This window comes from Microbacterium aurantiacum, from assembly GCF_031625015.1.
Taxonomy (GTDB): domain Bacteria; phylum Actinomycetota; class Actinomycetes; order Actinomycetales; family Microbacteriaceae; genus Microbacterium; species Microbacterium aurantiacum.
In genome coordinates this window covers 400,779-511,691 of record NZ_JAHWXH010000001.1, presented here as the reverse complement: position 1 = coordinate 511,691, position 110,913 = coordinate 400,779, and the positions used below count along the sequence as shown (strand labels likewise).

Sequence of the window (110,913 nt, the reverse complement as noted above, 5' to 3'; positions counted from 1 at the left end):
CCGCTCGCGAACGACGTCGATCCGACCCTCGGCTCCCTGACCCTCACCGACGTGCGGCCGGATCTCCCCGAGACGGATGCCGACGGCGCGGTCACCGCCGAGTACACGCGGCTGGCCGAGCGCATCCTCTCCCGCGACGACACGTCGCTGGAGATCGAGGCGGGGACCGAGCCGGCGACGATGTCGTTCCTCTACGACCTCGAGTCGAGCTCGGGCAACACCGCGCGCGGACGGATCGTGGTGCGGGTGGTGCGCGAGAGCGTGCCGGACTACCCGATCGTGTCCGACACCGTCCTCACGGCCGAGACGCGGGAGGACTTCGTCGAGGGCGTGGACGTCCTCGACGGGAAGGCGACCTGGGCGTCGGGCGACGTCGGCGACCTCGACGTGGCCCTGTGGGGCGACATCGACGACGTCGACGTGGCCGGCACGCGCCTGCGCGGCGAGCTGCCCGAGCGCACCCGCCTGATCCCGTTCCGCGTCTCGGGGGAGGGGGCGTCCGGCGAGATCGAGACCTACGCGTTCCTCCGCGTCCCGGGCGACGCCGATCTGACCCTGGCCCTGCGGGCCGGCGCCGTCCCGCCCGAGGTGAACGAGCTCGAGTCGGTCGTCTTCGACATGGCCGACCTCGTCGCCCGCCCCCGCGGCAGCACGGTCGAGATCGGGCCCGACATCCGAGCGTCCGGCGCCCGCGGAGAGGCGGTCTGCTCGCTCGAGGGCGGCACCCGCATCCGCTACGACGCCGGGGCGGGCGCCCCGTGGTCGGATTCGTGTCGTGTGCCGGTGCGGCTCGCCGGGACCGAGGACTTCTCCTACCTCTCCGTGCCGATCATCGTGGTCGCCCTCGATCCGCAGCCGGAGCTGCGCGCCGGGTCGCTCACGGTCGGCCCGGGCGAGACGGCGACCTTCGACCTGCGGACCCTCACCACGTGGCAGCTCCGCGAGGACTGGGACGGCATCCAGTACGCCGTCGACTACGGCGGGGTGTCGTTCGACGTCTCGCTCGCGGGGAGCACCGTCACCGTCACCGGCAAGGACGACGCCGTGCCCGGTCGCGACGAAGCGGCCGTCGTCACCGTGCCGAGCCACGCCGAGACCGCGCCCGGTCGCCTCATCCTCCGCGTCGGGGCGGCGCCCTCGACCCTGCCGCGCGGCGGATCGGTCGCCCAGCAGTGCTCGCAGGCCGCCGGCTCGTCGTGCAGCATCTCGGTCGTGGGGGCCTCGGGCGAGGTCAACCCGCTGCCGCGCACCCCGCTCGAGCTCACCGGCGTCCGGCCGACCGGCGAGTGCATCGGCGTGAGCTTCTCGGTCGCCTCCGCCACGACGGTGACGGCCTCGTGGAGTGCGGATGCCCCGGGCGCCACGTGCTCGGCGGCCTTCACCGTGCGCGACGCCCAGGGCCGCGCCACGGCCGGCGACCGCGAGGGTCGTCTGCTGCTGGACCTGCAGGGCTACCCCAAGGCACCCGCGAGCATCGGACAGGTCGGCTTCGAGAACGGCTCGGTCACCCTCCGCATCGACCCCGGCGCCGCACGGTCGGCCTACCCGGGGCTCAGCGGGTTCGTCGTCCGCAGCGGGGGCGCGGTCGTCGCCCAGTGCTCCAGCGACGGTGTCTGCCCCTCGATCCCGGCACCGAACGGCGAGCAGCGCCAGTACGACGCCGTCGCGGTCAACGCGGTCGGCGAATCGCGCTCGGGCGTGCGCACCACCGCGTGGGCGTACGCCGCCCCCAACGCCCCCGGTCAGGTCCAGGTCGCCCCGGTGCAGACCCGCGACGGCTCGGGGAACATCGTCTCGCTCGTCATAGACGGCGTCGACCCCAACGAGACCGGCTATCTCGAGATCACGAGCCCCGCCGGCGAGACCCAGCGCCTGAGCGTCCGCCGCGGCCAGACGCGCGTCGAGGTCGGCAGCTACCGCATCGGCACGAACACGACCTCTCCGATCACCATCACGCCGTTCTCGCGCTTCGACCTCCCTCCCGGGCTCGGCGGCAGCCCGTCGGGCGGGTCGATCACGGTCTCCGGAAACGGCGTCGGGGCCCCGCGGGATGCCCAGCTGGTGCTGGACTCGGTCTCCAACGGCGACGGGACCTCGACCGTCACTGCGCGGGCGACCGCGCGCCTGAACGGCGACGGGTCATCGCTCCGCTACGGCATCGTGCGCGAGGGCGACCGCTGCCAGACCGGACCCGAGGGCGCCACCGCCTCGTTCCCCGGCCTCACCGACGGCGAGGAGTACCGCTTCGTCGCATGCGTGGAGTCGGTGTTCGACGACCGGGTGTTCGGCCGCACCGAGGCGACGGCATCCGTTCGCGCGCAGCAGTCCGGCCGCGCGCCCCGCGGCTACACCTTCGCCGTCGATCCGGCCCCGAACGTCACCGGCCAGCGGGCGGAGTGGCTGATCCGCGCCGAGCCGACCTCGGACGAGCGCGTGCCCAACCGCAACCGCGTCGAGTTCGGCGGCTTCCCGAGCACACGCTTCGGCGCCGACCCCGAGATTGCCGTGCGCTACGTCCACGAGTTCTGGGGCACGGCGAGCGACTGGGCGCGGGTCACCCCGCGCTCCGGCAGCGCGCCCTACCAGGTGCAGGCGACGTGGGGCATCTCCTCGTGCGTCGGCGGCGGCGAGCTCGGACGCACGTGGGACTCCTCGAACGCGCCCGGTGGCGGTCGCGCGGCGGTCACCTTCAGCAACGCCGACCTCCGCTTCTACGATGCTTCCGGTGCGAGGCTCGAGCGCACGGCCGACAGCTGGACCGTCCCGTATGCCGCCACGCGCATGGAGACGACGGTGACGGTCGACTGGAGCGCCCAGGGCTGGGGGCTTCAGAACGCCACCGGCACGGTGACGGCGGACTGCACCCCGACCGAGGCACCGCCGCCCCCACCTCCGGCCGAGCCCGAGCCCGCGCCGAATCCCTGAGCGGCATCCGCCCTCCCGACCGCCCCGACGACCGACACGACGCAGGACGAGGAAACATGACGATCACGCAGGAGCAGGCGACCTGGTTCGCGCAGACCTTCTCTCAGCTCGCCGACAACGTCGAGCGGGCGGTGCTGGGGAAGCGCCACGTCGTGGAGCTCGTGCTCACCGCGATGCTGAGCGACGGCCACGTGCTGCTCGAGGACGTCCCCGGGACCGGCAAGACCTCGCTCGCGCGGGCCATGGGGCAGTCGGTGCAGGGCACCAACACCCGCATCCAGTTCACCCCCGACCTCCTCCCCGGCGACATCACCGGCATCAGCGTCTACGACCAGAAGCAGGGCGTGTTCGAGTTCCACGCCGGGCCCGTCTTCGCCAACATCGTGCTCGCGGACGAGATCAACCGCGCGAGCCCGAAAACCCAGTCGGCGCTGCTCGAGGTCATGGAGGAGGGCCGCGTCACGATCGACGGCGTCACGCGCCCGGTCGGCGAGCCGTTCCTCGTCCTCGCCACGCAGAACCCCGTCGAGCAGGCGGGAACCTATCGGCTCCCCGAGGCGCAGCTGGACCGCTTCATGATGCGCACCTCCCTCGGCTATCCCGATCACGCCGCCACCGTGCGCATCCTCGACGGGGCGGCGATCGACACCGCCGAGCTCACCCCGATCGTCACCCCGCAGGTGCTCGCGGGGATGGCCGACCTCGCCGCCGAGGTCTACGTCGACGCTCTCGTGCTCGACTACATCGCGCGCCTCGTGGACGCCACGCGCGCCGCCGACGAGGTGCGCCTGGGAGTCAGCATCCGCGGTGCCCTCGCCCTCACGCGCGCCGTCCGCACGCGTGCCGCGTCGCAGGGGCGCACCTACGCCACCCCCGACGACGTCAAGGCGCTCGCCGTCGCGGTGCTCTCGCACCGCCTCATCCTCCAGGCCGAGGCCGAGTTCGACGGCGTCACGCAGGAGGCCGTCATCGGCCAGGTGCTGCTGGATGTCGCACCGCCCCGCCGCCGAGAGGCCGTATGAGTCTCACCGAGTCCCGCCTCACCCGCACCTCGGCCGCCACCGGCACCACCGGTCGCGGCGAGCTGACCGCCACCTCCGCGGTCAGCGGGCGCGATCGCGCGCTCCTGCGCGCGGCGGTGTGGGCAGCGGCGGCGTGGCGGACGACCGTCCGCGCGCTCCGCCGCGCCGCGGCGTGGCTCGGACGCACCGTCCGCCCGGCCGGTGCGCTCATGCTCGTCGCCGCGACCGCGGGCCTGGTGCTCGGCATCCGCTTCGGGTACGTCGAGTGGATGATCGCCGGCGTCGCCGCCCTCGTGCTGCTGATCGTGGCGATCCCCTTCCTCTTCGGTGCCCGTTCCTACGCGGTCGACCTCGACCTCGCGCACGAGCGGGTCGTCGCCGGGACCGGGGTGGCCGGCCGGGTCGTGGTGCGCAACGTCGCTCCGCGCGCCGCCCTCCCCGGGCGCATCGACGTCCCCGTCGGGCAGGGCCTGGTCGAAGTCGGGGTGCCCTTCCTCCGCCCCGGGAACGAGGTCGCCCAGGAGCTGTCGCTCCCCGGCCTCCGCCGCGGCGTCGTCACCGTCGGACCCGCCACCACGGTGCGGGCCGACCCCCTCGCCCTCCTCCGCCGCGAGCACGCGTTCGAGGACGTCCACGAGATCTACGTCCACCCCCGCACCGTCGCCCTCCCCTCCACCAGCGCGGGCCTCATCCGCGATCTCGAGGGGAGCCCCACGCGGCGCCTCGTCGACGCGGACATGTCCTTCCACGCGATCCGCGAGTACGCCCCCGGCGACTCGCGCCGTCACATCCACTGGGCCTCCACGGCCAAGACCGGCCGCCTCATGGTGCGTCAGTACGAGGAGTCGCGCCGCTCCCGCATGGCGGTCATCCTCTCCGCCGCGCGCGGCGAGTACGCCGACGCCGACGAGTACGAACTCGCCGTTTCGTGCGCCGCATCGCTCGGACTCCGTGCGATCCGGGATGCGCGCGACGTCGCGGTGGTGACCGGATCCGAGATCCCCCGGGTCGTCCGCGGGCGCCTCCGCGCGATCCGCCGCGTGCCGGCATCCGCTCCCCGACCGATGCTCGACGGCTTCAGCGGCGTGGAGATGCTCGAGAGCACGATGGCCCTCGGCGACGTCTGCCGCCTCACCGCCGAGAGCGAGGAGCGCCTGTCCGTCGCCGTGCTCGTGACCGGTTCGACAGTGCCGCTCGCCGCGCTGCAGAAGGCGGCGCTGGCGTTCCCGGTCGACACCGCGGTGGTCGCGGTCGTCTGCGACGAGCGCGCACACCCGCGCATGCGGGCGCTGACGGGGATGACGGTCCTCACCGTCGGAACGCTCGACGACCTCTCGGGCCGGCTGCTGCGCGGAGCGACCTCGTGAGCCGTCGCGCGACGGCGCGCGCCGCCGTCGTGGCCGGCTCCGTCTTCTCGGCGGCGATCGTCGTGCTCGCCGCGGTCGCCGCGTGGCCCATCTACGCCGGTTCCGCCTTCGTGATCCTGGTGGCCGTCTGCGCGCTGGTGGCCGCCGGCATCGCGATCGGAACCGCGCTGCTGCGGTGGCGCTTCGCCGCGACGGCCGCCGTCACGGCCGGTGCCCTCCTCGTCCTCGGTGTACCGCTCGCCGTCCCGGGACGCCTCGGCGGTCCCGCCGACCTCCTCCGGGGTCTCGGCGAGCTCGGGACCGGTCTCGTCCTGGCGTGGAAGGACCTCCTCACCGTCGACCTCCCCGTCGGCGACTACCGGAACCTGCTGGTTCCGGCGCTGGTCGTCTTCCTCGTCGGCACCGTCGCGCTCCTCCGCCTGTCGTGGCGGGAGGGGCGCCTGGCCCTCCTCGCCGTGCCCGTCGGTCTCGTCATGCTCGGGTTCGGGCTGTTCTTCGGGCGGACCGTCGTGAGCGCGCCCCTGGCTCTCGGCCCCCTCACCCTCGGTGCTCCCCGGGAGAGTGCGCTGGGACTCGCCGGTCTTCTCGTGTGCTTCGCCTGGCTCGCGTGGCGCACGCACCACGAGCGGGTGCGGGCCCTCGCCCGCGCCGCCGAATCCGGCGAGGTGCAGGTCGGGCGTCGCGCCCGCGGGTCGGACCGTCGCCGCACGGCCCTCGGCGCGGCGATGCTCGCGGGAGCGGTCGTCATCGCGGGTGCCGTCGTGCCGATGACCGCGGCGGGTTCCGAACGGCAGACCCTCCGCTGGGCGGTCGGCCCCGAGATCTCCCTCACCGCGGCGACCAGCCCCCTCGCGGAGTACCGGGCCCTCTTCGCCGACGAGCGCATCGACGACGTCCTCTTCACCGTCGAGGCGGGCGGCGCCGCGCCCGAACGCGTGCGCCTCGCCGTCCTCGACAGCTACGACGGCGAAGTCTTCCGCACCGGTTCCGGTGCCCCGTCGCGCTTCGTCCGCGTGCCCGCGGTGCGCCCCGCGGGGGAGGGGGCCGAGGTCGAGGCGACGATCGTCGTCGGCGACCTCCCCGGGATCTGGATGCCGTCGGCCGGCCGGCTGGTCGAGGCCGAGTTCCAGGGCCCGCGCGCGGTGGCGCTCGCCGATCGCTTCTACTACAGCTCGGGCGCGGATGCGGCCGTGCAGACCGTCGAGGGCGGCTGGCAGGACGGCGACCGCTATCGCCTGCGTGCCGTCGAACCCACCCCGCTGGAGGTCAGCGCGGCGGTCGCGCCCGGCACGGCATCCGCTGCCGTCGAGGCGCCGGAGAGCCTCCGCACCTGGGTCGAGCGGCATCGCGTCGGCGAAGACGGGGCGGCCCTGGAGCAGCTCGTGACGCTCCTCCGCGAGCGCGGCTACCTCAGCCACGCCCTCACGGTGGGCGAGGAGCAGCCCGCCTGGGCTGCGGAGCTCGGGGACTACCGCTTCCAGCCCAGCACGTCGGGACACTCGCTCGCCCGCGTGGATCAGATGTTCACCCGCCTGCTCGAGCGCGAGGACGATCCTCGGGCTCAGGCGTCGGGCAACTACGTCGCCGCCGTCGGCGACGACGAGCAGTTCGCCGTCGCCGCCGCCCTCATCGCCCAGGAGCTCGGCTTCCCGTCGCGGGTCGTCGTGGGGACGCGCCTCAGCGCCCCCGCAGGACTCAGCGCGTGCGAGGACGGGGTCTGCCGCGCGGGCGACCTCGCGGCGTGGGTGGAGGTGCAGGATGCCGGCGGCGCATGGGTGGCGCTGGACGCCAGCCCCCAGTACGCGCAGTCGCCGAGCCTCGACGTCACCGAGCAGCGCGACCCGGAGGTCGTCACCGACGTGCTCCCCGACGCCGTCGAAGACGTCGTCCCGCCCGACCCGGTGCAGGAGGACTCCGCCTCCGAGGATCGCGACGAGGAGGAGACCGGCACCGATCTGTCGTGGCTGTGGCCGGTGCTCCGCGTCGCGGGACTGATCCTCCTCGCCCTCCTCCTGCTCCTGGGACCCTTCGCCCTCGTCCTCGGCGCCAAGGCCGCGCGTCGTCGCGCGCGGCGCCGCGTCGCCGACGGGGCGGCGCGCATCGCCGGCGGCTGGGAGGAGTACGTCGACGCCGCCGTCGATGCGGGCCGCTCGGCGCCCGGCATCCTGACCCGCTCCGAGCTCGCGTCCCGCTGGGGAACGCCGCACGGGGACGAGCTCGCGGTCGCGGCCGATCGCGCCGCGTTCTCCGGCGGCGAGCCGACGCCGGCCGAGACCACCCGGTACTGGGAGACCGTCGACGAGGAACGCCGACACCTGATGCGCGAGGGCGGCGTGTGGCGCCGGATCGTGCGGACCGTATCGTTGAGGTCATTCGTGCGTCAGGTGTCACCCGATGCGGGTGCACGAGATTCCGAGAGGGGGAGACGCCGGGACCCGATACCCGCGCGTCAGGCATCATGAACGCCACCGCAGACTCCACCGCCGTCGTCTTCGGCATGATCACCCTCGTCGTGGGCGTCGCCGTCTACGTGTGGACCGCCCTCGCCCTCGCGGCCGTGTTCCGCAAGACCGGACGCCCCGGCTGGCAGGCCTGGGTGCCGATCCTCAACCAGGTCGTGCTGCTGCGCCTGGCGGGGATGTCGGGCTGGCTGCTGCTGCTGTGGCTGCTGCTCCCGGTCGGCCCGATCTTCGTCTGGGTGGCGATCATCGTCGCCTGCTACCGCATCGGGATCGACTTCGGTCTTCCCGCGGGGATCACCGTCCTCGCGGCGTTCCTCTTCCCCGTGTGGGCCTCGGTCGTCGGCTTCGGCTCGGCACGCTGGCTCGGCGCCGCCGAGCACGCCGCGCCGGCGGGTCCGCGACGTACCCCGCGCCCCGAGGAGCGCCCGCTCTTCCCCGCACCGGATGCCGCCTCCCGCGGGTTCGACGCGGATGCGTCCGCTCCGCTCCCCGAGGTCGAGCCGTGGCCGTTCCCGGCTCCGCACCGCGCGGATCGGGAGGACGCGGTGGACGGGGCGACCGAGGTCGGACGCCCCGCGGCCGCGGCGTGGTGGCAGCCCGTGACCACCCCGGAACCGGAGGCGCAGGTCGCGCCGGAGCCGGAACCCGAGCCGTCCGTCGAGCCCGAGCCCGAGCCCGAGCCGTTCGTGGAGCCGGAGCCGGAACCGGTCGTCGAAGCGGAGCCCGATCCCGTCGAGGCGGCGGCGCCGACCGCGGCGATCCCGGTCTCGCGGACCCGCGTGGAGGAGCCGGTCGATCCGGCTGCGGCGGACCCCCTCATCGCCTGGCTGACCGGTCCCGTCGAACCGCTGCCGCCGACGTTCGCGCCGCCGGCACGTTCCGAGCGGGCGCCGGAGCCGGCGCCCGCTCACGCCCAGGAGCCCGAGCACGCCCCGGCGCCCGCTCACGCCCCCGAGCACGAGCCGGAGCCCGAGCCGGAGCCCGAGTTCGAGCCGGAGCCCGCTCCCGAACCGGAGCCGGTCTCCCGCAAGCCCTGGGAGGGGTTCGCGATCTCCGCGAACGACGAGTTCCCCGGCGAAGTCACGGGTGCCGTCACCGACGCGCCCGACCCCGTTCCCGCCGGCGCTGCGCCGGGCGCCCCCGTCCCCCCGCTCACCTCCCCGCCGGTGACACGCCTGCCCGCTGCATCGGACGGCGGGTCGGATGACGGCACCGACGAGCCCTGGGCGCCGCGGCGGTCGCGTCTCCCGGCATCCGACTCCTTCCCCGAGCTGTCGGGCGAGGTCTCCGCGATCGTCGGCGCCCCCGACGCCGGCGCGCCGCGGTCGGCGCGCACCTCGGTCTCGGCGCTGCACGTGCGCCCCGAGATCCCCGACGAGCCCGCCGACGAGACGATCATCGCCCGGCGCCGACGCACGCAGTGGTCTCTCGTGCCCCCGCGCGGGACGCCCGTGACGATCGCGTCCGACACCGTGCTGCTCGGTCGGCGCCCGGCTCCGGATGCCGCCTACCCGCGCGCCCAGCTGATCGCGATCGACGACGGCACCGTCTCCAAGACCCACGCCCGGCTGGTCCTCCGCCAGGATCGCTGGTACATCACCGATCTCGGCTCGACGAACGGCGTCGTCTTCGCCACCGTCATGGGCACCGAGGTCGAGGCCACCCCCGGCGAGGAGATCGAGGCGGGCGATCGCTTCCTCCTCGGGGACGCCGAGATCCGGCTCGTTCGGAGCGACGCGTGAGCGATCTGCCCGAAGAGCGGACGGCGCCCGGCCGCCGGACGTCGGCCGCGGCGGACATCGAGGCCACGGAGATCGCCGCCCGCCGCGCGCGCGAGGTCCCGCTCCCGGACGTCGACGAGCAGACCGAGTTGGCGTCCCGCCGGGCCTCCGCGGCCCCTCCCACGGCACCGCCCGTGGAGGACACGCAGATCGCGGCCCGCCGGGGCGGCGCACCCGCACCCGCCCCGGTGTCCGAGGAGACCGCGCGGTCGGCGCGTCGGGTCCTCGACCCCGCCCCCGCCGCGCCGGCACCGCCCCGCGGCTCGGCGCCGGCGTCGAACGCCCCCGCGGAGATCTATCGCGCGCGTCCCGTCCGCACGGCGTTCGTCGAGCGCACGGCGCCGGAGCGGCATCCGCTCCAACCCGTCGTCGACACCGCAGCGTCGGAGCAGCGCCGACGCCGTCGCGCCCGCCGCCGCCTGGCCGTCGGGGTCGCGCTCGTGGTGGTGGTCGTCGTCGCTGCCGGGGCGGCCGCGGTCCTCTTGCTGACCCTCCGCTGAGTACTTGCCGCCCGCGTTTGCCCGCCCCGCCCCCGATGCGTATCATTGAGCGGGTGTGTGCGCTGCGCGCCGTCCGCCGTGCCACCGGCGCGGATGCCGGTCGCAGAGCCTCACGACCGGGACCGGTCTGCGAACAGGCCACCCCCACGGCATATCCACCGATACGACGCGCGCCGATTCCGTCGCGCACCGGGTGGATCTGTGGTGAAACCACAACGCTGTCACCGTGCAGCACCCTGCGCGGGAGGATTCCCGTGCAGCCGAGAAGGAGAGAACGTGCCAACCATTCAGCAGTTGGTTCGCAAGGGCCGTTCGCCGAAGGTCACCAAGACCAAGGCGCCGGCGCTGAAGGCGAACCCGCAGCAGGCGGGTGTCTGCACCCGTGTGTACACCACCACCCCGAAGAAGCCGAACTCGGCGATGCGCAAGGTCGCCCGTGTGAAGCTCCGCAACGGCACCGAGGTCACCGCGTACATCCCCGGTGAGGGCCACAACCTGCAGGAGCACTCGCTCGTGCTCGTTCGCGGCGGCCGTGTGAAGGACCTCCCGGGTGTCCGCTACAAGATCGTCCGTGGAGCCCTGGACACCCAGGCTGTCAAGAACCGCAAGCAGGCGCGCAGCCGCTACGGCGCGAAGAAGGGCTGAGTCAGATGCCTCGTAAAGGACCCGCGCCCAAGCGCCCCGTCGTCAACGACCCGGTATACGGTGCCCCCATCGTCACCCAGCTCGTGAACAAGATCCTCGTCGACGGCAAGAAGTCGCTCGCCGAGTCGATCGTCTACAACGCCCTCCAGGGCGTCGAGTCGAAGAACGGCCAGGACGCCGTCGCCACGCTCAAGAAGGCGCTCGACAACGTCCGCCCGACCCTCGAGGTCAAGTCCCGCCGCGTCGGTGGCTCGACCTACCAGGTGCCGGTCGAGGTCAAGCCGCACCGCGCGAACACTCTCGCGCTGCGCTGGCTCGTGAGCTACGCCAAGGGTCGTCGTGAGAAGACGATGACCGAGCGTCTGCAGAACGAGATCCTCGACGCCTCGAACGGCCTGGGAGCCGCGGTCAAGCGCCGCGAAGACACCCACAAGATGGCCGAGTCGAACCGCGCCTTCGCGCACTACCGCTGGTAACAGCACCCCTGTCGCCGGCCGGAGGCGAACCCTCCGGCCGGCACAGTCCGACACCAAGGTAAGGAAGACACCCCGTGGCACAAGAAGTGCTCACCGACCTCAACAAGGTCCGCAACATCGGCATCATGGCGCACATCGATGCCGGAAAGACGACGACGACCGAGCGCATCCTGTTCTACACGGGCGTCAACCACAAGATCGGCGAGACCCACGACGGCGCCGCCACCACCGACTGGATGGAGCAGGAGCAGGAGCGTGGCATCACGATCACCTCCGCCGCCGTCACCTGCTTCTGGGAAAAGAACCAGATCAACATCATCGACACCCCCGGTCACGTCGACTTCACCGTCGAGGTGGAGCGCTCGCTCCGCGTGCTCGACGGCGCGGTCGCCGTCTTCGACGGCAAGGAGGGCGTCGAGCCCCAGTCCGAGACCGTGTGGCGTCAGGCCGACAAGTACGACGTCCCCCGCATCTGCTTCGTCAACAAGATGGACAAGCTGGGCGCCGACTTCTACTTCACCGTCGACACGATCGTGAACCGCCTCAAGGCGAAGCCCCTCGTGATCCAGCTCCCGATCGGTGCCGAGAACGACTTCATCGGCGTCATCGACCTGGTCTACATGCGTGCGCTGGTCTGGCCCGGTGACGCCAAGGGTGATGTCACCATGGGCGCGAAGTACGAGATCCAGGAGATCCCGGCCGACCTCGTCGACAAGGCGAACGAGTACCGCGAGAAGCTCCTCGAGACCGTCGCCGAGTCCGACGACGCGCTCCTCGAGAAGTACTTCGGTGGCGAAGAGCTCACCCACGAGGAGATCAAGGGCGCCATCCGCAAGATGACGATCGCCAGCGAGGTCTACCCCGTGCTGTGCGGTTCGGCGTTCAAGAACCGCGGCGTGCAGCCGATGCTCGACGCGGTCGTGGACTACCTCCCCTCCCCGCTGGATGTCCCGGCGATCGAGGCGAAGGACCCGAAGAACGAAGAGATCGTCATCGAGCGCCACGCCGACCGCGAGGAGCCCTTCGCGGCCCTCGCGTTCAAGATCGTGACGCACCCGTTCTTCGGTCGTCTCACCTACATCCGCGTCTACTCGGGCCACCTCGACTCCGGCGCCCAGGTCGTCAACGCGACCAAGGGCAAGAAGGAGCGCATCGGGAAGATCTTCCAGATGCACGCCAACAAGGAGATGCCGGTCGACTCCGTCACGGCGGGTCACATCTACGCCGTCATCGGCCTGAAGGACACCACCACCGGTGACACGCTGTCCGACAGCAACAACCAGGTCGTCCTGGAGTCGATGACCTTCCCCGAGCCGGTCATCGAGGTCGCCATCGAGCCCAAGACCAAGGCCGACCAGGAGAAGCTGGGTCTCGCGATCCAGAAGCTCGCGGAAGAGGACCCGACGTTCCGCGTCGAGCAGAACTCCGAGACCGGTCAGACCGTCATCAAGGGCATGGGCGAGCTCCACCTCGACATCCTGGTCGACCGCATGAAGCGCGAGTTCAAGGTCGAGGCGAACGTCGGAAAGCCCCAGGTGGCCTACCGCGAGACGATCCGCAAGAGCGTCGAGAAGCACGACTACACGCACAAGAAGCAGACCGGTGGTTCCGGCCAGTTCGCGAAGATCCAGTTCACCATCGAGCCCCTCGAGGTCACGGCGGACAAGATCTACGAGTTCGAGAACAAGGTCACCGGTGGTCGCATCCCCCGCGAGTACATCGGGCCCACCGACCAGGGCTTCCAGGACGCCATGAACGTCGGCGTGCTCGCCGGCTATCCCATGGTGGGCGTGAAGGCGATCCTGCTCGACGGCGCCTCGCACGACGTCGACTCGTCCGAAATGGCGTTCAAGATCGCAGGCTCCATGGGCTTCAAGGAGGCCATCCGCCGCGCGAACCCCGTCATCCTCGAGCCGATCATGGCCGTCGAGGTGCGTACTCCGGAGGAGTACATGGGTGACGTCATCGGCGACCTGAACAGCCGCCGCGGACAGATCCAGTCGATGGAGGATGCCGCCGGCGTCAAGGTCGTCCGGGCCAACGTCCCCCTGTCGGAGATGTTCGGCTACATCGGCGACCTGCGCTCGAAGACCTCGGGTCGTGCGGTCTACTCGATGGAGTTCGACTCCTACGCCGAGGTGCCGCGCAACGTCGCGGACGAGATCGTCCAGAAGAACAAGGGCGAGTAACACTTCCGGATGCCGGGACGCAAGCCCCGGCATCCGGGCCTCATAACTTCACAGAATCAGCAGTACCCCCACCCACTAAGGTGGAACCAATCCCCGTAGAGAACCGGTCGCAATCCAGTGCCCGGAGCATCTACACGACTGTCCTAGGAGGACCCAGTGGCTAAGGCCAAGTTCGAGCGGACCAAGCCGCACGTCAACATCGGAACGATCGGTCACGTCGACCACGGCAAGACCACGCTCACCGCAGCTATCTCGAAGGTGCTCGCCGACAAGTTCCCGTCGGCCACCAACGTGCAGCGTGACTTCGCGTCGATCGACTCGGCTCCTGAGGAGCGCCAGCGCGGCATCACGATCAACATCTCGCACGTCGAGTACGAGACCCCGAAGCGTCACTACGCGCACGTCGACGCCCCGGGCCACGCCGACTACATCAAGAACATGATCACCGGTGCCGCTCAGATGGACGGCGCGATCCTCGTGGTCGCCGCCACCGACGGTCCGATGGCTCAGACGCGTGAGCACGTTCTGCTCGCCAAGCAGGTCGGCGTGCCGTACCTGATGGTCGCGCTGAACAAGGCCGACATGGTCGACGACGAGGAGATCCTGGAGCTCGTCGAGCTCGAGGTCCGCGAGCTGCTGTCCAGCCAGGGCTTCCCCGGCGACGACGCTCCGGTCATCCGCGTCTCGGGCCTGAAGGCCCTCGAGGGCGACGAGAAGTGGGTTCAGTCGATCCTGGACCTCATGGACGCCGCGGACGAGTCCATCCCGGACCCGGTGCGTGACAAGGACAAGCCGTTCCTCATGCCCATCGAGGACGTCTTCACGATCACCGGTCGTGGCACCGTCGTCACCGGCCGCGCCGAGCGTGGAACCCTCGCCATCAACTCCGAGGTCGAGATCGTCGGCATCCGCCCGACGCAGAAGACCACGGTCACCGGTATCGAGATGTTCCACAAGCAGCTCGACGAGGCGTGGGCCGGCGAGAACTGTGGTCTGCTCCTTCGTGGTCTCAAGCGCGACGACGTCGAGCGCGGCCAGGTCGTCGTGAAGCCCGGTTCGGTCACCCCGCACACCAACTTCGAGGGCACGGCGTACATCCTGTCCAAGGAGGAGGGTGGTCGCCACAACCCGTTCTTCACGAACTACCGCCCGCAGTTCTACTTCCGCACCACCGACGTTACCGGCGTCATCTCGCTGCCCGAGGGCACCGAGATGGTCATGCCCGGCGACACCACCGACATGACGGTCGAGCTGATCCAGCCCATCGCCATGGAAGACGGCCTCGGCTTCGCCATCCGTGAGGGTGGCCGCACCGTCGGCGCCGGCACGGTCACGAAGATCCTCAAGTAAGGATCCGTTCCGCACGAAGGCCCCCGGGGAACACCCGGGGGCCTTCGTCGTGCACGGAGCACGTCGAAGATGGGATCGGTCTCACGGTCCGTGAAGAACTGAGAGATCCTTGGGTGAAGAGCACCGGCGACCTTCGGATACGAGGTCCGAAACTCCGGTAGCGTTCCCGATGGATCACCGCGATGCGGACCCGCGAAGCCACCCGAAGGCCTTGCGGGATGGGGCCGCATGGTGATCCCTGAACGGACCTGCGTCGCACACCCGAGAGGCGCAGGATACTGGTGCTTCGCGCGCCGAAAAACGACGCTCGATGGCGCGCCGCCGCACGGCGGCGCACATCGCGCTCACGACGATCGCCGGGGCGGTGGTCGCGGCGCTCGTCGTCGTCGGCGCCGCGCCGGCGATCGCCGCGGGCGACGCCACGCCTACGCCGACCGAGACTTCGACGCCGACGTCGACCGCCACCGAGGCGCCCGCGCCGACCGTGCCCGAGTCGCCGCTCGCGACACCGGAGTCGACGGCCGACGCGGACGGCGCCGACGCGCGCCGTCCGGTCCTCCGGCGTCACCACGCAGACCGTCGCGCCGATGACCGTGTCGACCTCCTCGATGAGCGTCACCGTCCGCAAGCGCGCGCTCGCCAACTCGACGACGCTCGCCGGCACCATCGGTCAGACCATCGGCACGGACTACACGGGCACGGTGGGCGCGAGCTTCCGCCTGTGGACGTTCACCTCCTACGGCGCGGGACCGCAGGCCTCCACGAACTACACCTGCACCATCACCGCGGGCGGTGCTTGCACGATCACGATTCCCGACGCCGGCGGCGCCAACAAGGGCAAGCGCTTCTGGGTGGTCGAGGAGGCCCCCGTTGCCGGATCCGACGCGGCCAGGACCTACGCCAACCCCCAGCTCCTCCTGGGCAGCTACCAGGGGCCGACGGCGCGCCAGTACCTCGTCGGTGTCACGACGGCGGTCGCCGCTGACGCCGCCATCACGGTGCCGATGACGAGCAACACCTCCAACGGTGGGACGCAGATCACCTCGAGCGCCGATCCTGCCCCTCACCGGTGGTGACGGAGCCGTGATGTTCGGCATCGGCGGAGCCGCCCTCGTGCTGATGGCCGCCGGCGCGGCGGTCGTGATCGCCCGCCGCCGCGTGCGCGTCTGACGCACGACCCGCTCTCCGTGGCGGGGGCTCTGAGCCCCCGCCACGGAGTACCACGTCCCCGATGAAGGACTCCCCGATGTCGCTCACCACCGCCCGCCCCGAGGCTCCGGCCGATCCGCCGCCGACCCGACGTGCCCGTCGCGCGCGGTGGCGTCTGCCGGTCGTCCCGCTCGTCATCGCGGTCGTGTGCTTCCTCGGGGTCGGGGTGCTGCTGTATCCGGCAGCGGCTGCCTGGATGTCGCAATACCAGCAGTCCCTCCGCATCGACGACTACGCGCACGAGGTCGAGATCGCCGGACCCGACGCCCTCGCCACCGAACTCGCCCGCGCCTCCGACTACAACGCCGCTCTCACCGGGGGGGGCGTTCCTCGACCCCGACGAGCGCATCCCGCAGTCCGACGAGGCCGGTGCGGGGTACGACGATCTGCTCGCCGCCGATGACGACGGACTCATGGCACGCGTGCGCATCCCGGCGATCGACGTGGACCTGCCGGTTTATCACGGCACCACCGAAGACGTCCTCGAGCGCGGTGTCGGCCACCTCGAGGGGACGGCGCTCCCGATCGGGGGGACGGGGACGCATGCGGTCCTCACCGCGCACCGGGGGCTCGCCTCGGCGGAGCTGTTCACGAATCTCGATCGCGTGGTGGTCGCGGACACCTTCACCGTCGAGGTCTTCGGCGAGGTCCTCACCTATCGGGCGCGCGACACGCAGGTCGGCGACCGGGCGAGTTCGACGCCGGCTCTTCCCCCGGCCCATCCGCACCGCCACAATGATCCCAGCGAGCGCGGGCGTCGCGCACGGATCCGAAGGAGAATCCATGGCCATCGACGACCTGGTCAACCAGGGCAAGCAATTCCTGGAGCAGAACAAGGACAAGATCCAGGAGGCGGTGAAATCCGACAAGGCCGAGGAGGTCTCGGACTCGGTTCTGGGCGCCGCGGCCGAGTTCGTCAAGAAGGTCGCTCCCGAGAGCGTGCACGAGCACGTCGACAACGCGCGAGACGCCGCCGACAAGGCGATCGGGAACGAGTAGACGCCCGTTCCGAGCACGAAGGGTCCGGTGCGAACCGGGCCCTTCGTCGTCGGATCGGACGACACGCCGAGGCGACACGCCCGAGTTTGCGACACGCCCGGGCCGCACGTAGACTAGTGAGGTTCCACATTCCGGGGTGCCCACTGGCGCGTCTCGGATCACTGCCAGGGCAGTGCATAGGCGGCGCACGACTCCTCCGGGGTCTCGCGCAAGGTCCTAGGCCGCGGGCAGCAGAACCACCACATCCACACCCCCCTCACGAACGCCCTGCGATCGTGCGCGGGCGGGAACGGATGCCGGGACATGCGGCGCTTCGGCGCGGCATCCGGATTGACATCAGAACAGCGGTGCAGCAACGCACTGCGCAAGCGGTGCAGAAGTGCCCTGGCGCGAAAGCGCCATCGTGCGTCCAATGCCCTCGAGGTATGACGCGGAAAGAGAGTGAGCAGACAATGGCGGGACAGAAGATCCGCATTCGCCTGAAGTCGTACGATCACGCCGGCCTCGACTCGTCGGCCCGCAAGATCGTCGACACCGTGACCCGTGCGGGCGCAACCGTGGTGGGCCCCGTGCCCCTGCCGACCGAGAAGAACGTCGTGTGCGTCATCCGGTCGCCCCACAAGTACAAGGACAGCCGCGAGCACTTCGAGATGCGCACCCACAAGCGCCTCATCGACATCATCGACCCGACGCCCAAGGCCGTCGACTCGCTGATGCGTCTCGACCTGCCCGCCGATGTCAACATCGAGATCAAGCTCTGAGGCGATCGACATGGCACACATCAACGAAAAGGTTTCCAAGGGCCTGCTCGGCACCAAGCTCGGCATGACCCAGGTCTGGGACGAGAACGGCAAGCTCGTTCCCGTCACCGTCATCGAGGTGGCCCCCAACGTGGTCACCCAGGTGCGCACCCCGGAGAACGACGGCTACAACGCCGTGCAGATCGCCTACGGGCAGATCGACCCCCGCAAGGTGAACAAGCCCCTCACGGCCCACTTCGAGGCCGCCGGCGTCACCCCGCGTCGCCACCTCACCGAGATCCGTACCGCGGATGCCGCTGACTACTCACTCGGTCAGGAGCTCACCGCGGAGGGCGTCTTCGAGGCCGGCCAGCTGGTCGACGTCGTCGGCACCAGCAAGGGCAAGGGCACCGCGGGTGTCATGAAGCGCCACAACTTCAAGGGCGTCTCCGCCTCGCACGGTGCGCACCGCAACCACCGCAAGCCCGGCTCGATCGGCGCCTCGTCGACGCCGAGCCGCGTCTTCAAGGGCATGCGCATGGCCGGCCGTATGGGTGGCGAGCGCGTGACCGTCCTCAACCTCACGGTGCACGCCGTCGACGCCGAGAAGGGTCTGCTGCTCGTCAAGGGCGCCGTCCCCGGTGCGCGCGGCCGCATCGTCTACGTCCGCAACGCAGTGAAGGGTGCCTGACCATGGCTGACTCCACGCTCGCGCTCGACGTCGTCACCACCGACGGCAAGAAGGCCGGTTCCGTGAACCTGCCCGCCGCGCTGTTCGACGTCAAGACGAACATCCCCCTCATCCACCAGGTCGTCGTCGCCCAGCGCGCCGCCGCCCGCCAGGGAACGCACTCGACCAAGCGTCGCGGTGAGGTCTCCGGTGCCGGCCGCAAGCCCTTCAAGCAGAAGGGCACGGGTAACGCCCGTCAGGGCTCGATCCGCGCGCCGCACATGACCGGTGGTGGCATCGTCCACGGCCCGAAGCCCCGTGACTACGGCCAGCGCACCCCCAAGAAGATGATCGCCGCCGCCCTCGCGGGTGCGCTCAGCGATCGCGCGCGCGGCCAGCGTCTGCACATCGTCGACTCCTTCGGCATCGAGGGCGCGCCCTCGACGAAGGCTGCCGCCGCCGTGCTGTCCGGCCTCGGCGCCGTCAAGAAGGTCCTTGTGGTCATCGACCGCACGGACGAGATCAGCGTGCTGAGCCTGCGCAACCTCGCGTACGTGCACGTGCTCACCTTCGACCAGCTCAACGCCTACGACGTGCTCGTCTCCGACGACATCGTCTTCACCAAGTCCGCCTACGACGCCTTCGTCGCGTCCAAGACGGCGACCGAGGAGGTCTCCGCATGAGCGCCGACAACGTTCTGCAGACCGCGGGCAACAAGGACCCGCGCGACATCATCCTGAAGCCGGTGGTGTCCGAGAAGAGCTACTCGCTCATCGACGAAGGCAAGTACACCTTCCTCGTGGACCCCCGTGCCTCCAAGACCGAGATCAAGCTCGCCATCGAGAAGATCTTCGGTGTGAAGGTCGCCGCGGTGAACACCATCAACCGCGTCGGCAAGGCACGCCGCACCCGCTTCGGCACCGGCAAGCGCAAGGACACCAAGCGCGCCATCGTGACGCTGAAGTCGGGCACCATCGACATCTTCACGGCCGTCGGCTGACCCCGCGGAACAGAGGACCAAGAACATGGCTATTCGCAAGTACAAGCCCACGACCCCGGGTCGCCGCGGCTCGTCGGTGGCCGACTTCGCCGAGATCACCCGATCGACGCCCGAGAAGTCGCTCCTCCGCCCGCTGAGCAAGACCGGTGGTCGCAACAACCAGGGCCGCATCACGACCCGCCACATCGGTGGTGGGCACAAGCGCCAGTACCGCGTCATCGACTTCCGTCGCAATGACAAGGACGGCATCAACGCCAAGGTCGCGCACATCGAGTACGACCCCAACCGCACTGCGCGCATCGCGCTGCTGCACTACTTCGACGGCGAGAAGCGCTACATCCTGGCGCCGAACAAGCTGTCGCAGGGGGACGTCGTCGAGTCCGGCGCGTCGGCTGACATCAAGCCCGGCAACAACCTGCCGCTGAAGAACATCCCCACCGGTACCGTCGTGCACGCCATCGAGCTGCGCCCGGGCGGCGGCGCGAAGCTCGCCCGCTCGGCCGGTACGTCGGTGCGTCTCGTCGCCAAGGACGGCCCCTACGCGCAGCTCCGTCTGCCCTCGGGTGAGATCCGCAACGTCGACGCGCGCTGCCGCGCGACCGTCGGCGAGGTCGGCAACGCCGAGCAGTCGAACATCAACTGGGGCAAGGCCGGCCGCAAGCGCTGGAAGGGCGTCCGCCCGACCGTCCGCGGTGTCGCGATGAACCCGGTCGACCACCCGCACGGTGGTGGTGAGGGTAAGACCTCCGGTGGTCGTCACCCTGTTTCGCCGTGGGGCCAGGCCGAGGGCCGCACCCGTCACGCGAACAAGGAAAGCGACAAGTACATCGTCCGTCGTCGCAACGCCGGCAAGAAGCGGAAGTAGGAGTAGAGGAAGATGCCTCGCAGTCTTAAGAAGGGCCCCTTCGTCGATGAGCACCTGCTTCGCAAGGTGGTCTCGCAGAACGAAGCCGGCAGCAAGAACGTCATCAAGACCTGGTCTCGTCGCTCGATGATCGTCCCGGCCATGCTCGGCCACACGATCGCCGTGCACGACGGACGCAAGCACATCCCCGTGTTCGTGTCCGAGACCATGGTCGGCCACAAACTGGGCGAATTCGCGCCCACCCGCACCTTCCGCGGCCACGTGAAGGACGACAAGAAGGGCCGCCGCCGCTGACGCGGCGGTGCGAAGAGGAGAGAGAAATGGTGGAGTCCATCGCACGTGTGCGACACATCCGCGTGACCCCTCAGAAGGCTCGTCGTGTCGTCGCCCTCATCAAGGGCAAGCAGGCCGAGGAGGCCCTGGCCATCCTCAAGTTCGCGCCTCAGGGTGCGAGCGAGCCCATCTACAAGCTCGTCGCCGCCGGCATCGCGAACGCTCGCGTCAAGGCCGACAAGGACGGCGAGTACCTGAACGAGTCCGACCTGTACGTGAAGAACGCGTACGTCGACGAGGGCACGACGCTCAAGCGTTTCCAGCCCCGCGCCCAGGGTCGGGCCTTCCAGATCAAGAAGCGCACCAGCCACATCACCGTCGTGCTGTCCACCCCCGAGGTGGACGAGACGGTTCCGGCATCCACGAAGAAGGCGAGCAAGTAATGGGCCAGAAGGTAAACCCGTACGGCTTCCGCCTCGGCATCACCACGGACCACGTGTCGCGCTGGTTCTCCGACTCGACGAAGCCGGGCCAGCGTTACGCCGACTACGTGGCCGAGGACATCAAGATCCGCAAGCTCCTGCAGTCGAACCTCGACCGCGCGGGCGTCAGCAACATCGAGATCGAGCGCACGCGTGACCGCGTCCGCGTCGACATCCACACCGCGCGTCCCGGCATCGTGATCGGCCGCCGCGGTGCGGAGGCCGAGCGCATCCGCACCGATCTCGAGAAGCTCACCGGCAAGCAGATCCAGCTGAACATCCTCGAGGTCAAGAACCCCGAGGCCGACGCTCAGCTGGTCGCGCAGGGTGTGGCCGAGCAGCTCTCCGCTCGTGTGGCGTTCCGCCGCGCGATGCGCAAGGGCCTCCAGGGCGCCCAGCGTGCCGGAGCCAAGGGTGTCCGCATCCAGGTCTCGGGCCGTCTCGGCGGCGCCGAGATGAGCCGGTCGGAGTTCTACCGCGAAGGCCGTGTGCCCCTGCACACGCTGCGCGCGAACATCGACTACGGCTTCTACGAGGCCAAGACGACCTTCGGCCGCATCGGCGTGAAGGTGTGGATCTACAAGGGCGACCTCACCAACAAGGAGCTCGCCCGCGAGCAGGCCAACGCGCCGAAGTCCCGCGGTCGTGACGACCGTGGCGGCGACCGTCGCCGTGGTCCTCGCAACGAGGCCCCCGTGGCAGAAGGAGCGTCGGCGTAATGCTCATCCCCCGCAAGGTCAAGTACCGCAAGCAGCATCACCCCAAGCGTGACGGCCAGGCGACCGGTGGCACGAAGGTCTCCTTCGGCGAGTTCGGCATCCAGGCCCTCACCCCCGCGTACGTGACGAACCGACAGATCGAGTCGGCACGTATCGCGATGACCCGTCACATCAAGCGCGGTGGAAAGGTGTGGATCAACATCTACCCCGACCGCCCGCTGACCAAGAAGCCCGCCGAAACCCGCATGGGTTCGGGTAAGGGTTCGCCGGAGTGGTGGGTCGCAAACGTCAAGCCGGGTCGCGTCCTGTTCGAGGTCGCCGGTGTCAACGAGGAACTCGCTCGCGAGGCCCTGACCCGTGCCATCCACAAGCTGCCGCTGAAGGCACGCATCATCAAGCGCGAGGAGGGCGACGCGTAATGGCGATCGGCACCAAGACGCTCGCACCGAGCGAGCTCGACACGTTCGAAGACCAGCGCCTCGTCGAGGAGCTGCGCAAGGCCAAGGAAGAGCTGTTCAACCTGCGCTTCCAGTCGGCCACCGGCCAGCTGGAGAGCCACGGTCGCATCCGCGCCGTCAAGCGCGACATCGCGCGGCTCTACACCGTGATCCGTGAGCGCGAGCTCGGCATCCGTGCCACTCCCGCGCCCGTGGAGACCAAGACGAAGGCCAAGAAGACCAAGGCCAGCAAGGCGGACTCCGCCGAGGCCACCAAGGAAGAGGGGGCTGAGTGATGGCCACCGCCAAGAAGGCAGACCAGGCCGTCGAGCCCGGTCACGAGCACGCTGAGCACGATGTCCGCGATGCGGACGCCCGCGGGTACCGCAAGTCCCGTCGTGGGTACGTCGTCAGCGACAAGATGGACAAGACGATCGTCGTCGAGGTCGAAGACCGCGTGAAGCACCCGCTGTACGGCAAGGTCATCCGCCGCACGTCGAAGGTCAAGGCGCACGACGAGGGCAACACCGCCGGCATCGGCGACCTCGTCCTCATCAACGAGACCCGCCCGCTCAGCGCCACCAAGCGCTGGCGCCTGGTGGAGATCATCGAGAAGGCGAAGTAACCCATGATTCAGAATGAATCCCGCCTCAAGGTCGCCGACAACACCGGCGCCAAGGAGCTGCTCACCATCCGTGTGCTCGGCGGCTCCGCCCGGCGCTACGCGGGCCTGGGCGACATCATCGTCGCCACGGTCAAGGACGCGATCCCCGGCGGAAACGTCAAGAAGGGCGACGTGGTCAAGGCCGTCATCGTCCGCACCGTCAAGCAGACCCGTCGTCCCGACGGTTCCTACATCAAGTTCGACGAGAACGCCGCCGTCATCCTGAAGAGCGACGGGGAGCCCCGCGGCACCCGCATCTTCGGACCGGTCGGTCGTGAGCTTCGCGACAAGAAGTTCATGAAGATCGTCTCGCTCGCCCCGGAGGTGATCTGACCGCATGGCCAAGATCAAGAAGGGTGACCTCGTTCAGGTCATCACTGGCAAGAAGCAGGACAAGGGCGGCGACCGCGGCAAGCAGGGCAAGGTCCTCGAGGTCCTCGTCGAGCAGAACCGCGTGATCGTCGAGGGCGTCAACTACGTCACGAAGCACAACCGCGTCGGCCAGAGCCAGCGTGGAACGAAGACGGGCGGCATCGAGACGATGGAAGCCCCGATCCACATCTCCAACGTCGCCGTCGTCGACCCCTCGACCAAGAAGCCGACCCGTGTCGGCCACCGGGTCGAGGAGCAGACGAAGGACGGCGTGAAGCGCACCGTGCGCGTCCGCTACGCGAAGAAGTCAGGCAAGGACCTCTGATGAGCAACACCGCGACTGCCGCGGCGGCTGGCAAGACCCAGCCCCGCCTCAAGCAGAAGTACAACTCCGAGATCAAGAAGGCTCTGCAGGACGAGTTCGGCTACGCCAACGTCATGCAGATCCCGGGCCTGGTCAAGGTCGTCGTAAACACCGGTGTCGGCGAGGCCGCTCGTGACAGCAAGGTGATCGATGGTGCGGTCGACGACCTCACCAAGATCACCGGTCAGAAGCCGATCGTCACCAAGGCCCGCAAGTCCATCGCGCAGTTCAAGCTGCGCGAGGGTCAGGCCATCGGCGCGCACGTCACCCTTCGCGGTGACCGCGCGTGGGAGTTCGTCGACCGCCTCGTCAACCTGGCGCTGCCCCGCATCCGCGACTTCCGCGGTCTGTCGGGCGACCAGTTCGACGGCAACGGCAACTACACCTTCGGTCTCCAGGAGCAGTCGGTCTTCCACGAGATCGACCAGGACAAGATCGACCGCGTGCGCGGCTTCGACATCACGATCGTCACCACGGCGAAGACGGATGCCGAGGGTCGGGCGCTGCTGCGTCACCTGGGCTTCCCCTTCCGCTCGGAAGACGCCCAGGCCTGAGAACCCCCGCCCCCGGGGCTCGGGGGCACCCATGGAAGGTCGCCCGTCGTGGAACGGCGCGGCGAAACCTCATGAACGAAAGAAGCTATCCATGACGATGACAGACCCGGTCGCAGACATGCTGACCCGTCTGCGCAACGCGAACTCGGCGCACCACGACACCGTGTCGCTGCCGAGCTCGAAGCTCAAGACCCACATCGCCGACATCCTCAAGCAGGAGGGCTACATCGCCGGCTGGCGCGTCGAGGACGCGCGCGTCGGCCAGACCCTCACGCTCGACCTGAAGTACGGCCCGAACCGCGAGCGGTCGATCGCCGGCATCAAGCGCGTGTCCAAGCCCGGACTCCGCGTCTACGCGAAGTCGACCGAGATCCCCACCGTCCTCGGTGGCCTCGGCGTCGCGATCCTGTCCACCTCCTCCGGTCTCCTCACGGACCGTCAGGCCGAGCAGAAGGGCGTGGGTGGGGAAGTCCTCGCCTACGTGTGGTGATCTGACATGTCGCGAATCGGACGTCTTCCCATCGACATCCCCGCGGGCGTGACCGTCGAGGTCGCCGGCCGCGAGGTCTCCGTCAAGGGCCCGAAGGGCGAGCTCAAGCTCTCCGTCGCCAGCCCCATCGAGGTCTCCGTCGACGAGGGACAGGTGCTCGTCACCCGCCCCGACGACGAGCGCGAGTCGCGGTCGCTCCACGGCCTGACCCGCACCCTCATCAACAACAACATCGTCGGCGTGACCCAGGGCTACACCAAGGGCCTCGAGGTCGTCGGCACCGGGTACCGCGTCGCTCAGAAGGGCAGCTCGGTCGAGTTCGCCCTCGGCTTCTCGCACCCCGTCCTGATCGAGCCGCCGGCCGGGATCACCCTCACGGTGGAGGGCAACAACAAGCTCACCGTGAGCGGGATCGACAAGCAGGCCGTCGGTGAGGCGGCTGCGAACATCCGCAAGATCCGCAAGCCCGAGCCGTACAAGGGCAAGGGTGTGCGGTACGCCGGCGAGGTCGTGCGTCGCAAGGCCGGAAAGAGTGGTAAGTAACGATGGCTGTCAAGACAAAGTCTCAGGCGCGTTCGCGTCGTCACGCCCGCCTGCGCAAGAAGATCGTCGGCTCTGCCGAGCGGCCCCGTCTGGTCGTCACGCGTTCCGCACGTCACGTCTTCGTGCAGATCGTCGACGACTCCAAGGGTCACACCGTGGCCAGCGCCTCCACCCTCGAGACCGACCTGCGCGGCTTCGACGGTGACAAGACCGCCAAGGCCCGCAAGGTCGGCGAGCTCCTCGCCGAGCGCGCGAAGGCCGCCGGCGTCTCCGACGTCGTGTTCGACCGTGGTGGCAACCGCTACGCCGGTCGTGTCGCGGCGATCGCGGACGGTGCCCGTGAGGGAGGTCTGAACCTGTGAGCGATGCAGTGAACAACCAGAAGGTGGAGAACGAAGTGACCGCTACCGAGCAGGCAGCGGCGCCCGCCGCCGATGCGCCCGCCGAGCGCGAGCCGCGCCGCGGTGGTCGCGAGCGCAACCCCAACCGCGACCGCGGTGGCCGTGACCGCAACGAGAGCCAGTTCCTCGAGCGCGTCGTGACCATCAACCGCGTCTCGAAGGTCGTCAAGGGTGGCCGTCGGTTCAGCTTCACCGCGCTCGTGGTCGTCGGCGACGGCAACGGCGTGGTGGGTGTCGGCTACGGCAAGGCCCGTGAGGTCCCCCTGGCGATCTCGAAGGGTGTCGAAGAGGCCAAGCGCAACTTCTTCCGCGTCCCGCGCACCGGTTCCTCGATCCCGCACCCCGTGCAGGGTGAGGCCGCTGCCGGTGTCGTGCTGCTGCGTCCGGCTGCCGCCGGAACCGGTGTCATCGCGGGTGGTCCCGTGCGCGCCGTGCTCGAGTGCGCCGGTATCCACGACGTGCTGTCGAAGTCGCTCGGTTCGTCGAACACGATCAACATCGTCCACGCGACGGTGGAGGCCCTGAAGCAGCTCGAGGAGCCCCGTGCGGTCGCCGCGCGTCGCGGTCTCGAGTTCGACCAGGTCGCCCCCGCCCGTCTCGTCCGTGCCGAGGCCGAGGCCACGGCGTCCGCGAAGGCAGGTGTCTGATGGCCGCGCGCCTGAAGGTGACCCAGGTCAAGTCCAAGGTGAGCGAGAAGCAGAACCAGCGTGACACGCTGCGTTCGCTCGGTCTGAAGCGGATCAACGACTCCGTCGTCCGCCCCGATGACGCGCAGACGCGCGGGTACATCAAGACCGTCGCGCACCTCGTGAAGGTTGAGGAGATCGACTGATGGCCGACAAGGCTGAGAAGAAGGACGACGTCGTCGAGGCGACCGAGCCCAAGAAGGCCGCCGCCAAGAAGCCGGCAGCCAAGAAGGCCCCCGCCAAGGCGGAGGCGAAGAAGGATGTCGCGGCATCGCGTCCCGGCGTCCTGAAGGTCCACCACCTGCGTCCCGTCCCGGGTGCCCACACCGCCAAGACCCGCGTGGGTCGCGGTGAGGGGTCGAAGGGTAAGACCGCCGGTCGTGGCACCAAGGGCCAGAAGGCCCGCTACCAGGTCAAGGTCGGGTTCGAGGGTGGGCAGATGCCGCTGCACATGCGCACCCCGAAGCTGCGCGGGTTCAAGAACCCGTTCCGCGTGGAATACCAGGTGGTCAACCTCGAGAAGCTCGCCGAGCTCTACCCGAAGGGCGGAGACGTCACCGTCACCGACCTCGTGGCCAAGGGTGCGGTGCGCAAGAACGAGAAGGTCAAGGTGCTCGGCACCGGCGACATCGACGTGGCGCTGAACGTGTCCGTCGACAAGGTCTCGGGCTCCGCGGAGCAGAAGATCGTCGCCGCCGGCGGCACCGTCAAGTAATGACGATCGGGGGTCGGAGAGTTTCTCCGGCCCCCGTTGTCGTCCCCGGCGAGAACCAACGCTGACGCGTGCGGGACCGGCTGGGCTAGTCTTGTGACGGTGCGCCTGCGAGCGCGCCGTCATCCCCACTGGAGGAACGCTCTTGTTCAGCGCCATCGCGCGGATCTTCCGCACCCCCGACCTGAGGCGGAAGATCGGCTTCACCCTGGGCATCATCGTGCTGTATCGGCTCGGTGCCCACGTCCCGACGCCGTTCGTCGACTTCCCGAACGTCCAGTCGTGCCTGGCGCAGTCCGGTGGCACCGACGGCCTGCTGTCGCTGGTCAACCTGTTCTCCGGCGGCGCCCTGCTGCAGCTGTCGATCTTCGCGCTGGGCGTCATGCCCTACATCACCGCGACGATCATCACGCAGCTCCTGCGCGTGGTCATCCCGCACTTCGAGACCCTCTACAAGGAGGGGCAGGCGGGCCAGTCGAAGCTGACCCAGTACACCCGCTACCTCACCATCGCGCTCGCGCTGCTGCAGTCCACGACCCTGGTCACCGTCGCCCGGTCCGGTCAGCTCTTCGGCGTCACCGGCATCCCCGAGTGCGAGCAGCTCCTCACCAATGACGTGTGGTGGGCGCAGCTCCTCATGATCATCACCATGACCGCCGGCACCGGCCTCATCATGTGGTTCGCCGAGCTCGTCACCGAGCGCGGCATCGGCAACGGCATGTCGCTGCTGATCTTCACCTCGATCGCCGCCACGTTCCCCTCGGCCCTCGGCTCGATCTGGCTGGCCCGCGGCTTCGAGGTCTTCCTCCTCGTGATCGCGGTCGGCATCGTGGTGATCGCCCTGGTGGTCTTCGTCGAGCAGTCCCAGCGCCGCATCCCCGTCCAGTACGCCAAGCGCATGGTCGGACGCCGCACCTACGGCGGGACGAACACCTACATCCCCATCAAGGTAAACATGGCCGGTGTGGTGCCCGTGATCTTCGCCTCGTCGCTGCTGTACATCCCCGCGCTCATCGCGCAGTTCAACCAGCCGCAGCCGGGCGAGGAGATCCCGGGCTGGGTCGCGTGGATCCAGCAGTACTTCACCAACGGCGACAGCTGGATCTACATGCTCGTGTACTTCCTGCTGATCATCGGCTTCACGTACTTCTACGTCGCGATCACCTTCAACCCGGTCGACGTCGCCGACAACATGAAGAAGTACGGCGGGTTCATCCCCGGCATCCGTGCGGGGCGTCCGACGGCCGAGTACCTGGACTACGTCCTCACGCGCATCACGGCGCCCGGGTCGATCTACCTCGGTCTGATCGCGCTCCTGCCGCTGATCGCACTGGCGACCGTCGGCGCGAACCAGAACTTCCCCTTCGGCGGCGCCTCGATCCTCATCATCGTCGGTGTGGGGCTTGAGACCGTCAAGCAGATCGACGCGCAGCTGCAGCAGCGTCACTACGAAGGGCTTCTGCGATGACCGCGCGTCTGCTGATCGTCGGGCCGCAGGGCTCGGGCAAGGGCACCCAGGGGGTGCGCATCGCGGAGGCCTTCGGTATCCCGGCGATCTCGACCGGCGACATGTTCCGCGCCGCGGTCTCCGGCGGGTCGGAGCTCGGCGAGCGGGTCAAGGCGATCATCGAAGCCGGCGATCTCGTCCCGGACGAGCTCACCAGCGCCGTGGTCCGCGAACGTCTGTCGGAGGGAGACGCCGCGGGTGGATTCCTCCTCGACGGGTATCCGCGCAACCTCGGACAGGTCGGCGACCTCGACGCGTTCCTCACCGATCGCGGCGAGCAGCTGGACGCCGTCATCGAGCTCGACGTTCCCCGCGAGGAGAGCATCGCGCGGCTCTCGCAGCGCGCCGCCGAGCAGGGGCGCAGCGACGACACCGAGGAGATCATCGCGAACCGCCTCGCCATCTACGAGCGCGAGACCGCCCCGATCCTCGACGTGTACCGCGAGCGCGGAGCGGTCGTGGCGATCGACGGCGTCGGCTCCCTCGACGAGATCACCGAGCGCATCGTCGCCGCCCTCGAGGCGCGCGGACTCGCGCGCGTCGGCTGACCGTGGTGCTGCGCCGTTCCATCTACAAGTCGCCCGCTCAGCTGCGGGCGATGATCGAGCCGGGACTCATCACCGCGGCGGCGTTGGACGCCGTCCGCGAGATCGTCGCGCCGGGCGTCACCACGGGTGAACTGGATGCCGTCGCCGCCCGCGTGATCGCCGAGCGCGGCGCGACGAGCAACTTCCAGCTGGTCCGCGGCTACCGGCACACCATCTGCGCGTCGGTGAACGAGCAGGTCGTGCACGGCATCCCGGGGGAGCGGGTGCTGCAGCCCGGCGACATCCTCTCCGTCGACTGCGGAGCGCTCTTCAAGGGGTGGAACGGCGACTCCGCCTTCACGGTGGTGCTGGACGACCCGACGCGGCCGGATGTCGTCGCCGAGCGCGAGCGTCTGTCCGAGGTCACGCGCGGATCGTTGTGGGCGGGCATCGCAGCCCTTGCGTCGGCCCGTCATCTCGGGGAGATCGGTGCGGCGATCGAGGGATACATCGAGACGCACGCGCCCGACGGCGGGTACGGGATCCTCCGCGACTATGTGGGTCACGGCATCGGACGCAAGATGCACGAGTCTCCGTCGGTGTTCAACTACCGCGTCGACGACGAGGGCCCCGAGGTGCGCCCGGGACTGGTCGTCGCGATCGAGCCCATGGTCGTCATCGGCGACCAGGAGACCGACGTCGAGGACGACGGCTGGACGGTGTCGACCGTCGACGGCACCGACGGCTCACACTGGGAACATAGCGTCGCCGTGCATGATGGCGGAGTGTGGGTGCTGACGGCGCCCGACGGCGGTGCCGAGGCGCTCGCGCCGTTCGGCGTCACCCCCCAGCCGATCGCCTGAGTCCCGGCGTTCGGTTCGACGAGGTTCGGAAGAGGAAGATGATGGCTGCTGCCGCGCGCAAGGTCAATTGGTTCGCCGTGTGGGTCAGTGCGGCCGTGGTTGTGGCGATCGTCGCCGTCGGCGGCCTCGTCGTGGTGCTGAACAACGCCGCGACCGGTCCGGGGGAGGCGCCGCAGGCGGCGAACGTCAACGCCGAGACGGGTGCGATCTCCGTCGGGGACGGCGAGAACACCCTCGCCACCTACATCGACTTCATGTGCCCGGTCTGCGGTGACTTCGAGGCCGCCTACGGTCCCGAGATCGACGGGCTCGTCGAGGACGGCTCGACCACTCTCGAGATCCACCCGATCTCGATCCTCGACCGGGCCTCGCAGGGGACGGAGTTCTCCACCCGCGCCGCCAACGCGATGTACTGCGTCGCGGTGGCGGACGAGGACGCCGCCCTCCCGTTCCTGCAGGCGATGTTCGCATCGCAGCCCGCGGAGGCCACCGCGGGGCTCACGGACGAGGAGATCCTCGCCATCGCGGCATCCGTCGGCGTCGACGGGGTCGACGCGTGCGTGACCGATCAGACCTACTCCCGCTACGTCGGTTCGATCACGCAGGAGACCCCGGTGCAGCCGGGCGCCGCCGGGATCGCGACGCCGACGCTGGCGGTGAACGGCGAGGTGATCTCCAACTCCGAGATCCCTGCGCCGGGTCAGCTCGCGACGCTCTTCGGCTGATCGGGTGTGAGAGGATGCGGCCCCCATTTGCCGCGGCATCCACTATCACGTATGCTTGATCTTTGGTGCGTTGCGCCTTCATCGGCGTGTCCACAGCACCGACTCCCATCCACCGCAGACCGACCGGTCTGCACGAAGTGTTAGCGAGCGTATGGCGAAGAAAGACGGTGTCATCGAGATCGAGGGCGTGATCTCCGAGGCCCTGCCCAACGCGATGTTCCGCGTCGAGCTGACCAACGGACACAAGGTCCTCGCAACGATCTCCGGCAAGATGCGGCAGAACTACATCCGCATCATCCCCGAGGACCGTGTCGTCGTGGAGCTTTCGCCCTACGACCTCACCCGCGGACGCATCGTCTACCGCTACCGCTAGACCGGTCGAGAAGTAACGCCTCCGCAGGCTCTGCCGGCGGAGGCGAAGACAGCGAAGAGAAGAAATCATGAAGGTCAACCCCTCGGTCAAGCCCATCTGCGACCACTGCAAGGTCATCCGTCGCCACGGGCGCGTCATGGTGATCTGCAAGTCCAACCCGCGTCACAAGCAGCGCCAGGGCTGACGCGAGTCGGATCACCGCGGCACAGCCGCGCTGATGCGACTCGGGTCAGGATCGAGTGCCGCGCCTCCGGCGCGGTGTATCGAGATCTAACCCCCGCAGCCCCCGCCGCAACGGCGACCACACACAACTGAACACATCCGGCAGTATCAGAACCCGCGCAGCGGGGGACACCTCGGGACGAAGGCCCGGGCACCGATACTGCTCCACACCTTCGCACGACTCCTCAGGAGAACGACATGGCACGTCTTGCCGGCGTCGACATCCCGCGCGACAAGCGCGTGGTGATTGCGCTCACCTACATCTACGGCATCGGCCGTACCCGCTCGCACGAGGTCCTCGCCGCCACCGGCATCGACCACGACATCCGCGTGAAGGACCTCACCGACGACCAGCTCGTCGCCCTCCGCGACCAGATCGAAGGCACCTACAAGGTGGAGGGTGACCTCCGTCGCGAGGTCGCCGCCGACATCCGCCGCAAGGTCGAGATCGGTTCCTACGAAGGCCTGCGTCACCGCCGTGGGCTCCCCGTGCGCGGTCAGCGCACGAAGACCAACGCGCGCACCCGCAAGGGCCCCAAGCGCACCGTCGCCGGCAAGAAGAAGGCGCGCTAAGCGCGGCCCCAGGGTTTAGGAGAACACGCACATGGCACAGGCCAAGTCCGCAGCGCGCAAGCCGCGCCGCAAGGAGAAGAAGAACATCGCCGTGGGTCAGGCCCACATCAAGTCGACGTTCAACAACACCATCGTCTCGATCACCGACCCCTCGGGCGCCGTGATCAGCTGGGCGTCCTCGGGTGGCGTCGGCTTCAAGGGCTCGCGCAAGTCGACCCCGTACGCCGCCGGTATGGCCGCGGAGTCCGCCGCCCGCCAGGCGCAGGAGCACGGCGTCAAGAAGGTCGACGTCTTCGTCAAGGGACCGGGTTCGGGTCGCGAGACCGCGATCCGTTCGCTGACCGCTGCCGGCCTCGAGGTCGGTTCGATCCAGGACGTCACCCCCCAGGCCCACAACGGCTGCCGTCCCCCGAAGCGCCGCCGCGTCTGACATTCCTTTCCGTTCCGCTCCGCCGTCGCGCGGCGATGTTCTTCGCCCGCGCGACGGCGGAACGGGACTCGAGAACAACTCAACACCTCATTCACCGCACGTGTCATATAGCGGGCACGTGATCGAAAGGAACACATCGTGCTCATCGCACAGCGTCCCACTCTGACCGAGGAGAAGATCGGGGAGTTCCGCAGCCGGTTCATCATCGAGCCGCTCGAGCCCGGTTTCGGCTACACGATCGGCAACGCGCTGCGCCGCAGCCTGCTGTCGTCGATCCCCGGTGCTGCCGTGACGTCGATCCGCATCGACGGCGTCCTCCACGAGTTCAGCACCATCCCCGGTGTCAAGGAGGATGTCACCGAGATCATCCTGAACATCAAGCAGCTGGTCGTCTCCAGCGAGCGCGACGAGCCGATCACGGCGTACCTGCGCAAGACCGGTTCCGGCGAGGTCACCGCGGCGGACATCTCCGCTCCCGCCGGTGTCGAGGTGCACAACCCCGACCTGGTCATCGCGACCCTCAACGACACGGCCCGCTTCGAGCTGGAGCTGACGATCGAGCGTGGCCGCGGCTACGTCTCGGCCACGCAGAACCGCAACGAGTACGCCGAGGCCGGTCAGATCCCGATCGACTCGATCTACTCGCCGGTGCTCAAGGTCAGCTACCGCGTCGACGCCACCCGTGCGGGTGAGCGCACCGACTTCGACAAGCTGATCCTGGATGTCGAGAGCAAGGCGTCGATGGCCCCGCGCGACGCCGTGGCGTCCGCCGGTCGCACCCTCACCGAGCTGTTCGGTCTCGCCCGCGAGCTGAACGTCGAGGCCGAGGGCATCGAGATCGGTCCCGCCCCCGTCGAGCAGGTGCTCTCCAACGAGCTCTCGATGCCCATCGAGGACCTCGACCTCTCGGTGCGCTCCTACAACTGCCTCAAGCGCGAGGGCATCAACACCGTCTCCGAGCTGGTCGCCCTCTCCGAGACGCAGCTGATGAACATCCGCAACTTCGGCCAGAAGTCGGTCGACGAGGTGCGCGACAAGCTCGTTTCGCTCGGGCTGTCGCTGAAGGACTCGGTTCCCGGGTTCGACGGCGCGCACTTCTACGGCGGCTACGACGACGAGAACGCCTGAGTCTTCCGACTCACTTGACCGACTTTTCCCACTGGAGTAATTGACAATGCCCAAGCCCACGAAGGGACCCCGCCTCGGAGGCGGACCCGCACACGAGCGTCTGCTGCTGGCGAACCTGGCCGCGGCCCTGTTCACGCACAAGTCCATCAAGACCACCGAGACCAAGGCCAAGCGCCTGCGTCCGCTGGCCGAGCGCCTCATCACGTTCGCCAAGCGCGGCGACCTGCACGCCCGCCGTCGCGTGCTGAGCGTCATCGGTGACAAGGAAGTCGTGCACGTCCTCTTCACCGAGATCGCGCCGCTCGTCGCCGACCGTGAGGGTGGCTACACGCGCATCACCAAGGTCGGCAACCGCAAGGGCGACAACGCCCCCATGGCCGTCATCGAGCTCGTCCTCGAGCCGGTGAAGCCGAAGGCCAAGGCCACCAAGCGCTCGGCTGCTCCGGCTGCCGTCGCCGAGGAGACCCCGGCCGAGGAGCCCGCCGCCGAGGAGGCCCCGGCCGCTGAGGAGTCCGCCGCTGACGACACCGCCGCCGACGCCGGCGCGGAGTCGCCGGAGGAGGGCGCCGCCGCGGAGGCCGCTGCCGAGGACGCCGTCCAGGACGACAAGGCCTGACGCCACTCCACGCGTACGCACGAGACCCGCATCCCTGTTCAGGGGTGCGGGTCTCGTGCGTACGCTGGAGGGATGACGATTCGCCTCCGCCCCGCCACCGTCGACGACCTCGACGGTATCCACGCCGTGGTCGTCGCCGCCGACCGGATCGATCACCCCACGTGGGTGACGCCGCGCGAGGATCTCGAGGAGGTCTTCGAGCTCTCCCACGTCGACCCCGCCCTCGACACCCGCGTGGCCGTCGACCCGAACGATGAGATCATCGGCTTCACGTGGGCCATGGTGCACCCGGACACGTCGGCCGGCATCCACGGGTACCTCCACGGGACCGTGCACCCGGACCGGCGACGGCAGGGCATCGGCCGCGAACTGCTGGCATGGAGCCACGACCGCACCCGCGAGCTCATCGCGGCCACCGGAGCCGAGGGGCCCGCGGCGATCTTCCAGTACGTCGACGAGACGAACACGGATGCCGTGCGCCTGGGAGAGCGGCGGGGTCTGCGCACGGAGCGCTGGTTCAGCTCGATGCAGCGCGACCTGTCCGAGCCCGCGGCGGAGGTGGCGGCACCCGACGGCGTCGACCTGGTTCCGTACACCCCCGAACGGTCCGAGGATGTGCGCCTGGCCCGCAACGACGCCTTCCGCGACCACTGGGGCAGTCTGCCGAGCACGGTGGAGCGCTGGTCGAAGTTTGTCGACGGCCCCTTCCTCCGGCCGGATCTGTCGACGCTGGCGCTGCGGGACGGCCGCGTCGTGGCGTTCTGCCTGGCGTCGGTCAACGAGGAGGACTGGGCGGCGCTCGGCGCCCCGAACACCTACATCGACCTCATCGGCGTCATCCGCGACGAGCGGGGGAGAGGGCTCGCCCCCGCCGTGATCGCCCGCACCCTGGCCGCTGCCCGCGACGCGGGGCTCGAGCAGGCCGTCCTCGACGTCGACACGGCCAGCAAGACCGGGGCGAACACGCTGTACGAGCGCCTGGGTTTCCGCGCGACGCACCGCCAGCAGGCGCTCGTCGAGCGCTTCTGATCCGTCGTCGCTCCGCCGGCGCGCCCGCTCACTGCGGGATGCGGACCTCGGCGTGGTGCAGACGGCGGTACTCGCGCATCTGCGCGTCGTGCTCCGCTGCCGCGCGGGCGTGCTCGACGGCGGTGACGCCCGCCTCCACCGTGCGGGCGAACAGCCGGCCGCCCTCCTCACCGGGGTGGATGCGATCGCCGGCGAGGAGTTCCTCCCGCGGGGCGATCGCGCTCGACCAGTCGGCGACGCTCACGCGAGGATGCGCGGCGGCGAAGGCGTCGAGATCGGCGTTCACCTGCGGGATCCAGTCCCGTGGCGCATGGGCGTTGACGAGGATGACGTCCCGCTCGGGGCCGGCGATGTCGACCATCCGCTCCAGGACGCCGGTGTCGACCGGGCCGTTGGTGCCGAGTGCGAGGACCACGTAGCGCCGCAGCTGACCCTGCGCGGCGAGGGATTCAAGGATGCCGGGGCCGGCCCAGACCGACCGCGACACCGCGGCATCCACCTGGATGCCGGGGAGCTCCTCGAGGAGCCCGGGGACGGCGGCGAGCATGACCGAGTCGCCCACGGCGGTGATCTCCTCGCCGGCGACGGGGGTCGGTGACGGCGCGCTCACCGCGGGGGTCGGCGGCGGCGTCGGTGTGCGGACCGGTTCGGAGCGGGGCGAGGCCTCCTCGACCGCCTCGAGCGCGGCGGCGCCCGCGGCCACCGCCGCCTCGGAGGAGGTCTCGCCCGGGGCGGCGGCCAACGCCGCGCTGGATCCGCCGAGGAAGAGCGCGGTCACGGCGACGGCGCCCACCGCGCGGGCACGCACGCGCGCCGATCCGCGGAAGGCCGCACCGAGGCGTGCCGCCGTACCGCGGAAGCCGTGGCGGCGGAGCGGGGTCTCCACGAAACGGTAGGAGAGCTCGGCGGCGGCGAGGGTCGTCAGGAGGACCCCGACGCCCACGCCGACGGGGACGCCGGCGTCGGGGCCGGTGCCGCGCAGCCACGCGAGCGCGAGGACGAGCAGCGGCCAGTGCCACAGGTAGATGCCGTAGGACCGGTCGCCGATCCACCGCAGCGGCGCGATGTCGAGCATGACGCCGGCGCGCGAGCCCGGAACGGCGGCTGACAGGATCGCCACCGCCGTCAGGGCGCTGGCGGCGAGGAGGACGCCCGGGAAGGTCGCGATGCCGTCTCCCGGGGAGAGGAGGGCGAGAGCGATCACGCCGCCGACGGCGATCGCGCCCGCACCCGTGGCGAGCCCCCCGCGGCGCTCGCCGATCCGGTCGAGGAGGGCGGGGAGCGCGAAGGCCAGGGCAACGCCGAGGAGGATGCCGAACGCGTGGGTGTCGGTGCCGAAGTACGCGCGGGTGACGGCATCCGAGAAGGCGGTCGTCGCCGGTCCCGCACCGCCGGAGACCACGACCGCCATGACCGTCGCGCTCGCCAGGGCCAGGATCGCTGCGGCCGCGGCACGCCACATCCGTCGCGGCAGCAGCAGGAACAGGGGCAGGATCAGCGGCCAGAGCAGGTAGAACTGCTCCTCGACCGCGAGGGACCACACGTTCCGGAAGAGCTCGGTGGTCGTCGCGGCGAAGTAGCCGGTGTCGCCGGCCAGGGCGAGCCAGTTGTAGCTGAAGGTGAGGGCGCCCAGCACCTGCCAGCCGAGTCCGCTCAGGACGTCGCCGCCGATCAGTCCGGCGATGCTCGTGCAGACGGCGAGGACCACCAGCAGTGCCGGCAGCAGGCGTCGCGCGCGACGGCGCCAGAACTCGACGAGACGGATGCCGCCGGTCGCGGCGATCTCGCGCAGGAGGAGCGAGGTGATGAGGAAGCCGCTGATCACGAAGAAGACGTCCACGCCGAGGAAGCCGCCCGGCAGGAGCGCCGGGCCGAAGAGGTGGTAGACCACGACCAGGATCACGGCGACGGCGCGCAGACCGTCCAGTCCCGCATAGCGGGCGGCGGTCGGGCGGGGCGCGGTGAACGTCATCGAAGGGGGAGTGGCCGGGGACGAACGGCGCCTGTCAGTGTACGACCGGACTCTGGGAGTTCGGGGGCGACGCCGGGACCAAGGTCCCCGCGCGGCGGAGGGGTGCGGACGTAGCGTGGAAGAGACCGGAGGAGGTCATCATGAAGGACACCATCGTCGTCGGCGTCGCGCTCCACAGCGAGGCGGGCAGGCGCTCCGGACAGCGCGCGATCGCGTGGGCCGCGGAGCGCGCCATGGACCGTCGTCAGCGTCTGGAGCTCCTCTCCATCGTGGGCGGAGCAGTGGGGATGGTCGGTGAGGCGCACCTGATCGATCAGGCCCGCGACGACCTCCGCTCCCAGCTCGAAGCGGAGGCGCGGACGCTCACGGACGCCCACCCGGATCGCCTCGACGTCCGGGTCCGCGTGGACCACGGCAATCCCGTCGCGAAGCTCATCGACGCCTCGAAGGATGCCGCCCTGCTCGTGATCGGCAGTGATTTCCGCGGCGACGCGGGACCGGCGCGCGGGCCGCACGGCATCCGCATCGCCGCCGGATCCCACGCCCCCGTCGTCGTCATCCCCGACGCGGACCCCGGTGCACGATCGGGAGTGGTGGTCGGTGTGGACGGCTCGGACCTGTCCGAGCGGGCCATCGCCTTCGCCGCCGCGGAGGCCGACCGACTCGGCGAGGCGCTGATCACCGTGATCGCGTGGAGCCCGATGGAGGTCTCGCGGAACCCCGGTCTGTACCCGCCGGAGTATCTGGACGCGCTCGCGCGGCTGTCGGAGGAGAGTCTCGGGCTGTCTCTCGCCGGACTCTCGTCGACGTATCCGGACCTGCGCATCGAGCGCCACGTCGAGCGGGGCTATCCGTCGGAGGCGATCGAGGTCTACGCGCGCCGTGCGCGGCTGACGGTCCTCGGCTCGCACGGCCGAGGCGCCATCGCCCGCTTCCTGCTCGGTTCGGTCAGCGAGGAGGTGCTGCGCCGGCTCCCCAGCGCCGTCGCGATCGTGCGCTGAGCGGGCCGTACACTGGCCGGAAGCCTCTCACGGACGGAAGACCATGCCCACTCCCCGCCTTCGCGTTCCCCTCGCGCTCGCCGTCGCCCTCGTCGCCGGCGCGGTGCTGACTGGATGCGGCACGCCGCCCTGGGAAGGCGGGGGAGGATCCGCATCGGATCCCACCGCGACGCCGACGGCCACCGCCCCCGCACCGGTGCCGAACGACCTCTCCAGCGGCTCCACGCAGCGCGAGCTCCAGGCGGGCGCCGTCGCAGCGACCATCGACTACTGGTCGACGCTGTCGATGGACCAGTGGACGCCGGGAGCACTGAAGCCGCTCAACTTGTCGCTGTCGACCACCGTGACCCCGGATGACGGCAAGAAGGTGTATCTGCAGCAGGCGAGTGTCGTGGCGATCCCCGCGACGGCCAGCGGCCAGCTCGCGCCCCTCGCGGCGCAGACGGACACGGCGACCGTCAACCCGGGCTACCTCGTGCTGAGCCCGCAGAGCTACTCCCAGACCTTCCTCGTCGGTGAAATGCCGGCGGAGGCGGACCGGGTGATTCTGCAGATCACGTACGACTTCCTGATGCAGACCGCGCCCGACTCGGCCGATTACGCCAAACAGACCGCCACGGACGTGCTCACGGTGGCGCTCACTGCGCCTCCAGCCCCGTGACCAGCCGCTCGATGAAGGATCCGTCGGCGCGCTCCCACCGATCGCCTCCGCGCTCCTGCGCCACTTCCGCGGCGCCCCGCGCGATGAACAGGAGCGCGCCGAGGTCGTACCCGCCGACCGTCGTCGAGCACCAGCCGGCGCTCGCGGACGGTTGGAAGGGCAGCCGTGCGTCGAGGGTGAGGTCTCCGATCTGGCGGAGGATGCGGCGCACGAGGTCACGGGTGGCCCCCTCCGGACGCGCGACCAGCACCGCGACGTCCCCCTCGGGGGTGACGCCGACGAGCCCCGAGGCGCCGACGGCACTGCGCACGGTGTCGTGGAACGACGTCGTGAGCTGGGCGACCTGGGCCGCTCCGGTCGTGGCGAACGCCTCGCGCAGATCGTCGAGTCGCAGACACAGCACCCCGCAGATCTCGCTCGCCGGCAGGGCCCGCGCGAGGCGTTCCCGGGCGGCCTCGCGGAACGCCCGGTAGTCGGCCTCCTGTGCGGGCGTGTTCCGCCGACGGGTGCGGCCGACGCTGAGGCCGAGGATCGCCACGAGCGCGGCGACGATGTACACCAGCATCCCGAGTGAAGTCAGCGGCCGGGACACCTCGAAGTCCTGGTCGACGGGGCGGAACACCAGGGACACCGCAGCCCCCGAGACCCCGAGGGCGACGAACAGCACCGTCGCGATCCCGAACGGCCAGATGACCGGGTCTCGGCGCTCGGGCATCCGCACCCATTCCCACAGGAACAGCCCTCCGGAAATCGCGGTCAGGAGATAGAGCGCGCGATAGGTCGACCCGAAGGCGGGGCTCGCCGCGACGAGGGCGAGGATCGTGGCGGAGGCGAGCGCGAACGCCGGGCCCACCCACACCAAGGTGCGCACCCCCCGATGGGCCCGGAATCCCGACCACAGGAGGGCGGGAGACCCGAGGAGGAGGCCCAGCGCGAAGGTCCGGGCCACCTCGTTGTCGGCGGTCTGCGCGGCGACGACGCCGAACGTGGAGAGCATCGACAGGGTGAAGGCGTAGGTCCAGTACAGCGTCGCGCGGCTCGGCGACGCGAGGAAGGCGATGCCGCCCGTGACGCACGTGGCCATGGCGGTGAAGAACGCCTGCCAGATGCCGAGATCCGACGCGGAGAGCAGGGAGAGGAGGTCGTTCACGAGATCACCTCCGCCGCCGGCTCGCGGGGGAGCCGGACCGTGAAGACGGTGCCGTCGCCGAGGCTGCTGTCGATGGTGAGGGTGCCGCCGTGCGCCTGGATGATCTCCTGCGTGATCCCGAGCCCGAGGCCGGTGCCACCCGCCGTCTTCTTGGCCACCGCGGTGCGGAAGTACGGGGTGAGGATGCGGGGGAGGTCCACGGCATCGATGCCGATGCCGGTGTCGGCCACGGAGATCACTATCTGGTCGCCCTCGACACCCGCGCTGACATCGACCGTGCCGCCGTCGGGGGTGTACTTCACCGCGTTGCTGACGAGGTTGTCGAACACCTGACGCAGGCGGAAGGCGTCCACTCGGGCGCGGAGGGCGCCGTCAATCGCGACGGACACCGCGACGTCCTTGGAGGCGCCGAGCGGCGCGTACGAGGCGACCGAATCCTGCAGGATCGCGCGGAGGTCGGTGTCTTCGAGCTCCGGCGAGGGCGCGCCGGCACCGGAGCCCCCGCGGACGGAGGAGCGGGGGCCCAGCATCTGCTGGGTCATCTCCAGCATGCGCTCGCTGGCGTCGAGCAGTTTCTGGAACCGCTCGACCGCCTTCGGCGACATGCTCTCGTCCTCGAGGGCAAGCTCGGCGGTGCCGATCATGACGGTGAGCGGATGCCGCAGCTCGTGCGAGGCGATGGCCGCGAGGCGCTCGCGCTCCCGCTGCGCCTGGGTGACCGCGGTGACGTCGTGGACGAGGAGGAGGATCGTGTCGTCCTCGTGGGTGGAGGTGCTCAACCTCTTGGCGGTCACCGACAGGGTTCGCCATTCTCCGTCGATCGTGAAGATCCAGACCCGGCGGTCGTGGAAGGTCTCGCCGCGGGACGCCCGGGCGAGGGTGCGCTCCGTGGGAGGGACCGGCATCCCGCGGTGCGCCGAGTACTCCACCGACCGGGCGGGCTGCTCGGGGTCGCGCGGATCGATGCCGTAGAGGCGCGCGTACGTGCTGTTGATCGACAGGGGGGCGCCGCTGGTGGCTACGCGGGCGACGCCGATGTCGACGGCGTTGAGGATCTCGGCGGTGCGTCGCTCCTGCTCGGAGCGACGTTCCACCGTCGCGTGCAGCCGCGCCGCCTGGCGTGCCATCAGGCGTCGGGAGGCGCGCACCTGACGCATGGCCAGGTGCGCGGTGATGCCGATGAAGGCGAGCGTGGACAGGACGACGAACACGCGGAGGATGGTGCCGCCCGGTGTCCCGTACACCAGCTCGTAACTGATGAGCAGACCGATCACCCCGAGCATCGCGGCGAGGATCGTGACGCGGAAGTGCATGCCCGCCCACATGACGGGGAAGGCCCAGAGGAAGCTGAGCCGCAGGTCGGTGCCGGCAGCCAGCAGGCCGACGGCGATGGCGTCGAGGAACGGGATGGCGATCACGGCGCTCTTCGGCATCCGCGCCCACGGTGCCCCGATGGTGAAACTGGTCACCGCGAAGATCAACGCGGTGCCGACGAGGAAGTGGAGCTGACCGAAGAGGCCGGGCGCGAGGACCATCACCATGAGGGCGATGACGACGACGGCGCCGGCGAGGGAGAGCTGGGTCAGCCAGATCGAGCGCGTGCGTCCGCTGATCTGGATCGGTGCGCTCACGGGTGCCTCCCCGACACGACAGGCCTCAGGGCCCGCTTGTGGTCGCGTTGAGGTTTCCTTGCGGAAGCGTTCGCGGCCGCTCGGCGGCGCCTTGCGGTCGGGCGGGCAGAGTGATGTTCATGACAACGACTCCCTCCACCTCGCTGGTGCGCCGCGGCGCCCTCGCTCGCACCGCCGTCGAGCAGTTCGCGCCGACCGAGCCGATCGATCGCGAGATCGACCGCGAGTTCGAGTCGGTCCTCGACGATGCGATCGTCGGCCGCTCCACGATCGGCTGCGTGATCCCCGCGTACAACGAGGAGGAGTCGATCGCCGACGTCATCGAGTCGCTGCTCGGGCAGACCCGCGTGCCGGATGTCATCCACGTCGTGGTCAACAACACCTCCGACAAGACCGTCAAGATCGCGTCGCAGTACAGCGGCCCGCACGAGGTCGTCACCGAGCTCGGCGAGCAGTTCACCGAGGTCTTCGTCCACGACATCGGCAAGAACCCCGACAAGAAGGTCGGCGCCCTGAACTACGGCTTCGCGCTCGTCGAGGGCTACGACTACCTGCTCGGCGTCGACGGAGACACGATCGCCGATCCGAAAGCGGTGGAGTACCTCGAGAGCGAGGCGATGTCCGACACCCGCATCGGCGGCATCTCGGCGATCTACTCGATCGACGACCGCCCGATCAAGGGGGCGATCGCGAAGTTCCTGATCTCCGGTCAGCGCACCCAGTTCGCGGCGTTCAACATGCAGAACCTCCTGCGCGGCCGGAACATGGCCGTGCTCGGCGGTCAGTTCTCGATCTTCTCCACCGCGGCACTGCGCGACGTCATGGTGCAGAACCACCAGTCCACCCCCTGGGTGAAGGATAGCGAGGTCGAGGACTCGCTCCTGTCTCTGCAGATCAAGAGCGCCGGATACCTGACGAAGATCAGCCCCTTCGCCCGCGCGGATGTCGGGGGCATGACCACCCTCCGCTCGTACGACGCGCAGCAGGTGAAGTGGACCTACGGCGCCATCGAGCTGATGTGGCCGGGGCAGCGCGGTGACACCAAGGGTCAGCCGCTGCACCCGAACCTGCGTCTGCGCTGGTTCGAGAACATCGGCATGCTCACGAACTTCTTCGTCCGCGTGTCCTTCCTCGTGCTGCTCGCGGGCTCGCTGTCGATCGGGGCGTTCGTGTTCTCCCCGTGGTGGCTCATCCCGCCGGCGATGGCGGTCGCGCTGAACATGCGCATCGCCTTCACCATGAAGGACCGCACGGCGCGCGACGTCCTCTTCGCCGGGCTCGTCGCCCCCGCCGAGGTCTTCATGTGGGTGCGCATCAGCCACTTCCTGCGCTCGTGGACCCGATTCCTCTCGCGCAAGAAGGTCGACAACTGGGCCATGCAGGCCAAGGCCGAGAAGGGCGGCGGCAGCACCTACTGGGTTCCGCTGGTGCTCCTGATCGCGTCCCTCGTGGCGATGGCCGTCATCTGGGTGGTGCTCCCGCCGGTGGCGCAGTCCACGATCCTGTGGGTCGGCTGGCCGATTGTCGGCGTCATCACGGTCCTGCAGACCCTCATGATGTTCTTCAAACTGATCCGTCGTCACCAGGGCTTCCAGGTATGAGCGCCCGGGCCGCGATCGGCCCGGCGTCACGCCGGCGAGCCGGCCTCCGCCGTCAGGCGGTAGCCGACTCCGCGCACCGTCTCGATGTAGCGCGGGTTGGTGGGGGAGTCGCCGAGCTTGCGCCGGAGGTTGGTCATGTGGGCCTCGATGGCGCGCTTGTCGGCCTCGCCCACGAAGTAGCTGGTGACGTACGACTCGCCCCGCAGGACCAGGGTGAGATCGGCTTTGGTCCGCACGCGACGCTTGGACTCCATGAGGGTGGCCAGGAGGTCGAATTCGGTGCGGGTCAGATCGACTTCGCGATCGTCGATCAGGACGATGCGCGAATCAGGATCGAGCACGAGGTCGCGGTGCCGCACCGCGGTCGACCCGACGTGCTCGAGGGCGCCGTCGGAGGCAGGCGAGGCGGGGACCTCGCCACCCGACTCCGCGATCACCATGGTCGCGGAGGCCCCTGACGGCGGGGGAGGAACGGATGCCGGCCCCGCCGACGGGGAGGTCGCGGAGCCGGCATCCATCACACCGTGTCGCGACGCGGTGTTGCGGCCACCCGGGAACGACGGCCCGACCTGCTCCTGACGAGGAGCGGGCGCGGCCGTCGTTCCCGCACCGGCCGACTGCGCGGTTTCGCGCCGGCGGAGGATCGCATCCAGGCGGGCGCGCAGCTCGCGCGGACGGAACGGCTTGGTGAGGTACTCGTCGGCTCCGGCGCCGAGTCCGAGCACGAGGTCGGCCTCCTCCTTGAGCCCCGTGAGCATGATGATGTACGTGTCGCTCTGCAGGCGGATCCGCCGGGCGGCCTCGAAGCCGTCGATGCCCGGCATGTTGATGTCGAGCGTCGTCACCGTCGGCTGATAGCTGATGACGGCCTGCACGCCGTCGATGCCGTTGCCGACCGAGACGGTCGAGAACCCGGCCCCTTCGAAGACCTCGACGAGGAGGTGGCGGATCTCTGCGTCGTCTTCGACGATGACCGCGGTCTTGGGGACGCCGCTGGAGTCGTTCATGGGGATCTCTCGATGGTGAGGGGAGTGGAGCGCGGTAGCGCCGCGGGGTGCGAACACCTCAGGAGCCATGGGTCAGCGCCATGGTACACAGCAGACGGGCGCCCCCACCCGATTGTTATGGACTTGCGGTCCACGTCCTCGTCAGCCTAGCGGCGCACGCGCTGTGGGGTCAGCGCACGTCGCGCGTGAGTTCCACCGCCGCCTCGGGCCACCATGCCCCCGCGGGCGGACCCCCGTTGCAGGTGCCGTCGCTCTCGCCGGGCGGCTTGATCCACAGGTTGGCGTCGATCACATCGTCGCCCCAGGTCCCCGAGGGCACGCCCACCCGGAGCCCGGGGACGTTGCACCACTCCGACCCCGTGTGCGGGGCGCCGTTGCGGGAGGTGTCGATCACGGCGTGCAGGTCGTCGAAACCCCACGCCTCCAGCTGCCCGACGAGCTGCCGCGCGTAGGCGGTCTCATCGGCGTCGGAGTTCGCGTTCGAGACGTTCGTGGCGAAGCCGCGGAGCGCACCGGGGGCCGCCTCGGCGACCTCGGCGATGAGGGTCGCCATCTCCCGAGGGGAGCGCCAGTTCGAATGGCCGCCGTCGACGTAGAGGAACGTGTCCTCCGCCGCGAGCCGCGAGGCGGCGTCGGCGATCTGCGCCGCCCGCACTTCCGGGCGGTCGCAGTCGAGCGCGAGGGCATCGGGTTCGAGGATGACGACGGTCGATCGCGCGGGCTCGGCGGCGAGCCCCGCGGCGATGGCGTCGATCCAGCCGGGGTAGTCTGCCGCATCCAGCCCGCCGGCGGAGAAGTTGCCGCAGTCGCGATCCGGCAGGCCGTAGACGGCGAGGACGGGAACGGCGTCCTGGGCGCGGGCCTCGGCGAGGATCTGCTCGACGGCGGCGGTGACACTGTCGGTCGGGTACGTCTCCGGCGTGAGCCACACCGCGGTCGGCTGCGCCGCGAGGTACGCGGCGGCCTCGGTCGCGGCATCCTCCCCGCCCTCCGCGGCGGCGCGGGCGGCGAACGAGTCGGGGGAGACGAAGAAGGCGTCCCCGGGCGCCGGGGGGCGCGGACCCTCGGCCGGCGCGAACAGCATCTGCCACAGGACGAATCCCGCCACGACGACTCCCGCCGCCCCGAGCACGGCGACGATGACGGCGCCGATCACCGTGCTGAGGCGTCGCCTGCGCTTTTCCACCCTCGGACTCTACCCGCGCCCCGCCGTAGGCTGAACGGGTGCGCCTCCGCCTGGACATCTCCTACGACGGCACCCACTTCCGCGGCTGGGCGCGGCAGCCGGGCCTGCGCACCGTGCAGCAGACGCTGGAGGACGCCCTCGCCCGCGTCCTCGGGGGCGAGGTCCGTCTGGTCGTCGCGGGGCGGACGGATGCCGGGGTGCACGCGACCGGGCAGGTGGCCCACCTCGACCTCGACGACGCACAGGCGTCGCGCCTCGCACGCGGGCGCGCGCGGGAGGGAGAGGACGACGGCGGCATCGCTGCTCTCGCGCGCCGCGTCAACGGTGCGCTCGGGGCCTACGCGGACGTCACCGTGCGGCGCGTCCGCCGTGCTCCCGACGGATTCGATGCGCGGTTCTCCCCGGTGTGGCGGCGCTACGAGTACCGCATCGCGGACGACTCCTACGACCCGCTGGAGCGTCACCGCACCACGTTCGTCCGCGGCCGACTCGACGCCGACGCGATGGATGCCGCGGCCGGGTCGCTCATCGGCCTCCACGACTTCGCCGCCTACTGCAAGCCGCGTGAGGAGGCGACAACGATCCGCACCCTGCTCGCGTTCTCGTGGCGGAGGGACGACGAGGGTGTTCTCGTCGCCCATGTGAAGGCCGACGCGTTCTGCCACAGCATGGTCCGCGCGCTCGTCGGGGCGTGCGTCGCGGTCGGGGAGGGGCGTCTGTCCGTCGACGACGTCGTGCGCATCCGCGACGCCGGCGAGCGGGTGCCGGAGGTGAAGGTCCTCGCCGCGCGCGGGCTGACCCTCACCGAGGTGGGATACCCCGCCGACGAGCTGCTGTCCCTCCGGGCCGCGCAGACCCGGGCGCGCCGCGAGCTCTGACGCCTGCGGATGCGGCGACCTGGGAGTACACGACGGATCCACGCGCGCGATACCCGATCGTCACGCGGGAGTCCTAGGCTGTCCCCGTCATGAAAGTCATCTCGTACAACCTGCGCAAGCACCGCGCCGTCGGGGAGCTCGCCCACCTCGTCGAGCGCCACGCGGCCGACGTGCTGTGCCTGCAGGAAGCGGACACGAACGACATCCCCGAGCGGATCGACGGCCTGCGACTGGCGGATTCGACCCAGCGCAACCGCCTGGGCCTGGCGGTCTACTACCGGGAGAACACCTTCCGCGCGGTGGACGTGCGGATGATGGCGCTGAAGAAGTCCCTGCACGACCGGGTGCTCAAGCCCGCCGAGGAGCGCCTGCTCGGGGTCAAGCTCTACGACATCGACGACGGACACGAGGTGGTCGTCGCGTCGTTCCACGCGGCCCCCCTGACGGCACTCAACTCCCTTCGCCGCCACCAGATCCGCACCGCCCTGTCGGAGCTGCAGCTCATGGGCGACGGACTCCCCACCCTCATGGTCGGCGACTACAACTACCCGGTCTTCAAGGAGAACCTGGGGCAGCGCGTCCGCGATCAGGGGTACGAGCTGAATCTCAGCGATTCGCGCACCTACACCCGCTACCGTTTCTTCCGCGGCCACTACGACTTCGCCACCTCCATCGGGTTCGAGATCGATCGGGTCCGCACGCTTCCGCAGGGGGACAGCGACCACCTGCCGATCCTGGTGACGGCGAGGCCGCTGACGGGGAAGGCGACGAACCTCAACGCGGGATCAAGAGAAGGACAAGATCGGCGGTAACGCCCTGCGCGGCGGTGCAGTTCGGCCCTAGAGTCTGATCGGCCGTGACCGTGAAGCGGCACCCTCCCCGCGAAAGTGAGCACCGCCGATGGTCGATCTCGCCGACGATCCGACGCGCCTCCCCGATGCCGACAGCCCCTCCCCGGCCGTCGCCGCGACCGAGGACGACGCCCCACCCGCTGCACCCTCCGACCCGCCGCGACGTCGTCGACGTCAGTGGGGGACAGAGCGGCCGCGGCCGCCGTTGCCTGCGGTCCACGCCCGTCCCTCGACCGCCAAGCTCATCTGGGGGCAGGTCGCGATCTGGGTGACGGTGGCCGTCTGGGCGCTGTACATGCTCACCGTCGCCGTGACGCTCCTGTTCGCGGGCGCCTTCGACTCCACCTGGCGGGTCATCGAAGCGGTCTCCTACCTGCTCGTCATCAGTGTGCTGACCTTCTCGGCCCTGATGTACCTCGTCGCCCGGCAGGGTGCCTACGAGCGCTTCGCCCGTCATCGGCGCGCTGACCGCGCCGAGCTCGATCGGCACTTCTCGTTCAGCCACGGTCCGCTCACCGTGCTCGTGCCCTCGTACGCGGAAGAGCCCGGCGTGATCCGCACGACCCTCTGGTCGGCGGCGTTGCAGGAGTACCCCTCGATGCGGGTGGTCCTCCTCATCGACGACAACCCCGACCCCGCCGACCCGGCCGTGGCGGCCAAGCTCGACGAGACCCGTCGGATCGGGCCCGAGATCACGCGGGCGCTCGCCGGTCCCGCGGCGGACTTCCGCGCGGCCCTCGCGCACTGCGAGGCCGAGATCGCGGCATCCGGACAGGCGGGAGAGGACCTCCTGGTCCGGCTCGTGGACGTCTACACCGCCGCCGTCGACTGGCTCCGCGCCCTCGCGGCGACGCACGTGCGCGAAGACCACGTCGACGACTTCTTCGTCGACGAGGTGGTCCTCGGCCTGGCCGACGACCTCGACGCCACGGCCGGGGCGGTCATGACCGCGCTCGACGAAGGGGCGGTCGTCCCCGCCGAGCGCGTGCGCGAACTGTTCCGGCGCCTCGTGTGGATCTTCTCCGCCGAGGTGACCTCGTTCGAGCGGAAGCGCTACGCGTCGCTGTCGCATGAGGCGAACAAGGCGATGAACCTCAACTCCTACATCGGTCTGCTCGGGGGGCGTTTCGCCGAGCAGCAGACCGAACTGGGACTGCTCCTGCGCCCGGTGACGACCGCCGCAGAGGCGGACCTCGACGTGCCCTACTCGGAGTTCGTCCTCACCCTCGACGCCGACTCGGTCCTGCTGCGCGACTACTGCCTGCGCCTGGTGCACTTCCTCGAGCAGCCCGAGAACGCCAAGGTCGCCGTGACCCAGACCCCGTACTCGTCGTTCCGCGGGGCTCCGACCCGGGTCGAGCGACTCTCGGGGGCGACCACCGACGTGCAGCACATCCTCCACCAGGGGATGACGGCCCACAACGCCACCTTCTGGGTCGGGGCCAACGCGGTCATCCGCATGGAGGCCCTCGACGACATCCTCGAGATCGACACCGTCGACGGCTTCGAAGTGCGTCGTTTCGTTCAGGACCGCACGGTGATCGAGGACACCGAGTCCAGCGTCGATCTCGGTGAGCGCGGGTGGACGCTGGTGAACTACCCCGAGCGGCTCAGCTACTCGGCCACGCCGCCCGACTTCGGCACCCTCGTGGTCCAGCGACGGCGATGGGCCAACGGCGGACTGCTGATCCTGCCGAAGTTCTGGCGGCAGATGCGCGCGCACCGCCTCGCGCACAAGCCCATGGCGATCGGCGAAATCGCCCTGCGCGCGAACTACATGGCTTCCATCGCGTGGGCGAGTCTCGGCCTGGTGTTCCTCCTCGCCTACCCGTACGACAGCCGCCTCGTCAGCCCGCTGGTCCTCATCGGGGCGCTCCCGTACTTCCTGGCGATGGCGAGCGACCTGCACTACTGCGGCTACAAGCGCACCGACATCTTCCGCATCTACGGGTTCAACCTGATCCTGCTGCCGGTGAACATCGCCGGCGTGCTGAAGTCCATCCAGCAGGGGCTGACGGGAAAGAAGATCCCCTTCGCGCGGACGCCGAAGGTCAAGGACCGTACGGCCACGCAGGTGCTCTACGTCGTGGCGCCCTATGTCATCGTGGGCTTCTCGCTCTTCGTCGCGTGGCGCAGCTGGCTCGACGGCGCGTGGGGGACCCTCGCGTTCTCGGCGTTCAACGCGTTCTGCTGCTCGTGGGCGATCCTCGCGAACATCGGCATCCGGAACTCCCTCGTGGACACCTGGATCGGGCTCACGGACTGGATGTGGGTGGATGCCGCTCCCGCGTCGTCCCGCGCCGGCGACGGCGAGGACGACAGCCCCGACTGGCGCAAGGTGCTCCGGCAGGGCCACCCGGCGCCGGGGGGTCGGTCGTGAGGGTCGCGACGCGCGGCCGGCACGCCGGCAAGCGCCTGTCGCCGTGGCGGGTCGGCACGGCCGTCGCCGTGGTCGCCGCGATCGTCGCGGCCCCGTTCGTCGTGGGCGCGGTCCTCGGCCGGCAGGCCGCGGCCGAGGCCACCGTGGCCGGACCCCGCTGGTTCGGCGGCTACTTCGACGTCCCCGCCGCGGCGGTGTCGGACACCCCGACGGTGGGGGAGGACGCGGCGATCGTCCTCGCCTTCGTCGTGGCGGAGGCCGAGGACGTGTGCGAACCGTCGTGGGGGACCTTCTACGGTCTCGACGAGGCCGAGCGTGAGCTCGACCTCGATCGGCGGGTGGCGCGGCTGCGTCAGGGCGGCGCCGACGTGGTGGTGTCCTTCGGCGGCGCCATCAACACCGAACTCGCGAGCGCCTGCGAGACCTCCGGCGAGGTCGCGGCCGCGTACCGCGACGTCATCGACCGCTACGGGGTCGGCACCATCGACCTCGATCTGGAGTACGCCAACCTCAGCGACGAAGCGGCGGGCTTCCGTCGCGCGGCCGCCGTCGCACAGCTGCAGCGGGAACGCGAGCGGGCAGGCGAGACCCTGGAGGTGTGGCTGACGCTTCCGGTGGCGATGGATGGACTCACCGACGAAGGGCTCACGGTCGTACGGCAGATGCTCGCATCCGGTGTCGACCTCACCGGCGTGAACGTCATGACGATGAACTACAACACCGACCTCGGCGACCGCACGATGGGCGAGATCGCCATCGATGCGGCCACCGCGACACAGGCCCAACTGACGTCCCTCTACGACCGCATGGACGTCGACCTCCCGCCCGAGGGGGCGTGGGCGATCCTCGGGGTCACCCCGATGATCGGGCAGAACGACATCGCCGGAGAGGTCTTCACGCTCCGCGACGCCGAGATGCTGCACGACTTCGCCGCCGACCACGCGCTGGGCCGCATGTCGATGTGGTCGCTCAATCGCGATCGCACCTGCGGGACGAACTATCCGGACGTCCAGATCGTGTCCGACTCGTGCAGCGGGATCGACCAGAAGGGGGAGAGCTTCGCCGCGATCCTCTCGGAGGGATTCGACGGGATGCCGGCTGCCACGGCGGTGCCGACGACGGCTCCGACGCCCGTGGCGGACGACCCCGAGACCAGCCCGTATCCGATCTGGTCGCCGGACACGGCGTACTCCACCGGCGTGCGGGTGGTGTGGCACGGCAACGTCTACAGCGCGAAGTGGTGGACGCTCGGCGACGCCGAACCGGACGACCCGACGCTGGAGGGCGACGAGACCCCCTGGACGCTCGTCGGCCCGGTGATGGCGAACGATGCGCCGTACGCGCCGCCGACCGTGCCGGACGGAACGTACCCCGGCTGGAAGCCGGACGCGGTGTACACCGCCGGCGATCGGGTGCAGCTCGAGGGCACCCCATACGTCGCGAAGTGGTGGACGCAGGGAGACGACCCCGCGCTCGGCCTCACCGACCACGATCGCTCGCCGTGGCGGGTGCTCCCGCCGACACCCACGGCGACGCCCACGCCCACGCCGACCGCGACGCCGGCGTCGTGAGAACGACCGAGGCCCCGGCATCCTGATGCGGATGCCGGGGCCTCGGGTCTCGGAGACAGCGGGGGTGCGGTCAGTCGAGCGCCGGGTACAGCGTCGGCGACGTGCGGTGGCCGGTGGCCTGCTCGTAGTCGAACGCGAACCCGAGCAGGGCACCCTCGGAGAAGTCGCGACCGAGGAACTCGAGGTTCGCTCCACCACCCGGGATGGGCTCACCCTCGACGGCCTGTCCCATCGGCACCGTCACCGCGGGAAGGCCGGTGTTCGGGCTCAGGCGCATGTTCGTCCCGATCGTTCCGTACGGGTTTCCCGTCGGGTAGACGAGGGCGTCCAGGCCTTCGGCCTCCATCATCGCGGTGACGATCTGCTTGCCGCGCGCCAGCTGCAGGGTGTGCGTGCCCTCGGGGCCCGCCCACGCCTCATACGCCTCGGGGGTCACGCGGGAGCGCGAGACGTAGGTGGCGTTGTTCGGGTTGCTCGCGGTGATGCCGCGGTTCGGGATGATGTTCGGCGACTCGCTGATCTGCGCGAGGCTCCGCGTCGTCACCGCGGGGTTCAGGTACGCGTCGATGTAGATCTGCAGGTCGTGGTTGAACTCCGGGCCCGAACCGCTGCCCTCGGCGAGGATCGCCGCCCAGCCCTCGGGCGTGGCGACCTCGACGACCTCGGCGCCCTGCGCGCGCAGGTCGGCGATCGCTGCGTTGAACAGACGCACCGTGCTGGCGTTGGAGCCGATCATCGCCGGGACGTAGCCGATCTTCGTGCCCTCCAGGGCGGTCGACGACAGCCCTGAGGTGTACGACGCGGGAACCAGACCGCTCTGACGGGCGGTGACCGGGTCGCCGTCGTCGATGCCGACGACCGCGTCGAGGGCGACGGCGGCATCCACGACCGAGCGGGCCATGGGGCCCCCGGTGTCCTGCGACAGGGCGAGCGGCACGATGCCGTCCCGGCTGGCCAGGCCCACGGTGGGGCGGACGCCGACGAGCTGGTTGTAGTTCGACGGGATGCGGATCGACCCGCCGGTGTCGGTGCCGAAGCCGAGAGCGGCGAAGTTCGCCGCGATCGAGGCGCCCGTGCCGCCGGAGGAGCCGCCGGCGTTGCGCGCGGTGTTGTACGGGCTCGACACGTCCAGCGTCGATCCCGCGGCCTGCCCGGCGCTGAAGGTGGAGGACAGGTTGACAGCGAACTCGTCCATGCTCGCCTTCGCGAGGATCACGGCGCCGTCGGCCCGGAGGCCTTCGACCATGAACGCGTCGGTGGTCGTCTGGTTGCCGTCCCAGCATCCGCAGCCGGCGGTGGTGGGCATGTCGAGCGTGTTGTAGTTGTCCTTGAGCGCGACCGGGATGCCGAGCAGCATGCTCGTGAGGCCCGACTCGGCGCGCTCGGCGTCTGCGGCGGCCGCGGCGGCAAGTGCCGGTGCGGACCCGACCGTCACGATCGAGTTCAGCGCCCGCTGTCCCTCGCCCTGCGCGACGCGGTCGTAGGCGGCGATGCGATCGATGTAGGCCTGCGTGATCTCGACCGAGGTGGTGACCCCGGCGTTCATGGCCGCCTGCATCTCGATCACCGATGCCTCGACGAGCTCGAACGGACCGTCGCCGTAGATGATGCGCTGCGACGCCGCCGCGAGGTCGGCGACCGTGATGACGCCGTCGGTGTCGAGGTCGACCTTCGACACCGCCGCCCATCCGGCATCCGCCGACGTCGTGCCGAAGGCGGAGGCGATGACGTCGAGATCGTCCGCGGTGACCTGGTGGTCGCCGGTCAGGTCGAGCTCGGTGTAATACGGCATCAGGAACGGAGCGGATGCCGCCTCGTCGGCGACGGCGGCGGCGGGGAGCGTCACCGCGCCGGCCGTCAGGGTGCCGGCGATCGCGAGGGTCGCGAGCGCGCGGGTGGTGGGGGTCTTCACCGCGGGGATCCTCCGGGTCGTGGGGGCGGATGCGAGAGGGGTCGAGGAGGCGGAGCGGGCGCTCATCGGGTCACCGCCCGACGGCGGAGGACGATCACGACGCCCACGGCGATGACGCCCGCGGCGAGGACGCCGAGGACGATCCAGACGGCTGCGTCCTGACCGGTCACCGCGAGCGGCGGGCCGGCGGTGTCGGGGGCGGGGGTGGCGTCATCGGTCGGCGGCACGGGGGAAGTCGTCGCCGAGGACGTCGGCGTCGGCGTCGGGCTCGGCGGCTCGGGTGCGGCGGTCAGCGCGGTCGTCGTCGAGACGACGGCGCCCTCGGGGAGACCGATGGCGGCGCCGGATGCGCTGAGGAAGGTCGCGTCGCTGACGGCGATCTCGGCCGCGCCGCCACCGAGGGCGGTGAACGAGAAGGTCACGAGCTCCTGCGCACCCTCCAGGCCCGGCGAGGTGCCCAGGCGCGTGTGCGTGAAGGTGGCGCTGCCGGCGTCGTCGGCGACGGAATCGAAGCCACCGCTTGGGAAGGTGCTCTGCCCGTCGACGACGGCGAGGAGGGTCGGGTCGTAGGTGACGGTGAGTTCGTAGGCGAACAGGTCGGCGGAGGCGTCGACGGCGATGACGACCTCGAGCGTGTCGCCCTCGTCCGCGGCGGCGGGAGCGGTGATGCTCACCGCGCCGATCGTCGGCGGGGCCTCGGCGGCCACGGCGGCCGGCGCGAGGGCGAGGGAACCGCCGAGGAGGGCGGAGACGGCGGCGAGGGCCGCGACGGCGCGTGAGCGTCGTCGGAGCGGACGCCGCGCAGGGGTGTTTTCGGGCATGCGGGAGCGAGTCCTTCCGGATGGGGGGGATGCACCGGGGTTCGGGATGCCGCCACCCTGGCACCGCCGGATTTCCCGGTCGTTGCCCGATGTTGCGGGCCGGTGTCGCGAGGCGAGACACGCTCGGTGGATGCTGGCCGACGATCCGGCTGGATCTCGCTTACCCTGGTGGTGAGGACGCCCCCAGCGTCCTCACCCTCCCCGTCGCCGAACGCTTGCTTCGGGTGCGAGCCTCGGCATCTCCATAGACGGGAGTGCGGCCCGTGGTTCCCCACCGCGGGCCGCACCACTTTTGTGGGATGGCGACCCTTCCCGGCTCGCTCCTGTTGGGGGAAAGAGCGAACGCGGGAAGGGCCTGAACCCGACCGCGAGGCGGGCAGAGATGCACGCGGCCTGGCTGCGGGCTGGGGCGCAGCGCGTGCGGACGGATCTGGTCCACACGCTACTGATGACTCGGAAGACGGTTCCACCGGCGCGGCAAGATTTCACCTGCTCGAAACACCAGGCGATCCCCTGGACGTGTCCCGACGTTAGGCTCTGCGAAATGCCGCTCCGCTCCCGACTGCCCGCCCTCGTGCTCCTCGCCTACGTAGCGGCACTCGCGGCGATCGCGTTCTGGCCGACCCCGGTGGATCGAGGTGCGGCACCGCTTGTTCGGACGATCACACGGCTGATTCCCGTGTTGACATACGACCGGATCGAGTTCGCCGCCAACATCGCCCTGTTCGTCCCCTTCGGCGTGCTCGTCGGACTTCTGCTGAGGCAGACCTGGCTGGTGCTGCCCCTGGCCTTCCTCACGACGCTGATGATCGAGACTGCGCAGGCACTGCTCCTGGACCGCCGGACGCCCAGCATCATGGACATCATCGCGAACACCGCCGGGGCATGCATCGGCGTGCTCGTTGTGGTCTTCATCCGCTGGCTGCAGCACGAGCACCAGAACGCTGTGCCGGCCACGGCGATGCCGCTCCGGCCGCCGGCGCCGGCATCCCGACGCTGAGCGCAGACTTCAGAGGCTGTCGCGGCGACGGCGAACGACGGCCACGACACCGAGGGCGGCGCCGGCGAGAAGCAGGAGGCCACCGCCGATCCACAGGCCGGTCATCGTCGCGCTGTCGAAACCCGTCACCGGGAGGCTGCCGTCCGGATTCGTCACCGAGACCGCGGAGGTTCCGCCGGCCGACGTCGACGAGAACGCGGCGATGTTGTACGTGCCGCGCGCGTCGGTGGGGAAGGTGATGCGGACCCCGGCCAGCGAGCCGTCGGCGGTCGAGACGGCGTTGCCGCTCGCGGTGGAGACGGTCCGGATCATCCCGATGACGGCATCCGAGCCGTTCTCGCCCGTGACGGTGATGGTGATCGGCTCGTTCGCCGAGAAGGTGGCGGGGTCGCACGCGAAGAGCGTCGTGCCGCCCGGCGTGGCCGTGGCGGGGGTCGCGGTGCACGATCCCGACGGGGGGTAGATGGTCGAGGCGTGAGCTGCGGCGGGCACGCTCACGGCCGCGACGGCGGCGACAGTCAGCGCCGCCAAGAACGTGGGGAGTCGTCTCATGGCTTCGCAAGTCTAAGCGCCCGGTATGACGGTTCCATGTCGCCGGGATGAGAGTACGGTCACGATCGGGTCAAGGCCCAGCATCCCCGCACGCCGCCGTCGGGACGGAGGATGTTTTCACACCGGGGGTCTGGACGACCTCCAGCACGGATGCCGCGGGCTCGGCGGTGTCGGCCCGGACGGTCGCGGTCGCGCTCTCTCCGGGGGCCAGGTCGACCGAGAACGTGAGGACCCGGCGTCCGTCGTGGACGCCGCCGCCGAAGCCGCTCCCGTCGCTCATCGTCGCATCGGCGAGGCTGAAGCCGGTCGGCAGGTAGAGGTAGCCGACGGTGCGGGCGACGCCCGGCGGGATACCGAAGCTGCCGCCGCCGGTGATGTAGTCCGGCAGGGTCGCGGCATCCGCCGGTGCATCGTTGCGGACCGTCACGGTGAGCTCGGCCTGACCGGTGACCCCGCGGGGGCCGGCTATGCAGGAGGTCCACGCGACGGTCGTGTCCGCGCCGGCGTAGTAGGTCATCTTCGACCCGGTGCCGTCGTTGAGATACACCCCGAAGCGTGCGATGTCGGCATCCGTGCGAGGGAGGGCCCCGGCGAGCGTCGTGTCGGCGAGGAGGGCTTGGTCGTCGTCGTGGTCGCTCCACAGCAGGAGGCGGCGCTCGTCGCCGGAGCGGGCGAGGGCGCTCACCAGGTCGGCGGGAGCGAACCCGCCGGAGGAGAGTGCATCGAAGACGGATGCCGCGGCGGCTGCGAAGAACTTATCCTGCTCGTCCGGGTCCTCGTATCGGAGGTAAGCCTCGTTGAGGAGGAGGGGAACGGCGTTCTCGGTGGTGAGCACGTCACCGGTCGGCAGTTCCACCGGCCCGGTGGCCGCGAGCAGGTAGGAGAGGGCGACCGGATCCATCGCGATCACGCCGTCGACGCGCTGACCGTCGTGCTCGCGCGCCCACATCTCCTGGGCCAGATGCGCGGCGAGGGGGAAATCGGGCACCTGCGTGACGTTCTGAATCCATCGGCCGGGGCGCTCGCCGTAGATGCTCTGCACCTCGGGACCGAGCGGGAGGACCGAGGCGTCTGAGACGGAGAAATCACGCGAGGACTCCTGCGCGGCGAGCGACATCCGGCCGTCGTCGGTGGCGAGCAGGGCCACGGCGCCGGGGATGCCCCCGAGGGAGCGCCACTCGGCGTTGTTCTGGAACAGGATGAGGTAGTTGCGGGGGCCGTCGGCGCCGAGCATCCCCGGGATGAGGGCGGTCGCGCGCGCGAGGGCACCGGCACCGACCTGGACCTCGTCGAGGAGGTCGGAGACCTCGTCGACGGCGTCGCGGAGCGGTGCGAGGAGCGCAGGGCGGTCGAGGCCGTCGAGGGCCGCGGCGGCGTCGCGCACCCCGGCGGCTCCCGCGGCGGCCGGCTCCTCCAGTGCGGTGAAGGCGGCGAGATCGATGCGTCCGTCGACGGGTGCGAGGGAATCCACCGAGAACGACGACGCCACGTCGACCAGCGGCGCGAGGGCGGATCCCGCGACGTCGTCGAGCGACGCCGCCACCGTCGAGACGGCGCGCAGCTGCGGGCCGATCCAGGCCACGCCCTCGGCGGCGCGCCACACCGGATCGCTCGTGAGGCGGTGCGCGGCGGCGGTTTCCGCGGAGATCTCCGCGATCGCGTCGGCGGCGGTCGCGGGATCGGCGAGCGACGCGCGCGCGGCGACCGCAGCGGTCTGAGCGTCACGCAGGTGGCCGTAGGCGAGGGCGCCGCGGATGCCGATCCACGCCGCAGCCAGGACCGTCAGGCCCACGAGCACGGCCAGGACGATCACGAACACCCGTCCGGCGGTCCGTGCCGGGCGGGGGAGGGTGGGGGTCGTCACGAGCCCAGCCTACGGAACCGTCAGGGGCGGCCCATCCCGGTGTAGGTGAAGCCGGCCGCCCGCCAGGCGGCGGCATCCAGGCAGTTGCGTCCGTCGACGATGACCCGCTGGGCGACGAGGGACGCCGCGTGCGTGGGGTCGAGCTCGCGCCGGTACTCGTCCCATTCGGTGACGACGATCACGGCATCCGCGTCCTTCAGCGCCTCATCGCGGTCGGCGACGTAGGTCAGCTGGGGGTGGACGCGGCGGGCGTTATCGATCGCCTCGGGGTCGGTGACGACGACGTTCGCGCCGAGGCCCTTGAGGCGCACGGCGACGTCGAGGGCGGGGGAGTCGCGGATGTCGTCGCTGTGCGGCTTGAACGCCGCGCCGAGGACCGCGATCTTCCGCTCGAACACCTGGCCGTCGAGGGCGTTCACGACCAGCTCGACCGCGCGGTCGCGACGGCGGAGGTTGATCGCGTCGACCTCGCGGAGGAACGCGATCGACTCACCGCGCCCGAGCTCTTCGGCGCGGGCCGAGAACGCGCGGATGTCCTTGGGGAGGCACCCGCCGCCGAAGCCGATGCCGGCGCCGAGGAAGCGGCGGCCGATGCGGGCATCGTGGCCGATCGCGTCGGCGAGGGTGGACACGTCCGCGCCGGTGACCTCGGCGATCTCCGCCATGGCGTTGATGAAGCTGATCTTCGTGGCGAGGAACGCGTTCGCGGCGACCTTCACGAGCTCAGCAGTGGCGAGATCGGTGACGATGAAGGGCGTGTTCTTCGCGACCGAGGGGTGGTAGACCTCGCGGAGGATGTCGGCGGCGCGCTCGCCGGCAGCACCCTCGGGGACGCCGGCGACCAGCCGGTCGGGGTCGATGGTGTCCTGCACGGCCCAACCCTCGCGGAGGAACTCCGGGTTCCACACCAGCGTCGCACCCGTCGGAGCGACTCTCTCGGTGAGGGCTGCGGCGGTGCCGACGGGGACCGTCGACTTGCCCGCGACGATGTCGCCCTCGGCGAGGAAGGGGACGAGCGCGTCGACCGCGGCGTTCACATAGGTGAGGTCCGCGGCATAGCTGTCCTTCTGCTGAGGCGTGCCCACGCCGACGAAATGCACCGCGGCACCGCGGGCTTCGGCCATGTCGGTCGAGAAGCGGAGCCTCCCCGACGCGATTCCCTCGGTGAGGATGTCCTGCAGGCCGGGTTCGAAGAACGGCGCCTCGCCCTTCGAGAGCGCGGCGATCTTGCGCTCGTCCACGTCGATACCGACCACGTCGTGCCCGATCGAGGCCATGGCCGCCGCGTGGACGGCGCCGAGGTAGCCGCATCCGATGACAGAAAGTCGCACGTGATCTCCTGGGGTGAGGGTTCCGAAGGAGGCCCGGAGGGCCGGAACAAGCTTTACATCTCTACCAGACGTGCGTGACACCGTTGTTTCGTGGCGCCTAGCATCGACGCGCGCGCGAGGCAAGGCACCCCGCGATGCAGGCGGCGGCCGTCACGCTGGATGCATGGCACGCTCTTCTTTCCCACTCCGCCGCGCTCTCGCCGTCGGACTCGCCGCAACCGCCTTGGCGCTGACCTCGTGCTCGCCGCCCGAGCCCGTGGCGCCCGTGGGGCCCGCGCCATCGGCGGAGGGTGCGCCCTCTGCGGAGGCGTCGCCCTCGGCGTCCGCTCCCGCCGCCGGGTCGGGGGCCGAAGCCGACGTCGTCGCGCAGTACGAGGCGGCGCGCGCCGCGGTCGACCTGGCCGAGCGCACCGCAGGCGGGATGGCCTTCGAGCTGGACGACGAGGACGGCGGCAACTGGGAGGTCCGCGTCGCGGTCGAGAACGAGGAGTTCGAGGTCGTCGTGGATGCCGCCGGCACCGAGGTGCTGCGCAGCGAGCGCGACGACTCGCTCGACGGAGAGGACGCGGGACGCCTGAACGGCGTGCAGATCAGCCTCTCCGAGGCGATCGGGATCGCCGTGTCCGAGTACACCGGCACCGCGCGTCTGGACGACGCCGACCTCACGACCGAGGGCGACACCGTGGCGTGGGAGATCGGCTTCGTCGACGACGTGGAGATCTACCTCGACGTGCTCGACGGCCGGGTCATCCGCGTCGACTGACGGCCGGCGCCCGGTCGGTGGCGGCCCGCCACCCGTCGAAAACGCGGGAGATCCGGATGCTGAGGGTCGATCTGAGGGCCGCCGGCGTTGGCATTTCCCGCGTTTTTCACGGCGATGTCGTCACAGCGGCCGCTTGCACGGCAGCGATGGCCACGTCGACGGCCAGCGCGAACCCCGCAGACGCACGCGAGGCGTCGTCCTCACGGGCCGCCGCGGCGAACAGCTCGGGGTTCTCCGCCGGGTCTGCCTGCCACAGCGGCACCGGCGATCCTGCATCCACCGCCGAACCGAGGACCACCGCGTCGATCATGGCGGCGAAGGCCATTCGGCGGTCCACCGGGGTGCCGAAGTCACGGAGGATCTCGAACAACGCAGGCGCTCGCGGGCGCCGACATCCTCTTGATCCCGACCGCCGTGCCGGATGCCGAAGAGGGCATGGGCGATCTCGGCGAGGCCTGGCAATACTTCGCGTCGCTCACGTCGACCTTGCAGGTGCCCGCCCGTGCCCTTGAGAGCGGGGTCGCGATCGCCTACGCCAACCACTGCGGCCCGGGTTTCACCGGCCGCAGCTGTATCGCGACACCGTTCGGTCGTCACGCGGTGCTCCTCGGCGACAGCGAGGACGTCGCGGTCGCGCGGATCCCGCTGGATGCCGTGCGCCACGCGCGGGCCGTGAACACGTACGGCCCCGACCTCGCACGGGGCTGAGCGTCCGCTTCCTACAGCGGGACGGTCAGGAAGCCCGACAGGATGCGGCGGATCACCGCGGATTGATGTATGCCGGAATCGGTATAGAGGGCTTGGAGTTGGAGGCCGTCGGAGAGGGCGACGTACGTCCGAGCCGCGTCGGCGGGGAGCATGTCGTCCCGCAGCAGGCCATCGGCTTGTAGTTGGAGGAAGCTCGAGAGCACGTTGTCGTAGATCAGTGCGTATCGATCGTGGAAGTACTCGTGCATCGGGTGATCGACGTCTGTGGCCTCTGCGGCGATGATCGCGAACATGCGAGTCAGATCTCGGTCGGCCTCGTCGCGTTCGGCGATCGCAACGAGCCCTCGCAGGAGGTCGAGGCCACTGCGCCCCTCCAGACGGGTCTGCGCGTCGAGGTCACGGCGCTCGAAAACGGCTTCGAGGAGCTCGGTCTTGCTGGCGAAGTGGTGGGTGAGACCGGGCGCGGTCATACCGGCGCGCTTGGCGATCTCCGCGACCGTGGCGCCACTGAAGCCGACTTGCGAGAAGACGGAGAAGGCGGCGTCGACGATCTGCTCTCGACGCTGAGCGGTCTTGCGGTACTCCCCGCGGGCTTTCGCCGGTATCGCCATCGCATCAAGATAACAACACGGTAAAAACCTTTGCGCTCTAAGAAATTGGTGTTAGCGTGACGACGTTGGCTCGACGCCGCAGTCGCAATCACCTGTACCCGGAAGGACGTGCGATGACGCACCGTAAGACCGCCCTCACCCTCGCCGCACTCGGCACCGTCTCCGCGCTGGCTCTCGCCGGTTGTTCCTCGACGCCCGGAGGTGGGACCGACGATGCGGAGCTTCGTCTCGGAATGGTCACGCCGCTGACGTCCTTCGCCCCGTGGGAGGCGTCGTGGGCGAACCAGTCCCCGTATCTCCAAGCGGTCTACGACACGCTGCTGCGTGCCGAGCCGGACGGCACGGTCGTCCCCGGGCTCGCGAGCGAGTGGGTGTGGAATGAGGATCGCACCGAACTCACGCTCACATTGCGCGAGGGCGTGGAGTTCAGCGACGGTGAGGCATTGACGTCCGAGGTCGTCGCCGAGTCGCTGACGCGATTCCGCGACGGGACCAGTGAGAACGCGAGCTTCCTCGCGGCGGTCGAGAGCATCGAGACGCCGGACGCGAACACCGCCGTCATCGTCCTGTCCGAGCCCGATCCGGCCCTGGAGACCTATCTGACCCAGAACGCCGGACTCGTCGGTGGCTCGGCGATGTGGGACTCCGCCGACGCGCAGACCACTCCGATCGGCACGGGCCCCTACACGCTGGACGCCTCGGGCACCGTCCCCGGTTCGACCTACGTCTTCGAGGCGAAGGAGGACTACTGGGATCCCGAGTCCGTGCACTATGACGAGATCATCATGAACGTCTACGGCGACGCGACGGCCCTCATGAACGCCGTCAAGGGCGGCCAGGTCGATGCGACGAACACCCAGACCCCCAGCCAGATCCCGGAGGCCGAGGCGGCCGGGTACACGGCGAACCTCATCGAGCAGACCTGGACCGGATTCGTCCTCGCCGACCGCGACGGCACGCTCAATCCGGCGCTCGGAGACCCCCTGGTGCGTCAGGCGTTCAACCTGTCGCTCGATCGAGAGGGTCTCGTCCAGGCGCTCGCCGGGGGCTACGGCACCCCGACGACCCAGGTCTTCTCGACCACGTCCGGCGCGTACGTCGACGCGCTCGACGACGCCTACCCCTACGACCCCGAGCGGGCGCGGGAGCTGCTCGCAGAGGCGGGGTACCCCGACGGCGTGACGATCACGATGCCCTCGAGCGACTTCGTGCCGGAATCGACCTTCGCGCTCTACTCCGAGCAGCTCGGCGAAGGCGGCTTCGACATCGTGTGGGAGATGTCCGGAGACGACTTCTTCGGACAGCTCCTCGGCGGCAGCTACGAGGCCTTCTCGATGCAGCTGCAGGTCGACCCGACGCCGTGGCAGACGATGCAATTCTCGATGCTCCCCTGGTCGACGTGGAACCCCTTCCGCGTCGAGGACCCGCAGATCATGGAGTACATGACCGAGCTGCGCACCGCGGAGGGTGCCGAGGCCGAAGCGATCGGCGCCGAGCTCAACACCTACATCGTGGAGCAGGCCTGGTACGCACCGGTGTTCCGCAACCAGAGCGCCTTCCTCACGAACGCGGACACCGTCGTCGAGATGCAGAGCGACAACGCGGTGCCCTACCTCTGGAACATCACCCCCGCACAGTAGACCGCCCGCCGGAGCGGGAGGACGCACCTCCCGCTCCGGCCAACGGAAGACACCCATGATCCCGTACATTCTGCGCAGGCTCCTCGAGGGAGCAGTCACGGTCGTGACGCTCGCCGTGGCCGCCTTCTTCCTCCTCTACCTCGGTGCGCGCGACACCGCGCGCAACATCGTCGGTCAGACCGCATCACTGGAGATCGTCGCTCGCAAGGAGGCCGAGCTCGGACTCGACCGGCCGATCGCGGTGCAGTTCGCCGACTGGGCCGGATCCGCGCTGACCGGCGACTTCGGTCGCTCCTGGTTCACCGGCGAGCCGGTGGCGGATGCCGTCGTCGGGCGTTTGCCGGTCACCCTGTCGCTCACCATCGGTGCGGTGGTGCTCTCCGCGATCGTCGCCATCGTCATCGGTGCGCTCGCCGCCGGGCGCCGAGGAGCGGCCGATCGCTCGGTGCAGATCCTCTCCGTCGTCGGGGCTTCGATCCCCGGATTCCTCCTCGCGCTGATCCTGGTCGTGATCTTCGCGCTGAACCTCGGGTGGTTCCCGGCCACCGGCTACGTCCGGCCCGAGGCATCGGTGCTGGGGTGGCTCGCCACCATCACCCTCCCGGTCATCGCGCTGTCGGTCGGGGCGATCGCCGCCGTCGCCCAGCAGGTACGCGGCTCGATGATCGACGCGCTGCGTCTGGACTACGTCCGAACGCTCCGCGCCCGTGGGCTCCCGGACCGGCGCGTGGTCTATCGCCACGTCCTGCGCAACGCCGCAGGGCCCGCCCTCAGCATGCTCGGCCTGCAGTTCGTCATCATCTTCGGCGGCGCTGTCGTCGTCGAGCAGGTGTTCTCCCTCCCCGGCCTCGGGCAGTCCGCGATCTCGGCGACATCGCGGGGTGACGTTCCGCTCATCATGGGCGTCATCCTGGTCACCGCTGTGATCGTCGTGCTCGTCAACCTCGCCGTCGACCTCGCGCAGGCCTGGCTCAATCCGAAAGTGCGGCTCAGCTGATGACCACCACTTCCATCCCCACCCCGCCGGCGCCGCGCGGTTCGATCGCCGCCCGGATGCTGCGCAATCCGCTGGGCGTCATCGCGGCGAGCTTCCTGCTCCTCGTCCTCCTCGTGGCCGCGATCGGGCCCTTCCTGGTTCCGTTCGACCCGACGAAGTCGGTGCTCGCAAACGTGTTCCTCCCGCCGGGTACGGAATACCTCCTCGGTGGCGACAGTGCGGGCCGCGACGTCCTGTCTCGACTGGTCGTGGCCACCTCGGTCAGCCTTGCGGGCGCGACGATCACCGTCGTCGTCGCTGCCCTGCTCGGCATCCCCGCCGGTCTCATCGCCGGATACCGCGGCGGGTGGGCCGACTCGATCATCGCGTGGGCGGCGGGTCTCCTGCTCGCGCTGCCCGGGATCGTCGTGCTCCTCGCTGCGCGCGCGGTCATCGGCCCGTCGATGTGGACCATCATGGCGATCTTCGGCGTCATCGTCGCGCCCTCCTACTACCGCGTCGTCTTCAACGCCGTCCGCGCCGTGCGCGAAGAGCTGTACATCGATGCCGCGCGGGTCGCGGGTCTGAGTGACTGGCGCATTATCGGGCGCCATGTGCTCACCGCGGTGCGCGCCCCTGCCATCCTGCTGACGTCGGGTGTCTTCGCAGTCGGCATCGGCATCCAGGCCACCCTCGACTTCCTCGGTCTCGGGGATCCGTCGCTGCCGACCTGGGGAGGAATGCTCTCCGAGGGCTTCTACAACATCTTCCGCGCGCCGACCCTGCTCATCTGGCCGACCGTGGCGATCGCGCTGACCTGCATCGCCTTCACCCTGTTCGGCACGGCGCTGCGGGACGAGCTCGAACTCGCGGGGGACAAGGTCCGCCGCGCATCCGCGGGCTGGGTCGAACCGGATGTGCGACCGGAACCGCCGATCGTGCACGCCGAGAGCCCGGACACCGCGTCGGCACCGCTACTCGACGTCAGCGACCTCTCCGTCGCCTACCCGGTGGAGGGCGGGTGGAAGACGGTGGTGGACGCGATCTCGCTGCGCATCCGCCCCGGCGAGGTGCACGCCCTGATCGGAGAGTCCGGGTCGGGCAAGACCCAGACCGCATGGTCGATCCTGGGCCTCCTCCCGCAGGGCGGCACCGTGGTCTCGGGCAGCATCGTGTTCGAGGACACCCAGCTGGCCGGTGCGGACGCGGCGACGCTCGCCGGCCTGCGCGGACACCGCATCGGGTATGTGCCGCAAGAGCCGTTGAGCAACCTCGACCCCTCGTACACCGTGGGGCATCAGCTCGTCGAGCCGATGCGGGTCGTTCTCGGACTTCCTCGTGGCGAGGCGAAGGCGCGTGCCCTGGAGCTGCTGCGCAAGGTCGGGATCCCCGACCCCGCGCGGACTTTCCGGGCCTATCCGCACGAGATATCCGGGGGGATGGCGCAGCGAGTGCTCATCGCCGGTGCGATCGCGTGCGAGCCTTCGCTCATCATCGCCGATGAGCCCACGACGGCGCTGGATGTGACGGTGCAGGCCGAGATCTTGGAACTCCTGCGCCATGCACAACGCGAGACCGGGGCGGCGATGCTCCTCGTCACCCACAACTTCGGCGTCGTCGCCGACCTCGCCGACCGCGTCTCGGTCATGCGCACCGGGACGATCGTCGAGACGGGGCCGGTCCTGGCGGTCTTCGACGAGCCTCGTCACCCGTACACCCGGGCTCTCTTCGGCGCCCTCCTCGACGATGCCCCGCCGCGCGAGGACCTGACCACCTCGGAGGTGTCGCGATGACCGCGTCCTCGTCGCTGCTCGAGATCGAGGATCTCGAGGTCACCTATGTCGCCCGTGGCCTCCGGTCACGCTCCTTCCGCGCGCTCGCGGGGGTGAGCCTGGATATCCGGCCGGGCGAGACGGTGGGACTGGTCGGCGAGTCCGGCTCGGGAAAGAGCACGCTCGGCCGCGCCATCCTCGGCCTCGCGCCCGTGACCGCCGGCGTCATCCGCTACCGCGATCGCGACATCGCGCACCTCGGGAGAAGGGAGCGGCGCGCGCTCTCGAGCGACATCCAGGTCATCTTCCAGGACCCGTATTCCTCCCTCAGCCCCTCCCTGACCGTGGGAGACACGCTCGCCGAGCCGCTGCGCGCGCAGGGGATGGCCGGCCGCGACGCCACGGCGCGGATCGCGGAGCTGCTCGATCTCGTCGGGATGCCGTCGGATTCGGTGCGACGGCTCCCCCGTGAGTTCAGCGGCGGACAGCGCCAGCGCGTGGCGATCGCTCGCGCTCTGGCGCTCGAACCGGCACTCATCGTGTGCGACGAGCCCGTCTCCGCACTCGACCTGACGACCCAGGCGCGCGTGCTGGACCTGCTGAAGGAGGTGCAGCAACGGACGGGTGTGGCGTATCTCTTCGTCTCGCACGATCTCAACGTCGTCCGGGTCATGAGCCACCGCGTTTCGGTGATGTACCGAGGAGAGATCGTCGAACACGGTCCGGCGGCGCAGGTCACGACCGCCCCGGCCCATCCCTACACCCAGCGCCTGCTGCTGGCTTCACCCGTGGCGGATCCCCGCGCGCAGGCCGAGCGCCGCGCCGAGTTCGCCCGCACCCGACCCCAGACGGAGAACGCCGCATGACCGGCACCACACTGAGCCCCGCCATCTCATCATCGACCGACATCGACGTGCGCGCACGCACGATCGTCGAGCGGATGACCGTGGCGGAGCGCGTCGGACTGCTGTTCCACCCCATGATCTTCGTGGGCTCGCCCGTCGAGGTCGACCAGCCGTCACCCCTCGGACCCTCGCTGCGCGAGCTGATCGTCGAGCGCGGCATCCGTTACTTCTGCCTCGGCGCGATTCCCCCGGTGGCGCATGTCCGCGAGGCGCTCGACGATCTCCAGGCACTCGCCCGGTCGACCGGGTCGCGATTGCCGATCGTCTTCTCCACCGACCCGCGTCACTCGTTCGTCCAGAACGACGGCGCGAGTCACCGGGCCGACGGCGTCTCGCAATGGCCGGAACCCATCGGGCTGGGCGCGATCGGCGACGAAGACCTCGTCCGACGCTTCGGCGAGGTCGTGCGTGCCGACTATCGGGCCCTCGGTATCCGGATGGCGCTGCACCCGCAGATCGACCTCGCCACGGAGCCGCGTTGGGCGCGCCAGGCGCAGAGTTTCGGGGCCGACCCCGAGCACAGCGCCCGTCTGGTCCGCGCGTACCTCGAGGGGCTGCAGGGGGCGCATCTCGGACCGGAGAGCATCGCCGCGACGACGAAGCACTTCCCCGGCGGTGGGCCGCAGAAGGACGGCGAGGATCCGCACTTCGTGTATGGCCGCGAGCAGGTGTATCCCGGCGGTCGGTTCGAGGATCACCTCGTTCCCTTCCGTGCCGCGATCGAGGCGGGAACGGCCGCGATCATGCCCTACTACGGCATGCCGGTCGGACTGGACCTGCATGGAGAGCGGATCGAAGAGGTCGGCTTCGCCTTCAACCGTCAGCTGATCACCGGGCTTCTGCGTGAGCGGCTCGGCTTCGACGGCGTCGTGCTCAGCGACTTCGGTCTCGTCACCGACGCGACCGTATTCGGCAAGCCGTTCCCCGCGCGGGCGTGGGGAGTGGAGCACCTGTCGCCGATCGAGCGCGTTCGGCGCCTCTTCGACGCCGGCGTCGACCAGCTCGGCGGGGAGAACGACCCGGCTCTGGTCTTGGAACTGATCGATCGCGGCGAGATCGACACGGCCCGCGTCGACGCGTCGGCGACGCGACTGGTGCGCCTCCAGCTGCAACTCGGTTTGCTGGATGAGCCGGATGGCGACGGGCGCGCGAAGGCGGAAGGCGATGCGGCTGCCGGGGGTGCGGATGGGTTCGTCGCTTCCCCCGAGCACATCGCGCTCGGGATCCGCGCGCAGTCGCAGGCCATGACGGTCCTCACCGAGCGCGAGGGGATCCTGCCCCTCGGTCCGGAGCTCCGCGTGCACCTGCGCGACCTCGCGCCGGCCGCTGCCCCGGCGGGATGGCAGGTCGTTGCTCCCGAGGACGCGGAGATCGCCGTGGTTCGTGTGGGCGCGCCTTTCGAGCCCCGTGACACCTACTTCCTCGAGAGTTCGATGGAGCAGGGGTCGCTCGCGTTCGACACCACCGTCGTCGACGGCATCCGCGCGCTCGCCGAGCGGATGCCGGTGGTGCTCGTGGTCACGCTCAGTCGCCCCGCGATCCTCACCCCTCTCGCCGACACGGTCGCCGCTCTGGTCGGCGACTTCGGTGCCGGAGACGCCGCGGTGATCGCGGCGCTGACGGGCGAGGTCGAGCCGGTCGGACGCCTGCCGTTCGAGCTTCCGCGCAGCATGGACGCCGTCCGACGCAGCAGCCCCGACGTCCCCTCGGACACGGAGGACCCGCTCTTCCCGATCGGATGGAGCGCGCGCGGCGGGAGTGTGCGCTCGTGAGCGCGCGCGTGGCAGCGCTGCGGGCCGAGTATCGGCGCGACAGTCCGTTCGTGGCGGTCGCCGAGCCGCGGCTGAGCTGGATCGTCGATGCCGCGGATCAGCCCGGCTGGGAGCAGGGGGCTGCGGAGATCCGCCTCGACGGAAAGGCGACCGCGCAGCTCCAGGGTTCCGATCACGCGTTCGTCGCCTGGCCCTTCCCGCCGCTCATGCCGCGGTGCGTGCATCGTGTGGAGGTGCGCGTCTCGGACACCGTCGGAGAGTGGTCCGACTGGAGCGCGCCCCACGAGGTGCGCCTCGGGGCCCTCGCGCCCGGGGAATGGCGGGCGCAGTTCATCGGCCTCGCCGCCCCCGAGCGTCCGGCGCAGCCGGCGCTCCTGCGCCGGACGATCGAGGTCGGCGCCCCGGTTGCGCACGCGACCCTCTACGCCACCGCGCTCGGCGCCCTCTCGGTCTCGATCGACGGACGCGACATCGACGACACCGTGCTCTCGCCGGGATGGACGACGTATGGAGAGCGCATTCTGCACGACGCCGTCGACGTCACGGCGCTGCTCACCGCCGGCGCGCACGAGATCCGCATCGCGCTGACCGGAGCCTGGTACACCGAGGAGTACGGGTTCGGCGGTGAGGGCACGCGCATCTACGGCGAGCAGCCGGCCGCGGCGCTGCAGCTGCATGTGCACTACGCCGACGGATCCGAAGAGATCATCGTCACGGATGCCGGGTGGGAGGCGTCCGCCGGCGGTGAAGTCACGGCATCCGGTATCTACGCCGGGGAGACGATCGACCACCGGCGCCGTCCCGATGCGTGGGCTCCTGCCGCCGTCGTCGCGCACGATGTCGTCCCGGAGATGCGGGCGGCGGAGCCGGTGCGCCGCGTCGACGAGATCGCGGTGCAACAGGTGTTGCGCTCGCCGTCGGGGGCGGTGCTGCTGGACTTCGGACAGAACCTCGTCGGACGCCTGCGGGTGCGCGTCGCGGGGCCGGAGGGCACCGAGGTCGTGTTGCGGCACGCGGAGGTGCTCGAGGACGGCGAGCTCGGCATCCGCCCCCTCCGCCGCGCCGCCGCGACGGATCGGCTGATCCTCGCGGGCGGGGGCGCGGACGAGGTCTTCGAGCCGAGCGGGACGTTCCACGGATTCCGCTACGCGCAGGTGGACGGGTGGCCCGGAGAGGTCGATCCCGCCGCGATCACCGCCGTGGTGCTCCGTACGGACATGGTGCGCACGGCCTGGTTCGACAGCTCGCACGCGCTGCTGAACCGCCTGCACGAGAACGTCGTGTGGAGCATGAGCGGCAACTTCCTCTCCATCCCGACCGACTGCCCTCAGCGGGACGAGCGCATGGGCTGGACCGGTGACGCGCAGGTGTTCGCGCCGACGGCCGCGACGCTGTTCGACTGCGACGCGATGCTGGGGAGCTGGTTGCGCGACCTCGAGATCGCGCAGAACGCCTTGGGTGGTGTGGTTCCCTTCACGGTGCCGGACGCCCTCCGATTCCCCGTCGGGCCGACCGCGGCGTGGGGAGACGCTGCGACGATCGTCCCCTCCGTCCTCGCGGACCGCTTCGGCGACCGAGCGGTCATCGCCGGGCAGTACGACAGCATGCGCGCCTGGACCGATCGCCTGATCGCGGCGGCAGGACCCGAGGGTGTGTGGCAGGGCGACTCGCAGCTGGGGGACTGGTTGGATCCCTCGGCGCCGCCCGACCAGCCCGGCGCATCCAAGGTCGACGCCGCAATCGTGGCCACCGCCTACCTCTTCCGCTCCGCGCAGCTCACCGCGCGGGCGGCACGCGAGCTCGGGCTCATCGACGATGAGACCCGATACGCCGCGGCGGCCGAGCGAACGCGCGAGGGGTTCCTCCGGACGTTCGTCACCGCGGCGGGACGGATGATGTCCGACGCGCCCACGGCGTACGCGCTCGCGCTGACGTTCGGAATCGTCGATGAGCCCGCGCTGCGCACAGCCCTGGGCGATCGATTGGCCGAGGTCACCCGGCGCGAAGCGTTCCACATCGCGACGGGATTCGTCGGCACCCCGCTCATCCTCGACGCGTTGACGGATGCCGGACACCTCGACGCGGCTGCCCGTCTGCTGCTGCAGGAGGAGTCGCCCTCGTGGTTGCACCCCGTGACGATGGGAGCCACCACGGTGTGGGAGCGGTGGGACTCGATGCTCGAGGACGGATCGATCAACCCCGGGGAGATGACTTCCTTCAACCACTACGCCCTCGGCGCGGTGGTGGACTGGTTCTACCGACGGCTGGTCGGCGTCGCCTCGACCGAACCCGGGTACCGCCGCATCAGGTTCGCACCGGTCTTCCTGCCCGGTATCGACCACGCCTCCGCGCGCATCGACACCGTCGCGGGCACGGTCGCGGCCGGATGGAGGAGGACGGACGCGGGCATCGAGGTCTCGCTCGAGGTTCCGGCGCATTCCCGCGCCGAGCTCGATGTACCCGGCCTGCAAGGCGAGGACATCGGGTCCGGTCAGCACACGTGGGTTGTGGCGAACGCCGGGGCTCCGGCATCCGGTCCCGAAGGAGGGTGGAACCTCGGCACGCCCGTGCGGGTCGTGGCCGATTCTGCAGCCGCCTACCGCGCGGTCATCGACACGCTGCGCGACGCCGACCCGGAGTTGGCGGCGCGCATCCGCAGCCGCACGGATTGGACGCTGCGGAGTCCTCTCGCCGCCGTGCTGTTCGACGTCCCCGGTCCCGTGATGGGGCAGATCGCCGGAGCCCTCGCTCGCCTGGGATCAGGGGGGCGGTGAGGGTGGCGGCGATGCCGACGCCCAGAACGACGCCGATCTTGGTGACGGGGTGCACGATGCGGACGCTCATCCACCCACGCTAGGTCGGCGCTGCGCGGACGACTACCCCGAGACCGCGTGAAGAACGCGGGGGAAATCGACACCAAGAGCCGGTCCAGGAGCGGAAAGTGTCGAAATCTCCCCGGCGTTTGACCGGGACGGAGGCGGGCGCGTCGCCGCGCCAGCCTCCGCGCCGCACCCCGGCGGCTGGCGCGAACGCCCGGCGGCCGGAAGGATGGTCTGATGCGCCCCACCCTGCACTTCACCGCGAGCACCGGCTGGATCAACGACCCGCACGGGATCACGTTCCGGAACGGGCGGTACGAGGCGTTCTACCAGTACGTGCCCGGCAGCACCGCGTGGGCGCCGGGCTGCCACTGGGGCCACGCGAGCGGGCCCGACCTGCTGTCGCTCGCCGAGGGGCCGATCGCCCTCGCTCCGGGCGACGGCGACGGCGGAATCTGGACCGGCTGCATCGTCACGACCGAGGATCCCGCCGACACCGTCGCGTTCTACACCGCGACGTCCGAGCCGAACTTCGCGATCGGGCGCGTGCGCGCGGCGTACCCCCTCGACGAGGACTGGACGCAGTGGCGGAAGGGTGAGGTCGTCGTCGAGGCGCCCCCCGGTGTCGACCTGACGTCGTTCCGCGACCCCGTGGTGCGGCGCGAGGGCGAGGGGTGGCGCATGTTCCTCGGGGGTGAGCACCGCGAGGGCATCGCGATGGCCCTCTCGTGGACGTCTCCCGACCTCCGCACCTGGACCTACGACGGCGTGACGCTCGAGCGCTCGCGCGACGCGACGGACCCCGTCTGGATGGGGGCGCTGTGGGAGTGCCCCCAGTTCGTCACCGTCGACGGCGTGGAGGTCATGATCTCCTCCGTCTGGGAGGCCGACGTCCTCCACTACGCCGGGTACGCCACCGGCACGTACGCCGACGGAAGGTTCGACGCGGCATCCTGGGGCCGCCTCACCTACGGCGAGGGCTACTACGCCCCGTCTCTGTTCTTCGATGCCGACGGGATGCCGTGCCTGGTGTTCTGGATCCGCGGCATCTCCGACGAAGCGGCCGGCTGGGCGGGCGCGCACAGCGTCCCCTTCCGGCTCTCGGTCCCGGACGGGCGCCCCGACGGCGCCCTCATCGCGACGCCGCACCCGGATGTCGACGCGCACCGCGGACCGCTCGCCGCCGACGGCGCGGTGGACGGACTCGCCGCCGACATCGTCTGGGACGGCGCGGCCGGGGAACTCACCGTCGTCTCCGCCGCGGAGGTCGTCGTCTCCGTGACCCGGATCCCGGATGCCGTCGTGGTCCGCATCGGAGATGCGACGTCGACGGTCCCCGCCGCCGGGACCGTGCGGGTGATCCTCGACGGTCCCGTCCTCGAGCTCGCATCCGACGCCGGGCTGTACGCCGCCGCGATCGCTCCCCGGGGTGCCGACCTCCGGGTCACGGCATCCGCCGGCGAACTCGCCGTCTACCCCCTGACGGCCGGACGGAGCGACCGATGACCCGCGCGGACGACACCCTCTCGACGACGCCGCTCGTCAGCGGCGCACCCGTGATCGCGCAGATCCGGACGCTGCTGTGGACGGCCTTCCTGGCATCGATCCTCTCCTCGGTGCTCACCGTGGCGTCGAAGGCCGGGTGCTCGCCCGGCCGTGATGCGTCGGGACGCATGGTGGACGGGAACGGCACGGCCACCGATCTCGAGCCGGTGTGCACGCAGATGACCCTCGCGCCGAGTCCACTCGTCTTCCTCTTCTTCATCGGTGCCGTCCTGTGGGCGATCCGCCGGGTGCTGCGGCGGTCGCCGAACGACGTCGACGCGATCCGCACGCTCCGCCGGACGGCGCGGACGATCGTCATCGTCGCCGCGGTGGCGGTCGTCGTCGCGCAGGTCTGGTTCTGGGTGCTGCCGCTGTACGGGATCGACGGCCAGGGAACCTACGTCTTCCCCTTCCCGTTCGGGTCGGTCGACGTCGTCACCACGCCGATGCCGACGTCCTGACCGGTCAGCTGCGGGCGCTGACGAGGAAGCGGATGAACACCGCGATCCAGCCGAAGATCAGGGCGAACACGACGATCTCGAACGTGCCGACTACCTCGTCACCGATGAGGAGCCCAGCGAGGAGCTGGCGGAGGAGCTGCAGAACGACGGAGTGACTGTACTCACTCCGTGAGCGAGGCGCATCCCCCTCTCTCTCCGCCGTCGGGCGTGCATGATGGACCAATGAGTGCGCGCATCGCCGTCGTGTGGAACCCGTCCAAGACCGAGAAGGACGTCCTCGCCGACGCCCTGGCGGAGGTGCAGGAGAAGGCGGGCACCGTCGGTGACGCCGAGGTGTCCTGGTTCGAGACCACCGTCGACGACCCCGGTCAGGGTGCCACCACCCAGGCGCTGGCCGCCGGAGCCGACCTCATCCTCGTCGCCGGCGGTGACGGGACGGTCCGCGCGGTGGCCGAGGCGCTCGCCGATGCGAAGGCGGACGCCGACCTCGGCGTCGTGCCCCTCGGCACCGGGAACCTCCTCGCCCGGAACCTCGGCATCCCGATCAACGACGTGCCCGCCGCGGTCGAGCGGGCCCTCTCGGGCGACGCGCTGCCGGTCGACGTGGGCTGGGTCGACGTCGAGCTGGAGAACGGGCGGGAGCGGCACGCGTTCGTCGTGATGATCGGCTTCGGGATCGACGCCCACATGATCGCCGAGACCAACGAAGACCTCAAGGCCCGGGCCGGATGGCTGGCGTACGTCGAGTCGCTCGGGCGGGCGCTCACCGCGAGCGACATCGTGCCGTTCCACCTCACCGCCGACGACCTCCCCGGTCGCGACGAGGAGGGGCACACGCTCCTGATCGCCAACTGCGGCACCCTGCAGGGCGGTCTCACCCTCATGCCGGATGCCGATCCCTCCGACGGTGAGCTCGACTACCTGCTGCTGAGCGCCGAGGGTCTCGGCGAATGGCTCGGGACGCTGAAGACGATGGTGTGGGACAACGGCCTCGGGCGCGTGATCGGGAACAAGGACGACGCGACGAACTCCGAGGCCGTCACCCACGGCCGGGCCCGCCGCATCCGGGTGACCCTGCCCGACCCGCGCGAGTTCGAGATCGACGGTGAGGGCATCGGCAAGACCGGCGAGTTCGAGGTCACCCTGCAGCCGGGCGCCATCCGCGTGCGCTGACCGCGGGCGCGGCATCCGCCGGTCTCCGCGGGCGCGGCATCCGTCACCCCAGTTCGCGCCGGCGACGTCGAGAACGCGGGAGATCCGGAGCCTTGGTGACCGCGCGGGCCTGGTCCGTGCGCGTTCGTCCCGCGTTCTCGACGCGTCGACGGGGCCTCGACGGGATGTCGCAGCTCTGGCACACTCGCCGCATGCGGTTCGAGACGACGCTGTCGCAGATGGGCAACAACACCGGCATCGTGGTGCCGTCCGAGATCGTGGAGGCGCTCGGCGGCGGCAAACGGGCCGCGGTGACGGTCACCGTCAACGGGTTCACCTATCGGAGCACCCTCGCGGTGATGGGCGGTCGGCACCTCCTGCCGTTCTCGTCCGACAAGCGCGCCGCGACGGGACTCGCCGGCGGCGACCCGATCGTCGTGGACCTGGAGCTCGATACTGCCCCGCGGACCGTCGAGGTTCCGGACGACCTCGCCGCCGCGCTCGCCGAAGCGGGCGTCGCCGCGGCTTTCGACGCCCTGGCGCCGAGCGCGAAGAAGGCGCACGTGGCGAACGTCGAGGGCGCCAAGGCGCCCGAGACCCGCGCGCGCCGCATCGCCGCGATCGTCGCGAAGCTCAGCTGACCGGTTCCGCGTGAAAGCGCGGGGAGATTCGGGCGTTTCGGGGCGCTTCCGGGGGTGAAAAGGTCGATTCGTCCCCGGCGTTTGACGCGGAGGCCGGGGCGCCTCAGCGCCACCACTTGAACAACGCTGTACGTGTGTACAGAATGCTGTACATGCGTACAGCAACCGTGACGGCCCCCGACGTCGACCGCACTGCCCGCGCGCGCATCGTCGACGCGGCGTTCGTGTGCTTCACGTCCTCGGGGTACGCGTCGGCGTCCGTGCGGCAGATCGCCGCCGCGGCGGGGGTGAGCCCGGCTCTGCTGACACACCACTTCGGGTCGAAGGCCGCGGTGCGCGCGGAGTGCGACGCGCGGGTCGAGGTGTCGATGGGGGCGAAGGTGTCCGGCGACCGTGAGTCGCTCGACGCCGTGATCGACACGTACGGGCCCTACCTCGCCGCCACCCTCGACGATGACACCGACAGCGCGCGGCGGCTCTTCGCGCGTCTCGTCGATCTCGCTCGCGACGCGATCGCGGATCCCGGAAGCGGTGTCCGGCCGACCGGGGACCGCGACGGACAGGCCGTCGCGCTGGTCGTCCTGGGGCTTGCCCCCTTCGCGTGGCGCCGACGCCTCGACGAGTGGGCGGAGGGAACGGATGCCGGGATCCGCCGGATCGCGGGGCCCCTCGCCGAGGTCTTCACTCGAGGGTTCATGGTGGACGACAGGCTGGAGGGCGCGCGATGAGGATGCTGCTGGTGACGGCGGGATCCCGCGGCGATGTCGAGCCGTTCGTCGCTCTGGCCCGGGCCGCGCAACGCGCCGGGCACACGGTGCGCGTCGTCGCGCCCGACAACTCCGGCGTGGCGGCCGACGGTGTCGACGTCGTGAGTCTCGGCGTCGACTACTCGCACCTCATCCAGGCTCAGGGGGTGTCGGTCCGCGCCGCGATCGCGAACTATCGTCGCGCGGTGAAGCCCGCTATGCGGAAGGTGATCGTCGAGCCCGCCCGCATCGCCCGGGACTTCCGACCCGACGTCGTCGTCGCCCACCCCAAGGTGCTCTCGGCGCCGCTGATCGGCGAGGCGCTCGGCATCCCGCACGTGCTGGTCGAGATGGTCCCCGCCGTCACGCCGACGCGCGCGTTCGCGGCCGCCGGCACCGTGACTGCCGACCTCGGCCCGCTCAATCGGCTCACCTACCGTGCGGCGTCCGGCGCCGCTGCGCTCTTCCGTCGCGACCTGAGGGAAGCCTCGGCGCTTCTCGGCATCCGGATGCCGCGGCGGATGGCCCCGCCGACGGCGACGCTCCTTCCCGTCAGCCCCGCCCTCCTCTCGCGTCCGGACGACTGGCCGGCGTCTGCCCACCTCACCGGACCGTGGCGCGACCAGCCCCCGGCATCCGTTCACCTCCCCGCGGAGGTCGACGCCTTCCTCGCGGCGGGGCCCTTCGTCTACGCCGGATTCGGGTCGATGGCCGCCGGAGATCCGCACGCACGGGGTCGGATCGTCGCCGAGGCTGCGCGCCGCACCGGTCACCGCCTGCTCATCGCGACCGGGCTCGGCGGCCTGGCGGTCGCCGACGATCTGCGCGGCGATGACCTCCTGGTCGTCGACGCCGTGTCGCACGAGCTCGTGCTGCCGCGCGCGTCCGCCGCGATCCATCACGGTGGTGTCGGCACGGTTCACGCGGCGCTCCGTGCGGGCGTCGTCTCGGTCGTCGTCCCCTTCATCGCTGATCAGCCGTTCTGGGGTGCGCTCCTGCACCGTCGCGGTCTCGGACCCGCGCCGATTCCCGCGCGCCGACTGACGACCGATCGGCTCGCCCGCGCGCTCGGTGGGGCGCCGCACCACGCCGACGCGGTCGCGGAGGTCGCCACGCGGATGCGGGACGACCGCGGAACGGATGCCGCCCTCGAGGTCATCGCGAAGCTCGGCTGAGCCATTCCGCGTGAAAGCGCGGGGAGATTCGGGCATTTCGAGGGCCGTCGGGGGACGAAAAGGTCGATTCGTCCCCAGTTTTTAACGCGGAGGTCGCCCCTCAGCCCGCCCGCTACGCGACCAGGTCGCGCACGGGGGCCATCGTGGCGTAGCTGTCGGCGAGGGCGGACATGAACGCCGCGTGCACCTGCCGACCCGGCACCGCCTCCCCGTCGAACTCGAGGTTCGGCGCCGCGCAGGCGTCGTGCGCGACGATGACGGAGTACCCGAGGTCGGCGGCGGCGCGCACGGTGGCGTCGACGCAGAGGCTGGACATCATGCCGCAGACGACGAGCTCCCGGGTGTCGAGCTGCGTCAGGATGCCGTCGAGCGGGGTGTCGCGGAATGCGTTCGGATGCTCCTTGATGATGACGGTCTCCTCGTCCACCGGGGCGACGAGCGGGTGGATCTCGGAGCCTGCGGTGTCGGGCCGCATGAAGGCGGCATCCGGTCCTTCCCACACGTGCCGGACGTGCACGACCGGAGCACCGCGATCGCGCCACGCGGCGAGCAGCTCGTTCGCGCGCGCGGCGGCGGCGTCCGCTCCCACGAGCGGGAAGGCGTAGCCGGGGAAGTAGTCGTTCTGGATGTCGACGATGACGAGCGTGGCGGTCATGCGCTCACACTAGGGCGTGACCCCGGCTTGACTGTGTTCTGAGAACACGGTGTCCACTGAAGGCTCACGAAAACCGTCAGTGAAAGCAGGAGTGCCATGTCCGCCAGTCCCTACCAGGGTCTCCAGGATTTCGTCGCCGGGTTCCCCGAGTTCGTCCAGCCCCTCCTCGTCGCCGCGATCGGCATGATCCCGTACGTCGAGGGCGAAGGTTCCGCGGCGCTCGGAATCCTCGTCGGCATCAACCCGCTCGTCGCCGCGATCGCCGGCGCGGCGGGCAACATCCTCTCCGTCGTCCTCGTCGTGGTCTTCGGCGCCCGCGCGCGCGACGCCGTCGTCGCTCGGCGCGCGCGGAAGGCGGAGCCCGCGCGAGTGGGAGCCGGTGCCGGGGTCGGCGGCGATCCCGCTGACCCCGCAGCCGTCGATCCCGCCGACCCCGCCGCCCCGGCCCCCGAGGCCGGCGAGAAGCCGTCGCGGACCGCGAAGGGCCGCCGGCGCCTGAGCGCGTGGCTCGTGCGGTTCGGGGTGCCCGGCGCGAGCCTCATCGCGCCTCTCGCCCTTCCGACGCAGCTGACCGCGGCGTTCTTCGTCGCCTCCGGCGTGCGCAAGGGGTGGGTGATCCTGTGGCAGGTGGTGGCGATCGTCCTATGGACCGGACTCGTCGCGGCAGCGGCGCTCGGGTTGGTGACTGTGCTGGGATGGGCGTGACATGGACACGATCGACCTGACCCCCGACCTGATCTTGGGCGCCGCCGAACTCGAGCGCACCGACCGCGGGTTGCGGCCGCACCGCCTGCCGGCGCACGCTCGTCGGCGCGACGCCGATCCGCAGCTGACGATGATGGAGGCTCAGCCCTCCGGCATCCGTCTCTCCGTCGTCACGAGTGCGACCTCGTTCGCGCTCGATCTGCACGCGACGCGGGTCGCCTATCGCGGACTGCCGCGACCGCGGGGAGTGGTGGATGTGGTGGTCGACGGCGAGCTGATCGGCTCGCAGGCGCTGCGCGCGGGGGACGCGGTCGAGCTGGACATGCAGACCGGCGGCAGCACGCTCGTCCCGGGTGCCGCGGACACCGTCGAGGTGGCGCTGACCGGATCCGGAGACAAGACCGTGGAGATCTGGCTGCCGCACAACGAGCAGGTCGAGCTGGTGGCGCTCCGCGCCGACGCCCCGCTGCGCCCGGCCACGACCGAGGGTCCGCTCTGGCTGCATCACGGCAGCTCGATCAGCCAGGGCTCGAACGCTACGACGCCGACACGGATCTGGCCGGTCATCGCGGCCCGCCGCGCCGGGGTGCGGCTGCAGAACCTCGGCTTCGGCGGCAGTGCGCTGGTGGATCCGTTCGTCGCGAGGGTGATCCGCGACACCCCGGCCGACCTCATCAGCGTCAAGCTCGGGATCAACGTCGTGAATCTCGACGCGATGCGGCGGCGCAGCTTCGTCTCCGCGGTGCACGGGTTTCTCGACACGATCCGAGACGGCCACCCGGAGACGCCCTTGCTGCTGGTGTCGCCGATCTTCTGCGGCATTCACGAGGAGACGCCCGGACCCGGTGCGGTGGACCCGGCCGGGTGGGCGACCGGTGAGATGCGGTTCGTCGCCACCGGCGACCCCGCGGAGGTCGCGGCGGGCCGGCTCACGCTGCGGGTGATTCGCGACGCGCTCGCCGAGGTGGTCTCGGCGCGGAGCGACGATCCGCAGCTGCGGTATCTCGACGGCCTTCGACTGTACGGCGAGGCGGATGCCGCGGCGGTGCCTCTGCCGGATGCGCTGCATCCCAGCGCGGAGGGGCATGCGCTCATCGGGGAGAGGTTCGCCGGGATCGCCCTGTCGTCCGAGGGGCTGCTGCGCGCCGGGAGCGGCTGAGTCGAAGTCAGTCCTCGGCGGCGAGTCTGTGCGCGAGGAGGCTCGCGCGCGCCAGCACTTCGAGCTGCGCGGGGTTGTACACCTCGCGCATCGCGTCGACGACCGTGTCGCGCGTGGCCTGTTCGCCCCGCGTGAGGCGGTCTCCCGGATCGAGCAGCCAGGGGTAGTCGCGGAGGTTCTGGGCGAGGCTCGGCGCCAGGCGCTCGGCGAGGTCCCGGCGGGTCTGCTCGTCGGCATCCGCCGGCAGTCGATCGATCTCGGCGGTGACGGGGTCGTCGTCGTGCGCGACGATCTCACGGAGGTCGGTGAGGGACTCCTCGTCGTAGAGGCGCGTGTAGAGGTGGATCATCGAGGAGTCCGCGCTCGACAGGCGCGACCCCACGGCCTCGAAGCCCGCCGGGGTGTCGGCGGGTGCGTCCGTCTCGAGGATCGTGGCGATGGCGGCGCGGGCTTCCTGGAGGCGTTCGATCTTCGCCTGAAGGTCGGCATCCACCTCCGCCAGGGCCTCCGCCGCGGTCAGGCTGTCGGCGCCGACATCGCCGACCTGCGCCAGCGGGACACCGAGGTCGACGAGGCGACGGATGCGCAGGAGTGCGATGAGGTGCTCCAACCGGTACTGCTTGTAGCCGTTGTACTGTCGATCCGGCTCGGCGAGCAGGCCCAGGCGGTGGTAGTGCCGGACGGTGTTGACGGTCGTGCCCGCGAGCTCGGCGAGTTCCCGGGTGCTCCAGGCCATCAGCGCGCGAAGTAGCGTCGCGCGTTCTGGGTCGACAGCAGGATCAGGCCGACGATCGACAGGAACGATCCCGCGAGCACCGACCAGAATCCCTCGCCCGAGAACAGGCTGACGATCCCCAGGATGATCGTGATCGAGAACACGATGATCGCGACGGTGCGGGCGGTGGGGTTGCCCTTCCAGAGGCCCACGCCGACGACCAGCGTGATGATGCCGATCGCGAGGCTCAGCCAGCCGATGAGCGCGACCGGCGTGATGAGCAGTCCGCCGATGACGACGAAGATCGCGCCGATGATCTGGAAGAAGCCGTTCAGCCACGCGACGATGGCGACGAGGGTGACGCCGAGGGGACGGTTCATGCGAGCTCCCGAGGGGTCGCGCCCGTCGTTCGCGGGCGACTGCTCACACGCTAGCGGCTGTCGCCGGCCGCGTCACCGCCCTCGACGGCGTCCTCGGCATCCTGCATCGCCGACTGGCCCTCTTCGGGCGATTCCGAGCCGGCGGATGCCGCGTCGTCATGGTCTTTCTCGTGCTGCCGGTCGTCGTTCATGCGTTCCTCCAAGGTGGGTGAGTGGTTGCTGTCCCCACCGAACACCCCCGTCGCTCCCGCCGCGAGGGGCTTGCCAACGCCCCACGCTTGTGCGCCTCCTGGCCGTAAGATGCAGTCTCCGCGTCAGGGAATTGGTCAACCGGTGTTACAGTTCCTGTATCCCTGAGAGCGAGAGGCCGACGATGACCCGCATCCCCGCCGACGATCGGATCACCGAGCCCGAGGCGCCGACGTGGCGCCTCGGCGAGACGCCGTGGCAGACGATCGCGCCGGCGGCAGGGCCCGGGATGCGCGTGATCATCGACAACGACTTCTCCGGCGACCCGGACGATCTGTACCAGCTCGTCCACCACCTGCTCTCGCCCGGCGTCGACATCCGGCTGATCGTGGCCTCGCACCTGCGTGCCGACGATCCGTTCGACCCGTCCGGGCGGTCGGCGGAGAACGCCGAGCGCGTCGTCCGCGACCTCTTCGGGCGCATGGGCCTCACCTCGACCGAGGTGATCCGGCGCGGATCCGACGCGCCGCTGCTCGACCGGACCACGCCCCGCCCCGCGCCGGCCGTCGACGCGATCATCGCCGAGGCGATGCGCGACGACGACACCCCGCTGTTCTACGTCGCCGGCGGAGGCCTCACCGACCTCGCGTCCGCGCTGCTGGTCGAACCCGCGATCGCCGCGCGGATGACGCTGGTGTGGATCGGCGGCGAGGAGCACGAGGGGCTCGCCGTTCCTCCGCCGGGGGCGATGGCGACCGAGTACAACCTCCTCATCGACGTCGTCGCCGGCCAGGTCGTCTTCGGCGACTCGGCCCTGCCGATCTGGCAGATCCCCCGGGACGTCTATCGCCAGTGCCTGGTGTCGGATGCCGAGCTCCGCCGCCGCGTTGCCACCGCCGGCGCCCTCGGGCGTCACCTCTATGGCGAGATCGCCGCGGTCGTGGCGATGGCGGGGTCGTTCCTCGGGGGCGTCGCCGAGACGTACGCGCTGGGCGACTCCCCGCTCGTGCTCCTCACCGCGCTCCGGTCCCTGTTCGAACCCGACCCCTCGTCGAGCCGCTACGTCGTGCGGCCGACGCCGGCCCTGGACGACACGGGATCGTACGTCGCGGTCGCCGGTGCCCGCCCGATGCGCGTCTACACGCAGGTCGACACGCGTCTGATGTTCGAGGACCTCTACCTCAAGCTCGCGGAGTTCGCCGAGTGGCGGGCCGCTGGGGCGGGGACGGCGTCATGACCGCGCGCGCCCGGACGATCGTCACCGCCGATCCCGAGCTGGACGACCTCAATTCGCTGCTACGTCTGCTGCTGTACACGAACGAGATCGACGTCCAGGGGCTCGTTTACGCGAGCAGCCGTTTCCACTGGCGCGGCGACGGGCGGGGAACGGAGTTCTTCCTCCCGGATCGCGAGTACTCCGAACCCCGGACGTCGTGGCGCTGGGCGGCGGACGAGCGCTTCATCCACGACGCCGTCGAGGCGTACGCCGAGGTGTACCCGAACCTCCGCGTGCACGATGAGCGCTACCCGGAACCGGATGCCGTGCGCGGGGTGATCCGATTCGGCAACGTCGATTTCGAGGGCGACATGTCGTCCGACACCCCGGGATCGACCCTCATCGCCGACACGCTCCTGGACGATGACCCCCGTCCCGTGCACCTCCAGCTGTGGGCGGGGCCGGCCACGGTCGCGCGGGCGCTGCGGTCGATCGAGGAGCGTCATTCGGGGACCGACGCGTGGCCGCGGGTCCGTGCCGAGGTCTCGCGGAAGGCGATCATCACCAAGTTCGCGTCGCAGGACGCCACCTACGACGACTACATCCGTCCCGTCTGGCCCGACATCCGCGTCACGGAGGTCGCGACGATGGCGTGGGGCTATCTCATCCGCGAGACCATCCTCGATGCGGATCGTCCGCTGCTGTCGGCGGAGTGGATGCGGGAGAACGTCACCTCCGTCGGGCCGATCGGCGCGCTCTATCGGGTGTGGGGCGACGGGCGCCAGATGGTCCCGGGCGACCCGACCGACTACTTCCACCTCTCCGGCCGCACGGCCGATGAGCTCCGCGCCGACGGCTATCAGGTGTGGATGCCGCCGCAGCCCGCCGGCGAGTGGATCTCCGAGGGTGACACGACGAACATGCTGAACCTCATCGTCCCGGGGCTCCGCGCGCATGAGCATCCCTCCTTCGGGGGCTGGGGCGGTCGCGCCGCCCGTACCGACGTCGGCCGCGACACGTGGGCCACCGCCGATGCCCGCCTCTTCGGCGCGACCGCCGAGGAGGCGGGCGACGAGTCCTCCGTCACGCGCTGGTTCGCCGATGCGCAGGCCGACTTCGCCGCGCGGCTGCGCTGGTCGGTCACGCCGGAGTTCTCCGGGGCGAACCACCACCCGCGTCTCGACATGGCGGACAGCCTCGATCGACGCGTGAACCCGGGGGAGACCGTCACGCTGGCGGCGACGGCTTCGTCGGACTCGTCGACGGATGCCGTGGACCTCCGGTGGTGGATCGTCGACGACGCCGGCACCTGCGCCGGCGCGGTGCTCGAGTCCGTCCCTGCCGCAGGCGGCGCCGTCGAAGGCCTCGCCCGGGTGTCGATTCCCGCCGACGCGGAGTCGGGCGCGACCGTGCACGTCATCGCCGAGGCGCGGGACCGGCATCCGTCGCACCCGCTGGCGTCCTGGCGGCGCGTCATCCTCACGGTGGAGTGAGCACGGGGATCAGGCCGTCGCCTCCCGCACGGCGCGGTCGATCGCCTCGAGGACGGGCGGCGGCGTGAACATCAGCGCCGTCGACAGCGGACGCCGGGCGCCCCACACGGTGCCGGTGCGGACGGCGTCGACGCGCTCGGGCGCGTGGGCGCTGAGGGTCTCGAGAAGGGCGCGGTAGGCGCGCCGATCGTCGATGACGTCGGCTAGGTTCTGTCCGAAGTCGAGGATGCGTCCCCCGGAGGGGGAGGCGAGGACCGCCGCGACGGGGAGGGCGGCGATGCGCCGCACGGGAGCGGCGATGCGCGCCTCCGGGCCGGGCACGTTCTCGTAGCCCTCACGGGCGGCCGCGCCCACGCGCACCGGCGTCCACGTCGTCGGGCTGCGCCGGAGGTCCTGGTGCTCTCCGGCGTAGATGCCGCTGTCGACGAGGGCCCCGTCGTCCGCGGCCTCCCACGTGGAATCAGTGGCGGCGAGGACGCGCATCGACCCGTCGTCGCGTGTCACGCGCACCTGGGCGAGGAAGGAGGGCTGCGTGCCGTCGAAGACGGCGTTCGACGCGTCGATCACGTTCGCCGAGACGTGGCGCGAGGAGGTCGCGGCGCTCGTGGCGAAGGATCGCTCCCACCCGAGCGTCATCCTCTACTCGATCGGCAACGAGATCCTCGAGCTCGGCCGCCCGATCGGTGCCGCGTGGGGCCGGCGCCTCGCCGAGGAGATCCGGCGCCTGGACCCCACGCGCTACGTGACCAACGGCATCAACGGCATCATCGCCAATCTCGACGCCATCGCCGAGATCACCGGCGGGGCGGAGGGCGAGGGGACGGATGACGGGGACGACGCGACCGATCCCAACACGATGATGGCGAACATGGGCGCCCAGATGGCCGCGGCCAACGCGTCGGACCTGGTGTCGCGGTCGATCGAGGAGGCGGCATCCGTCCTGGATGTCGTCGGATTCAACTACGCCGACTCCCGCTACCGGCAGGATGCGATCGATCATCCGCACCGCGTGATCGTCGGCTCGGAGACCTTCCCCGACCGCATCGCCGAGCTGTGGCGCCTGGTGACCGAGCTGCCGCACGTGATCGGTGATTTCACCTGGACCGGCTGGGACTACCTCGGCGAGGCGGGGATAGGACGCGTGGATTACACGGATGCCGACGGGTACGCCGACGCGGACGAGGTCGAACTGCTCCTCGAGGGGCGCTCGCTCGGCGTCGCGCCCGTCGGGAAGGTGCGCGACCTCGACGCTCGCTTTGAGATCGCGTATCGGGCCGGGCGAGATCGCCGGGCTCGGCACCGGACGGGCGCGCACCGAGGAGTCGTTCGCGGGGCCGTCGTGCACCACGTTCGACGGCCGGGCGCTCGCGGTGATCCGCCGCACGGGCGACGGACCGCTCACGGTGCGCGTCTCTGCCGACGGTCACGCCCCGGTCGAGGTCTCCCTGGCCTGAGCGCGCCGCCACGCGCCGGCGGGGATGCGCACGAGATCTCCCGCCGGCGCGCGGACGACGCGCTCGACGCGATCGAGGTTCGCCACGAGGAGATCGCCGCCGTTGACGTCAGTGCTGTCGAGCACGGTGATCGCCCACACGCGGCCGTCCGGCGTGTGCCCGGTGGTGACGTCGCGTTCCTGCAGTGCCGAGAGGAGAGCGATCGCCTCCGCCGCCGGGCGGGCGGTGCCGTCGCTCCCGAACACGCCGCGGGGACCCCACTCCTCGAAGAAGGACAGGGTGACCACGCCCGGAACGCTGAACGCGGCCGCCGAGGCGATCGTCCAGGCGGCGAGTTCGGGTGCGTCCTGGCGCGGGTCGGCCGCATCGAGCAGAGCGGGTCCGTAGCCGTCGGTCAGATCCGACCGTGCTGCGACGGGCTCGGCGGTCGTCGCGACGTCGTTCACGTGCGGACGCAATGAGATCGGACCGATGTGCACCGCGCGCCCGGCGGCGATCTCGACGGCCTGCACGGCGACGAGGCGCTGCATCTCGAGCGACTCCACCAGCTGCGCGGTGCCGAGACTGTGGAAGAGGGGCGTGCTGCTGAAGACGATGCCGTCGACGTCGGTCGGGATCCGATGGTGCTCGCGGTTGAGCTCGGTGAAATGCGAGCGCACGCCGCCGGTGACGAACGTCGTCACCCCCGCATCCCGGAGCGCTGCGCGCAGGCGCCGAAGCGCGTCGTCATCGGCGACCCGCCGCGCGTCGCCCCGCGTCTGGAAGGCGGTCACGCGCGCGAGATCGAGACCGGCGAGCTCGGCGGCGACGATCGCGAGCGCCGCCGGGTCCTCGTCGGAGAGCACGAGCCGGACATCGAGGGGACGACCGGATGCCGCAGCCCGGGCGAGGGCGGCCCGCAAGGTCGGGGCGCCGAGGTCGAGTTCGACCAGGGTCGCCGCCCACCCGCCGGGAGGTCCGGGCAGGGGGTGCGGAGCGGGGTCCGGTGCCGTCGAGGCTGCGACGGCGAGGAGCGGCATCGTCACGGGGTCCCCGAAGAGCAGGTCGTCGGCATCCGTCGTGGAGGTCGTGCCCGCCGCAGCCGCCGCGCCCGCTGTCACCGTGATCTCCTGCCGCACCACTTCCCCGGCCGCGAGGCGGTAAGGGAAAGGGAGCGCGAGGGGCCGGCTGTAGGTCTTGAACGAGGCGTCGGTCCAGTTGCGCTGGTCCTCCATCTCGAACACGTCGCCCGAGAACCCCAGCCGGATGCCGTGGACCGGCGTCGTCCACGACAGCGCCGCGATGTCGACCACCGGCTGATGGGGGCTGATCCGCTCCGGGAAAGCAGTGGTCTCGGTGGAGCCGTCGGAGTGGGTGACGCGCAGCGCGGTTCCCGCGAGGGCGGGCGGATGGAGGACGACGAGTCCGGTGCGGTTGGTCGCGACGGGCGCGGTCGCCCGCAGCTCGAGGGCGACCGCGATGGTGTCGCCTGCGGCATCCAGCCGCACCTCGCCCACCAGATCGGCGTCCGGGTGCTCCGCCCGGACTCGGAGGGTGAGGCCGCCGGCGCGCTCGACGACGTCGGCGATCGCGAGGGGAACGGTGTTCCAATCCGCGTCACGGACGACGGCGCGCACCGAGCGGAGCACTAGGACGCCGTCGACGGCGAGATCGGCGATCTCGTCGTCGCGGAGGTCGGCGCTCCAGCGTCCGTCCGTCCACCTCCGGGAGGGATCCGCCCACGCGTCGCGGGGAGTGTGCATCAGAGGGACGTCATCCCGCCGTCGACCTGGAACGTCGCCCCCGTCGCGAAGGAGCCCTCGTCGCTCGCGAGGTAGACCATGATTCCCGCGACGTCGTCGGGCGTTCCGGCGCGGCCGATCGGGATGCGGCTGACGATCGCCGCCCGCGACGCCGGGTCCTCGCTGATGGCGGCCACGAGCGGCGTTTCGGTGTACGCGGGCTGGACGGTGTTCACACGGATGCCGCGATCGGCATACGCCGCGGCGACGGTCCGACCGAGACCGTGCATACCCGCCTTCGACGCGCTGTACGCGGTGAAGTCCCGCCCCTCGCCGTTCACGGCCGTGGGGCTTCCGGTGAGGATGATGGACCCGCCGGCGTGGGCGAGCATCGTCCGCACCGCGTACTTCACGGTGAGGAACGCACCGGTGAGGTTGACGTCGAGGGTGCGTCGCCAGACGTCGAGATCCAGGTCGGCGATGGGGGCGTCCTGGCCGAACAGCTGGATCCCCGCGTTGGCGACGACCACGTCGGGGGCCCACCCGTCGCGCTCGGCCTCGGCGAACGCGGCGGCGACCGCGCTCTCGTCCGAGACGTCCATCGTCACCGCGCGGGCCTTCTCGCCGAGGCGGGCGGCGGCCTCGCCGGCGCCAGCGCCATTCCGATCGGCGAGGATGACGCGCGCGCCCTCATTCGCGAAGCGGGTCGCGACGGCGAGGCCGATCCCAAGGGCGGCGCCGGTGACGAGGGCGGTCTTGCCGTGCAGGCGGGTCATGGTTCTCCTCAGTATGGCGGGGTCGTGCGGGTAGCGCGGCTGCTCAGCGCTGGATGCGGTCGAGGTGCAGCATGCGGGCGAGGTTCTTGTCGAGCTCGTCGTCGCGGAAGACCTTCTTCCAGTCGTCCTTGATGATCGACTCGCGGCCGTAGTCCATCGCGATGAGGCACGCGTCGCTGAAGGGGTTGTCGCCGTTGAGGCTGTTGGCCAGGGCGACCTGGGTGTGACCGAGCAGGATGCTGCGGGCCGCGGCCTCGGGGATCCCCATGGTGTTCACCGCCTCGTCGAGGGATTCCTTCAGCAGCGCGCCGATCATGCACGCGATGGTCTCGACGAGGGTCGGCTCGAGCTGGGCGAGCTGCTTGATCGTCACCCAGTGCACGTCGATGACGGGTGCGTAGATGGCGCGGACGGTCGCCTCCACAAGGGCCTGGACGGCCGGGTCGTCGCTCTCGACGGCGGCGATGGCGTCCTGGGGGGCGGCGATGCCGCCGAAGGTGTCGGCCCACTGCTCGGGGGTCTCGCGCTGGAGGAACACCGACGGGTGGCACGGGTGGGCGACGGCCTGGACGACGTCCTCGCGCGTGGTGAGCAGTCCCGCGTACGCCGCCGCCGGGTCGAGGGTCAGCACCACCGAGCCGGGCTTCATCAGCGGCACGAGCTCCGCCGACACCGGGCCGAGGGCGAGGTCCGGCACGGCGAGCACGACGATGTCGGCGTCGGCGACCGCGGGTGCGGCATCCGTCAGCGTGCGACCCGCGTCGAGGGTCCGCTGCCGGCCGGCGGGAGAGTTCTCGACGTAGTGGACGTCGTGCGTGGTGTTCGCGAGGTTGTTCGACACCCGCATGCCCATCTTTCCGCCCGCGCCGATGACGGCGATCGTGTAGGTCTCGGTGGTGGTGGTCATGTCGTGCTCCTCAGGTGGTCGATGGTGCGGCGGGTCCAGTCCCGCTCGGTGCGGGCGGTGGTCTCGGGATCGCCCTGCCAGGGCAGCCAGTGCTCGACGATCTCGTTGATGCCGCGCGCGCGGGGTCGGACGGTCTCGAGCAGGTGGGGGTAGTCGTGCAGGCCCTCGCCCATGGGGGCGCCGCTGTAGGTGAAGCCGACCCACCCGGGCTGCCGGTCGAAGGCGAAGTCCTTCACGTGCACGTTCCGCACGTGCGGGGCGGAGAGCTCGACGCACGCGCGGGGGGACTCCAGCCGCGCGACGACGTTCGCCGGGTCGAGGCAGATCCCGAGGCGGTCGCTCCCCACCCGCTCGACGAGGGTCACCAGGTCGGCCGTGGACACCTGCTCGTACGTCTCGAGGGCGAGGTCGATGCCCGCCGCCTCGTACGCGGTGAGGACGCGGGCGAGAAGGTCGGCCGCGTCGTCGAGGGCGCCCGAGGCGCCGGCGGCGGGGATCATGCTGCGCACCAGGCGCGCGTCGAAGGCCTCGGCGAGGTCGAGGAAGTGCTCCAGGTGCGCGGGCTCGATGCCCTTGGTGCCGAGCTCGATCGTGAGGCCGAGGTCGCGGGCCGCGCGCGCCGCATCGGCGACCTCTCGGTGCGGCATCCGTTCGAGCGGGGTGTAGTCGCAGATCTGGAACAGGTCGACACCGGCCGCGCGGGTCGCGGCGAAGGCGCCGGCGAGGTCGAGGGGATCCGGCATCCGTTCGGAGTGCTGCCAGAAGAATGCGTACGTGCCGAGCCCGATCACGGCGCCCCCCGGCCCGCGAGGGCGGCGGCCTCGTCGACGACGGAGAGGAGGGCGTCGGGGTCGTGCGCGAAGCGGCCGAGGAAGAGCCCGTCGACCGCGCCCGATTCGACGCCGTCGAGCCGCGCGAGAAGGCCCGGGCCGGCGGACCCGCCGTAGATGACGGTGCTTCCCGCCCGGGCGGGATCGGCGTCGAGCGCCGCCCGCAGCGCCCGGCACACCGCGACGATGTGCGCATCCGGAGCGGGCTCGGCCGCGCCGATCGCCCAGACCGGCTCGTACGCCACGATCACCGGACCCGTAGGGACCCCCTCGAGATTCACGGCGAGCTGCTCGACGTTCGCCAGCGCGGCGGCGGATGCCCCGAGGTGCTCGGCTTCGCCGATGCAGAGCACCGGGGTGAGGCCGTGCTCGACTGCGGCCGTCGCCTTCGCGGCCGTGACGTGGTCGGTCTCGTCGAACAGGCGCCTCCGCTCGGCGTGACCGATCTCGACGACGGTGACGCTGACCTCCGCGAGTTCGGAGGCGGTCACTTCGCCGGTGAACGCACCGGCCGGATACGCCGAGACGTCCTGCGCCCCCACGCGCACAGGCGATCCCGCGAACGCGGCGACGGCGTCGGCGATCTGCAGGTACGTGGGGATCACGAACACCCGCACGCGCCCGTCGGCGACGGCCGGATGCGCGCGCAGCCGCGGCGCGATCTCCGCGAACCACGCGCGAGCCCGGGCGTGGCCGAAGTAGGTCTTCAGGCTCACTCCGACGGTGAAGGATGCCGACATCAGCAGGTTCCGGTCTCCTCGTACGCGCCGATCACGGCGACCTTGTCCGCGGAAGCCGAGGACGGGTCGAACCGGTACGTCAGCCACTCGCGCACGAGGCGGCGGGCCAGTTCGATCCCGACCACGCGCTGCCCCATCGTGAGGATCTGCGCGTCGTTGGAGAGCACGCCGCGCTCGACTGAGAACGAGTCGTGGGCGGTGACGGCGCGGATGCCAGGCACCTTGTTCGCCGCGATCGCGACCCCGAGGCCCGTGCCGCAGATGAGCAGGGCGCGATCGGCCTCACCGCGGGCGACGAGTTCCGCCGCTTCGATCGCGACCTTCGGGTAGGGCGTGTGTCCGTCGGCGTCGACACCGACGTCGAGGACGGAGGCGACGCCGGCGTTCTGCTCGAGGTCGCGCTTCAGCGTCTCCTTGTAGGCGAAGCCGGCGTCGTCGCAGCCGATGACGAGACGCAGGGGAGCAGGGGCGGTCATGATTCCTCCTCGGGGGCGGCGAGCACGGAGCCCACCGCGGTGACGATGAGGGCGAGCGAATGCGCGCCCGGGTCGGGGGTGCCGAGGCTGTGCGCGCCGTGGGTACGGGCGCGTCCGCGGCGCGGCAGCAGATCGGCGGTGGCGGATGCCGCGGCGCCGGCGGTCGCGGCGGCGGCGATCCACGCGTCCGCGAGGGGACGGGTCGCGGTCCCCTCGGTAAGGGCGTAGGCGAAGGGGACGAGGGCGTCCACCATCGTCTTGTCGCCGATCTCGGCCTTGCCGTAGGCGACCACACCCTTCGCGGCGCCGTGCACTCCGCGGGCGACGGCGGCGGCATCCGGAGTCCCGGTGTCGCCGAGTTCGGCGGCGATCGCCGCGAGGATGACGCCCCACAGGGCGCCCGAGGTACCGCCCGCGCGATCGGACCAGGCGTCCGCCGCCTGCGCGAGGGTGGTGCCGGCACCCGCTCCGGCGTCGACGGCCTCGGCGGCGGCGCGGAGGGCCGCGTGCGCGCCGCGTTGCATGCCGATGCCGTGGTCGCCGTCTCCGGCGACGGCATCCATCCGGCCGAGCTCGTCGACGTGGGTGTCGATCGTTCGCGACATCTCCTGCACGGCGCGCAGCACGGTGCGCGCGACCCGCCGCGAGGCGTCGTCCGCGTCCGGGGTGGAGTCGACGGGTGCCGCGCTCGCCGTCGCGCGACCGTCGCCCGAGGCGTTCCGCGCGGCATCCGTGAGGCGTGTGATCGCGCCGCGGCGGTAGGCCGGCGTGTCCACCGGGGTGTCCCACAGCGCTGCGAGCTCGTCGTCGAGCCAGAACAGGGTGAGCGAGACCCCCGCCATGTCGAAGCTCGTGCAGTACTCGCCGACGTGCGGGTCGACGATGTCGATGCCGGCCTCCTCGAGGGCGCGCGCGATCCGGCGATAGACGACGAACATCTCCTCGTACTTCAGCGAGCCGAGTCCGTTGAGGACGGGGACGACGCGGCCCCCGGCTGCCGAGGCGCCGTCGGGGATTTCCGCGAGCAGGCGGGCCACGAGCTGCTCGGCCAGGGCGTCGGCGCTCGGGATGTCGGTCTCGTCGATGCCCGGTTCGCCGTGGATGCCGAGCCCGACGGCCATGCGGCGCTCGGGCACGGTGAAGAGGGGTGCGGCAGCGCCGGGGAGCGTGCATCCGGTGAAGGCGACACCGAGCGAGCGGGTCCGGGCGTTGGCGCGGGCGGCGACGCGGGCGACCTCCGCGAGCGGTGCTCCGGCCTCGGCGGCGGCGGCGGCGATGCGGAAGACGACGAGGTCGCCCGCGATGCCCCGCCGCAGGGACGCCTGGTCGGCCGGCGCGCTGGCGACGTCGTCGGTGACGACCACCGTGGCGCAGTCGATGCCCTCACCGCGCAGGCGATCCTGCGCGGCATCGAAGTTGAGGACGTCGCCGGCGTAGTTGCCGTAGCTGAAGAAGACCCCGCCGCCGGCGTGGGCGGCCGCGGCGACCGCGTGGATCTGCTGCGCGGAGGGCGAGGCGAACAGGTTGCCCATGGCGGCGCCGTGCGCGAGGCCGGGGCCGACGAGTCCGCCGAAGGCCGGGTAGTGGCCCGATCCGCCGCCGATGACGACCGCGACCTGCCCTTCGGGCACTGCGTCCCGGCGGATGACGCCGCCCGGGACACGCTGCACGGAGCGGGTGTTCGCGGCGACGAAGCCGTCGATCATCTCGTCGGCGAAGTCGGCCGGGTCGTTCCACAGGCGCGTCATCGCGGCTCCTCGGATCAGGGGGCGGTGGGGTGGGCTCGCTCCATTGTGGCCAACCGGTTGACCAATTGCAAGCGAAGATGCCGGTATTTGTGGGTAGGTTGTTCGCATGCCCGCCTACTCCGACGACCGTTCGGCCGAGATCGCCTCGGGTCTGCGCGCCGTCCCGGCGGGCTCGCCGGTCTCGGAGGTCGCCCGGCGGCTGCTCGATCTCTTCACCAGCGGATCGATCGCCCCCGGCGCGCGGCTCCCTCCCGAGCGGCACCTCTCCGCGACGCTCGAAGTCGGCAGATCGGCGGTGCGCGAGGCGCTCGCCGCGCTGGAGATCCTCGGCATCGTCGATGTGCGCCCGGGTTCGGGCACGTACCTGCGCGGCACCGCGAGCGAGCTGCTTCCGCAGACACTCCGCTGGGGGCTGCTCATCGGCGAGCGCAACACCGCCGAGCTGCTCGAGCTGCGCTCGGGACTCGAGATCTTCGTGGCCCGGTTGGCGGCGCAGCGCGTCGACGCGTCGGCGCTGGAGCGTCTGCGCGAGAGCGTCACGCGCATGCGCGACGGTGTGGACGACCTCGCGGCCTTCGCGCGTGCCGATCGCGACTTCCACCTCGCGCTCGCAGAAGCGGTCGGCAACGACGTGATCGTCGATCAGCTCGACGTCGTCCGTTCGCTCCTGCGCGTCTACGCCGATCGGGCGGTGCACGACACGGATGCCGCGCGCATCGCCGTCTCCGAGCACGCTGACGTCCTCGCCGCGATCGAACGCCACGACGCGGACGCCGCGGCCTCGGCGATGGCGATCCACATGGCCACGGCATCCGCTCGCCTCTCCGACGCCTGACTCCCGCCCCCGCCCCCTCCCGCGGCCAACGGGACGGAGCCCCGACGTACGCTCGAGGGATGACCCCGACCGCCCGGACCGCGCCCGCGACACTCACGCACCGGTTCGCCGACGCGGTGCCGGAGATGGCGGTCGCGTGGCGGGCGGATGTACCGCCGGCGCCGGCGCTCCTCGTCCTCGACGATGCGCTCGCGACCGAGCTCGGCCTCGATCCGGCATTCCTCCGCACCCCGGCGGGCCTGGGGTTCCTCACCGGCACCGCCCTGCCCGACGGCGCGCAGCCGGTCGCGCAGGCCTACGCCGGGCACCAGTTCGGCGGCTACAACCCCCGGCTCGGTGACGGGCGCGCCCTCCTCCTCGGCGAGCTCACCGCGCGCGACGGCGCGACCCACGACCTCCACCTGAAGGGGTCCGGACCGACGCCCTTCGCCCGCGGCGGCGACGGATTCGCCGCGGTCGGGCCGATGCTCCGCGAATACGTCGTCAGCGAGGCGATGCACGCGCTCGGCATCCCGACAACGCGCGCGCTCGCGGTCGTCGCGACCGGCCGGGATGTCGTCCGCGAGCAGATCCTCCCCGGCGCCGTCCTCGTCCGCACCGCCTCCAGCCATCTCCGCGTCGGCAGCGTCGTGTTCGCGAACGCGACCGGCGACCGCGACGTGCTCGAACGCCTCGTCGACCACGCGATCGAGCGCCACGACCCCGGCATCGACCCCGAGACAGCCGCCGCCACCCCGACCGACCGCGCCCGCGCGCTCCTCGACGTCGTCATCGCCCGCCAGGCCGACCTCATCGCGCGGTGGATGCTCGTCGGCTTCGTCCACGGCGTGATGAACACCGACAACATGACGCTCTCGGGCGAGACGATCGACTACGGCCCGTGCGCGTTCCTGGACGCCTTCGACCCCGGCGCGGTCTTCAGCTCCATCGACCGGCAGGGCCGCTACGCGTACGGCAACCAGCCCGGCGTCGGCGAGTGGAACCTCGCCCGCCTCGCCGAAGCCCTTCTCCCGCTCCTCGCCGACGACACGGATGCCGCGATCTCGGTCGCCCAGGACGCCCTCGACGCGTATCGCCCGGCCTACAACGCGGCGTGGTCGGCCGGCATCCGCGCCAAGCTCGGTCTCGGCGCCGCCCACGAGGGCCGCGACGAGGACGCCGTGCCGTCGCTCGTCTCGGACCTCTTCGACCTCCTGGCGTTCGCCCGCGCCGATTACACGCTCTTCTTCCGGCACCTCGCCACGGCCGCCCGCGGCGATACGGACCCCCTCCGCGACCTCGTCGCGGATCCCGGTCCGCTGGACCTGTGGCTCGCGCGCTGGCTCGCCCTCGCCCCCGATCCGGAGGCGATGGACCGCGTCAACCCGCTCTACATCCCCCGCAACCACCTCGTCGAGGAGGCGCTCGCCGCGGCATCCGACACCGGCGATCTGACGCTGCTCCACCGGCTGACGGATGCCGTCCGCTCGCCGTTCACCGAACGCCTCGGTCTCGAGCGCTACGCCGAGCCCGCTCCCGACGCCTTCGGACCGTACGTCACGTACTGCGGCACCTGACCGGACCTGCCGGCGCCTCACGGGCGGCTCGAGACCACCCCCGCGATGACGAGGGAGCTCGCGACACCGGCGAGGACCGTGCGGGCGACGGCGGATGCCGCGGCGGCGGCGCCCCAGTCGCCCTGCTCGAATGCCTTCCCCCGGGTGTACACGGCCGAGGTCCACGGGATCTCACGGTCGAACCAGGGCAGGGTGTCGCTGGCGGACAGGAGTCCCGCGAGTGCGGCGGTGCGGGCGTCGGGCTCCGCCCCGTCGACGAGTGCCGCGCGCACCGCATCGAGGAGCCGGGCGCGACGATCTCCGCCGAGCGTGTAGTGCGTCGAGGAGAAGACGCCGAGGGTTCTGCGGGTCTCGGCCCGCAGCTCGCCGCGCGCGACCAGGCGCTCGAGGGTCGGTTCGCGCAGGTTCGGCCCGACCGCCGCGAGCACCGTCTGCACGTCGCGGGGCTTCTTCTGCAGGTAGTCCCAGACCGGGGCGAGAAGCTCGTCCGCCGGTCGCTCGTCCGCCGTCGTCGAGACGGGCCGAGCGAACAGGCGCGTGTCGTCGACGTCGACGGCCCCGGTCAGGGCGAGGTCGGCGACGGCGGCGCCGCCGAGGACGTAGTAGAGGATGTTCTCCCCGGCGATGGTTCCGGAATCCGGTTGGAACAGCAGCAGCAGCACGTCCTCGACGAGGGAGGGCTCGGTGGGGATCGGCTCGGCGGAGGGGGATCGGTCAGCGCTCATGACTCCAGGGAACACCGTGTTCCCACCACAGGGTCAAGCTGCGCGCAACCCCCTGCATCCGTCCGGCCTTGCGAGTAGGAAGAGATAAGAGAGACTCTCGCCCACCGCGCCCGACGGCGCCGCTCGCCCCGAGCTGATCGACCCAGAGGAGCCACCCGTGTCCACGACAGCGAAGACGCGCGCCGACCGCCGCGACGGCACCGCCCCCTCGCGGGGGATCGCGCAGCAGATCATCATCCTCGTGAGCTCCGTCCTCGCGATCGTCGCCGCCTTCATCGGGTCGGGGGCGTTCTTCGGGACGCCGATCCAGGAGGCGGCGGGCGGGTTCCTGAACTCCGACTCGACGCTCATCGCGCCCGGTACCGGCGCATTCCGGATCTGGAGCGTCATCTACACGGGCATGCTCGCGTACGCGATCTGGCAGGCCCTCCCCGCGCAGCGGAACGATGCGCGGCAGGCGCGCATCGGCTGGTGGGTGGCGGCATCCCTGATTCTCAACGCCATCTGGATCGGTGTCGTCCAGGCCGACCTCCTGTGGCTGAGCCTTCCGGTCATCGCCGCGCTGCTGGCGGTCCTCTGCCGCATCTTCGTGATCCTCCGCCGCACCACCCCGAAGAACAAGGTCGAGATCGTCGTCGCCGACGGCGCCATCGGCCTCTACCTCGGGTGGGTCATCATCGCCACCGCCGCGAACGCGACCGCGATCCTCGTCGCGACCGGCTTCGACGGCTTCGGTATCGCGCCGGAGTTCTGGTCGTCGCTCGTGCTCGGTGTCGCAGCGATCATCGGCATCGCGCTCGCCTTCTGGGGCGGTGGCCGCATCGCGCCGGCCCTGTCGCTCAGCTGGGGTGTCGCGTGGGTCGCCGTCGCGCGGTTCACCGACGAGCCCTACTCGCCCGCGACCGGTGTCGCCGCGATCGTCGCGGTGGTCCTCATCGTCGTCGCGACGGTGGTAGCTCGCATCCGCCACGACCGCGCCCGCCGCCGAAGCGCCGTCACCCGCTGACGGATGCCCGCCCGCTAGTCGTCGCTTCCTCGTGCGCGTCCGCGCGCATCGACGATGACGCCGATGACGATCCCGGCCAGCAGTCCGAGGCTCGCTCCGATCGCGATGCTGTCGAGGATGAGAAGCCCGAACACTGCGCCGAGAGGGAGCCCCAGTGCGAGCCCGAGGGCGATGCCGTTCGAGCGCTTGTCGGTCGCGTCATCGGAGTCGGCCATGTCCCCACGCTAGCCGGGGTGTCCCCCTACCGCACGGCCCCCTATCGCACGGTCACCGTCACCGGAGCGGATGCCGTCTCTCCGGCGGCGTTGCGGAACACCGCCACGAGCTCATGGGTGCCCGCCGCGACGCCCTCGAGCTCCACCCGCACGCGCTGGGCCGAGGGGGTCGCGGCGGCGAGCTCGCCGGAGTCGACGACCTCGCCGTCGAGCAGGAGGTCGTACGCGTCGGCGTTGGTGCCCCACCAGAGGTTCGCCGTCACCGTGAAGTCGCCGTCCCGATCCCAGTTGTCGTGGGACACGACCGGCTTGCCCGGGGCTGCGGCGTTCACGACGACCGTCGTCGACGTCGTCTCCGTCACACCCTGCGCGTTGACGAGCTCGGCGGTGTACACGTAGCGGCCGTTGGGCTTGCCCTCGATGCGGAGCCCCGTCGTCTGCGACATCCCCGCGGTCGGCTCGAGCACGCGGGTCTCGATCAGCTCGCCGTTCTCGAACAGGCGGAACACCGTCCCCGGCACGCCCCACCACAGGTTCATCACGACGTCGTAGTTCCCGTCGTGGAGGCCGTAGTCCCACCCGCTCGTGTTCGAGAGGGCGCCGCGTCCGGGAGCGGCGGTGAACGGATCACCGGGCACGAGCAGCACGGTCGAGGTCTCGGTCGCCTCGAGCCCGGCGTTGTTCACCGCGGTGGCGGTGACCTCCACCTCGCGCCCGTCGCCCTCGAGCCCGAGATCCGACACGACCACCTCGCCGGATGCCGGCACCTCGACGCCGTCGACGGTGACGACGAGCGTCCGCACACCGCTCTCCGGGTCGTCTGCGGTCACCGCCAGGGCGAGCGGGTCGTCGACTGAGACGATGCCCGACGGCATCCCGTCGATCACCGGCGCGGACTCGTCCGCCGCGGGCGCACCGACGTACGAGATGGCGGCCGCGGGCGGCTCCTCCATCCCGGCGCCGAGGAAGAACGACGGGTTCGGCGGCTGGTTGTACGCGGAGTTCTGGTTCGCCACAGCCAGCCGATACTGCGAGTCGTGCATGAGGGTCGGGATCCGCGTGTCCGCGACATCCGTCGTCGTGTGGATGCGGATGCCGCTGCCATCGGCGAGCCGCACCGCGACCTCCTCGCGCCAGTCGCCGAAGAGGTCGGCCTGGATGACGGGATTGCCCTTGGTGGTGTTGTTCGTCAGCGTCCCCTCGAAGCGGGCGATCTCGACCTCCTCCTGCGCCGCCGGGTCCCATTTCGAGATCGTCGGGACCCCCGCAGAGATGGCGGTGTCGTAGTCGTGGTCGGTGATCTCCCGTGTGAGGTCGCCGTCCCACCAGGTGACGAAGTTCGCCGCGGGGATGTCGTTCGAGAGCACCGCGCCGTCGGCGGCGTTGAGGGTACCCACGCGGGAGTTCCACGCGAAGTCCCCGCCGATGTTCCACGCCTCCGCACCGGGAGAGGTCGGGTCGATGTCGGCGGCGGTGCCGCGGCCGGTGTCGCGGCTGCCCTCGTTTGCCCAGAGGATCTCGCCGGTCTCGGCGTCGCGCATCGCGGCGATGATGCCGCCGTTGCCGCTCGGGCTCTCGAAGACGCTGTAGACCTCCAGGCCCGGGCGGTCGGTGACGAAGTCGCCGACGTGCTGCGCGTCGCCGTGGAAGAGGCGCGAGTTGTACAGCGGCGTGCCGTCGTCATCGATCGTCAGGGCGCCGAAGACGATCTCGTCGAGACCGTCGCGGTCGACGTCGGCGACGGTGAACTGGTGGTTGCCCTGCCCCTCGTACTGCGCGCCCGCCGCGTCGGAGTCGAACGTCCAGCGCTCGACGAGCCGTCCGTCCACGAGGTCCCACGCGACGACGACGCTGCGGGTGTAATAGCCGCGGCTCATCACCAGCGACGGGTTCTCGCCGTCGAGGTAGGCCACGCCCCCGAGGAACCGGTCGACGCGGTTGCCGTATCCGTCACCCCACGCGGCGACGTTGCCTCGGCCGGGCAGGTAGTCGACGGTGTCGATCGCGGCGCCGGTCTCGCCGTCGAAGACGGTGAGGTACTCGGGGCCGGTGAGAATGTAGCCGCCGGAGTTCCGGTGGTCCGCGTCGGGGTCGCCGATGACGGTGCCCTCGCCGTCGATCGTGCCGTCGGCGGTCTTCACGGCGATCTCGGCACGGCCGTCGCTGTCGAGGTCGAACGCTTCGAGCTGGGTGTAGTGCGCACCGGCGCGGATGTTCCGCCCGAGGTCGATCCGCCACAGGCTCGTGCCGTCGAGACGCACCGCTTCGATGTAGACGTTGCCGGTGTAGCCGGACTGGGAGTTGTCCTTCGCATTGGAGGGGTTCCAGAGGAAGATCAGCTCGTACTGCCCGTCGCCGTCGAGATCGGCCACCGTGCCGTCGCCGGGGGCGTAGGTCGCGGTGCTGCCGTCGGGCATCGTCTGCGGCGCCGGGGTGTCCAGCGCGATGTCGAGGTACCCGGATGCCCACACCCCGAACTCGTCGGTCACCGAGACCTCGCGGTCGCCGATCTGCGCCGTGACGAGGTAAGTCGAATCGGCCGTGCCGTCGGGGTCGACGAGGTTGGTGGTCTCGGTGATCGGGGCGTCGGTGATCTTCACGCCGTCGCGGTAGACGGTGAACCCGAGGTCGCGGTCGTCGAGGCCGAGGAGGCGCCAGCCCAGGTAGACCCCGGCCTCCGTCGTCACCGCGACCGGGGAGCGGTCGAGGTACTCGACGTTACGCACCAGGGTGGTGGCGGCATCCGTCGCGTGCACCGCGGACTCCTCCGACGCACCGCCGGCGTTCACCGCGACCACGCGGTAGAGGTACGGGCGCGTGGTGAGGACATCCGTGTCGGTGTAGGTCGGCTCGCCCACGCGTGCGATCTCGGTGAAGGGGAGATCCTCGCGCGTGGAGCGGAACACCCGGTAGAGCGCGGCGCCCTCGACGCTGTCCCACGCGATGGTCACGCTGTTGCGCTCGATCGACGTCGTCACCAGCCCGGAGGGCTGCGCGGGTGGGGCAACCGAGGCGTCCGTGACCGAGGCCGTGACGCGCTCGCCGGTGCGGGAGGTCCGTTCGCCCTTCACCGTCGCCACGGCGTAGTCGTAGCTCTCGCCGAGCTCGACGTCGCTGTCGACGTACGTCGGGGGAGTGGCCGCGTCGAAGGGCGCCGCCACGGTGGCGATCTCGGCGAGCTCCCCGCCGGGGGTCGCGCGGGAGATCGTGTAGCCGGTGGCGCCGGCGACCGGCTCCCACCCGAGCGCGACGACGGGGACGTCGGCGTTCACGGAGGTGGCCAGCGCGAGCGGTGCGGGCAGGGGCGTCTGCACGAGGATGCCGTTGATCCGTCCGTCGCCGGATGCCGATATGGTGAGCTGTCCGTCGGCCACGACGATCTCGGGGAAGAACTCCTCGTGCACGTCGCCGCTCGCCGTCCGCGGGCCCGAGAACGCGGTGCCTTCGATGTCGAACGTCGTGCGGTTGCCGGCGATGAGGTCGCCCGCCCACGTCGTGACCTCGTAGGTGCCGTTGGGGACGTCGACGGCGAAGGTCGAGCTGCCGGCGATCGTGAAGTCGCGTGCGACGAGGTCGTCGCCGCCCCGGTCGCGGAACGCCCCCGGTGCGACGGTGAATCCGTAGCCGAGCTCTGCGCTGTAGGCCGATCCGGGGTGCACGCCGGTCCACCCCTCGGCGACAGGGGAAGCGGGTCCGCCGAAGTCGAAGCGCAGATCGATCTCCTCGTTCGCGGATGTCGGAGCCGTCACGATCCCGCCGGAGACGACGATCGCGCCTCCCGCCAGGGCGGCGATCGCGGTGCGGAACCTCATCGTACGTCGCAGAGCAGTCACTGAATCTCCCTCGAGTCAGTTAAGGAAAGCGTTTCCCAAGCTGTGTCCCATCTTGGCCCGTTCCGCAGTTTCGCGTCAAGGAATCCGCGGTTTCTCCCGCAGTTCTCATCCGCGCGAGGGCACGGAGGTCTCACGCGGGGCAGCACCTGGGTACTGCCTGCCCCCTCGTTTCGTGGACCGGGGCCCGATGTGCGCGGGTGTCGGCCTTCGTAGCGTCGTGGATGACGAAAGGAACGAGATGATTCGAGTTCACGCACTGACGAAGCGCTACGGCGCGAAGGTCGCGGTCGATGGGATCCACTTCGCCGTCGATCCCGGGAAGGTCACGGGCTTCCTCGGACCGAACGGCGCCGGGAAGTCCACGACCATGCGGATGCTGGTCGGCCTGGACCGTCCGACGGCGGGAACGGCTGAGGTCAACGGTCGCCCCTACGTGGATCTGCCCGCGCCGTTGCGGGAGGTCGGCGTGCTGCTGGACGCACGCTCGGCGCACAAGCACCGCACGGCGTACAAGCACCTTCTGGCGATCGCGGCGACGCACGGAATCGGCGCGGCGCGCGTGCGGGAGGTGATCAACCTGGCCGGCCTGGACGCGGTGGCCGGCAAACGCGTCGGCGGATTCTCCCTCGGCATGAACCAGAGGCTCGGCATCGCCGCGGCGTTGCTGGGGGACCCGCAGACGATCATCCTCGACGAGCCGGTCAACGGGCTCGACCCGGATGGGATCCTCTGGATCCGCGGCTTGTTGCGCCAGCTCGCGGCGGAGGGGCGGACGGTGCTGCTGTCCTCGCACCTGATGAGCGAGATGACGCAGACGGCTGATCACCTCCTCGTCATCGGGCGGGGCGCGATCCTCGCCGATGGGCCGCTCCACGAGGTGGTCGCGTCGGCGACCCGCTCGGTCGTGCGTGTCCGCACGCCCGAGGTCGAGCGGTTCACGCGCGCCGTGGCGGGACCGGGCGTGACCGTGACGGTAACGGCAGACGATGCGGTGGAGGTCACCGACCTCGACGCGCAGAGCATCGCGCGCACGGCGGCGGCGGCGGGCATCCTCTTGTTCGAGATCGCCGCCATCGAGGGATCCCTCGAGGACGCCTACCTTGCGCTCACCGCGCAGGACACCGAATATCGTGCGACGGTGCGCACACCGGATGGAGGAGGACGATGATGGCGATGACGACGAACCGCGGACGGGCGGATGCGCGGACGCGGCGCCCCCCGTTCACCGACGTTCTGCGCTCCGAGTGGATCAAGCTCTTCAGTCTTCCCGCGTTCGTCTTGAGTCTGATCGGGATCTTCCTGATCGGGGTGTCCGGCAGCCTGTTCCTCGGCCTCACCCTCGAATCGTCCGGGGTGCCCTCGGTCGCCTCGATCGAACGCACGATGGCGGACGTCACCGTCCCGACCGTCGTGATCGGGCAGATCATCGCCGGTGTCATCGGGGTGATGGTCATCTGCTCCGAGTATTCGTCGGGCGGCGTCCAGCCCACGTTCGTCGCGGTGCCCGACCGGTTGCGTGTTCTCTCCGCGAAGGCGATCGTCGCGTTCACCGCATCCACCGGTGTCGCCGTCATCACGGTGTTCACCGCCTGGGCGATCACGTATCCGCTGTATGCACCCTTCGGGCTCGACGCACCGCTGACGGCACCCGGGGTCCTCGTGGCGCTGATCAGCTCGGCGATGTACCTCGGGCTGTGCGCGCTGTTCGGTGTCGGGGTGGGGGCGCTCGTACGGTCGACGACCGCGGGGTCCGTCATCGTCTTTCTGACGACGCTGTTGCTGCCCGTCGCGGCTTCCCTGCTTCCGTACGGGTTGGCGTCGCGCGTTCTCCGTATCGTGCAACTCGGGAACGCGGGCGATGCGATGGCCAGAATAGGGGCGGAGGGCGGACCGTTCCTCGATCTGTGGACCGGACACATCAGTGTCGGCGCCGGCTGGCTCATCGCCGCGGTGTGGGCTGCCGTGGCCCTCGTCGCCGGTGCGATCGTGTTGAAGACGAGAGATGTATGACGAAGAGATCATCGCTGGGGGTCCTGGGCGTCTACGCGGCGATCTCGGTGATCCTCGGGTACCTCTCCCTCGAATCTCCTCTGCGGACGCCGGTCTCGTCGCTGCTGCTGCTGTTCGTCGGCGGGCTCGCGGTCATCCTGGCGGCGCAGCGGTATCCGGTCGCCGCCGTCGTCGGCGCGCTGGTCCTCCTGCCGGCGTCCTTCGCCGCCGGCTCGGGCGCCGAGGTCGTTCTGGTCGTCGCGGCGCTGTACGCGACCGCGGCGTCCGGACAGCCCCGACGCGCGTGGAGCGCGTTCGGTCTCGTCATCGCATCCTCCGCGGTGGCGGCGCTGATCCTGGCGTTCCGTGTCCGCGTCGGCCCGCCGCTTCTGGGCCTCGCCCCCCGCGCGGACAGCGACGCCTGGCCGCTCGACTGGCTCAGCGCCACCACCGTCGCGATCGTCATCGCGCTGATCTGCACGCTGGTGGGCCTGAACGTCGGACATCGACGGAACGAGCTGATTGCTCTCGTCGAGCGCGCCGATCAGTTGCGCCGCGAGCGGGATCAGGAATCGCATCTCGCCGCCGCCCGGGAACGCGAGCGGATCTCGCGCGAGATGCATGACGTGATCGCCCACAGCCTCGCGGTGATGATCGCCCTCGCGGATGGCGCCCAGGCATCCGTCGATTCCCGTCCGGAAGAGTCGCGGAGAGCGATCGGTCGCATCGCCGACACCGGTCGGCAGACGCTCTCCGAGATGCGGCGTCTGCTCACCGCGGTGCGCAACGACGAGGATGCCCTCCATCACTCGACCATGCCCCCCGGCGTCGATCGGCTTCCCGCGCTGATCGAAGAGGCGCGATCGGCCGGGTTGGCGATCCGTTTCGAGCAGACCGGAGTGCTCGCCGCCGACGCCGTGGTCGGACTCACCGTCTACCGGATCGTGCAGGAGGCGCTGACGAACGTGCTCCGCCACGCGCGCGGGGTGCGCGAGGTGCGGGTGACCCTCGCCGTCACCGACGACGACGTGTCGATCCTCGTCGAAGACCTCTCCGATCCCGCGCCCCCCGGCACCGATCCCGGGCGAGGGCTCGTCGGCATCCGGGAGCGGGCCGCCTTCTACGATGGTCACGTCGAGACCGGCCCCCGCCCGGGCGGCGGGTGGCGGGTGTTCGCGCACCTTCGGATGGAGTCCTGATGACCGCAGAGGATGCCCGGATCCGCGTCCTGATCGTCGACGATCAGGAGCTCGTCCGCTACGGGCTGCGGCTCGTGCTCGAGGCCGAGGACGACATCGACGTGGTCGGCGAGGCATCCGACGGTGCGGAGGCGGTCGACGCGGCGGTGACGCTCTCGCCCGATGTCGTCCTCATGGATGTGCGGATGCCGGGCACCGACGGCATCGCCGCGACGCGTGATCTCGCGACGCGGCTGCCGCGGGTGCGGGTGCTGGTGCTCACGACGTACGACCTCGACGAGGTGGCGTTCGGGGCGCTGCGGGCGGGCGCGGCGGGGTTCCTGCTCAAGAACACGCGTCCGGCGGAACTCGTCGGGGCGATCCGCACCGTCGCGCGCGGCGATGCCGTCACGTCCGCACGGCTGACGTCGCGGCTGATCGAGGTGGCGCTTCCGCGGCTCGCGCCGCGCGACGACCGGGCTCAGCGCGAGAGGCTCTCGAGCCTCACCGATCGCGAGTGTGACGTGTTCCTCCTCGTCGGGCGCGGGCGGACCAACGCGGAGATCGCGCGGGAGCTCCATCTCAGCGAGTCGACCGTGAAGGCCCATTTCGGTCGGATCCTCACGAAGCTCGATCTGCCGAGTCGCGTTCAGGCGGTCATCCTGGCGTACGAGCTGGGCGTCGTGGGCGCCGACGACTGAACGCGGGTGCCGCCGGCATCCGCGCGAGAATCGACGCATGACGTTCCTCCCCGCCGATCTGTATGCCCGGATCGAGGAGTCCATGCCCATCGCCTGCGTCGACTTCGTGCCCGTGCGCGAGGTCGACGGACGTCGCGAGATCGGTCTCATCCTGCGCGATTCTCCGCACGGTCGCGTGTGGTGCCACCTGGGTGGTCGCATTCAGCGCGGCGAGACGATCGCCGTCGCGATCCGTCGCCACTGTGTCGACACCCTCGGCCTCGAGCCCGTCCTGTCGCTGAACCCGCAGCCCGCGTACGTCTACGAGTGGTTTCCGCCCTCCGTTGCTCCGACGGACGGCACCGTCTTCGGCGACGATCCCCGCAAGCACGCGATCGGCCTGTCGTTCACGATCGCGCTCGAGGGCGACCCGCAGCCCCAGGAGGAGGCCCTCGACTTCGCCTTCTTCCCCACGGATGCCCTGCCCGACGACCTCTGGCCCGGATGCCGCGTCCTGTTCGAGCGGATGGGCCTGGGCTGATCTCCTGTTCCCGCAGGGGCGCCCCGGTGCTCCAGACATCGATAGCGTCGGGGTGTGACCGCCGAAGGCCCCACCCCGTCGTGGCCGCTCGCCGCGCGCCCCGATCTCGTCGAGGATGTCGTGCGGCGGATGAGCGCTCGCCCCTCGCGCGCCCAGCTGCTGTCGGGCGGCACGGGGGTCGGGAAGACAACCCTTGCTCGCGCGATCGTCGCCGCGGTGCAGTGTGGGGGTCGGGTCGTGGTGCCGATCATCGGCGTCGCCGAGCTGCAGGGTGTTCCGGCGGCAGCGCTCGCCCCTGTGCTGACGACGAACGTCGGCGACGACGACGAATCGATCACGATCGGTGATCGCGTGCACCGCTTCGTCGCCACCGTTGGGGCGGGTGCGTCGCGCTATGTCCTCGCGGTCGATGACGTCTCGCTCGTCGACGACGTCACGGCCGGTGTGGTCTATCAGCTCGTTCGCGTCTTCGGGGTACCGGCCGTGTTCACCGACCGCGTCGAGCGGGCGCTGTCGGCGACCGTCGCGCGGCTCGACGCCGAGGGGTTGCTCGATCGCGTCGAGGTTCCCCCACTGGCCCCGGCGCAGGTCGTCGCGCTCGCGGAGGAGTACCTCGGTGACCCTCTGCATCCGGATGCCGCTCGCCGCCTCGCGGACGCCAGTGCGGGCAATCCGCTCGTGCTCCGCGAACTGCTGATGACCGCCTCGCGGGAGGGACGCGTTCACCCCACCCCGGTCGGCCTGGACATCGAGGAGGTCCGACTCGCACCGCACGTCCTCGACTCCGCCCGGGCGCACCTCGCGCCGCTGTCCCCGTCCGAGCGGGAGCTCGCCGAACTGCTGGCGCTGGCGCAGCCGTGGACGGTGGACCTCGCATCCGCCATCGACGATCGGGCTCTCCGGAACCTCGTGTCTCGTGCCGTCGTTCGGGAGACCGTCGATGCCGGCCGGCGCCGGGTGCGCCTCGCGCACCCTCTCCTCACCGAGGCGCTTCTCGCCGATCTCGATCCCGAGCGGCGCATCCAGCTCGTCCGGCGCGCGGCGGAGGCGCTCCGCTCCACCGGGGACCAGGACGATCGCCGCACGGCGATCCACCTCCTCCCTGAGGGGGACGCGGATGCCGCAGAGCTCGAGTGGGCCGCTCAGGCGGCCGCATCCGCGGGCGACCCCGAGACGGCACTGCGCCTGGCCGACGCCGCCGATCGTCTCCGCCCCACGGCTGTCGCCGCTCTCGTCCGCGCAGTGGCGCTCTCGGCGCTCGACCGCGCCGCCGACGCGGCGTTCGTCGCGGCGTCCGACCGGGCCGACAGTGATGAGGTGCGTGCCATCGTGGCGTTGCGGCACGGACAGCACCTCGCCTACCGCCGTCGCGACCCGCATGCCGCGGCCGATTTGGCTCGCGGGGTCATCGATCGCATCGATCCGGAAGCGAGTGGTGCCCTCGCCGCCGAAGCCGCGAAGTGGCGCGCAATGGCCGGCGACGTGGCGTCCTATGAGCCGTCGGCCGTGCAGTCCTCCCTCGCGCAGCTGGGCGGTGTGCTCACCGAGGCGATGTTCGCGACGATGGGCGGGAGCATCGCGCAGGCGCAGGCGGCGATCGACCGCGGCCGGCCGCTGGCCGACCGGCATCGCGCCGAACTGCCGCACGCCGAGAGCCTGCTCGCTCTCTCGCAGTTCCTCGTCTTCGTCGGGTCCGGCGACATCGGCAGTGCACGGGTGCTCGCCGAGGGGCGGCGGCTCGACGGAGAGGCGGATGCCGCCGGTCTGTGGACCTACACACTCGCCCTCATCGCCCTCCACGGGGGGCGTCACGATGACGCGTTCGATCTGGCACGGCTCGCGGTGCGACTGCTGGAATGGCGCGATTTCACCGGTCTGGTGGACGTGGCTCGAGCACTCGCCCGCACCTGCGCGGCCATGAGCGGTGACGACGCGTCCGCGGTGCGGGACTCCTCCGGCGGCCCCGCGCCGACGGAGGCGAAGGCGGTCCTGCAGCTCGCCGAGGCCGACGCATGGACGGCCGCGCGTGCCGGTCGCGATGACGAGGCCGTCGCGATCCTCCGCGCCGCGGTGGAGGAGGGGGTGCGCCAGCGCCACCATGTCCTCGCCGCGCTCACGGCGTCTACGGCGATCCGGCTGGGTCGCGCGCGTGATGTCGTCGATCTCCTCGAGAGTGCCGCCGATGCGGGCGGAGCACCGCTCTGCGTCCTTCTCGCCGATGTCGCGCGCGCCCGGGCTCGGGGTGATTACGCGCGCTGCGTGGACCTTCTGCCGTCGCTTCGTCGCGCGGGCCTCCTCGGCGTCGCGCGTCGCATCGCGGAGGATGCGGGGGTGCGGGCGGGGCAGGGTCGGGCGCGCACGCAGGGGCGGATCGCCGCAGCCGACCTCGCGGCGCTCACGTCCGCGGATCCGCTGCGCCTTCCCGGCACCGGCGGAAGCGTGGACGAGATGATGCTGTCGCCCCGGGAATGGCAGATCGCGCGTGCCGCGGCGATGCGACGGCGCAGTCGCGAGATCGCCGCCGAGCTCGGCCTCTCGGTGCGAACGGTCGACAACCACCTCGCGCGGGTCTACCGCAAGCTCGGTGTCTCCGGACGCGACGACCTCGCGACGCTGCTCGATGCGGACGATCCCTCGGCTGCGCGCTGAGCGCCGCCGCCCCCCCCGGGCGGCGCTCAGCGGGTCTCAGGTCCGCCCGCGATCAGGAAGTCACGGGCGTGATCGTGTACGAGACCGTGATCCCTTCGTCGGAGACGGTCCATCCGTAGACGACGCTCCACTCGGCGGACTTCAGGACCAGCCCCTTCAGCTCGCCGTAGTCGGTCTCGCTGAGGACCTCGAAGCCGGACGCGGCGAGTTCGTCCGCGGTCGCGCGCGCGGCGTCTTCGCTGTCGACCTCGACCGACAGGCTGAAGCTGTCGCCCATCTTGATCGCCGAGAAGAGGCGCCCCTCCGGCACCGGGAGTCCCGGCCAGTCCGCCGGCAGCGTGACGCCGTCGCCCGTGGCGTCGACATCCACGTCGAGATCCTCGCCGCTCTGTTCCGCGACCTGCTCGACCACCCCTTCGACGATGTTCTCCGGCGTCGGCACAAGTGAGGCGCATCCGACGAGTCCGGCCAGGAGGACGGGGCTCATCACGAGGAGCGAGAGCGCGCGGCTGCGACGCGGGCGGGCAGGAGAGAGGGAGTGTTCGGGCATGGGTCCGATCCTGCGCGGGCCCGCCCTACGCCGGCAATGAGTAGAGATTGCTCATCCGGCTACCCAAGCGCCACGGGTTCGACGGAAACCACTCGGTCGCCGTTGCTGCCACGCCTGCTGCCGGGGCCCGGCCGGTGATGAGCCGCAACGCGGTGAAGAACGCGGGAGATTCGGTCGTGTCGGCGGCGTGTCGCGCCCGAAAACGTTGATTTCTCCCCGGGGTTTCACATCACGGTCCGACGCGATCGGATCCCCGGAGACCCCTCACGCCTCCGAGGTCGTGGCGACGTAGACGGTGTTCGCCGATGTCCCGCCGGTGAGGCGGTTGGCGAATCGCACCTCGTGAGCCGCGGCCGTGCCGAACACCGTCTCGAGGTCACGCAGGAACGGCTCGTCGGTCGGATCGTCCGACCACAGCGCGAACACGCCGCCGGGTCGCAGATGTTCGCGGAGCGCGGTGAGCCCCGGGACCGTGTAGAGGTCGGCGTGGCTCGGGTCGAGCGTGTGGCGGGGCGAGTGGTCGACGTCGAGCAGGATGACGTCGTACACCCGGTCGTCGGCGCCGGGCGTACGACGCGCGACGGCGAAGAAGTCGTCGTGGATGAGGGTCGTCCGCTCGTCCCGCACGAGCGTCGCCGACACGGGGAGAAGCTCGCGTCGGTGCCAGTCGATGACCGCCGGCAGTGCGTCGATGACGTCGACGCGCTGTACGCGCGCGTCGGCCAGCGCCGTGACCGCGGTGTATCCGAGTCCCAGTCCGCCGACGAGCACGTCGAGACGGTCGCCGGATGCCGCGGCCAGGCCGAGCGTCGACAGCTCCTCCTCCGCGACGGTGAAGAGGCTCGACATGAGGAACTCCTCGCCGAGCTTCACCTCGTAGATGAGCTCTCCCGTGGCGGGATCCGTCCGTCGCCGCAGGGTCAGGTCGCCCATGCGGGTCGGCTGCCAGTCCAGTTCTTCGATCCGAGCGATCATCGCACTCCTCATCGGTCGTCGACCCCACGCTATGCCCGCGAGACCCGCAGCGCCGCCCTCATTCATCCCGCCCCGCGCCAGAATGGGTCACGACCCACCCCGTCCGAGAGGCCTCCGAGGGAGACGAAATGACCGAGCAGTTCGATGTCGCCGTCGTCGGGGCGGGACCTGCGGGCATCGCCGCGGCTCTCCGCGCCGCCGAGCTGGGGGCCTCCGTCGTCCTCATAGAGCGAGCCGATCACGTCGGCGGCACGTGTGTGAACACCGGCTGCGTGCCGACGCGCGCGCTCGCGAAGGCTGCGCGCTTGATGCGCGAGATCCGCGCGGCGGGGGCGTACGGCATCCGCGTGTCCGATCCCGAGCTCGACTGGTCGGCCACCGCCACCCTCGTGCGCGAGCGGGTGGGTCTCGTCCGTGAGAGCAAGGCCGACCTGGACCGACTCGAGAAGGCCGGCGTCGACGTCCGCCTCAGCACGACGGCCGAGTTCACGGATGCCGACACCCTGCGCCTCCGTGATGACAGCGCCGGCGACGGCACCGCCGCCCCCACCGAGGTCACCGCCTCGTCGGTGATCCTGTGCGTCGGCGGCCACTCCCGCGTCCTCCCGATCCCCGGCGCCGAGCACGCGCTCCTTCCCGAGCACATCCTCACCGTGACGGAGCTGCCGCGGTCGGTCGCGATCATCGGCGGGGGCAACACCGGCGCGCAGGTGTCGACGATCCTCGATTCGTTCGGGGTGCAGGTGACCCTCCTCGACGTCGCCCCGCGAATTCTCATGCCTTCCGACCCCGATGTGAGCGAGGCGATCACGCGCGAGTTCACGCGCCTGGGCATCACCGTCCGCACGGGTCTCGCCGGCGTGGACTCCCTCGAGAAGCAGTCCGACGGCACCATCCTCCTCACCTGGCGCGAGGCCGACGGTGATGATCCGATCACCGCGGCCTTCGACGTCGTCATCATGGCGGCGGGGTGGCCGGCGAACGTCGAGGGACTCGGCCTCGAAGAGGCCGGCGTCGAGATCGAGCGCTCCGCGGTCGCCGTCGATCGCTACTTCCGCTCCTCCGCTCCGCACATCTTCGCGGTCGGTGATCTCACCGGACAGGACATGCTCGTCCAGGCCGCCCAGTTCGAGGCCGAGGCCGCGGCCGAGAACGCCGTCCTCGGTGCGAACCGGGCCACCCCGCACCATCTCCTCCCCGTCGGCGCGTTCACCGATCCCGACTACGCCTCGGTCGGTCTCACCGAGGAGCAGGCGCGTGAACGCGATCCCCAGTGCGTCGTCGCCCTCGCGCGCTACGACCGGCTCGAGCGGGCGATCATCGACGACCGCGCCGTCGGCTTCCTCAAGCTCATCGCCGACGGTCGTCGCTCGCTCATCCTCGGCGCCCATGCGGTGGGGGAGAACGCCGTCGAGGTCATCCAGGCCGTCACCACGGCGATGGCCGCGGGCGCGGACGTGTCGTCTCTCGCGGCGGTGAAGTTCGCCTATCCGACCTATACCGCGATCGTCGGTGTCGCCGCGCGCGACCTCCTCAAGACGGCACCCGATCACCGCTAGCGCCCCGCCCTCGTCCCTGTTGCGGTCCCCGCCGCCCGTCGAGGCCGCACGAGACACCCGTGACCGATGTCACAGCGGAACGTGACGCCCCGGCACTCCCGGCGGACGGCCGATTCCGGTGCGATGGAGGCATGCCCACGACGCAACTCCTCGAAACGATTCCCACGCCACCCACCGTTCCGTTCTGGCGCCGGCCCTTCCGCCTCATCCGCGAGAACGCCCGCGCCTACCTGATCCTGAGCCTCGCCGCCTACGGTCTCGTGGCCCTCGGTTTCGCGCTCGGCATGCTCTTCCCCGAGCTTCCCGCCGCTCGCGCCGTTGCTCTCGAGGCGGACGGCACCGGTGAGCTCGTCCGCGCGGTCGCGGAGTCCGCGCCGCTGTTCGCGCTGGTGATCTTCGCGGTGAACGTGTTCCGCCTGAGTCTGTTCACGATCGTCCTGCCCTCGCTCGTCGTACCCTTCGCAGGGCTCGCCTTCTTCGGCTACTGGGCCGTGGAGACCGGGATCACTCTCGTGCAGACCACCCCGGTCGGGTGGGTCGCGATGATCCCCCATGCGCTCACCGTTCTGATCGAGCTGCAGGCCTACGTGCTGTTCCTCCTCGGCGCGTATCTGCTCGGCCGCGCCTGGATCTTCCCCCGCCGTATCGGGGCGACGAGCCGGCGCCGGGCGTACCTCCAGGGACTCAGAAGCATGGGTCTGCTCGCTCTTCCGGCCCTCGCGCTGCTGGTGATCGGGGCGCTCTGGGAGGCGTACTCGCTGCGCTACCTCGTCCACCCGCTCAGCCAGATCCTCCTCTGATCCATGCCCACGCCCTCGAACCGCGCGCCGTCGTGGCGAGCCCGTCTCGCCGAGCGCCGCGCGAAGCCCGGTGACGGTCGTCCGCTTCCGCCCTACCGCTGGTGGCACACGCTCACCCGGTCGCTCTTCCTCCTCGATCGGCCGGCCGGCGTCAGCCCTGCCGGAATCCCGGTCATGACGACGTACGCCGTCGATGTTCGCCAGCTCGGCGATCGCGACGACGGTGAGGTCCGCGCGCGTCTCTACCGCGACGGCGTGCAGACGGCAGTGTCGCGGCTTCCTGCCCGCTTCGCCGTCCTCGGCGGGCACATCGAGGTGGCTGCGCGCACCACGGGGCTCCGTCGCTGTCATTTCGTGACGGATGCCGGCGACGAGCGTCAGCTCGACCCGCACCCTCGTTCGGCCGAGGGTCTGCGCGCGCGTCTGCACCATCGGCATCCGTCGCTCAGCCGCGCGATCGGAACTCTCGCGACCCTCATCGTGCTCGTCGGGGTGTGCATCGCGGTGCCTCAGCTCGTGGAGACGCTGACGCAGATCCCACAGGTCGTCGATACGGTCGGGACGTTCACGTCGCCGATCCGCCTGTCGACGGCCGGGAACGTCGCGGTGACCCTCGCGGTCGTCCTCGCCACGACAGAGCGCGCCCTCCGGTTACGGTCGTCGTGGCTCGACGACCTCGCCGGATGAGCGCGCTCGATCCTGGTGGGTTCTTC

At 70.6% G+C, this 110,913-nt stretch carries 115 protein-coding genes and 2 pseudogenes (2 of these 117 running past the window's edge); 86 read left to right on the top strand and 31 right to left on the bottom strand.

Going from position 1 to position 110,913, the window contains the following annotated elements; genetic code table 11:
* The 46 genes and pseudogenes from KZC50_RS02400 to KZC50_RS02180 all read left to right on the top strand — a co-directional run.
* Positions 1-2,925, top strand: partial view of an Ig-like domain-containing protein gene (locus KZC50_RS02400; RefSeq protein WP_310890496.1) — the final stretch only. The gene continues 3,054 nt to the left of window position 1, outside the view; 2,925 of the gene's 5,979 nt are visible here — the last part of the coding sequence; its start codon lies beyond the left edge, outside the window; it ends in the stop codon at positions 2,923-2,925.
* A 56-nt stretch (positions 2,926-2,981) separates the two neighbouring features.
* The gene (locus KZC50_RS02395; protein ID WP_053546388.1) at positions 2,982-3,947 is read left to right on the top strand and encodes an AAA family ATPase; all 966 of its coding nucleotides are present in this window, start codon (positions 2,982-2,984) and stop codon (positions 3,945-3,947) included.
* Positions 3,944-5,314 (top strand): DUF58 domain-containing protein, encoded by a 1,371-nt coding sequence (locus KZC50_RS02390; RefSeq protein WP_310890495.1) that lies wholly within the window; start codon positions 3,944-3,946, stop codon positions 5,312-5,314. Before KZC50_RS02395 ends, KZC50_RS02390 begins: the two co-directional genes overlap by 4 nt.
* A complete protein-coding gene (locus tag KZC50_RS02385) occupies positions 5,311-7,776 on the top strand; it encodes a transglutaminase TgpA family protein (RefSeq protein ID WP_310890494.1) in 2,466 nt (821 codons plus the stop codon). Before KZC50_RS02390 ends, KZC50_RS02385 begins: the two co-directional genes overlap by 4 nt.
* A complete protein-coding gene (locus KZC50_RS02380; protein ID WP_310890493.1) occupies positions 7,773-9,518 on the top strand; it encodes a DUF5684 domain-containing protein in 1,746 nt (581 codons plus the stop codon). Before KZC50_RS02385 ends, KZC50_RS02380 begins: the two co-directional genes overlap by 4 nt.
* Entirely contained in the window at positions 9,515-10,057 is a 543-nt protein-coding gene (locus tag KZC50_RS02375) for a hypothetical protein (protein ID WP_310890492.1), read from the top strand. Before KZC50_RS02380 ends, KZC50_RS02375 begins: the two co-directional genes overlap by 4 nt.
* Positions 10,058-10,333: 276 nt before the next feature.
* Positions 10,334-10,702 (top strand): 30S ribosomal protein S12, encoded by a 369-nt coding sequence (gene rpsL / locus KZC50_RS02370; RefSeq protein ID WP_018187369.1) that lies wholly within the window; start codon positions 10,334-10,336, stop codon positions 10,700-10,702.
* Positions 10,703-10,707: 5 nt separating this feature from the next.
* Positions 10,708-11,178 (top strand): 30S ribosomal protein S7, encoded by a 471-nt coding sequence (gene rpsG, locus KZC50_RS02365; RefSeq protein WP_053546383.1) that lies wholly within the window; start codon positions 10,708-10,710, stop codon positions 11,176-11,178.
* 74 nt (positions 11,179-11,252) lie between these two features.
* Positions 11,253-13,367 (top strand): elongation factor G, encoded by a 2,115-nt coding sequence (gene fusA, locus KZC50_RS02360; RefSeq protein WP_310890491.1) that lies wholly within the window; start codon positions 11,253-11,255, stop codon positions 13,365-13,367.
* Positions 13,368-13,523: 156 nt separating this feature from the next.
* The gene (tuf, locus tag KZC50_RS02355) at positions 13,524-14,717 is read left to right on the top strand and encodes an elongation factor Tu (RefSeq protein ID WP_053546381.1); all 1,194 of its coding nucleotides are present in this window, start codon (positions 13,524-13,526) and stop codon (positions 14,715-14,717) included.
* Positions 14,718-15,304: 587 nt separating this feature from the next.
* Entirely contained in the window at positions 15,305-15,793 is a 489-nt protein-coding gene (locus tag KZC50_RS02350) for a hypothetical protein (RefSeq protein ID WP_310890490.1), read from the top strand.
* Between the two features lie 10 nt (positions 15,794-15,803).
* The gene (locus KZC50_RS15660; RefSeq protein WP_375294580.1) at positions 15,804-15,887 is read left to right on the top strand and encodes a hypothetical protein; all 84 of its coding nucleotides are present in this window, start codon (positions 15,804-15,806) and stop codon (positions 15,885-15,887) included.
* Positions 15,888-15,963: 76 nt separating this feature from the next.
* The gene (locus tag KZC50_RS02345) at positions 15,964-16,329 is read left to right on the top strand and encodes a hypothetical protein (RefSeq protein WP_310890489.1); all 366 of its coding nucleotides are present in this window, start codon (positions 15,964-15,966) and stop codon (positions 16,327-16,329) included.
* A 10-nt stretch (positions 16,330-16,339) separates the two neighbouring features.
* Positions 16,340-16,597, top strand: a pseudogene (locus KZC50_RS02340) (sortase); the annotation flags it as partial.
* Positions 16,598-16,709: 112 nt separating this feature from the next.
* Positions 16,710-16,925: an Rv0909 family putative TA system antitoxin gene (locus KZC50_RS02335; protein ID WP_301132084.1), complete on the top strand. Its 216-nt coding sequence runs from the start codon at positions 16,710-16,712 to the stop codon at positions 16,923-16,925.
* Positions 16,926-17,377: 452 nt separating this feature from the next.
* The gene (gene rpsJ / locus KZC50_RS02330; protein ID WP_013584016.1) at positions 17,378-17,686 is read left to right on the top strand and encodes a 30S ribosomal protein S10; all 309 of its coding nucleotides are present in this window, start codon (positions 17,378-17,380) and stop codon (positions 17,684-17,686) included.
* A gap of 10 nt (positions 17,687-17,696) precedes the next feature.
* Positions 17,697-18,356 (top strand): 50S ribosomal protein L3, encoded by a 660-nt coding sequence (gene rplC / locus KZC50_RS02325; RefSeq protein ID WP_310890488.1) that lies wholly within the window; start codon positions 17,697-17,699, stop codon positions 18,354-18,356.
* 2 nt (positions 18,357-18,358) lie between these two features.
* Entirely contained in the window at positions 18,359-19,018 is a 660-nt protein-coding gene (rplD, locus tag KZC50_RS02320; protein WP_053546375.1) for a 50S ribosomal protein L4, read from the top strand.
* Entirely contained in the window at positions 19,015-19,335 is a 321-nt protein-coding gene (rplW, locus tag KZC50_RS02315; RefSeq protein ID WP_053546374.1) for a 50S ribosomal protein L23, read from the top strand. Before rplD ends, rplW begins: the two co-directional genes overlap by 4 nt.
* Positions 19,336-19,360: 25 nt before the next feature.
* Complete coding sequence (gene rplB, locus KZC50_RS02310) at positions 19,361-20,200, top strand: 50S ribosomal protein L2 (RefSeq protein ID WP_053546373.1); 840 nt, start codon at positions 19,361-19,363, stop codon at positions 20,198-20,200.
* A gap of 12 nt (positions 20,201-20,212) precedes the next feature.
* Positions 20,213-20,494, top strand: a complete 282-nt coding sequence (gene rpsS, locus KZC50_RS02305) for a 30S ribosomal protein S19 (RefSeq protein WP_053546372.1) — start codon at positions 20,213-20,215, stop codon at positions 20,492-20,494.
* 26 nt (positions 20,495-20,520) lie between these two features.
* The gene (rplV, locus tag KZC50_RS02300; protein WP_053546371.1) at positions 20,521-20,916 is read left to right on the top strand and encodes a 50S ribosomal protein L22; all 396 of its coding nucleotides are present in this window, start codon (positions 20,521-20,523) and stop codon (positions 20,914-20,916) included.
* Positions 20,916-21,674: a 30S ribosomal protein S3 gene (rpsC, locus tag KZC50_RS02295; RefSeq protein WP_053546370.1), complete on the top strand. Its 759-nt coding sequence runs from the start codon at positions 20,916-20,918 to the stop codon at positions 21,672-21,674. The genes rplV and rpsC overlap by 1 nt, the downstream gene beginning before the upstream one ends.
* Positions 21,674-22,093 carry a 50S ribosomal protein L16 gene (rplP, locus tag KZC50_RS02290; RefSeq protein ID WP_045275476.1) on the top strand — a complete coding sequence of 140 codons (420 nt, stop codon included), beginning with the start codon at positions 21,674-21,676 and terminating at the stop codon, positions 22,091-22,093. The genes rpsC and rplP overlap by 1 nt, the downstream gene beginning before the upstream one ends.
* Positions 22,093-22,407 carry a 50S ribosomal protein L29 gene (gene rpmC, locus KZC50_RS02285; RefSeq protein WP_053546369.1) on the top strand — a complete coding sequence of 105 codons (315 nt, stop codon included), beginning with the start codon at positions 22,093-22,095 and terminating at the stop codon, positions 22,405-22,407. The genes rplP and rpmC overlap by 1 nt, the downstream gene beginning before the upstream one ends.
* Positions 22,407-22,736 carry a 30S ribosomal protein S17 gene (gene rpsQ, locus KZC50_RS02280; protein WP_053546368.1) on the top strand — a complete coding sequence of 110 codons (330 nt, stop codon included), beginning with the start codon at positions 22,407-22,409 and terminating at the stop codon, positions 22,734-22,736. Before rpmC ends, rpsQ begins: the two co-directional genes overlap by 1 nt.
* A 3-nt stretch (positions 22,737-22,739) precedes the next feature.
* Entirely contained in the window at positions 22,740-23,108 is a 369-nt protein-coding gene (rplN, locus tag KZC50_RS02275; protein WP_053546367.1) for a 50S ribosomal protein L14, read from the top strand.
* Positions 23,109-23,112: 4 nt separating this feature from the next.
* Entirely contained in the window at positions 23,113-23,472 is a 360-nt protein-coding gene (gene rplX / locus KZC50_RS02270) for a 50S ribosomal protein L24 (protein WP_053546366.1), read from the top strand.
* The gene (gene rplE, locus KZC50_RS02265; RefSeq protein WP_053546365.1) at positions 23,472-24,065 is read left to right on the top strand and encodes a 50S ribosomal protein L5; all 594 of its coding nucleotides are present in this window, start codon (positions 23,472-23,474) and stop codon (positions 24,063-24,065) included. Before rplX ends, rplE begins: the two co-directional genes overlap by 1 nt.
* A 91-nt stretch (positions 24,066-24,156) precedes the next feature.
* On the top strand, positions 24,157-24,555 hold the full coding sequence (rpsH, locus tag KZC50_RS02260) for a 30S ribosomal protein S8 (RefSeq protein WP_301132086.1): 399 nt from the start codon (positions 24,157-24,159) through the stop codon (positions 24,553-24,555).
* 6 nt (positions 24,556-24,561) lie between these two features.
* On the top strand, positions 24,562-25,098 hold the full coding sequence (gene rplF, locus KZC50_RS02255) for a 50S ribosomal protein L6 (protein ID WP_053546363.1): 537 nt from the start codon (positions 24,562-24,564) through the stop codon (positions 25,096-25,098).
* Between the two features lie 2 nt (positions 25,099-25,100).
* On the top strand, positions 25,101-25,460 hold the full coding sequence (rplR, locus tag KZC50_RS02250; RefSeq protein ID WP_053546362.1) for a 50S ribosomal protein L18: 360 nt from the start codon (positions 25,101-25,103) through the stop codon (positions 25,458-25,460).
* Positions 25,457-26,146: a 30S ribosomal protein S5 gene (gene rpsE, locus KZC50_RS02245; RefSeq protein WP_082334510.1), complete on the top strand. Its 690-nt coding sequence runs from the start codon at positions 25,457-25,459 to the stop codon at positions 26,144-26,146. Before rplR ends, rpsE begins: the two co-directional genes overlap by 4 nt.
* A complete protein-coding gene (gene rpmD, locus KZC50_RS02240; protein WP_020098644.1) occupies positions 26,146-26,331 on the top strand; it encodes a 50S ribosomal protein L30 in 186 nt (61 codons plus the stop codon). Before rpsE ends, rpmD begins: the two co-directional genes overlap by 1 nt.
* Positions 26,331-26,900 carry a 50S ribosomal protein L15 gene (gene rplO / locus KZC50_RS02235; RefSeq protein WP_301132087.1) on the top strand — a complete coding sequence of 190 codons (570 nt, stop codon included), beginning with the start codon at positions 26,331-26,333 and terminating at the stop codon, positions 26,898-26,900. The genes rpmD and rplO overlap by 1 nt, the downstream gene beginning before the upstream one ends.
* A gap of 142 nt (positions 26,901-27,042) precedes the next feature.
* The gene (gene secY / locus KZC50_RS02230) at positions 27,043-28,365 is read left to right on the top strand and encodes a preprotein translocase subunit SecY (protein WP_053546361.1); all 1,323 of its coding nucleotides are present in this window, start codon (positions 27,043-27,045) and stop codon (positions 28,363-28,365) included.
* The gene (locus KZC50_RS02225; RefSeq protein ID WP_053546360.1) at positions 28,362-28,952 is read left to right on the top strand and encodes an adenylate kinase; all 591 of its coding nucleotides are present in this window, start codon (positions 28,362-28,364) and stop codon (positions 28,950-28,952) included. The genes secY and KZC50_RS02225 overlap by 4 nt, the downstream gene beginning before the upstream one ends.
* A 2-nt stretch (positions 28,953-28,954) precedes the next feature.
* A complete protein-coding gene (gene map / locus KZC50_RS02220) occupies positions 28,955-29,794 on the top strand; it encodes a type I methionyl aminopeptidase (RefSeq protein WP_310890487.1) in 840 nt (279 codons plus the stop codon).
* Positions 29,795-29,835: 41 nt separating this feature from the next.
* The gene (locus KZC50_RS02215) at positions 29,836-30,519 is read left to right on the top strand and encodes a DsbA family protein (protein WP_236967970.1); all 684 of its coding nucleotides are present in this window, start codon (positions 29,836-29,838) and stop codon (positions 30,517-30,519) included.
* A gap of 151 nt (positions 30,520-30,670) precedes the next feature.
* The gene (gene infA / locus KZC50_RS02210; RefSeq protein WP_028496510.1) at positions 30,671-30,892 is read left to right on the top strand and encodes a translation initiation factor IF-1; all 222 of its coding nucleotides are present in this window, start codon (positions 30,671-30,673) and stop codon (positions 30,890-30,892) included.
* Positions 30,893-30,959: 67 nt separating this feature from the next.
* Positions 30,960-31,076 carry a 50S ribosomal protein L36 gene (gene rpmJ, locus KZC50_RS02205; protein ID WP_005050492.1) on the top strand — a complete coding sequence of 39 codons (117 nt, stop codon included), beginning with the start codon at positions 30,960-30,962 and terminating at the stop codon, positions 31,074-31,076.
* 236 nt (positions 31,077-31,312) lie between these two features.
* Positions 31,313-31,687, top strand: coding sequence for a 30S ribosomal protein S13 (gene rpsM, locus KZC50_RS02200; RefSeq protein ID WP_053546357.1), 375 nt, complete (start codon positions 31,313-31,315; stop codon positions 31,685-31,687).
* A gap of 31 nt (positions 31,688-31,718) precedes the next feature.
* The gene (gene rpsK / locus KZC50_RS02195) at positions 31,719-32,117 is read left to right on the top strand and encodes a 30S ribosomal protein S11 (RefSeq protein WP_013583990.1); all 399 of its coding nucleotides are present in this window, start codon (positions 31,719-31,721) and stop codon (positions 32,115-32,117) included.
* Between the two features lie 138 nt (positions 32,118-32,255).
* The gene (locus KZC50_RS02190; protein WP_053546356.1) at positions 32,256-33,245 is read left to right on the top strand and encodes a DNA-directed RNA polymerase subunit alpha; all 990 of its coding nucleotides are present in this window, start codon (positions 32,256-32,258) and stop codon (positions 33,243-33,245) included.
* Positions 33,246-33,291: 46 nt separating this feature from the next.
* On the top strand, positions 33,292-33,861 hold the full coding sequence (rplQ, locus tag KZC50_RS02185) for a 50S ribosomal protein L17 (RefSeq protein ID WP_310890486.1): 570 nt from the start codon (positions 33,292-33,294) through the stop codon (positions 33,859-33,861).
* 72 nt (positions 33,862-33,933) lie between these two features.
* The gene (locus tag KZC50_RS02180; RefSeq protein ID WP_310890485.1) at positions 33,934-34,890 is read left to right on the top strand and encodes a GNAT family N-acetyltransferase; all 957 of its coding nucleotides are present in this window, start codon (positions 33,934-33,936) and stop codon (positions 34,888-34,890) included.
* Positions 34,891-34,918: 28 nt separating this feature from the next.
* Here the strand turns inward: KZC50_RS02180 and KZC50_RS02175 are convergent, their stop codons facing one another.
* A complete protein-coding gene (locus tag KZC50_RS02175; protein WP_310890484.1) occupies positions 34,919-36,862 on the bottom strand; it encodes an acyltransferase family protein in 1,944 nt (647 codons plus the stop codon).
* 140 nt (positions 36,863-37,002) lie between these two features.
* Here KZC50_RS02175 and KZC50_RS02170 point away from each other — a divergent pair, with 140 nt between their 5' ends.
* Together KZC50_RS02170 and KZC50_RS02165 are read left to right on the top strand one after the other, a co-directional pair.
* Positions 37,003-37,863, top strand: a complete 861-nt coding sequence (locus KZC50_RS02170) for a universal stress protein (RefSeq protein WP_310890483.1) — start codon at positions 37,003-37,005, stop codon at positions 37,861-37,863.
* A gap of 43 nt (positions 37,864-37,906) precedes the next feature.
* A complete protein-coding gene (locus KZC50_RS02165; RefSeq protein ID WP_310890482.1) occupies positions 37,907-38,524 on the top strand; it encodes a hypothetical protein in 618 nt (205 codons plus the stop codon).
* Here the strand turns inward: KZC50_RS02165 and KZC50_RS02160 are convergent.
* Both KZC50_RS02160 and KZC50_RS02155 read right to left on the bottom strand, forming a co-directional pair.
* Entirely contained in the window at positions 38,502-39,674 is a 1,173-nt protein-coding gene (locus KZC50_RS02160) for a nucleotidyl cyclase domain-containing protein (RefSeq protein ID WP_310890481.1), read from the bottom strand. The genes KZC50_RS02165 and KZC50_RS02160 overlap by 23 nt on opposite strands.
* Positions 39,671-41,305, bottom strand: coding sequence for a sensor histidine kinase (locus KZC50_RS02155; protein ID WP_310890480.1), 1,635 nt, complete (start codon positions 41,303-41,305; stop codon positions 39,671-39,673). The genes KZC50_RS02160 and KZC50_RS02155 overlap by 4 nt, the downstream gene beginning before the upstream one ends.
* A 119-nt stretch (positions 41,306-41,424) precedes the next feature.
* Here KZC50_RS02155 and KZC50_RS02150 point away from each other — a divergent pair, with 119 nt between their 5' ends.
* Positions 41,425-42,906 carry a glycosyltransferase family 2 protein gene (locus KZC50_RS02150; protein WP_310890479.1) on the top strand — a complete coding sequence of 494 codons (1,482 nt, stop codon included), beginning with the start codon at positions 41,425-41,427 and terminating at the stop codon, positions 42,904-42,906.
* Between the two features lie 26 nt (positions 42,907-42,932).
* Here the strand turns inward: KZC50_RS02150 and KZC50_RS02145 are convergent, their stop codons facing one another.
* Positions 42,933-43,913: a response regulator transcription factor gene (locus tag KZC50_RS02145; RefSeq protein WP_310890478.1), complete on the bottom strand. Its 981-nt coding sequence runs from the start codon at positions 43,911-43,913 to the stop codon at positions 42,933-42,935.
* 169 nt (positions 43,914-44,082) lie between these two features.
* A complete protein-coding gene (locus tag KZC50_RS02140) occupies positions 44,083-45,099 on the bottom strand; it encodes a glycoside hydrolase family 6 protein (protein WP_310890477.1) in 1,017 nt (338 codons plus the stop codon).
* 38 nt (positions 45,100-45,137) lie between these two features.
* Between KZC50_RS02140 and truA the strand changes: the two genes are divergently transcribed.
* The 4 genes from truA to KZC50_RS02120 all read left to right on the top strand — a co-directional run bounded on the left by truA (position 45,138) and on the right by KZC50_RS02120 (position 50,779).
* Positions 45,138-45,977 carry a tRNA pseudouridine(38-40) synthase TruA gene (gene truA, locus KZC50_RS02135; protein WP_310890476.1) on the top strand — a complete coding sequence of 280 codons (840 nt, stop codon included), beginning with the start codon at positions 45,138-45,140 and terminating at the stop codon, positions 45,975-45,977.
* Positions 45,978-46,066: 89 nt separating this feature from the next.
* The gene (locus KZC50_RS02130) at positions 46,067-46,789 is read left to right on the top strand and encodes an endonuclease/exonuclease/phosphatase family protein (protein ID WP_310890475.1); all 723 of its coding nucleotides are present in this window, start codon (positions 46,067-46,069) and stop codon (positions 46,787-46,789) included.
* 88 nt (positions 46,790-46,877) lie between these two features.
* Positions 46,878-49,208 (top strand): glycosyltransferase family 2 protein, encoded by a 2,331-nt coding sequence (locus KZC50_RS02125; RefSeq protein WP_310890474.1) that lies wholly within the window; start codon positions 46,878-46,880, stop codon positions 49,206-49,208.
* On the top strand, positions 49,205-50,779 hold the full coding sequence (locus tag KZC50_RS02120) for a chitinase (protein ID WP_310890473.1): 1,575 nt from the start codon (positions 49,205-49,207) through the stop codon (positions 50,777-50,779). The genes KZC50_RS02125 and KZC50_RS02120 overlap by 4 nt, the downstream gene beginning before the upstream one ends.
* A 70-nt stretch (positions 50,780-50,849) precedes the next feature.
* On the opposite strand, the gene KZC50_RS02115 is transcribed toward KZC50_RS02120, so the two are convergent.
* Positions 50,850-52,691 (bottom strand): amidase family protein, encoded by a 1,842-nt coding sequence (locus KZC50_RS02115; protein WP_310890472.1) that lies wholly within the window; start codon positions 52,689-52,691, stop codon positions 50,850-50,852.
* A 62-nt stretch (positions 52,692-52,753) separates the two neighbouring features.
* On the bottom strand, positions 52,754-53,512 hold the full coding sequence (locus tag KZC50_RS02110) for a cohesin domain-containing protein (protein WP_310890471.1): 759 nt from the start codon (positions 53,510-53,512) through the stop codon (positions 52,754-52,756).
* Positions 53,513-54,056: 544 nt separating this feature from the next.
* Between KZC50_RS02110 and KZC50_RS02105 the strand changes: the two genes are divergently transcribed.
* The gene (locus KZC50_RS02105; RefSeq protein ID WP_310890470.1) at positions 54,057-54,512 is read left to right on the top strand and encodes a VanZ family protein; all 456 of its coding nucleotides are present in this window, start codon (positions 54,057-54,059) and stop codon (positions 54,510-54,512) included.
* A gap of 9 nt (positions 54,513-54,521) precedes the next feature.
* Here the strand turns inward: KZC50_RS02105 and KZC50_RS02100 are convergent, their stop codons facing one another.
* From KZC50_RS02100 to KZC50_RS02090, 3 genes are all read right to left on the bottom strand, one after another.
* The gene (locus KZC50_RS02100) at positions 54,522-55,064 is read right to left on the bottom strand and encodes a cell wall protein (RefSeq protein ID WP_310890469.1); all 543 of its coding nucleotides are present in this window, start codon (positions 55,062-55,064) and stop codon (positions 54,522-54,524) included.
* Positions 55,065-55,134: 70 nt separating this feature from the next.
* Complete coding sequence (locus tag KZC50_RS02095; RefSeq protein ID WP_310890468.1) at positions 55,135-56,928, bottom strand: DUF4012 domain-containing protein; 1,794 nt, start codon at positions 56,926-56,928, stop codon at positions 55,135-55,137.
* 20 nt (positions 56,929-56,948) lie between these two features.
* A complete protein-coding gene (locus KZC50_RS02090) occupies positions 56,949-58,259 on the bottom strand; it encodes a UDP-glucose dehydrogenase family protein (RefSeq protein WP_310890467.1) in 1,311 nt (436 codons plus the stop codon).
* Positions 58,260-58,422: 163 nt separating this feature from the next.
* Between KZC50_RS02090 and KZC50_RS02085 the strand changes: the two genes are divergently transcribed.
* Entirely contained in the window at positions 58,423-59,022 is a 600-nt protein-coding gene (locus KZC50_RS02085) for a PepSY domain-containing protein (protein ID WP_310890466.1), read from the top strand.
* Between the two features lie 106 nt (positions 59,023-59,128).
* Here the strand turns inward: KZC50_RS02085 and KZC50_RS02080 are convergent, their stop codons facing one another.
* On the bottom strand, positions 59,129-59,392 hold the full coding sequence (locus KZC50_RS02080) for a hypothetical protein (protein WP_301132243.1): 264 nt from the start codon (positions 59,390-59,392) through the stop codon (positions 59,129-59,131).
* On the opposite strand from KZC50_RS02080, the gene KZC50_RS02075 reads away from it, so the two are divergent.
* Entirely contained in the window at positions 59,290-59,730 is a 441-nt protein-coding gene (locus KZC50_RS02075) for a nitrilase-related carbon-nitrogen hydrolase (RefSeq protein WP_310891516.1), read from the top strand. The two genes, KZC50_RS02080 and KZC50_RS02075, sit on opposite strands and share 103 nt — an antisense overlap.
* 11 nt (positions 59,731-59,741) lie before the next feature.
* On the opposite strand, the gene KZC50_RS02070 is transcribed toward KZC50_RS02075, so the two are convergent.
* Entirely contained in the window at positions 59,742-60,341 is a 600-nt protein-coding gene (locus tag KZC50_RS02070; protein ID WP_310890465.1) for a TetR/AcrR family transcriptional regulator, read from the bottom strand.
* A gap of 113 nt (positions 60,342-60,454) precedes the next feature.
* Between KZC50_RS02070 and KZC50_RS02065 the strand changes: the two genes are divergently transcribed.
* The 8 genes from KZC50_RS02065 to KZC50_RS02030 all read left to right on the top strand — a co-directional run bounded on the left by KZC50_RS02065 (position 60,455) and on the right by KZC50_RS02030 (position 72,231).
* Positions 60,455-61,981, top strand: coding sequence for an ABC transporter substrate-binding protein (locus KZC50_RS02065; protein ID WP_310890464.1), 1,527 nt, complete (start codon positions 60,455-60,457; stop codon positions 61,979-61,981).
* 55 nt (positions 61,982-62,036) lie between these two features.
* Positions 62,037-62,978 carry an ABC transporter permease gene (locus KZC50_RS02060; protein WP_236968000.1) on the top strand — a complete coding sequence of 314 codons (942 nt, stop codon included), beginning with the start codon at positions 62,037-62,039 and terminating at the stop codon, positions 62,976-62,978.
* A complete protein-coding gene (locus tag KZC50_RS02055; protein WP_310890463.1) occupies positions 62,978-64,750 on the top strand; it encodes an ATP-binding cassette domain-containing protein in 1,773 nt (590 codons plus the stop codon). Before KZC50_RS02060 ends, KZC50_RS02055 begins: the two co-directional genes overlap by 1 nt.
* Positions 64,747-65,595, top strand: a complete 849-nt coding sequence (locus tag KZC50_RS02050; RefSeq protein ID WP_236968002.1) for an ATP-binding cassette domain-containing protein — start codon at positions 64,747-64,749, stop codon at positions 65,593-65,595. The genes KZC50_RS02055 and KZC50_RS02050 overlap by 4 nt, the downstream gene beginning before the upstream one ends.
* The gene (locus KZC50_RS02045; protein ID WP_310890462.1) at positions 65,592-67,406 is read left to right on the top strand and encodes a glycoside hydrolase family 3 protein; all 1,815 of its coding nucleotides are present in this window, start codon (positions 65,592-65,594) and stop codon (positions 67,404-67,406) included. The genes KZC50_RS02050 and KZC50_RS02045 overlap by 4 nt, the downstream gene beginning before the upstream one ends.
* Positions 67,403-70,180, top strand: a complete 2,778-nt coding sequence (locus KZC50_RS02040) for an alpha-L-rhamnosidase (protein WP_310890461.1) — start codon at positions 67,403-67,405, stop codon at positions 70,178-70,180. The genes KZC50_RS02045 and KZC50_RS02040 overlap by 4 nt, the downstream gene beginning before the upstream one ends.
* A 282-nt stretch (positions 70,181-70,462) precedes the next feature.
* The gene (locus KZC50_RS02035) at positions 70,463-71,731 is read left to right on the top strand and encodes a glycoside hydrolase family 32 protein (protein ID WP_310890460.1); all 1,269 of its coding nucleotides are present in this window, start codon (positions 70,463-70,465) and stop codon (positions 71,729-71,731) included.
* Entirely contained in the window at positions 71,728-72,231 is a 504-nt protein-coding gene (locus tag KZC50_RS02030) for a hypothetical protein (protein WP_236968006.1), read from the top strand. The genes KZC50_RS02035 and KZC50_RS02030 overlap by 4 nt, the downstream gene beginning before the upstream one ends.
* 4 nt (positions 72,232-72,235) lie before the next feature.
* Here the strand turns inward: KZC50_RS02030 and KZC50_RS02025 are convergent, their stop codons facing one another.
* Positions 72,236-72,454: a hypothetical protein gene (locus tag KZC50_RS02025; RefSeq protein WP_310890459.1), complete on the bottom strand. Its 219-nt coding sequence runs from the start codon at positions 72,452-72,454 to the stop codon at positions 72,236-72,238.
* Between KZC50_RS02025 and KZC50_RS02020 the strand changes: the two genes are divergently transcribed.
* The 4 genes from KZC50_RS02020 to KZC50_RS02005 all read left to right on the top strand — a co-directional run bounded on the left by KZC50_RS02020 (position 72,454) and on the right by KZC50_RS02005 (position 75,945).
* Positions 72,454-73,404, top strand: a complete 951-nt coding sequence (locus tag KZC50_RS02020; RefSeq protein WP_310890458.1) for a diacylglycerol/lipid kinase family protein — start codon at positions 72,454-72,456, stop codon at positions 73,402-73,404. The genes KZC50_RS02025 and KZC50_RS02020 overlap by 1 nt on opposite strands.
* 191 nt (positions 73,405-73,595) lie before the next feature.
* Positions 73,596-74,024 (top strand): YdeI/OmpD-associated family protein, encoded by a 429-nt coding sequence (locus tag KZC50_RS02015; RefSeq protein WP_310890457.1) that lies wholly within the window; start codon positions 73,596-73,598, stop codon positions 74,022-74,024.
* Positions 74,025-74,176: 152 nt separating this feature from the next.
* Positions 74,177-74,752 (top strand): TetR/AcrR family transcriptional regulator, encoded by a 576-nt coding sequence (locus KZC50_RS02010; protein ID WP_310890456.1) that lies wholly within the window; start codon positions 74,177-74,179, stop codon positions 74,750-74,752.
* A 2-nt stretch (positions 74,753-74,754) separates the two neighbouring features.
* Positions 74,755-75,945: a glycosyltransferase gene (locus tag KZC50_RS02005; protein ID WP_310891515.1), complete on the top strand. Its 1,191-nt coding sequence runs from the start codon at positions 74,755-74,757 to the stop codon at positions 75,943-75,945.
* Between the two features lie 112 nt (positions 75,946-76,057).
* Here KZC50_RS02005 and KZC50_RS02000 read toward each other — a convergent pair whose 3' ends face one another.
* Entirely contained in the window at positions 76,058-76,600 is a 543-nt protein-coding gene (locus tag KZC50_RS02000) for a cysteine hydrolase family protein (RefSeq protein WP_310890455.1), read from the bottom strand.
* A 96-nt stretch (positions 76,601-76,696) separates the two neighbouring features.
* Here KZC50_RS02000 and KZC50_RS01995 point away from each other — a divergent pair, with 96 nt between their 5' ends.
* The gene (locus KZC50_RS01995; RefSeq protein WP_310890454.1) at positions 76,697-77,305 is read left to right on the top strand and encodes a small multidrug efflux protein; all 609 of its coding nucleotides are present in this window, start codon (positions 76,697-76,699) and stop codon (positions 77,303-77,305) included.
* Position 77,306: 1 nt separating this feature from the next.
* Complete coding sequence (locus tag KZC50_RS01990; RefSeq protein ID WP_310890453.1) at positions 77,307-78,464, top strand: GDSL-type esterase/lipase family protein; 1,158 nt, start codon at positions 77,307-77,309, stop codon at positions 78,462-78,464.
* A 7-nt stretch (positions 78,465-78,471) separates the two neighbouring features.
* Here KZC50_RS01990 and KZC50_RS01985 read toward each other — a convergent pair whose 3' ends face one another.
* Genes KZC50_RS01985 through KZC50_RS01975 form a run of 3 tightly spaced genes read right to left on the bottom strand, consistent with a single transcriptional unit; the run spans position 78,472 to position 79,750 of the window.
* Positions 78,472-79,200 carry a helix-turn-helix domain-containing protein gene (locus KZC50_RS01985; protein WP_310890452.1) on the bottom strand — a complete coding sequence of 243 codons (729 nt, stop codon included), beginning with the start codon at positions 79,198-79,200 and terminating at the stop codon, positions 78,472-78,474.
* Positions 79,200-79,559: a hypothetical protein gene (locus tag KZC50_RS01980; RefSeq protein ID WP_053546336.1), complete on the bottom strand. Its 360-nt coding sequence runs from the start codon at positions 79,557-79,559 to the stop codon at positions 79,200-79,202. Before KZC50_RS01980 ends, KZC50_RS01985 begins: the two co-directional genes overlap by 1 nt.
* A gap of 50 nt (positions 79,560-79,609) precedes the next feature.
* Positions 79,610-79,750, bottom strand: a complete 141-nt coding sequence (locus tag KZC50_RS01975; RefSeq protein ID WP_310890451.1) for a hypothetical protein — start codon at positions 79,748-79,750, stop codon at positions 79,610-79,612.
* Positions 79,751-79,932: 182 nt separating this feature from the next.
* On the opposite strand from KZC50_RS01975, the gene KZC50_RS01970 reads away from it, so the two are divergent.
* The gene (locus tag KZC50_RS01970) at positions 79,933-80,985 is read left to right on the top strand and encodes a nucleoside hydrolase (protein ID WP_301132138.1); all 1,053 of its coding nucleotides are present in this window, start codon (positions 79,933-79,935) and stop codon (positions 80,983-80,985) included.
* Complete coding sequence (locus tag KZC50_RS01965) at positions 80,982-82,457, top strand: DUF1593 domain-containing protein (protein ID WP_310890450.1); 1,476 nt, start codon at positions 80,982-80,984, stop codon at positions 82,455-82,457. The genes KZC50_RS01970 and KZC50_RS01965 overlap by 4 nt, the downstream gene beginning before the upstream one ends.
* A 9-nt stretch (positions 82,458-82,466) precedes the next feature.
* On the opposite strand, the gene KZC50_RS01960 is transcribed toward KZC50_RS01965, so the two are convergent.
* Positions 82,467-83,093, bottom strand: a complete 627-nt coding sequence (locus KZC50_RS01960) for an alpha-L-rhamnosidase N-terminal domain-containing protein (protein ID WP_310890449.1) — start codon at positions 83,091-83,093, stop codon at positions 82,467-82,469.
* On the opposite strand from KZC50_RS01960, the pseudogene KZC50_RS15655 reads away from it, so the two are divergent.
* A pseudogene (locus KZC50_RS15655) lies at positions 82,990-83,685 on the top strand (glycoside hydrolase family 2 TIM barrel-domain containing protein); the annotation flags it as partial. The gene KZC50_RS01960 and the pseudogene KZC50_RS15655 sit on opposite strands and share 104 nt — an antisense overlap.
* A 28-nt stretch (positions 83,686-83,713) precedes the next feature.
* A complete protein-coding gene (locus KZC50_RS01950) occupies positions 83,714-83,911 on the top strand; it encodes a hypothetical protein (protein ID WP_310890448.1) in 198 nt (65 codons plus the stop codon).
* Here KZC50_RS01950 and KZC50_RS01945 read toward each other — a convergent pair.
* The 7 genes from KZC50_RS01945 to KZC50_RS01915 are packed head-to-tail and all read right to left on the bottom strand — an operon-like array spanning position 83,881 to position 91,109.
* A complete protein-coding gene (locus KZC50_RS01945) occupies positions 83,881-85,653 on the bottom strand; it encodes a D-apionate lactonase family protein (RefSeq protein ID WP_310890447.1) in 1,773 nt (590 codons plus the stop codon). The two genes, KZC50_RS01950 and KZC50_RS01945, sit on opposite strands and share 31 nt — an antisense overlap.
* Complete coding sequence (locus KZC50_RS01940; protein ID WP_310890446.1) at positions 85,653-86,408, bottom strand: SDR family NAD(P)-dependent oxidoreductase; 756 nt, start codon at positions 86,406-86,408, stop codon at positions 85,653-85,655. The genes KZC50_RS01945 and KZC50_RS01940 overlap by 1 nt, the downstream gene beginning before the upstream one ends.
* A gap of 43 nt (positions 86,409-86,451) precedes the next feature.
* Entirely contained in the window at positions 86,452-87,315 is an 864-nt protein-coding gene (locus tag KZC50_RS01935) for a phosphogluconate dehydrogenase C-terminal domain-containing protein (RefSeq protein ID WP_310890445.1), read from the bottom strand.
* The gene (locus KZC50_RS01930) at positions 87,312-88,106 is read right to left on the bottom strand and encodes a sugar phosphate isomerase/epimerase family protein (RefSeq protein ID WP_310890444.1); all 795 of its coding nucleotides are present in this window, start codon (positions 88,104-88,106) and stop codon (positions 87,312-87,314) included. Before KZC50_RS01930 ends, KZC50_RS01935 begins: the two co-directional genes overlap by 4 nt.
* Complete coding sequence (locus KZC50_RS01925) at positions 88,103-88,885, bottom strand: triose-phosphate isomerase family protein (RefSeq protein WP_310890443.1); 783 nt, start codon at positions 88,883-88,885, stop codon at positions 88,103-88,105. The genes KZC50_RS01930 and KZC50_RS01925 overlap by 4 nt, the downstream gene beginning before the upstream one ends.
* Positions 88,885-89,361, bottom strand: coding sequence for a ribose-5-phosphate isomerase (locus KZC50_RS01920; protein ID WP_301132157.1), 477 nt, complete (start codon positions 89,359-89,361; stop codon positions 88,885-88,887). The genes KZC50_RS01925 and KZC50_RS01920 overlap by 1 nt, the downstream gene beginning before the upstream one ends.
* Positions 89,358-91,109 (bottom strand): dihydroxyacetone kinase family protein, encoded by a 1,752-nt coding sequence (locus KZC50_RS01915; protein WP_310890442.1) that lies wholly within the window; start codon positions 91,107-91,109, stop codon positions 89,358-89,360. The genes KZC50_RS01920 and KZC50_RS01915 overlap by 4 nt, the downstream gene beginning before the upstream one ends.
* A gap of 106 nt (positions 91,110-91,215) precedes the next feature.
* Here KZC50_RS01915 and KZC50_RS01910 point away from each other — a divergent pair, with 106 nt between their 5' ends.
* The gene (locus KZC50_RS01910) at positions 91,216-91,944 is read left to right on the top strand and encodes a FadR/GntR family transcriptional regulator (RefSeq protein WP_310890441.1); all 729 of its coding nucleotides are present in this window, start codon (positions 91,216-91,218) and stop codon (positions 91,942-91,944) included.
* A 59-nt stretch (positions 91,945-92,003) separates the two neighbouring features.
* Positions 92,004-93,500: a protein adenylyltransferase SelO gene (locus KZC50_RS01905; protein ID WP_310890440.1), complete on the top strand. Its 1,497-nt coding sequence runs from the start codon at positions 92,004-92,006 to the stop codon at positions 93,498-93,500.
* 17 nt (positions 93,501-93,517) lie between these two features.
* Here KZC50_RS01905 and KZC50_RS01900 read toward each other — a convergent pair whose 3' ends face one another.
* Positions 93,518-94,225, bottom strand: a complete 708-nt coding sequence (locus KZC50_RS01900; protein ID WP_310890439.1) for a GOLPH3/VPS74 family protein — start codon at positions 94,223-94,225, stop codon at positions 93,518-93,520.
* Between the two features lie 157 nt (positions 94,226-94,382).
* Here KZC50_RS01900 and KZC50_RS01895 point away from each other — a divergent pair, with 157 nt between their 5' ends.
* A complete protein-coding gene (locus tag KZC50_RS01895) occupies positions 94,383-95,231 on the top strand; it encodes a TspO-related membrane protein (protein WP_310890438.1) in 849 nt (282 codons plus the stop codon).
* A 14-nt stretch (positions 95,232-95,245) separates the two neighbouring features.
* Here the strand turns inward: KZC50_RS01895 and KZC50_RS01890 are convergent, their stop codons facing one another.
* Positions 95,246-95,446, bottom strand: coding sequence for a glycine zipper domain-containing protein (locus tag KZC50_RS01890; RefSeq protein ID WP_310890437.1), 201 nt, complete (start codon positions 95,444-95,446; stop codon positions 95,246-95,248).
* Between the two features lie 41 nt (positions 95,447-95,487).
* Positions 95,488-99,258 carry a rhamnogalacturonan lyase family protein gene (locus KZC50_RS01885; protein ID WP_310890436.1) on the bottom strand — a complete coding sequence of 1,257 codons (3,771 nt, stop codon included), beginning with the start codon at positions 99,256-99,258 and terminating at the stop codon, positions 95,488-95,490.
* 259 nt (positions 99,259-99,517) lie between these two features.
* On the opposite strand from KZC50_RS01885, the gene KZC50_RS01880 reads away from it, so the two are divergent.
* The 6 genes from KZC50_RS01880 to KZC50_RS01855 are packed head-to-tail and all read left to right on the top strand — an operon-like array spanning position 99,518 to position 106,316.
* Entirely contained in the window at positions 99,518-100,447 is a 930-nt protein-coding gene (locus KZC50_RS01880) for an ATP-binding cassette domain-containing protein (RefSeq protein WP_310890435.1), read from the top strand.
* A 5-nt stretch (positions 100,448-100,452) separates the two neighbouring features.
* Complete coding sequence (locus tag KZC50_RS01875; RefSeq protein ID WP_310890434.1) at positions 100,453-101,289, top strand: ABC transporter permease; 837 nt, start codon at positions 100,453-100,455, stop codon at positions 101,287-101,289.
* Positions 101,286-102,467, top strand: a complete 1,182-nt coding sequence (locus KZC50_RS01870) for a sensor histidine kinase (protein ID WP_310890433.1) — start codon at positions 101,286-101,288, stop codon at positions 102,465-102,467. The genes KZC50_RS01875 and KZC50_RS01870 overlap by 4 nt, the downstream gene beginning before the upstream one ends.
* A complete protein-coding gene (locus KZC50_RS01865) occupies positions 102,467-103,147 on the top strand; it encodes a response regulator transcription factor (RefSeq protein WP_310890432.1) in 681 nt (226 codons plus the stop codon). The genes KZC50_RS01870 and KZC50_RS01865 overlap by 1 nt, the downstream gene beginning before the upstream one ends.
* A gap of 37 nt (positions 103,148-103,184) precedes the next feature.
* Positions 103,185-103,667 carry a DUF4916 domain-containing protein gene (locus KZC50_RS01860; protein ID WP_310890431.1) on the top strand — a complete coding sequence of 161 codons (483 nt, stop codon included), beginning with the start codon at positions 103,185-103,187 and terminating at the stop codon, positions 103,665-103,667.
* Between the two features lie 54 nt (positions 103,668-103,721).
* Positions 103,722-106,316: a LuxR C-terminal-related transcriptional regulator gene (locus KZC50_RS01855; RefSeq protein ID WP_310890430.1), complete on the top strand. Its 2,595-nt coding sequence runs from the start codon at positions 103,722-103,724 to the stop codon at positions 106,314-106,316.
* Between the two features lie 52 nt (positions 106,317-106,368).
* On the opposite strand, the gene KZC50_RS01850 is transcribed toward KZC50_RS01855, so the two are convergent.
* Both KZC50_RS01850 and KZC50_RS01845 read right to left on the bottom strand, forming a co-directional pair.
* Positions 106,369-106,866, bottom strand: a complete 498-nt coding sequence (locus KZC50_RS01850; protein ID WP_310890429.1) for a hypothetical protein — start codon at positions 106,864-106,866, stop codon at positions 106,369-106,371.
* Positions 106,867-107,130: 264 nt separating this feature from the next.
* Positions 107,131-107,841, bottom strand: a complete 711-nt coding sequence (locus KZC50_RS01845) for a spermidine synthase (RefSeq protein WP_310890428.1) — start codon at positions 107,839-107,841, stop codon at positions 107,131-107,133.
* Positions 107,842-107,969: 128 nt separating this feature from the next.
* On the opposite strand from KZC50_RS01845, the gene KZC50_RS01840 reads away from it, so the two are divergent.
* From KZC50_RS01840 to KZC50_RS01830, 3 genes are all read left to right on the top strand, one after another.
* Entirely contained in the window at positions 107,970-109,400 is a 1,431-nt protein-coding gene (locus tag KZC50_RS01840; protein ID WP_310890427.1) for a dihydrolipoyl dehydrogenase family protein, read from the top strand.
* 131 nt (positions 109,401-109,531) lie between these two features.
* Entirely contained in the window at positions 109,532-110,200 is a 669-nt protein-coding gene (locus KZC50_RS01835; RefSeq protein WP_310890426.1) for a hypothetical protein, read from the top strand.
* A 3-nt stretch (positions 110,201-110,203) separates the two neighbouring features.
* Entirely contained in the window at positions 110,204-110,887 is a 684-nt protein-coding gene (locus KZC50_RS01830) for a hypothetical protein (RefSeq protein ID WP_310890425.1), read from the top strand.
* Positions 110,888-110,911: 24 nt separating this feature from the next.
* On the opposite strand, the gene KZC50_RS01825 is transcribed toward KZC50_RS01830, so the two are convergent.
* Positions 110,912-110,913 carry a 2-nt sliver of a DUF3072 domain-containing protein gene (locus tag KZC50_RS01825; RefSeq protein WP_310890424.1) on the bottom strand. 259 nt of this gene lie beyond the right edge of the window, so a 2-nt sliver of its 261-nt coding sequence is all that appears in the window; its start codon lies beyond the right edge, outside the window; only part of the stop codon is in view: it crosses the right edge, with 2 bases visible at positions 110,912-110,913.

What these genes read in the sequence shown, in the direction of transcription:
- rpsM (WP_053546357.1), top strand. Translation starts at nt 31,313, where the DNA reads ATGGCACGTCTTGCCGGCGTCGACATCCCGCGCGACAAGCGCGTGGTG.
- rplD (WP_053546375.1), top strand. Translation starts at nt 18,359, where the DNA reads ATGGCTGACTCCACGCTCGCGCTCGACGTCGTCACCACCGACGGCAAG.
- KZC50_RS02345 (WP_310890489.1), top strand. Translation starts at nt 15,964, where the DNA reads ATGTCGCTCACCACCGCCCGCCCCGAGGCTCCGGCCGATCCGCCGCCG.
- rplB (WP_053546373.1), top strand. Translation starts at nt 19,361, where the DNA reads ATGGCTATTCGCAAGTACAAGCCCACGACCCCGGGTCGCCGCGGCTCG.
- KZC50_RS01940 (WP_310890446.1), bottom strand. Translation starts at nt 86,408, where the DNA reads ATGACCCGCCTGCACGGCAAGACCGCCCTCGTCACCGGCGCCGCCCTT.
- KZC50_RS02380 (WP_310890493.1), top strand. Translation starts at nt 7,773, where the DNA reads ATGAACGCCACCGCAGACTCCACCGCCGTCGTCTTCGGCATGATCACC.
- KZC50_RS02035 (WP_310890460.1), top strand. Translation starts at nt 70,463, where the DNA reads ATGCGCCCCACCCTGCACTTCACCGCGAGCACCGGCTGGATCAACGAC.
- rpsC (WP_053546370.1), top strand. Translation starts at nt 20,916, where the DNA reads ATGGGCCAGAAGGTAAACCCGTACGGCTTCCGCCTCGGCATCACCACG.
- KZC50_RS01935 (WP_310890445.1), bottom strand. Translation starts at nt 87,315, where the DNA reads ATGACCACCACCACCGAGACCTACACGATCGCCGTCATCGGCGCGGGC.
- KZC50_RS02215 (WP_236967970.1), top strand. Translation starts at nt 29,836, where the DNA reads ATGGCTGCTGCCGCGCGCAAGGTCAATTGGTTCGCCGTGTGGGTCAGT.
- KZC50_RS02020 (WP_310890458.1), top strand. Translation starts at nt 72,454, where the DNA reads ATGAGTGCGCGCATCGCCGTCGTGTGGAACCCGTCCAAGACCGAGAAG.
- KZC50_RS01905 (WP_310890440.1), top strand. Translation starts at nt 92,004, where the DNA reads ATGACCCCGACCGCCCGGACCGCGCCCGCGACACTCACGCACCGGTTC.
- KZC50_RS01910 (WP_310890441.1), top strand. Translation starts at nt 91,216, where the DNA reads ATGCCCGCCTACTCCGACGACCGTTCGGCCGAGATCGCCTCGGGTCTG.
- KZC50_RS01835 (WP_310890426.1), top strand. Translation starts at nt 109,532, where the DNA reads ATGCCCACGACGCAACTCCTCGAAACGATTCCCACGCCACCCACCGTT.
- KZC50_RS02070 (WP_310890465.1), bottom strand. Translation starts at nt 60,341, where the DNA reads ATGGCGATACCGGCGAAAGCCCGCGGGGAGTACCGCAAGACCGCTCAG.
- rpmJ (WP_005050492.1), top strand. Translation starts at nt 30,960, where the DNA reads ATGAAGGTCAACCCCTCGGTCAAGCCCATCTGCGACCACTGCAAGGTC.
- KZC50_RS15660 (WP_375294580.1), top strand. Translation starts at nt 15,804, where the DNA reads ATGTTCGGCATCGGCGGAGCCGCCCTCGTGCTGATGGCCGCCGGCGCG.
- KZC50_RS02175 (WP_310890484.1), bottom strand. Translation starts at nt 36,862, where the DNA reads ATGACGTTCACCGCGCCCCGCCCGACCGCCGCCCGCTATGCGGGACTG.
- KZC50_RS02125 (WP_310890474.1), top strand. Translation starts at nt 46,878, where the DNA reads ATGGTCGATCTCGCCGACGATCCGACGCGCCTCCCCGATGCCGACAGC.
- KZC50_RS02130 (WP_310890475.1), top strand. Translation starts at nt 46,067, where the DNA reads ATGAAAGTCATCTCGTACAACCTGCGCAAGCACCGCGCCGTCGGGGAG.
- KZC50_RS01920 (WP_301132157.1), bottom strand. Translation starts at nt 89,361, where the DNA reads ATGACCGCCCCTGCTCCCCTGCGTCTCGTCATCGGCTGCGACGACGCC.
- KZC50_RS01945 (WP_310890447.1), bottom strand. Translation starts at nt 85,653, where the DNA reads ATGCACACTCCCCGCGACGCGTGGGCGGATCCCTCCCGGAGGTGGACG.
- KZC50_RS02015 (WP_310890457.1), top strand. Translation starts at nt 73,596, where the DNA reads ATGCGGTTCGAGACGACGCTGTCGCAGATGGGCAACAACACCGGCATC.
- KZC50_RS02010 (WP_310890456.1), top strand. Translation starts at nt 74,177, where the DNA reads ATGCGTACAGCAACCGTGACGGCCCCCGACGTCGACCGCACTGCCCGC.
- KZC50_RS01985 (WP_310890452.1), bottom strand. Translation starts at nt 79,200, where the DNA reads ATGGCCTGGAGCACCCGGGAACTCGCCGAGCTCGCGGGCACGACCGTC.
- KZC50_RS01925 (WP_310890443.1), bottom strand. Translation starts at nt 88,885, where the DNA reads ATGTCGGCATCCTTCACCGTCGGAGTGAGCCTGAAGACCTACTTCGGC.
- rplN (WP_053546367.1), top strand. Translation starts at nt 22,740, where the DNA reads ATGATTCAGAATGAATCCCGCCTCAAGGTCGCCGACAACACCGGCGCC.
- KZC50_RS01840 (WP_310890427.1), top strand. Translation starts at nt 107,970, where the DNA reads ATGACCGAGCAGTTCGATGTCGCCGTCGTCGGGGCGGGACCTGCGGGC.
- KZC50_RS02395 (WP_053546388.1), top strand. Translation starts at nt 2,982, where the DNA reads ATGACGATCACGCAGGAGCAGGCGACCTGGTTCGCGCAGACCTTCTCT.
- KZC50_RS02065 (WP_310890464.1), top strand. Translation starts at nt 60,455, where the DNA reads ATGACGCACCGTAAGACCGCCCTCACCCTCGCCGCACTCGGCACCGTC.
- rplO (WP_301132087.1), top strand. Translation starts at nt 26,331, where the DNA reads ATGGCCGACAAGGCTGAGAAGAAGGACGACGTCGTCGAGGCGACCGAG.
- rplF (WP_053546363.1), top strand. Translation starts at nt 24,562, where the DNA reads ATGTCGCGAATCGGACGTCTTCCCATCGACATCCCCGCGGGCGTGACC.
- KZC50_RS02045 (WP_310890462.1), top strand. Translation starts at nt 65,592, where the DNA reads ATGACCGGCACCACACTGAGCCCCGCCATCTCATCATCGACCGACATC.
- rpsJ (WP_013584016.1), top strand. Translation starts at nt 17,378, where the DNA reads ATGGCGGGACAGAAGATCCGCATTCGCCTGAAGTCGTACGATCACGCC.
- KZC50_RS01990 (WP_310890453.1), top strand. Translation starts at nt 77,307, where the DNA reads ATGGACACGATCGACCTGACCCCCGACCTGATCTTGGGCGCCGCCGAA.
- infA (WP_028496510.1), top strand. Translation starts at nt 30,671, where the DNA reads ATGGCGAAGAAAGACGGTGTCATCGAGATCGAGGGCGTGATCTCCGAG.
- KZC50_RS02030 (WP_236968006.1), top strand. Translation starts at nt 71,728, where the DNA reads ATGACCCGCGCGGACGACACCCTCTCGACGACGCCGCTCGTCAGCGGC.
- rplE (WP_053546365.1), top strand. Translation starts at nt 23,472, where the DNA reads ATGAGCAACACCGCGACTGCCGCGGCGGCTGGCAAGACCCAGCCCCGC.
- KZC50_RS01900 (WP_310890439.1), bottom strand. Translation starts at nt 94,225, where the DNA reads ATGAGCGCTGACCGATCCCCCTCCGCCGAGCCGATCCCCACCGAGCCC.
- KZC50_RS01865 (WP_310890432.1), top strand. Translation starts at nt 102,467, where the DNA reads ATGACCGCAGAGGATGCCCGGATCCGCGTCCTGATCGTCGACGATCAG.
- KZC50_RS01850 (WP_310890429.1), bottom strand. Translation starts at nt 106,866, where the DNA reads ATGCCCGAACACTCCCTCTCTCCTGCCCGCCCGCGTCGCAGCCGCGCG.
- rplW (WP_053546374.1), top strand. Translation starts at nt 19,015, where the DNA reads ATGAGCGCCGACAACGTTCTGCAGACCGCGGGCAACAAGGACCCGCGC.
- KZC50_RS01975 (WP_310890451.1), bottom strand. Translation starts at nt 79,750, where the DNA reads ATGAACGACGACCGGCAGCACGAGAAAGACCATGACGACGCGGCATCC.
- KZC50_RS01915 (WP_310890442.1), bottom strand. Translation starts at nt 91,109, where the DNA reads ATGACGCGCCTGTGGAACGACCCGGCCGACTTCGCCGACGAGATGATC.
- KZC50_RS02005 (WP_310891515.1), top strand. Translation starts at nt 74,755, where the DNA reads ATGCTGCTGGTGACGGCGGGATCCCGCGGCGATGTCGAGCCGTTCGTC.
- rplP (WP_045275476.1), top strand. Translation starts at nt 21,674, where the DNA reads ATGCTCATCCCCCGCAAGGTCAAGTACCGCAAGCAGCATCACCCCAAG.
- KZC50_RS02165 (WP_310890482.1), top strand. Translation starts at nt 37,907, where the DNA reads ATGCCCACTCCCCGCCTTCGCGTTCCCCTCGCGCTCGCCGTCGCCCTC.
- KZC50_RS01860 (WP_310890431.1), top strand. Translation starts at nt 103,185, where the DNA reads ATGACGTTCCTCCCCGCCGATCTGTATGCCCGGATCGAGGAGTCCATG.
- KZC50_RS01870 (WP_310890433.1), top strand. Translation starts at nt 101,286, where the DNA reads ATGACGAAGAGATCATCGCTGGGGGTCCTGGGCGTCTACGCGGCGATC.
- KZC50_RS01885 (WP_310890436.1), bottom strand. Translation starts at nt 99,258, where the DNA reads ATGAGGTTCCGCACCGCGATCGCCGCCCTGGCGGGAGGCGCGATCGTC.
- KZC50_RS01980 (WP_053546336.1), bottom strand. Translation starts at nt 79,559, where the DNA reads ATGAACCGTCCCCTCGGCGTCACCCTCGTCGCCATCGTCGCGTGGCTG.
- KZC50_RS02100 (WP_310890469.1), bottom strand. Translation starts at nt 55,064, where the DNA reads ATGAGACGACTCCCCACGTTCTTGGCGGCGCTGACTGTCGCCGCCGTC.
- KZC50_RS02060 (WP_236968000.1), top strand. Translation starts at nt 62,037, where the DNA reads ATGATCCCGTACATTCTGCGCAGGCTCCTCGAGGGAGCAGTCACGGTC.
- rpsK (WP_013583990.1), top strand. Translation starts at nt 31,719, where the DNA reads ATGGCACAGGCCAAGTCCGCAGCGCGCAAGCCGCGCCGCAAGGAGAAG.
- KZC50_RS02055 (WP_310890463.1), top strand. Translation starts at nt 62,978, where the DNA reads ATGACCACCACTTCCATCCCCACCCCGCCGGCGCCGCGCGGTTCGATC.
- rpsQ (WP_053546368.1), top strand. Translation starts at nt 22,407, where the DNA reads ATGGCCACCGCCAAGAAGGCAGACCAGGCCGTCGAGCCCGGTCACGAG.
- rpsS (WP_053546372.1), top strand. Translation starts at nt 20,213, where the DNA reads ATGCCTCGCAGTCTTAAGAAGGGCCCCTTCGTCGATGAGCACCTGCTT.
- rplC (WP_310890488.1), top strand. Translation starts at nt 17,697, where the DNA reads ATGGCACACATCAACGAAAAGGTTTCCAAGGGCCTGCTCGGCACCAAG.
- KZC50_RS01845 (WP_310890428.1), bottom strand. Translation starts at nt 107,841, where the DNA reads ATGATCGCTCGGATCGAAGAACTGGACTGGCAGCCGACCCGCATGGGC.
- KZC50_RS01995 (WP_310890454.1), top strand. Translation starts at nt 76,697, where the DNA reads ATGTCCGCCAGTCCCTACCAGGGTCTCCAGGATTTCGTCGCCGGGTTC.
- KZC50_RS02170 (WP_310890483.1), top strand. Translation starts at nt 37,003, where the DNA reads ATGAAGGACACCATCGTCGTCGGCGTCGCGCTCCACAGCGAGGCGGGC.
- KZC50_RS01875 (WP_310890434.1), top strand. Translation starts at nt 100,453, where the DNA reads ATGACGACGAACCGCGGACGGGCGGATGCGCGGACGCGGCGCCCCCCG.
- KZC50_RS01965 (WP_310890450.1), top strand. Translation starts at nt 80,982, where the DNA reads ATGACCGCGCGCGCCCGGACGATCGTCACCGCCGATCCCGAGCTGGAC.
- KZC50_RS02110 (WP_310890471.1), bottom strand. Translation starts at nt 53,512, where the DNA reads ATGCCCGAAAACACCCCTGCGCGGCGTCCGCTCCGACGACGCTCACGC.
- KZC50_RS01890 (WP_310890437.1), bottom strand. Translation starts at nt 95,446, where the DNA reads ATGGCCGACTCCGATGACGCGACCGACAAGCGCTCGAACGGCATCGCC.
- KZC50_RS01960 (WP_310890449.1), bottom strand. Translation starts at nt 83,093, where the DNA reads ATGACGCTCGGGTGGGAGCGATCCTTCGCCACGAGCGCCGCGACCTCC.
- rplX (WP_053546366.1), top strand. Translation starts at nt 23,113, where the DNA reads ATGGCCAAGATCAAGAAGGGTGACCTCGTTCAGGTCATCACTGGCAAG.
- KZC50_RS01830 (WP_310890425.1), top strand. Translation starts at nt 110,204, where the DNA reads ATGCCCACGCCCTCGAACCGCGCGCCGTCGTGGCGAGCCCGTCTCGCC.
- KZC50_RS01880 (WP_310890435.1), top strand. Translation starts at nt 99,518, where the DNA reads ATGATTCGAGTTCACGCACTGACGAAGCGCTACGGCGCGAAGGTCGCG.
- rpsG (WP_053546383.1), top strand. Translation starts at nt 10,708, where the DNA reads ATGCCTCGTAAAGGACCCGCGCCCAAGCGCCCCGTCGTCAACGACCCG.
- KZC50_RS02180 (WP_310890485.1), top strand. Translation starts at nt 33,934, where the DNA reads ATGACGATTCGCCTCCGCCCCGCCACCGTCGACGACCTCGACGGTATC.
- KZC50_RS02225 (WP_053546360.1), top strand. Translation starts at nt 28,362, where the DNA reads ATGACCGCGCGTCTGCTGATCGTCGGGCCGCAGGGCTCGGGCAAGGGC.
- KZC50_RS02000 (WP_310890455.1), bottom strand. Translation starts at nt 76,600, where the DNA reads ATGACCGCCACGCTCGTCATCGTCGACATCCAGAACGACTACTTCCCC.
- rpmC (WP_053546369.1), top strand. Translation starts at nt 22,093, where the DNA reads ATGGCGATCGGCACCAAGACGCTCGCACCGAGCGAGCTCGACACGTTC.
- KZC50_RS02050 (WP_236968002.1), top strand. Translation starts at nt 64,747, where the DNA reads ATGACCGCGTCCTCGTCGCTGCTCGAGATCGAGGATCTCGAGGTCACC.
- KZC50_RS02150 (WP_310890479.1), top strand. Translation starts at nt 41,425, where the DNA reads ATGACAACGACTCCCTCCACCTCGCTGGTGCGCCGCGGCGCCCTCGCT.
- rplV (WP_053546371.1), top strand. Translation starts at nt 20,521, where the DNA reads ATGGTGGAGTCCATCGCACGTGTGCGACACATCCGCGTGACCCCTCAG.
- KZC50_RS01970 (WP_301132138.1), top strand. Translation starts at nt 79,933, where the DNA reads ATGACCCGCATCCCCGCCGACGATCGGATCACCGAGCCCGAGGCGCCG.
- KZC50_RS02335 (WP_301132084.1), top strand. Translation starts at nt 16,710, where the DNA reads ATGGCCATCGACGACCTGGTCAACCAGGGCAAGCAATTCCTGGAGCAG.
- rplR (WP_053546362.1), top strand. Translation starts at nt 25,101, where the DNA reads ATGGCTGTCAAGACAAAGTCTCAGGCGCGTTCGCGTCGTCACGCCCGC.
- KZC50_RS02350 (WP_310890490.1), top strand. Translation starts at nt 15,305, where the DNA reads ATGACCGTGTCGACCTCCTCGATGAGCGTCACCGTCCGCAAGCGCGCG.
- KZC50_RS02145 (WP_310890478.1), bottom strand. Translation starts at nt 43,913, where the DNA reads ATGAACGACTCCAGCGGCGTCCCCAAGACCGCGGTCATCGTCGAAGAC.
- KZC50_RS02085 (WP_310890466.1), top strand. Translation starts at nt 58,423, where the DNA reads ATGGCACGCTCTTCTTTCCCACTCCGCCGCGCTCTCGCCGTCGGACTC.
- rplQ (WP_310890486.1), top strand. Translation starts at nt 33,292, where the DNA reads ATGCCCAAGCCCACGAAGGGACCCCGCCTCGGAGGCGGACCCGCACAC.
- KZC50_RS02390 (WP_310890495.1), top strand. Translation starts at nt 3,944, where the DNA reads ATGAGTCTCACCGAGTCCCGCCTCACCCGCACCTCGGCCGCCACCGGC.
- KZC50_RS02105 (WP_310890470.1), top strand. Translation starts at nt 54,057, where the DNA reads ATGCCGCTCCGCTCCCGACTGCCCGCCCTCGTGCTCCTCGCCTACGTA.
- rpmD (WP_020098644.1), top strand. Translation starts at nt 26,146, where the DNA reads ATGGCCGCGCGCCTGAAGGTGACCCAGGTCAAGTCCAAGGTGAGCGAG.
- rpsH (WP_301132086.1), top strand. Translation starts at nt 24,157, where the DNA reads ATGACGATGACAGACCCGGTCGCAGACATGCTGACCCGTCTGCGCAAC.